We start from the raw sequence: 112936 nt of genomic DNA on the forward strand, positions 1-112936 counted from the left end.
GGTGATACTGGCGGGCGATTACAACGTCATGCCGACCGAGCTCGACGTCTACAAACCCGAACGCTGGACCGACGATGCGCTGTTCGCCCCAGAAATCCGCCATGCCTTTGCCGCTCTCGTCTCACAGGGCTGGACCGACGCCCTGCGCCATCTCCACCCGGCAGAAACCATCTACACCTTCTTCGATTACTTCCGGAACGCCTATGTCCGCAACGCGGGCCTGCGCATCGATCATCTGCTCCTCAGCCCCGCCATCGCCCCGCGACTGGACAGCGCGGGCACCGACCATCATGTTCGCGGCTGGGAAAAGACCAGCGACCATGTGCCGACATGGATCGAATTGAAGGATTGAGGATGCGCGAAGGCAAGGCCAAGGTCGGTGACCTCGAACTGCATTACGAGGATCATGGCCGTGAGACCGATCCGGCGATCCTGCTGATCATGGGCCTCGGCGCGCAATTGATCTGGTGGCCCGATGCGCTGGTCGATGCGCTTGTCGCCAAGGGCTTTCGTGTCATCCGCCACGACAATCGCGATATCGGCCTGTCGACCAAGCTGGCACATTTGCCGCCGCCGGGTGCCCGCGCGCTGATGGCAACCGCGTTTCTCGGGCGACCGCTGGCGACGCCGTACACGCTCGAGGCGTTGGCAGCGGACGCGGTGGGTGTGCTCGATCATTTGGGGATCGCGCAGGCCCATATCGTCGGCGCATCGATGGGCGGGATGATCGCGCAAATTTTCGCCGCGACTTATCCAGAACGCGTGCTCAGTCTGACATCGATCATGTCGACCAGCGGGCGCAAGGAATTGAAGAAGCCGGCGCTTTCATTGCAATTGCGGATGCTCAAGCGGCGGCAGCACGACGCCCCGCGCGCGACCAAGATTGCCGAGGTGATGAACACGTTGCGGTTGATCGGGTCGCCCGATCAGGGCGCGCAGGTCGATGCGGAACGTGCCGCCCTGGCGACACGCGCGGTCGATCGCAGCTTTTATCCGGACGGCGCACGGCGTCAGTTGGGGGCGATTATCGCGTCGGGGGACCGCGTTGCGGCGCTCGGGCGGATCACCGCGCCGACGTTGGTGATTCACGGTACGGCCGACCGGTTGGTACCGCCCGATGGCGGAGAGGATACGGCGCGCCTGATCCTCGGCGCGCGGCTGGAGATGATTCCGGGCATGGGTCACGACCTGCCGGGGCCATTGGTGCCGCGTATCGCCGATCTCATCGCCGAGCACGCCACCGCCGCCACCGCGACCAAGGCCGCCGCCTAGTCGCGCCAGCTGGCGCCGTCGCGTTCGATCATGCCCTGCGCCGCACCCGGACCCCACGTGCCTGACGTGTAGGTACGGGCTGGCAGGTTCGACGCTTCCCACGCGCGGTGGATCGAGTCGATCCACATCCACGCCGCTTCGATCTCGTCGCGGCGCACAAACAACGTGTTGTCGCCCTCGATCAGGTCGAGCAGCAGCCGTTCGTACGCCACCCGCCGTCGCGACTTGTCGAATTCGGCGGCCAGGCTGACGTCGAGCGACACCTCGTCGAGCTCGATCCCACCGCGGTCGAGCCCGGGCTGCTTGACCATCATGGCGATGCGGATGCTTTCGTCGGGCTGCAGGCCGACGACCATCGTGTTGGGCAACAGCGACCCACGCTTCGGCGTGAAGATCGAATGCGGCACCTGACGAAACTGGATCGCGATTTCCGAAACCTTGGCCGGCATCCTTTTGCCGGTGCGCAGATAGAATGGCACACCCTGCCAGCGCCAGTTGTCGACGAAGGCCTTGACCGCGACAAACGTCTCGGTGTTCGACGGTTTGCCCAGTTCCTCGGCATAGCTTTTGACCGGCTGCCCGTCGATCGCGCCCGAACCATATTGGCCCCTGACGCTGTTGCTCGCTGCGGTCGATGAATCGAGCGGACGTAGCGCCCGCAGCACCTTGACCTTCTCATCGCGCACCGAGGTGGCATCATAACGGGCAGGGGGTTCCATCGCCACCAGGGCAAGCAATTGCAGCATATGGTTTTGAACCATATCGGCTAAAGCGCCGACCCCGTCATAATAGGATACGCGCCCTTCAAGGCCGACGGTTTCGGCGACCGTAATCTGGACGTGTTCGATGTGGCGCGAGTTCCACACAGGTTCGAACAACGCATTGCCGAACCGCATCACGATCAGATTCTGGACGGTTTCCTTTCCCAGATAATGGTCGACGCGGAACACCTGATCCTCGGGGAAGGCATGTCCCACCGCGGCGTTGACCTCGCGGCTGGATTCCAGATCGTGGCCGATCGGTTTTTCCATTGCGATGCGCGTGTGCGGCCCGGTCAGACCCGCCGCCTCCAATCCCGCGACAACCGGTGCGAACACCGATGGCGGGGTCGACAGATAATAGGAAATCCCGTCCTTCTCAGCATCGCCGATCATTGTCTTCAGGCCGGCAAATTCTTCGGGCTTGTCGGTGTCGAGGGCGTAATATTCGATCGCGTCGGCGAATTTGCGGGCCTTGGCCTCGTCGTACAGGTCGGTCGGCTTCAACGCCTCGATGACCTTGTCGTGAAACTCGGCGGTCTCCATCGCCGTGCGCCCGGATCCGATCACCCGGAATCCGTCGGGCAACGAACCCTCACAGCTCAGGTTATACAGCGACGGGAATAGCATCCGCTTCGCCAGATCCCCCGTTGCGCCGAACAGGACGAAGGTCTTGGTGCGTTCAACGGTCATTGGAACCTCGCTTCGCTGATAACAAAAAAGCCCCGGTTTCCCGAGGCTTTGATGGTGGGCGTGGCAAGGATTGAACTTGCGACCCCTGCGATGTCAACACAGTGCTCTACCACTGAGCTACACGCCCACGGCCAGCGCCTTTAGCAGCGCGTTCGCGCCTGTAAAGCTCGCCGGAACGTCAAAGCTCGCCGAAACTGGGTCCCTGGAAAATCCGGTCGACCTCCAGAACCAGGTCACGGAGGTGAAATGGCTTGGACAAAACGCGGCTGTTCGGGACGGCCTGTCCGGCGCGCAGCGACACGGCGGAAAAGCCGGTGATGAACATCACGCGGATGTCGGGGGCGATCGCCGCCGCCTTTTGCGCCAGTTCGATGCCGTCCATTTCGGGCATGACGATATCGGTGAGCAGCAGGTCGAACCCGCCGGCTTCCAGATGCGGGATCGCGGCAGTGCCACGGTCGACGGAAACGACCTGATACCCCGATTTCTCGAGGGCACGCACCAGATACTGGCGCATTGCGGCATCGTCTTCAGCTAGCAGAATGCGGGCCATAAAACCTGTGCGTCGTTCACGGGAATGGCGGCCATATGAGCGAACGATTGAGATTTATCCAGCTTTTATGCGTAACGGGGAGGGTGAACATGCCGTCAGCACTTTTTCCAGCCATCTCCCCCGTCGTGATCAGCGTTGCACATGCCGGCCGCGACTATAGCGACTTGGGCGAACTGGCGCGCGTTCCGCTGGACGAATTGCGGCCGTTGGAAGACCGTTACGCCGATGCCTTGACCGATCCGGGCGGCGCGCACCGCGTCATCCTGTTCGACCGGCCGCGCGCGTGGATCGACGTCAATCGCGAGACGCACGATCTCGACAGTTCGATGATCTCAGGGGTGCCCGCACGGATTCTCAGCCCACGGGCACGTGGCGGGCTGGGCCTGATCCCCCGGCGTCTGGCGGGGGTCGGTGAGATTTGGCGTCGGCCGTTGACGCGCGAGGAGCTCGATGCGCGGCTGTTCGACTATCGCGCCTTTCATGCGGCGCTCGAAAGCGCGCTCAAGGCGGCGCGCGCCGCGTTCGGCCGCGCGGTGCTGATCGATCTCCATTCCATGCCACCGCTGGCCAACGGGGTTCAGGCGGTGATCGGCAATGCGCACAACGCCGCGTGCGATCGAGACACGACGGAAACGATCGCCACTGTCCTGCGCGATGCCGGCATATCGATCGCGCTGAACCAGCCTTACGCGGGTGGAGCCATCGTTCGCCGCCACGGCCGCCCGGCATTGGGCGTGCAAGCGTTTCAGCTCGAACTCGACCGCCGCCTCTATCTCGACGCGGCGCTCGACCGGCCCGGCGACGGTTTGCCACGCCTGCGTGACGTCATCGACCGGATCGCCGCGACGCTCGCTTCGGACGGCGCGGTGCTGCCGATCGCCGCTGAATAAAAAAAGACCACCCCGCGTAATCGCGGGGTGGCCTAGTTCAGGGAGGAGCGCGCCGTAACGCGCTATCCGGCCGCGAAAGGGGGGACGCGGCGGACAAAAACTAAATAGGCGGGCCGCGAAAAGGTTTCAACCCCAGACCGACTTAAGCGGCCGAACGGTCCCTCAACCACGGCAGGATGCGCTGCACCGTCCGGTCGCGATCCATGAAATAATGTTTGGCCGCGCCGCCCAGATGCAGAACCAGCAAAGCCAGCGCGATCCAGCCGAGCAATTCGTGCCGGTCGGCATAAGTGTGCGCTGCCCCCTCGTTCTGCGCGACGGGCAGATACGGGATCGGGAACAGCCCGTAAAAATCGAGCGCATATTTGCGCTTACCCGCCGACGTCATCAGCCAGCCGGTGACAGGCAGCGCGAGCATCAGCGCGTAAAGGAGCCAGTGAACGGCGTGCGCCAGACCCTTTTCCCACGACCTTGCTGTGACCGGCAGCGGCGGCGGCTTGTGGGTGATGCGCCACGCGATGCGCCCGAGCGTCAGCACGATGACGAGGATTCCGGTCGATTTGTGAAAGCCCATCGCCGTGCCGCGCAGCGCGGGCGAAAAGCCCTCGTGCAGAAAGCCGATGGCGAGATTGGCGATGATCAACGCCGCAATCGTCCAGTGGAAAAAGATCGCGCCCTTCGAATAATAGCTGCGCGTTCCGTCGATCGGCCGTTCGTCCATCGCCAATTTCCTTACACTATGGCCGGGGCAGTTCCTGGCGCGGGGGTTTTGCCCTGAGCGACCTGACGTGCGAAGATTTCACGCATCACCGACAGCGAAAACAGATGCGCGTGGACCAGCGGCAACAGGCCCGACTGCATCATCTTGCGCAGCACGTCGCCGCGCAACGCGCGCAGCTTTTCTTCGTTGACCATCTGGAAGCCGCGATAAACCATCGGATCGCCGCCTTCATTCTGCTGGATGGTGACTTCACCTTCCATCAACAGGTCGTTGTCCTTGAGTTCCTGCACGAACGCGCCGGTGCGTTGACCGGCTTGCTCGAACCCCTCGAGGAACTGGAGCAATTCCTTGGTGTAGTTGCTGATTTCCTCGCCGTCGAAGATCGTATCGCCTTCATCGACCTTGGCGATGCCGCCCGATGTCGGATCGACGCACAGCGACAATTCGTCGCTGCTCTCGTTCAGCCGCGCCAGCAGGTAGGGGTAGCGGCGGACGTAAGCGGGGACATAGACGTCGTCGTTGAACTTCCCCTCGTCGTCGACAAACGTGTTGATGCCTTCGTTCAGGCCCATCAACGCCAGCGGCACGGGGTTGTCGCCCGACGAAAAGATGATCGGGAAAAAGCGCTGCGACACCGCGAACTCATCGATGGTCAATGGAACGGCATGCTCGTTCTTAAGGAAGTCGGCCGTTTGCAGCGGCACATAGCGCCAGCCGGCATGTTCCTGCTGCGACAGCGGAATCAGGTCCTTGTAGAATAACGGCAATCCCTGCGGGGCCTGGCTGGCCATTCAAACATACTCCGGAAAAAATGTTGCGTCGCCCTATGGCGCGCCCGTCGCGGGTGCAAGTGGCGGGATGAGCTTGCCGGGGTTGAACAGGCCGTGCGGGTCGAGGCCCTGCTTGATCGCGCGCAATGCCGCTAGGCGGGCCGTGCCGCCAGTGCGGGCGAAAGCGTCGAGCTTCATCTGGCCGATGCCGTGTTCGGCGGAGATCGATCCACCCGCCTGGGTTACCAGATCATAGACCAGCGTTGAGATCGCAGCGCCGGGGTTGGATCGCCACGTGGCGGCATCGGTACCCTTGGGTGCGTTGACGTGGAAATGGACATTGCCGTCGCCGAGGTGGCCGAATGCCGACACTGTCACGCCCGGAAAGCGAGCCTCGACCGTCGCACCAGCCGATTCGATGAATTCGGGCATGGCATCGACAGCAACGGCAATATCGTGCGCCAGTGTCGGCCCAGCCGCGCGCTCCGCCTCCGAAATCGAATCACGGATGCGCCAGAATGCCGCCGCCTGTGCACCATTTGCGCCAATGGTCGCGTCCTCGATCAGTCCGCGGCCTGCGGCGTCTTCGATCATCGCCGTCAGTCGCGCCGTCGCATCATGTCCCACATAGTCGATCAGGACGTGCCACGCGCTGGGTGTAGCAACCGGACGGCGCGTTCCGGGAATATGTTCGAGGACGAGTTCGAGGTCGTGCGCGGGGATTATTTCGAAGCTCTCGATCGCGGCACCGGACGTTGCCTCCATCGATCGCAGCAGATCGAGCGCGCGATGGGGCGAGGCGACGCCGATCCACGCGCTGGCGGTCTCGCTGGCTGCGGGCACCAGCCGCAACGTCGCGGCGGTGACCACGCCCAGCGTCCCCTCCGCGCCGATCAGCAATTGGGTCAGGTCGTAACCGCGATTGTCTTTCTTCAGCGCGGTTAGCCCATCGTAGATCTGGCCGTCGGGCAGCACCGCTTCGACCCCCGCGACCAGGCCGCGCATGGTGCCGAAGCGCAGTACCTGTGTCCCTCCGGCATTGGTCGAGATGAGCCCACCGATGGTCGCCGATCCGCGTGCGCCGAGCGTCAGGGGAAAGCGCAGCCCCGCCGCCTCGGCCGCCTCGTGAAAGGTTTGGAGGATGACTCCTGCTTCTACCACGGCCATCCGCGCGTCGCGGTCGATCCGCCGAATGGTGTTCAGCCTCCGGAGCGACAGGATCAGCGCGGTTCCGCTACTATCGGGGGTTGCCCCGCCGACCATCGATGTATTGCCGCCTTGCGGCACCAGCGGTGTGCCGGTTTCGCGTGCGATACGGACCACCTCGGCAACTTCGGCGGTGGTGCGCGGCTCGATCAAAGCCAGTGCCGCGCCATGATACAGGCCGCGCCAATCGCTGAGCCAAGGCTGTATGTCGGATTGATCGGTGACGACCCGGTCTGTCCCAATCTGCTTGCGTAGCCGGTCGATGGTCGAATTCATGGCCGGTTCAACCGCTTGACCCCAGGGGCGCCGCTCGCAATGAGCATTCCGTCTTGACGATTTTCGCCTACGTCCTCGCCGTCGCCGCCGCAAGCGCGGGCGAGAAGCCTGTAGAGCTGGCGCAGCTGACGATTCGTCAGCGCATCGTCATCCGCGTCCCCGCCACCCCTTATGCCGATCCGCCGCGTCCCACATTGCGGATGCGCTGGAAGGAAAAGCGCGGGCCGAAGTGCATTCCGATGAATGCACTGGCGGCAGCGGCGGTGTTCAAGGCCGACGCCGTCGACCTGATGCTCCGCGGCGGCAAGCGGCTGCGCGCGCTGCTCGACGACGAATGCCCGGCAATCGATTACTATTCGGGCTTTTACATCATGCCCAGCGACGACGGCCGCATCTGTGCCGGACGCGACATGATCCACAGCCGCGCCGGTGGAAAATGCGGCATCGAGAAGTTCAAAATCCTGGAGCCGGACAAGTAGCGCAACCTTGACTTCACGCCTCTGCGCCCGCATCGCCGCCCCTCCTATACACCGGGCGCCCAAATGAGCTTCGCCGACCTTCATCTTTCGGACGAATTGCTGCGCGCGATCGACGAATCCGGCTACACCGAGCCGACCCCGATTCAGCAGCAGGCGATCCCCAATGTGCTGATGATGCGCGACCTGATTGGTATTGCGCAGACCGGGACGGGCAAGACGGCGGCGTTCGTGTTGCCGATGATCGATATATTGGGCAGCGGTCGCGCGCGCGCGCGGATGCCGCGCAGCCTGATCCTCGAACCGACGCGCGAACTGGCCGCGCAGGTTGCCGAGAATTTCGAGAAATACGGCAAATATCACAAGCTCTCGATGGCGCTGCTGATCGGCGGCGTGCAGATGGGCGATCAGGTCAAGGCGCTGGAAAAGGGCGTCGACGTGCTGATCGCCACGCCAGGCCGGCTGATGGACCTGTTCAGCCGCGGCAAGATCATGCTCAACGATTGCAAACTTCTGGTGATCGACGAAGCCGACCGCATGCTCGACATGGGTTTCATTCCCGATATCGAAGAAATCTGTACGAAGCTGCCCAAGGATCGCCAGACATTGTTGTTTTCCGCGACAATGCCCACGGCGATCAAGAAGCTGGCCGACAAGTTCCTGAGCAGTCCCAAGCAGGTCGAGGTTGCGCGACCGGCATCGGCCAATCTTCAGATAGAACAACGCATCGTCGAAGTGTCCTCGCGCGGTAAGAAGGACGCGCTGATCGACATTCTGCGCGCCGAGGGTGCCTCGTCGGTTATCGTGTTTTCCAACCGCAAGACGACCGTCCGCGACCTCGCGCAGAGCCTGTCGCGCGCCGGGTTCAAGGCGGGACAGATCCAGGGCGACATGGCCCAGGCCGAGCGTATCCGCGAACTCGACCGGTTCAAAAGCGGTGACATCACCGTCCTCGTAGCCTCGGACGTCGCGGCGCGCGGGCTGGATGTGAAGGGCGTCAGCCACGTCGTAAATTACGACGTACCCTGGCACCCCGACGATTACGTCCATCGCATCGGCCGTACGGGCCGCGCGGGCGCGACGGGCAAGGCGTTCACGCTGGTGACGCCCGAGGACGCCGAGGCGGTCGCCAATATCGAAAAGCTGACCGCGACCAAGATCGAGCGGGTCGGCAAGGCTGTACCGGCTAGCAGGGATGTGAAGCCTGCCGATGCTGAAGCAACGCCCGCCAAGCCCGCGAGAGCGCGTCGTGAGAGGGCCAAGCCTGCCGCCAAGCCCGAACCCGTTCAGGCTGCGGAACCGGTCGCAGAGATGCCGAAAGCGGCACCCCGCAAGGCCGAGCCCCGCAAAGCCGCTGAACCCAAAGCAATCCCGCCGAAAGCGACAAAGTCAGGCGGCGAGAAGCAGGACGATGACTGGAACGGCCCGGTTCCAAGCTTCCTCAATTTCGGGTTCGACGGCAACTGATCAATGAAAATCGCGCGAGTTCGGCAGGATCCGGACGTCGCGCGGATGACTGCCACGCGGCAGGTTGTAGCGCGACGGCTGGGGATGTTCGAACTCGTCGGCGCGTGACAGGACCAGTTTTGGTTTGTGGTCCTCGGATAGTTGTTTGAGATCGCCCGTCCGGTCGCACACGCGGTCTACCATCAGATGCATGACGCCTTCGGGACTGCGCTGAACTTCCCCTTCCGCGAGCAACACGCGCGCCGCCATAACCTCAAGCCGGAAGCGTTCGAACGTCCGCGCCCATAAAACCAGATTGCAAACGCCGGTTTCGTCCTCCAGCGTGACGAAAATCGCATTGCCCTTGCCCGGCCGCTGGCGGACGAGAACGACGCCCGCGACTTTTGCACGACTGCCGTTGCGGCGATCGGCATATTCGGCGCAACTGATCACACCTTCATCAGCGAACATCCCGCGCAGGAAGGTCATCGGGTGATCTTTGAGCGACAAGCGCGTGACCTGATAATCGGCCACGACCTCCTCACTCAACGGCATTGCGGGAAGTTGTGCATCCGGCTCATCGGCGAGTTCGGGCGCGTTGTCATAGGCGAACAAGGGCAACGATTTGGGCGGCGTCCGCCGCACCTCCCACAATCCCTCGCGCCGCACATGCCCGAGCGACTGTAGCGCGTCGGCATCGGCGAGCAGGTTTAACGCACGTGTCGGCAAGTTCGAGCGGCGAGCCAAATCTTCGATCGAATTGAAGCGCGAAAGCTCGGCAATCGCATCGCCCCAGTCCTTTTTAAACCCATCGATCTGACGAAATCCGAGCCGAACTGCAGGCACGCCCGAATCCATCTCGATGCGATTGTCCCACCCACTCGCATTCACACAGATTTCGCGCACATCGACACCATGTTCGCGCGCATCGCGAACGAGCTGCGCGGGCGCGTAAAAGCCCATCGGTTGCGAATTGAGCAATGCCGCACAAAACACCGCCGGCTGGTAATATTTGATCCACGACGAGACATAGACCAGCCGCGCAAAACTCAGCGCATGGCTCTCAGGGAAGCCATAACTGCCGAACCCCTTGATCTGTTCGAAACAACGGCGGGCGAAGTCCTCCTCATAACCCCGCTTGACCATGCCCCCGATCATCTTTTCCTCGAAGCGAGGCATGCCGCCAACGTGCCGAAACGTGGCCATGGCGCGGCGGAGTTCATTGGCCTCGTTGGGAGTAAAATCAGCGGCAATGATGGCCAGCTTCATCGCCTGTTCTTGAAACAGCGGCACACCCAGGGTTTTGCCCAGAATGCCGTGAAGTTCGTCTGGTTCGCCAAAATCGCGATGCGGTTCTGGAAAACTCCAATCTTCCTTGCGCTGTCGCCTGCGAAGGTAGGGATGGACCATATTGCCTTGGATCGGCCCGGGACGCACGATCGCAACTTGAATGGCGAGATCGTAAAACGCGACAGGCTCAAGGCGCGGTAGCATGTTCATTTGCGCGCGGCTTTCGACTTGAAAGACGCCGATGCTGTCGCCCTTGCAGAGCATGCGATAAACTGCCGGGTCGTTGGCCTTCAGATCAAGTTCAAGCGTGTTTTCGCCAAGACCGTTGTCTCGCATCAGATCAAAGGCTTTGCGGATGCAGGTCAACATACCGAGCGCAAGGATATCGACTTTCATCAAGCCGAGGGCATCAATGTCGTCCTTGTCCCATTCGACATAGGTGCGATCGTCCATCGCCGCCCAATGCAGCGGGACGGTTTCGTCGAGCCGGTCCTCGGTCAGGACAAACCCGCCGACATGCTGAGACAAATGGCGCGGCGCGTTGAGCAATTGATCAACCAGATATTTTAGTCGTCCGATTTCAGGATTGGCGAGGCTTAAGCCGCTTTGCTCGACGCGCTGGTCTTCCAGCTTGTCAGAAAAGCTGCCCCACACGGTCGATGTCATTTTCTGTGTAACATCCTCGGTTAACCCAAGGGCTTTCCCGACCTCGCGTACCGCCGAGCGCGGACGATAATGGATGACGGTGGCGACAATACCGGCACGGTGACGCCCATATCGCTCGTAAACATATTGCATCACCTCCTCACGCCGTTCGTGCTCGAAATCGACATCGATGTCGGGCGGTTCTTCGCGTTCTGTCGAGACGAAGCGCGAGAACAGCAGGCCGTGCTCGGCCGGGTCGATCGCGGTGATGCCGAGCAGGAAACAGATGATCGAATTGGCTGCCGAACCACGCCCTTGGCACAGGATTGGGGGTATCTGAGCCCGCGCAAATTTGACGATGTCGTGGACGGTCAGGAAATAATAAGCATATTTCCGATCGCGGACGAGCGCGAATTCCTCGCCGAGCATTGTCCGCGCCTTATCTGGAATGCCGTCCGGCCAACGCTTTGCAGCCGCCTCCATGGTGATGTGTTCGAGCCAGTCCATCGGTTCCCAGCCTTGCGGCACCGGCTCGTGCGGATACTCGTAGCGCAGTTGGTCGAGGGTGAATTCGATGCGGTCGAGGATGTCCTGTTGCGCGGTGATGGCTTCGGGAATTTTGGCGAATAGTCGGTTGAGTTCGGAGGGGCTCTGCAAATGCCGCTCGCCATTGGCTTCGAGCAGGCGTCCAGCCTTGGTGACAGTCGTGCCTTCGCGGATGCAACTGACGACATCGTGCAAAGGCTGGTCTTCGAGTGTTGCGTAGAGCGGGTCACCGATGGCCACGAGCGGGACGCCGGTCTGGCGCGACAGACTTTGCAGCATCTGCAGGTTGCGTCTGTGACGGCCGTCGAAGCGCGGTGTCGCACCTAGCCAGATATTGCCGGACGACGCGCGGGAAAGTTGGCGCAGCAGGAAATTATATCCCTGCTGACCCATCGGTTCGGCCGCCGGTTTGGGCGAAAACATATCTGCGGTGCCGAATTGTTCGGGCTGGAATTTATCCGTGTAGCGCTTGGGTTTGAGCGGCGTAGACCGACGAATGACCGATGACTCAAACGGCTGCGCCACGACGATCAGACACAAGTCTTCGAGATGGGCGAGCAGATCGGGCAAGCGTAGATTGCAGCCCTTTTCCGTGCGGAGGTTGCCGACCGTGAGGAGCCGGGTCAGTCGGCCCCAGCCTTTGCGGGTTTGCGGGTAGGCGATGACGTCTGGCGTTCCGTCGTTGAAAACGAGGCGGGCACCAACGATTAGTCGAAGATCAATTTTGCTGACTGACATTTCTTCATCAGGCGTCAGTAGTTCCGGCAGGCCCTGAGCCTTTTTGTATTCCAAGAGATATTCGCGCGCTCTGTCTGGCGCGTCGCGTACCGCGATATACGCTCGGACCACGCCCGCCACCGTGTTACGATCGGCAATGCCGATGGCTTTGATGCCGAGGCGGTGCGCCTCGTAGACCATGTCCGAGGGGTGGCTGGCGCCGTGGAGAAACGAGAAATTGGTCGCCGCAGCCAGTTCGGCCCATTCGGTCACGCCAGCAACCCGTGAATATACCAGCTCGGACTGGCCTTCTCGCTGTAAAGACCATGCCGGAACAGCCAGAACCGGCGACCGCGCACGTCTTCGACGCGGTAGTAATCGCGGGTCAGGCCGCCTTTGCCGGGGAGTTCACCGCCTTTGCGCATCCACCATTCGGCGGCGATGCGTTCGGGGCCTTCGCTGCGGACGATGCGGTATGGTTTGCGACGCCAGTTGAACTGAGCGGGCGGACCATCCGGAATTTCGGCGGCGGTGACTTTGACCTGCTCTGGCGGGTCGAACAGGTGGAGGGGGCGCAGCGGCGGTTCGCCGAGTTCTGCCGCCGGAAAATTGGCGGGCTGACGTTCTTCGACAGCGGGCAAGGCAAGCTGCGCCTGTTCGGGGATGTGGGTGTTCGCCGGGCCGAGCCGGCTGACGCGTTTGGGGGTCAGGCGGGTGCTCAACCGATCGACCAATGCATCGGCCGGTTCACACGATTCACATGTGCCAATCAAATCGGGTGAAGCGCTGGCCAAGGGCTCTGCGGCTTCGACGTCGAGGCGGATGACGTCATAGCCGAAACCGGGGTCGAGCGGGTCGCTGAGTGCGTCGATGCGTTCGTCGAACAATTTCGCGATGGCTTTTGGATCGCGCACCGGGCGGCCGGTTTCGACGGCGAGCGAGCGGACGTCATTGTCGCTCCGGAAAAGCGTTGCGCGCAACGACCGCGCGCCTTCGCCACGGCGTGCGAGTTCGTCGCAAGTTTCGATTATAAGATCACGTAATGACGTCAAAATATCCTCGATCCTCGCGACCGGTTCGGCGAAGCGGCGGGTAGCGAAAATCGTGGGCGGAACGCGGCGCGGGGTGATGCGCGAATCCTGTTCGCCGGTCAGGCGTAGCAGGCGGTCGATGAGGCCCGCGCCGAACCGTGCCGCGAGAGCTCCGCGCGGTCGGGCGGCGACCGCGCCGACGGTCTTCAGTCCGGCCCGTTGCAACGCCAGTTGATCGCTGGCCGGAATACCCAAGGCTGAAACCGGCAGTGCGGCAACTGACGCGATGCCGTAACGCGCGCGCGCCATCGCCATTTCGGGTGTCGAGCCCAAACCGTCGCGCGCCGTCAGTCCCAGTTTGGCAATCCGTGTCAGAACATCGGCCGCGATCTGTTCGGATGGTCCACAGCCGGTGAGGTCGAGCGTCAGCCCATCGCGCACGTTGATCGCGACCATCGGCGTATAGCGATCGCACGCGTCGGCCAGCCAGGCGAGCAGCGCGATATCCTCCTCTGGATCATCATCCTGCACCACCAGTTGCGGCAATAACGCACGCGCATCCGCCAATGTTGTGCCGGTGTTGAGTCCGAGCCGGGCGGCTTCCTCCCCCACCTGCGCAATGCGCATCGCGTTGGCGTGGCGTTCGACCAGGGCGAACGGCTTGTCAGCCGGCGCGGCGCCATCCCGGATCAGGCGCTCGGTCGACAGGTAAGGCAGCCACAGCGCCAGAAAGATACGGGTCACGGAATTGGCGGTCGTCACGGTTCCACTCCAGCTGCGTGGCGAAACCGGGTCGTCCGGCGCGGTCGCGCAGCAATTCGATTTGAAAACAGGCATGCCCCGGCGCATCGGCTGGGAAGGGAGCGGAAGGGGCGCTGCCGATCCGCCAGCGGGTCCAGGCGGCGCTGGGTTCGGGCACGGCATTGGCGCGGACGAGCAGCGCCTTAACCCCCGAGCGTTCGGCGGCGAGGGTCAGTCGGCGGGTCGCGGTGAGGTCGAGCGCCGGGCTCCGGCCCCAAAGTTCGATCAGCACCAGTCCGAGACTGCCGCAGCGCAGGCCGTCGACCGATGCCTTGAGCATGGATTTCGCGTCGGGCGTAGTGACGAGGATCAGTTGCGTGGGATCGATGCCCAGATCGACCAGGCCCGGGCCGTACACGCGGCCGCATTGCCGCTGGGCACGATCGTCGCGCACCCACAGGATCGGTTTTGGCGTGGGATTGGCGAGCAGGGCAAAGGCGCTGGCGCTTGCGGTTTGATCGTCGTCCGCCGCAAACTCGTGCAGCGCCGCCTTGACGAGCGACGCGGCGATGCGATCGCCTGGCCCGGTTGGGTTCGGAACGTCATCGGCCGCGGGCGCAAATGTCCCCGGCGCCGAGATGGGCGCGTGAATCATAGTTCGTGGTTTGTTCTAGTTTGGAGAGTCCCGAGCCAGAGTCAAGCGGCGGGGTGCGTTCCTGATTTCTGGCCGCATGTTTTGCACCCCGGATCCTTGGGCAGGCGGACGGTGCGCAGCGAGGGGGCGAGGCCGTCGACCAGGTGTAATTTGCCCGCCTGATCCTCCCCGAAGAGGTGGATGGTGCGAATCGCATCAAGCGCCGCCATGCTGCCCAACCAGCCGGTCATCGCGCCGAGCACGCCGAGTTCGGCGCAATTATCGCAATCCTCCGCATCGAACGCATCGCCGACATAGCAGCGGTAACAGGGCATGCCGTCTTCCCAGCCGCGAAACGTGCCCAGTTGGCCGTTGAACTGGCCGATTGCGGCGGAGACTAAGGGAATGTGCCCGCCGTAAGCAGCGTCGGCGACGGCGAGCCTGGTGGCAAAATTGTCTGATCCATCGACGACTACGTCCGCACCGGCGAGCAAGTTTGCCGCGTTGGCAGCATCGATTCGCGTTGCGTGGATGGTTATCTCGACATCTGGATTGAGCGCGGTCAGGCGTGACCGCGCGGTCTCCGCCTTGCCCGCGTCCACATCGACTGTCGCAAACAAAATCTGCCGCTGGAGGTTGGCGAGACTGACTTTATCGTCATCGATCAAGGTGATGCGGCCGATCCCTGCCGCCGCCAGATAAAGCGCGGCGGGCGACCCGATGCCGCCGGCGCCGATCAGCACCGCATGGGCATCGCGCAATTTGAGCTGCCCGACCGCACCGATTTCACGCAGCACCATCTGCCGCGCATAGCGATCAAGCTGGGTATCGCTGAGGCTCACCGCTGCCCGGTCGAACCGAAACCGCCGCTGCCGCGCGCGGTGTCGTCGAGGCTGGCGACTTCACTGAGCGTGGCGCGCTGAACGGCGGCTGGGACGAGCTGAGCAATGCGATCTCCCCGGCGGATCGCGAACGGCTCGCTGCCCAGATTGGCGAGGATCACCTTCACTTCGCCGCGATAGTCGCTGTCGATCGTGCCGGGGGCGTTGAGGCAAGTTACGCCGTGTTTCAGCGCGAGGCCCGAACGGGGACGGACCTGTACCTCATACCCTTCGGGAATCGCCATCGCGAACCCCGTGGCAACGGCATGACGCGCTCCGGGCGCGAGGTGGTGATGTTCAGCAGAGACGACGTCCATCCCCGCGGCACCGGCGGTGGCATAGGCGGGGATGGGGAGCCCTTCGCCATGTGACAGGCGGAGGATCGGGATGGTAATTTCGGGCATGGCCCCGAGACTAGCGGGGCGCACGGTTTATGTCATGAGGCGCGGTGGACCATATGGGTCTTTGACGCCGAAATGATCATTTACTGAACATGCTCATGGCCAACTCGCCGGCGCGCACTAGTCTCAGCCCTCGAAATTGGCGACCCGCTTCAATTCGGACCTCAGGCGTTGCTCGTCAAAGGCGTGTTGCTCGAATTCACCCCCGCGCTCGACCCAGAACAAAAACAAATGCGCGGACCATCGATTGGGATTGGGCAGCGTTCGGCCATGACGCAGGTCTATTCCCCGATACAGCACGGCGTCGCCGGGCTGCATTTCGACCGAGGAATAGGGTTCGTCGCCGAAATTTTCGACGCACGGCTCTTCACGCGTCACGCGGGTCGACCCGACTTGCAGCGGCCATGGCACATCGTCGCTGTAAACCAGCGTGAGCGACACGCTGTGTTCGCATGACGGGCGGTCCGAATGGACCCGGCAAACGTCGTCTTTTTGATAGATGCGGAAATAATCGTAGCTCGGGAGGACGTCCGCGCCGGTCAGCTCTGCGATGATCGGCGTCAGGCCCCAGAGGAATGTCGTCAGCGGGCGATAGAAATGCCCGGAGATGTCGACAGTCTCGTGCCGGGACAGCGCGTGTGACTGAGCGAAGGTCTCGAATGACTTTCCCGCGCTGTTCAGGTCCATCTGCAGTTGCTTGAACAGGTTCGCGGCGACCTCGGGCGGGATCAGGCCGCGGATCGTCGCAAAACCGTCGTCGCGATAATTACCTTCGATGCGCATAGCGTTGGATAGTCTCGACGATGCCCGGGTGCGCTTCAATAAAGCTGACGTTCGAAGTTGGTTCCTGCAGCCAGGCTAAATTGTTACCGCAATCCGGTCTGCCAGGCGTTCCGCGACGTCATCCTTGGCCATCCGATCCCAGCTTTCGACGCCGTCATTGGTAACGATGTGAACGCGGTTGGTCTCGCCTCCCATCGGATCGGCGGACACGTCGTTGGCGACGATCCAGTCACAGCCCTTGCGCGCCAGTTTGGCCCGGGCATGCGCCACGACATTTTCGGTTTCCGCCGCGAAGCCGATGAGGAGGCGCGGGCGGCGGAGGCTTCGGCCCAGCGTCGCGAGGATGTCCGGGTTTTCGACGAGTGTCAGCGTCGGCGGACCAGCCGCGCCCTTTTTGATTTTCTGGGCTGACGCTTCAACACGCCAGTCGGCGACGGCGGCGACCATGATCGCCGCATCGGCGGGGAGGGCGGCTTCGACCGCAGCCGCCATTTGCAGCGCGGTTTCGACGTCAATCCGTGTCACGCGCGGCGGCGTCGGTAACGCCACGGGGCCGGCGATCAGGGTGACGCGCGCACCCTGGGCGGCGAGCGCGGCGGCAATCGCAAAGCCTTGTTTCCCCGAACTGCGATTGGCGAGGTAGCGCACCGGGTCGATCGGCTCATGCGTCGGGCCGGCGGTGACGAGAACGTGTTTCCCGGACAGGGTCACGCGGTCAGCGCGGATTGGATCGCATCATAAATCGCCTGCGGATCGGGCAGGCGGCCGGGGCCGAACTCACCACAGGCCATTTCGCCCTCATCGGGAGCGAGGATCGTCACGCCATCCGCCTTCAGTTGCGCAACGTTTCGCTGAGTCGCGGGGTGCAGCCACATCCGCACGTTCATCGCCGGTGCGGCAAGCACCGGCTTGTCGGTGGCTAGAAGCAGAGTTGTGGCGAGATCGTCGGCAATCCCCGCGGCCATCTTGGCCAGCAGATCGGCAGTGGCGGGCGCGACGACGACGAGGTCGGCCTCGCGGCTGAGCTGGATGTGACCCATCTCGGTCTCGTCCTTCAAATCCCACAGGCTGGTATGAACCTGTTGCTCGCTGAGCGCACCGAGCGAGAGCGGGGTAACGAACTGCGCGCCCCCCGAAGTGAGCACACACCGGACGGTACCGCCGCCCTTGCGGATCAAACGGACGAGTTCGAGCGCCTTATACGCCGCGATGCCACCGCCGACGATCAGGAGGACGCGCTTGCCCTGCATCAGGCGTAGTTTTTCTTCGCCTGTTCGGCGCGGTCGCACTCCATGTGGATCAGGCGGGTGTTTTCGATGGTGTAGCCAAGCTTCGCCTCGAACCGGTCGAGGATGCAGTCCTTTTCGGGAAGCGGCACCTCGCAGATCGGACACAGGTCATTCTGTTCGGCGCGCTTGGCTTTCTTGATGCGGTTGCGGTGCGTGGCATTGCCGCGCTCGTCATGCATCAATTCCTTCTGAACCTTGCGGCGCAGCGCGAACAGGAGATCGCCGTCGCCATTGCTGTTCGCCAGCAGCTGGTCACGGACATTGACGAGGATTTGCTTGGCGATCAGTTGTTGCTCGTCGGTCAGTTGGGGATTGGCCATGACCTCAATGTAGGGCCAGCACCGCCGCCGCGCCAGCCGCCCCGGCAAGCAGCGCGGTCAGGGCATAGCGCCACCATCCGCCGCCGAGACTATCGGTCACGACCGCAATCTCGGACAGCGGCAATGTCGGCGGAGCGCCGCCGGCGGCCGGAAAGCGCGCTTCTATCCGTCGGACGAGTTCGGGCAGCCGCGCGAGGGTTTTGACGTCCTCGACCAGCCGGTCGGCGAGCTTGGCTTCCGGCCCCAATTCGTCGCGGATCCAGCCGCGCACCAACGGCTCCGAAATCTCCCACATATTGATGTCGGGATCGAGCTGGGTGGCGACGCCTTCTACCATCACCATCGTCTTTTGCAGCAACAGCAGATGCGGCTGCGTCACCATGTCGAAATCGCGCGTGATCGCGAACAGGCTGTCGAGCATGTTGCCGATCGACATGTCCTTGACCGACAGCCCGCGCATCGGTTCGCCGACGCTGCGCAAGGCAGTGGCAAAATCGGCGACATTGTGGTGCGCGGGGACGTATTGCGCTTCGAAATGGATTTCGGCGACGCGGCGGTAATTGCCGGTGATCAGCCCGTAGAGGATTTCGGCCAGCCATTGCCGCGCGCGTTTGTCGATGCGGCCCATAATGCCGAAATCGATGGCGACGAGTTCGCCCGCGGTCGTCGCCATCAAATTGCCCTGATGCATGTCGGCGTGAAAGAATCCGTCGGCAATCGCCTGGCGCAGGAACGCGCGAACCAGGCGGCGGGCGAGGTCGGGACGGTCGAGGCCGGCGGCGTCGAGCGCGGCGGTGTCGCTCAGCTTGATCCCGTCGATCCATTCGAGCGTCAGGATCGACCGCGACGTGCGCTGCCAGTCGATGGCCGGAATGCGGAAACCCGGCTCGGCGGTCATCCCTTCCGCCAGTTCGGAAGCCGAAGCGGCTTCGCGGCGCAGATCGAGTTCGCGGAGCGTCCATTGGCGGAAAGTCGCGATGGTCAGGCGCGGGCGCAGGCGCGATAGTTCTCCACCCATCGCCTCCAACTGCGCGGCCGCCCAATCGTAGGTTTCGATATCGCGCGCGAAGATTTCGGGAATGCCCGGGCGTAGCACTTTGACCGCGACGGTCGCGCCGTCGGTGGTGACCGCACGGTGGACTTGAGCGATCGACGCGGCACCGACGGGGTCTTGCTCGATCGAGGCGTAGAGCTCGTTGATCGGTTTGCCGAGACCGCGTTCGATCGCGGCGCAAATCACATCGAACGACAGCGGCGGCAGGCGGTCCTGCAGTTGGAGCAGATCCTGCGCCGCCTCCTCGCCAACGATGTCGGCGCGCGTGGCAAGCGTCTGGCCGAGCTTGATTGCGGCAGGGCCGATAGCGCGAAAGGCTTCGGCGTAGCGCGGCCGTTTCGGGACGATCGCGCCGAAACGCGCGAGCCTCAGCAGGCGGCGCACGCGCGGTGGCGTGTTGGGATCGCGCTCGAGCCCACGCAGCGCGCCGTGACGCGCGAGCGTGCGGCCCCATTTGAGCAGCCGCCAGACATGGGTCGACGGTCGGGTCAAATTTTCCAGCCGCTGTGGATCGCCACGAGGCCGCCCAAAATCGGTTCGACCTTGGTGCGCGCGAAGCCTGCATCGCGGATCATGCCTTCGAACTTTGGCATATCGGGAAAACGGCGGATCGATTCGATGAGGTAGCGATAACTGTCGGCGTCGCCCGCGATCATCTGGCCGAGCTTGGGCACCAGCCGGTGCGAATAGGCGTCATAGACATCGCCGAATCCCGGCCAGACGGTGGTCGAGAATTCGAGGCAAAAAAACCGTCCGCCGAATTTGAGCACGCGGTGCGCCTCACGCAGCGCTGCGGGAATGTCGGTCACGTTCCGGATACCGAAGGCGATGGTGTAGGCGTCGAAACTGCGATCGGGGAACACCAGCTTTTCGGCATTGGCTTCGGTCCATACCAGACCGTCGATCCCGCGCGTCGCCGCGCGATCGATGCCGACCGCGAGCATTTCCGCATTGATGTCGGCGACGGTGATCGCCGCGCCCGATTTGGCCATGCGAAACGCGATGTCGCCCGTGCCGCCCGCCATATCGAGGATATATTCACCCTCACGCGGTTTCACCCGCGCGACGAACTGATCCTTCCACAGCCGGTGCATGCCGCCCGACATGGCATCGTTCATGCGATCGTAATTGCGGGCGACGTTGGAAAAAACATGGCCGACGCGGGCCGTTTTTTCGGTGGCGGGAATGTCTTCATAGCCGAAGGAGACGGTGTCGGTCATGGCGGGGGCATTAGGGGCGCGGTGGTTCGGGAGCAACGGGTTAGCGCGGTTGCGCGCGATGTTCGCGCGCTAGAAGACGGCGTGATCGCCGCGTTCGGCGGTGGCCTCGCCGTCGATCAACTGCGCGTAATAATCGAACAAGGTTTCCGAGCCGCTCGATGGCGTGGCTTCTGCGTCATAGCGGCGGGTGACGGGGTCCAGAACCAGCATGGATTCGGTGGCGTAATAGCGGCCGATGCGGGCGAGTTCCGCCTTGTTCGCCATCACCGGGAACACGCGACCGAGGACGCTGAGCGCCGCAATGATCGTGTCGAGCAGTGCTACCGGGACTCGTTTGAACCGTGGTGCCCGACCGAGCAGCGCGAACAGACGCTCGCCCTGGTCCTTGGGGGTAATCGCCGCGCCCGGACCGCCGATCGGGAGAATGCGATTGCGTCGATCGGGATCGTCGACGCACCCGGCGATAAACCGCCCCAGATCGTCGTCGCTGATCGGCTTGCAAGCGGTCAATGTACCGTCGCCGAACATCAGATAGGGCTTGCCCTGCCTGACCCGCTCGACCTGTCCGGACAGCGATTTGAAGAACGCCGTCGGGCGGACGATGGAATAATCGAGTCCCGACGTCGTCAATGCCTGTTCGAAGGCGAGCTTGGCGTGCTGAAAGGCGAGCAGCGGTTTTTGAACGCAGATCGCCGAGAGCAGGATCATGTGCGGCACGCCTGCGGTGCGGGCCGCTTCGAGGATGTTCACATGCGCCTGATAATCGATCGCCCAGGCATCTTTGGGCGCGCCGGTGCGCGACGCCATGCACGAAATTACGGCGTCGAACCGTGCGCCGCACAGCGCATCGCGAACGATCGATTGCGGGTCTGTGACATCACCGACGCGGTTCGTGACGCGCTTGAGCCGAGCGCCGGAGACATCGTCCGCTCGCGATCCACGCGCCCTTGTGAAACACACGACCTCATGACCCTGTGCCGCCAAAGCCCGGACGGTCGCGCGACCGATTGTGCCGGTCGAACCGAATATGAGGATACGGCGCGACGCTGGTGCCGAACTTGCCGTTGTCGCGTCGCCGGGCACCGTCTTCATCGCTCCCCACAGCCGCCGATATCGACCTTCAGTCGCATGCCTTGAGGTGCCCGGCAACAAACCGGCATTGATTTGCGCCGCGTGGTCGGGTCAAGGTCGCCGCGCGAAATCACACGAGATAAAGACGAACATGGCAACACCGATTCTGCGCCTTGGCACCCGTGGCTCGCCGCTCGCGCTCGTGCAGGCGCGCATGGTGCGGGCACGGCTGTGCGCGGCGCACGGCTGGGACGAGGATGCGGTCGAGATCGTGATCATCACCACGACCGGCGACCGGGTTCAGGATCGCGCGCTGGCGGAGATCGGTGGCAAGGCGTTGTGGACCAAGGAACTCGATCGCGCGCTGGATGCGGGGGAGATCGATTGCGCGGTGCATTCGATGAAGGACGTCGAGACGATTCGACCGGTGCGCCTGATGATCGCGGCGATGTTGCCGCGCGCCGATGTCCGCGACCGGCTGATCGGGGCGGCGAGTATTGCGGCGTTGCGGCAGGGCGCGGTCATCGGCACCAGCTCACCGCGCCGGGCCGCGCAGATGCGGCGGCTGCGGCCCGACCTGAGAATCATGCTGTTCCGCGGCAATGTCGATACCCGGCTGGCCAAGCTCGCCGCGGGCGAGGTCGATGCGACATTGCTGGCCAGCGCGGGTCTCGATCGGCTGGGTCGTGCCGATGTCGGCGTGGCGATCCCGAACGAGGTCATGTTGCCGGCTCCGGCACAGGGCGCGGTGGGCATCGAGTGCCTCGCCGATGCGACGCGTATTCGCGACTGGATCGCGGCGATCGACGATCTGCCGACGCACGCTTGCGTGGCGATGGAGCGGGCGATGCTGGCGGCGTTGGGCGCGGATTGCCATTCGCCCGTCGCCGCGCTGGCGACGATCACCGCGAGCGGTATCGCGATGCGCGCCGAATTGCTGACCGAGGATGGCAGCGAACATGTTTCGGGAGAGGCTGCCGGCGGGATCGGCGATGTCGGCGTCGCACACGATTTGGCGCGCGACCTGATCGAACGCGCGCCGCCTGCGGTGCGACGATTGTTTACATTGTCGCTCGACGGTTAGCCGCGCCTCAAGCGAACGGTGCGTTGAGGAGGACGATCTGGCGGTTGAGCCACGACGCGAAACTGACCCAGACCAGATAGGGCAGGATCAGCAAGCTGGCCTGATGCGATATCGGCCACAGCCCGATCACCAGCGCGACCAGCGAAGCCCACAGAAACACCACTTCGATCAGCGCCCAGTCGGGGCGGCGGAGGCGAAAGAATAACGGGCTCCAGGCCGCATGGCAGACCGCATTGGTCGCGAACAGGATGATCACGCTGGTCCGCCCAGCGTGGTCCGGCGCGGCATGCCACGCGATCACCGCCGACCACGCCGCGAGCCCGAGAATGATCGTCCACGCCGGTCCGAACAACCAGTTCGGCGGCTGCAATTTCGGCTTGCGCAGATTGTCATACCAAGGGCCGATCGGAGTCATCAGCCCGCCGAGCAGACCCAGGAGAATGGCGACCCCCCCAGCAACGATTGTCGGGGACATGTCAGTTTTGCCTGTCTTGTAGCCTGTCGCCTGCGTGTTACACGGCCACCGTGCGCGTGTCATTCCCATTTTCCGCCATCGTCGGTCAGGACGAGATGAAATTGTCGTTGCTGGTCACCGCGGTCGATGCGCGGATCGGCGGCGTGATGGTGTTCGGCGATCGCGGCACCGGCAAATCGACCGCCGTGCGCGCGCTGGCGGCCTTGCTGCCGCCCATTCCGGCAGCGAGCGCGGGCTATCAGGATGGCTCCCCGCGCAAGGGCAACGTCGCCGTCCCGTTCGTCGATCTGCCCTTGGGCGCGACCGAAGACCGCGTGGTCGGGGCGCTCGATCTGGAACGCGCCTTGGGATCGGGGATCAAGGCGTTCGAGCCCGGGCTGCTCGCGCGCGCCAATGGCGGGTTTCTGTATATCGATGAGGTCAATCTGCTCGAGGATCATATCGTCGATCTGTTGCTCGACGTCGCCGCATCGGGCGAAAATGTCGTCGAGCGCGAAGGGCTGAGCGTGCGCCATCCCGCGCGGTTCGTGCTGGTCGGCAGCGGCAATCCCGAGGAAGGCGAACTCCGTCCGCAATTGCTCGACCGGTTCGGGCTGTCGGTCGAGGTGCGCACGCCGCAGGATTTGAATCAGCGGGTGGAAATCCTGAAGCGCTGCGACGCGTTCGAGCGCAGCCCCGAAGACTTCGCCGCGACATGGCGGCGGGCCGAGCGCAAGACCTTGAAGCGGATCGCCCGCGCACGCGAAGCCCTGCCGGCGCTGGCCTTGTCCGAAGACGTGCTGGCCTATGCCGCGCGGCTGTGCATCGCGGTCGGGGCCGACGGACTGCGCGGTGAACTGACACTGATGCGCGCCGCCCGCGCGCTGGCGGCACTGGACGATGCTCCTGTCGTGACAGCACAGCACATCGCCAGGATCGCGCCGATGGCGTTGCGCCACCGTTTGCGCCGCAATGTCCTCGACGAAACGGGATCGACCGTCAGGATCGAGCGAGCGCTGCAGGAACTGGCGGCGTGAGTGAAGCGGGCGGGGGATCGCCCGATGTTCTTGCCGATGCACGGATCGCCGCCCAACTGTGCGCGATCGACCCTGGATTGGGCGGCTTGGTGCTGCGTGGCGGCGGATCACTGCGTGACAGGGTGATGGCCGAACTCATCGCCCATTTGCCCGAAGGCGCACCGGTGCGGCGGATGCCGGGGCATATCGACGACGAACGGTTGCTGGGCGGAATCGACCTGACCGCGACGCTGGCACGCGGCGCGGCGGTGTCGCGGACCGGGCTGCTGGCCGAAGCCGATGGTGGTGTGGTCATTGTGCCGATGGCCGAACGCCTGTCCGATGCCATTGCGGCGCGGATCGCGGCGGTGATCGATACGGGCCAGATCGTCGTCGAGCGCGACGGCATCGCCCTGCGCGGCGAAACGCGGTTCATCGTCGTGGCGCTGGACGACGGCGTCGAGCCCGATGAGCGCCCGCCGACGGCACTGGCCGAGCGATTGGCGTTCTGGATCGACTTGTCTGACGCGAGGTCGCCGATTTCGGGCGCGACGCTCTCACTGGAAAGCGACGATGCCGACGCGCTGCCGGAGGCCCGATCGGCGGCCATGCTGGCACCGATCGGCTGGGTGTCCGAGCCTCCCGATGAAGCCCTGACCGCCATCGCCGCGACTGCCGCCGCGCTTGGCATCGACTCCGCGCGCGCGCCGATCTTCGCCTTGCGGGCTGCGCGGGCAGCGGCCGTTCTCGCGGGTCGCGAGGCGATCATCGAGGCGGATATCGTGCTGGCCGTGCGCCTGATCCTGTCTCCGCGCGCGACGCAATTGCCGATGGCGCCGGACGACCAGCAGCCCGAGCCGCCACCAGCCGAGCCGCCCCCGCCCGAAAGCGACGGCGGGGCCGACGAGCAAACCGAGCCCGCTCCGCTGGAGGATGTCGTGCTCGCCGCCGCGATGGCCGCGTTGCCGAAGGACATGCTCGCCCGGATCGCGGGGTTGGGCAGCCGGAGGGGAGCTTCGCCGCGCGCTGCCGTAGCGGGTGAACGCCGCAAATCGGGCGCGCGTGGCCGCCCGATGGGCACGCGCGCGGGCGTTCCGGGCGGAGGGTTGCGGCTCAGCCTGATCGACACTTTGCGGGCCGCCGCGCCGTGGCAGCGGCTGCGCGGAGGCGGCGCGCGGATCAGGATCGGCCGCGACGATTTGCGCATCCGGCGGTTCGAGACGCGCGCGCAGGTGGTGACGATCTTCGCGGTCGATGCCTCGGGATCGTCGGCACTGGCTCGCCTTGCCGAAGCGAAGGGCGCGGTCGAATTGCTGCTCGCCGAAGCCTATGTGAAGCGGGCCGAGGTTGCTCTGGTCGCGTTCCGGGGGACGGCCGCCGAGCTGCTGTTGCCACCGACGCGGTCTCTGACCCGCGCCCGCCGTGCTTTGGCCGAGTTGCCGGGCGGTGGCGGGACGCCGTTGGCCGCCGGGCTGAACGCCGCGCGCGCGCTGGCGGAAACGGCCCGCGGGCGTGGCCGGACCCCGTTCATCGTCGTCCTGACCGACGGACGCGCCAACATCGCCGCCGATGGAACCGCGGTGCGCGCCGCCGCCGAAGCCGATGCCAGCGCCGCCGCTGCGCAGATCGGCGCAGCCGGGATTGCCAGCGCGTTTCTCGACATTTCGGCGCGCCCGCGACCGGAAGGTGCGGCGCTCGCTCTGGCCATGCGCGCGCGATACTTGCCGTTGCCGCGCGCCGACGCTGCCGCGATGCATGCCGCAGTCCGTTCGGCGCAAGCGGCATGACCACCGCGCCGCGCTGGGCGGTCGAGGGACGCAACTGGCCCAATCGCGAGCACAGCCGCTTTGTCATGAGCGGCGGCCTCCGGTGGCATGTTCAGGAGTTCGCGTCGCAACGTCAGGGCGCCCCGACGCTGCTGCTGCTTCACGGCACCGGCGCGGCAACCCACAGCTGGCGTGCTCTCGGACCGCGACTTGCGGAGCACTTCAGTATCATCGCGCCGGACCTGCCGGGGCATGGCTTCACGACCGGGCGAGCGAATGGCGGCTTGTCGATGACGGGCATGGCGCGGGCGGTCAGCGGGTTGATGCAGACGTTGGCGGTCGAGCCACAAATGATCGCGGGGCACTCGGCAGGCGCGGCGATCGCTGTGCGGATGACCGTCGAGGGGCTGGCGGCGCCCCAGGCTATCATCGGCCTCAGTGCGGCGTTGCTGCCGTTCCCCGGTCTGGCGGCAAAGCTGTTCCCGGTTCTGGCGCGCGCCTTGTTCGTCAACCCGATCGCGCCGCATATCTTCGCCCGCATGGCGCGTACTCCGGGTGAGACAGCACGGTTCCTCGCGCGGAGCACCGGGTCGCAGATCGATGCGGCGGGCATCGCCTGTTACGAAGCGTTGTTCGCGACGTCCGGGCAATGCGCCGGCGCGCTGACAATGATGGCCGAGTGGGATCTGGCCGCGTTGGAACGAAAACTCGCGCAACTCGCGACGCCGCTATTGTTGATCCACGGCGAAAACGATGCCGCGATCCCGATCGCCAATGCGCGCCAGGCCGCCGCGATCGTGAGCGATGGCCGGCTGACGGCTCTGCCCGGGCTCGGCCACCTCGCGCATGAGGAACAACCGGATCAGGTCGCGGCGCTGATCGAGTCATTCTGGAGTAAGCGACGATGAACGACCATATCTTCGGGATGCTCGATATGGGGCTCGTCGGGGTTGCCGTGCTCGGGCTCGCCATCTGGCAGCTTGTCTCGATCCACCGGGAAAGCGCGCGAGACAAAAAAGCCGCGCCGCCACCCGAAGCGCCCGAAGATTCGTGATCAGCGGCGAGTCACCAAAACGCTCTGGGCATCCGGTACGGGAGCATCGACTGGACGATCGGTGAGCGAAACCGCCCGAGCGACAGGCTCTCGTGGACCGCGCACGCATCCTCGCCGAACAGGCGCGTCGACAGTGCCGAGCGCGCGTAAAACGGCGCATCGATCCACGTCTTGAGCACGCGCGGAGAATGGCCGGCATCGGCGCGGGTCGCCCGCTTGACCAGCCAGTTGCTGCGCGGGAGCGGTGCCGGCGCGGGCTGAACCATGTCGTGCCACCGTCCCTGGCGGTCGAACTTCAGCGCGAGTTCGAATGGCGAGCCATCGCGACGACGGCCTTCGTAAAGGACGGCCACATCATTGCGCAAATGCGACCGCGCCCAATGCCATTCGTCAAAATCGGCCTCCAGCGCGCGGTCGCCGAAGTTGGAGTCGAAGTATCCGTCCCCGGTCCAGCGCACGCCGGGATGGGTCATCTCGACTTCGACGCGCGCGCGCGGTGCGACGGGGTGCCAGCGGTGATGCCCGTCGGGGTCGAGCGCAAAGGCGGTCGTACCGATCATTTCCGGGCTAACCCGCACCGTTCCGCGCACCTTGTAGGGCAAGGGTGCCGAGATTTCGGCAATATCGATGACCAAGGTATCGCCGTCCCAACGCATCGCGCTGGGCCCCACCGAAAAGCTGTCGGCATCGCGGCTGACGCGGTGGGCGGGTCGCTCGGTCATTGCCCAGGCCTTGCCGCGCGGGCCGGTCAGCGAGACGTTGATGGCGCAATGATTGTCGGGCCGCGCGCGGCCGGTGAGTTTGTAATAAGGCGAAAACACGCTGCCGATGAACCCGATGATGGTCAGGCCATAGGCGCCGTCATCGCTGGTCGCGTCGACATACCACCAGGCATAGCCATCGGCTGCGACCGCGACGTCGAAGCGCGGTCCCTGAGCAGGCAGGCGGCGGCTAAGCGGCCGGATAGCGCCGCCATCGGGACGCCCGCGCCGGGATGGGTGCTCCCGCCCGCGCAATAAAGCCCAGGGATCCGAGTCCGGCTGCCCTGGCGGCGGAAGGAGGCCGCCCACCCGTGCGAGGCCGGTCCATAAAGGGCTCCACCCGTCGACGGAAACATCGCTTCGAAATCGACCGGTGTGGTCAGCACCGCCGATGGCCCCAGATCGAGCGAAAGTCCCGCCCGCGAAACCGCTTCCAGCATCCGCAACCTGCATGTCTCGATCTCCGCTGGAGTGAAATTGGCGCTGTCCCCGACGGGCGGCGCATTGACGATAATCTGGACGCGTTCGTGCTGCTCCGGCGCGCGGGCCGTGTCGTCGCGATCCTGCGCACAGACATACACGCTCGGTGCCTGGGCGAGACGTCCTGCCGACAGCGCGGCAAATTCTGCGGGGTAATCGTCCGAGAAAAACACGTTGTGGCGAGCGAGGGGAAAGCCCTCTGCTTGGACATTGGCAGTCCAAACCATCGCGCTCAGCGAGCGGCGGGCTGGTGGCGCGGATGCCACCGCACCGCGCGTCGCCTCGCCGAACTGTCCACCAGCGATGGCGGCAGGATCGGCGTTGCAGATCACCGAATTTGCCGCGATCCGCTCCCCGCTGGCGAGTATCACACCGGCGGCGCGTCCGCGTTCGACCAAAATCTCGCGCACCGGCGCTTGGTAGCGGAAGCGCGCGCCCATCTTGCTGCCAAGCGCTTCGAGCGCGCTGGCCAGCCGGTGCATCCCGCCATCGATCAACCACACCCCGCTCGCCTCGACATGCGCGATGAGCATCAACGTGGCAGGGCATCGGAACGGCGACGACCCCGAATAGGTCGCATAGCGTCCGAACAGCTGGCGCAGGCGCGGGTCGTTGAAATACCCGCCCAACGCGCGCCACAGCGAGGAATAGGGCCGCAAATTGAACCAGTCGGCGAACCCGCGCGCGCCCATCCGCCACCCGAGCGTGAATGGGTCGGTCTTGGTATCGCGCAGGAACGGCCGGTCGAGCGCATCGAACAGCCGCTTGGCCTCGGCGCGAAAGGCGCGATAGCCGCGCGCCTCCGCCGCTCCGGCAAACGCGCCGATCGCCGCCTCGCTCGCGGTGGGGTCGGCAAACAGATCGAGCCGCGCGTCGCCCCACGCATGGCGTGCCAGCAACGTTGCCGGCTGCATCGTCAGATAGTCGGTCAGGTCTTCGCCGCACGCGGCGAAGATGTCTTCGAACACGTCGCGCATCGTGAAGACCGTCGGGCCCCCATCGATAGCGGCGTCGTCAACGCCAATGGTCCGGAGTTTTCCGCCCGGGCTGGACAGGGCTTCCACGACGGTGACATCGCGACCGTGCGCTGCCAGCAACGCCGCGCTGGTCAATCCGCCAATCCCTGCGCCGATGATCACGACGCGCCCCTCCGTCATTCCGGCCGTCCTCCCATTGACGCTTGGCTATCATGTGTCCACGATTCTGGACACATGAATTCGTCCAGCGGAAATGATTTCGGTTTGCGCGGGCGATGGATCGCCTGGCGCAACCGATTGCTGTCGTCGCCGCGGTTTCAACGGTTTGCAGTGCGCTTTCCCCTGACCCGGCCGATCGCCCGGACACGCGCGCGCGACCTGTTCGATCTGGTTGCCGGATTTACCTATTCGCAGACACTTGCGGCCTGTGTGGCGACAGGTTTGCTAGAACGGCTTGCCGACGGTCCGCAAACGACCGAGTCGGTGGCGCGCCAGATCGATCTGCCGAGAGCGGGGGCAGAGCGGTTGTTGCGCGCCGCACGCGCGTTGGGACTGGTCGAGTCGCTCGGTGCCGCCTGGGCCTTGGGCAGCGCGGGCGCGGCGCTACTGGGCAATCGTGGCATCGCCGAAATGATCGCGCACCATCATTTGCTGTATGCCGATTTGGGCGATCCGGTGGCGCTGTTACGGCGCGGTGGCGGGGGCGGCGCCTTGTCGGGCCACTGGCGTTATGCCGAGTCGGCGGGGGAGGGCGATGGCACTGACGTCGCGGCCTATTCCGCACTTATGGCGGCGTCACAACCGCTGATCGCCCAGCAGGTATTGGACGCTTATCCGTTTCGGAAGCACCGGCGGTTGCTCGATGTCGGTGGCGGGGAGGGGGCGTTTCTAGCTGCCGTGGCGCAGCGTGCTCCAGCGCTGGAGCTTGGCCTGTTCGATCTTCCAGCGGTCGGCGCCCGCGCCTCGGCACGCTTCGACTCGGCAGGGATATCGGCACGGACACACGTGTATGGCGGCAGTTTTCTCACGGATCCGCTGCCACCGGGTTATGACGCGATCACACTGATCCGCGTGCTCCACGATCATGACGATGCACCGGCGTTGCACGTGTTGCGTGCGGTGCATGCGGCGCTGCCGCCAGGGGGCAAGCTGGTCATCGCGGAGCCGATGGCCGGAACGCCGGGGGCAAAGCGCAGCGGCGATGCCTATTTCGGCCTTTATTTGTTGGCGATGGGTTCGGGGCGACCCAGAACTCCCCGCGAGATCAAGGCGATGTTGCGCGCGGCCGGTTTTGCCAAATCCAGCCTCGTCGCGACGGCGTTGCCGCTCACGACGCGTGTAATCGTCGGTACGCGATGAGCATGTGTCCAGATCGGTTGACAATATAAAGTGTCTATCTAAAACGACACACAGGGCGCAACAATTAGGGGCGCCCCGGGGATGGCGTGTATGGATTCAGTCGCGGTCATATTGGAGGCGCCGGAGCAGCTCTCACTGCGGCCGCTGACGCTGAATCCGATGACCGCCAGCGATGTCGCCGTCGAAATCGACTGGAGCGGGATCAGCTCGGGTACCGAGAAATTACTGTGGACCGGCCGCATGCCGAGTTTTCCCGGCATGGGTTATCCGCTGGTGCCGGGATACGAATCGGTCGGCCGGATCGTTGACGCGGGCAGCGATGTTCGCGGACGGGTTGGTGAGTGGGTCTTCGTCCCGGGTGCCAGTTGCTATCGCGACGCGCGCGGCCTGTTCGGCGGCACCGCGCGCCGCGTTATCATTCCGTCGGCGAAGGCCATGCCGATCCCCGAAGCGTTGGGCCGCGACGGCATTCTGACCGCGCTTGCCGCGACCGCCTATCACGCGATTGCCGCTGGCCCGGCGCCCGAACTGATCGTCGGTTATGGCATTCTTGGCCGCCTGCTCGCGCGGATCGTGGTGGCCACGGGCGCGCCGGCGCCGACGGTGTGGGAAACCAATCCCGCGCGCCGCATGGACGCCGGTGACATGGTGCTGGCCCCCGAAGACGACCAGCGCCGCGATTACCGCGTGATTTGCGATGCCAGCGGCGCGGGCGACATTCTCGACGTCTTGATGCCGCGACTCGCCAGGGGCGGCGAGATTGTGCTCGCCGGATTTTACGATCGTCTGTCCTTCGCCTTCCCGCCCGCCTTCATGCGCGAGGCGCGTTTGCGGATCGCGGCGGAATTCACGCCGGACGATGTCGCAGCCACCACCGCGTTGATCGTCAGCGGGGCGCTGAAGCTCGACGGGCTGATCAGCCATGCGCGGCCCGCGAGCGAGGCGGCGGAGGCCTATCCGCAGGCCTTTACCGATCCGGAATGCCTAAAAATGGTCCTCGACTGGAGCGCGATATGAGTTTGCATGACCCGATATCGCTGCGCGACGAAGCGCATGAAGAACCCGATCCGGTGCACACCGGCCCGATCACCAAAGAAACGCAGATCATCGCAATTTATGGCAAGGGCGGCAGCGGCAAGTCGTTCGCCCTCGCCAATCTCAGCTACATGATGGCGCAGCAGGGCAAGCGCGTGCTGCTGATCGGTTGCGATCCCAAATCGGACACGACCAGCTTGTTGTTCGGTGGCCGCTCGACCCCCACCATCATCGAGACGAGCTCGCGCAAGAAACTCGCCGGCGAGGAAATCGGCATCGAGGATGTGTGTTTTCAACGCGACGGCGTGTTCGCGATGGAGCTGGGCGGACCCGAGGTCGGTCGCGGCTGCGGCGGACGCGGCATCATTCACGGTTTCGAGACGCTGGAGAAATTGGGCTTCCACGAATGGGGCTTCGATTACGTCCTGCTCGATTTCCTCGGCGACGTGGTCTGCGGCGGGTTCGGCCTGCCGATCGCCCGCGACATGTGCCAGAAAGTGATCGTCGTCGCATCGAACGACCTGCAATCGCTTTATGTCGCCAACAACGTCTGCAAGGCCGTCGAATATTTCCGCAAGATGGGCGGCAATGTCGGTGTCGCCGGCATGATCATCAACAAGGATGACGGCACCGGCGAGGCACAGGCTTTTGCCGAAGCCGTCGGCATTCCCGCCTTGTGCGCGATCCCCGCGAACGAGGATATTCGCAAGAAATCGGCGAATTACCAGATCATCGGCAAACCCGGTGGCCAATGGGCGAGCCTGTTCGAAGAACTGGCGGTCAACGTCGCCGAAGCGCCGCCGCTGCAACCCAAGCCGCTCGATCAGGACGGCCTGCTCGGCCTGTTCAGCGCCGACATCACCGGTGCGAATTTCGAACTGAAACCGGCGCATCAGTCGGACATGCGCGGCGTCGCCTACGTCCCCAAGCCGACCCTCGAAGTCGTGTACGACCTGGTCTGATCGGTGGAACTGGACACCCTTCCCCGCGATCGCGACCGGATCGACCTCGGTGCCCCGGGCGCAGCGGCGGGTGCCTGTTCCTCGAACGACACGATGCGCGACGCGGCGGCCAAGGCGGGCAAGTCCGAAATACTCGATCGCTACGCCGCCGATTATCCGAAGGGCCCGCACGACCAGCCGCAATCAATGTGTCCGGCATTCGGCAGCTTGCGTGTCGGCCTGCGGATGCGTCGCACCGCGACGGTCCTGTCGGGATCGGCGTGCTGCGTTTACGGCCTGACCTTCACCTCGCATTTCTACGGCGCGAAACGCAGCGTCGGCTACGTCCCGTTCAGTTCCGAAACGCTGGTCACCGGCAAGCTGTTCGAGGACATCAAGGAAGCGGTCGAAGGACTCGCCGATCCGGCACTGTACGACACGATCGTCGTGACCAATTTGTGCGTGCCGACCGCGTCTGGTGTGCCCCTGCAATTGCTGCCCGCGCAGATCAACGGCGTGCGCATCATCGGCATCGACGTGCCGGGCTTCGGTATCCCGACGCATGCCGAGGCCAAGGATGTCCTGGCCGGCGCGATGCTGTCCTATGCGCGCAAGGAGGCCGAGCAGGGCCCGGTTGCCGCGCCCAAGGAGCGCACCGACCGGCCGACGGTCACGTTGCTGGGCGAAATGTTCCCCGCCGACCCGCCGGGCATCGGACTGATGCTCGAGCCCTTGGGTCTCGCCGCCGGTCCGGTGGTTCCGACGCGCGAGTGGCGCGAGCTGTATCAGGCACTCGACTGCGCCGTCGTCGGAGCGATCCATCCATTCTACACCGCCAGCGTCCGTGAATTCGAAGCGGCTGGGCGCACCGTGGTCGGCTCGGCGCCGGTGGGGCGCGACGGCACCGCCGCCTGGCTCGATGCGATCGGCAAGGCGTGCGGTATCGCCCAGGACAAGATCGACGCGTCGAAGAACAAATTCCTCCCCGCGATCGCCGGGGCGCTCGCCGCCAAGCCGATCAAGGGCCGGATCACGGTGTCGGGCTATGAGGGTTCGGAACTGCTCGTCGCCCGGTTGTTGATCGAAAGCGGCGCGGAGGTGCCTTATGTCGGCACCGCCTGCCCGCGCACGGTGTGGTCGGATCCCGACCGCGAGTGGCTCGAGGCGCATGGCTGCCGTGTCCAATATCGCGCGAGCCTGGAGCAGGACATTGCCGCGATCGGCGAGTTCGGCCCCGACCTCGCCATCGGCACCACCCCGGTGGTCCAGCATGCCAAGCAAAAGGCGATCCCGTCGCTTTACTTCACCAATTTGATCTCGGCACGGCCGCTGATGGGGCCGGCCGGGGCGGGCAGTCTGGCGATGGTTGTCAACGCCGCGCTCGCCAATCAGCACCGCTTCGACAAGATGAAGGCGTTCTTCGAAGGCGTCGGCACCGGCCCGACCGCCGGCGTGTGGGAAAACACGCCGGTCGACCGCCCCGAATATAAAGCCAAGTTTGCCGCCAAGCGTATCGCCGCCGCCAAGGCGGAAGAGCATATCGGCACATGACGCTGATCATCGATCACGATCGCGCTGGCGGTTATTGGGGTGCGGTCTACGCCTTCACGGCGATCAAGGGGCTGCAGGTCATCATCGATGGCCCGGTCGGTTGCGAAAACCTGCCGGTCACGTCGGTGCTGCATTACACCGACGGTCTGCCGCCGCACGAATTGCCGATCGTTGTGACCGGCCTTGGCGAACAGGAGCTTGGTCGCGACGGCACCGAGGGCGCGATGCGGCGTGCCTGGTCGACGCTCGATCCCGACCTGCCGTCGGTCGTCGTCACCGGCTCGATTTCCGAGATGATCGGCGGCGGCGTGACGCCCGAGGGCACCAACATCCAACGCTTCCTGCCGCGCACGATCGACGAGGATCAGTGGCAGTCGGGCGACCGCGCCTTGACCTGGCTGTGGACGCAATTCGGGCCGAAAAAAGTGCCCGCGCTGCGGCCGCTGCGCGATGGCGAAAAGCCCAAGGTTAACATCATCGGGCCGATGTACGGCACATTCAACATGCCGTCCGACCTCGCCGAAATCCGGCGGCTGATCGAAGGCATCGGCGCCGATGTCGGCATGGTGTTCCCGCTCGGCAGCCATTTGGCCGACGTCAAGAAGCTGGCCGACGCGCGGGTCAATGTCTGCATGTACCGCGAATTCGGCCGCGGCCTGTGCGAGGCGCTGGAGCGGCCTTATGTGCAGGCGCCGATCGGTCTCGAATCGACGACGCTGTTCCTGCGCAAGCTGGGCGAATTGACCGGGCTCGACCCCGAACCGTTCATCGAACGCGAGAAACACACCACGATCAAGCCGCTCTGGGATTTGTGGCGGTCGGTGACGCAGGATTTCTTCGGCACGGCGAGCTTCGGCATCGTCGCCACCGAAACCTATGCGCGCGGTATCCGCAATTTCCTCGAAAACGACATGGGCTTGCCCTGCAACTTCGCGTTCCAGCGATCGGCGGGGATCAAACCCGATAATATCGCGGTGCGCGACGCGATCCGCGACAATCCGCCTTTGGTCCTGTTCGGCAGCTTCAACGAGCGGATGTACATGGCCGAAGCCGGCGGCCGGGGCGTCTATATCCCGGCCAGCTTCCCCGGTGCGGTGATCCGTCGTCATACCGGCACGCCGTTCATGGGCTATGCCGGTGCGACGTATCTGGTGCAGGAAGTGTGCAACGCGTTGTTCGACGCGCTCTTCCACATCCTCCCGCTGGCCAGTCAGCTCGACAAGGCCGAGGCGACCCCGGCGCGGATCGACCGTCAGCTGCTTTGGGAAGATGACGCCAAGTCCGAACTCGACGCGGTCGTCGAGCGCGAGCCGGTCCTCGTTCGCATCTCGGTCGCCAAGCGCATCCGCGACGCCGCCGAAAGCGCCGCGCGCCGAGCCGGCGAACCATCCATCTCCGCCGAGCGCCTGGCGCTGGCGATCACCGAAAGCCGCGGACAATGACCGCTGGCATGCTTTACCGTCCGCAGGCGCTTCACAGCGCGCGGACTCACCAGATCTACGCGGGCAATACGCCCACGCGGATGCCGCCGGGGAGCGCGCTGCACGCTCCTTTCCTCGTCGGGAACAAAGGAGACGTGACGTGAACGAAGTACGAGAGAGAGATGAGAGGATGGGGCCGGGAAGTTATCTGACCCCCGAAGAGGCGAAAGAATTCCACAAGATCTTCATGACCAGCTTCATTATTTTCACGCTGGTTGCGGTCGGTGCCCACGTCCTGGTGTGGATGTGGCGTCCCTGGCTCTGATCTGAGCGGATAAAATACTTTAGTTGTTAAAGGGAAGGATCCACCATGTGGAGAATTTGGCTCATATTTGACCCGCGGCGCGCACTCGTCGCGTTGTTCATATTCCTGTTTGTGCTGGCACTGCTGATTCACTTCATCCTGCTGAGCACGGACAAGTTCAACTGGCTCGACGGTCCGCGGACTGCGCCTCATGCGGCCGTGACCACGACCACGCCTTCGCCATAGATTTAGCGAGGGGCATGACGTTGCGAGTGGGTGTGGCTCGATCCGTGTGACGGGTCCGCCCACTCCAGGGTCACATAAATTACTGAAATACGGACTGCCGGTGACGGCAGCCGGGAGGGTGACATGGCGCTGCTAAGCTTCGAACGAAAATATCGGGTCAGGGGGGGTACTCTGATCGGCGGTGACCTGTTCGATTTCTGGTTCGGTCCGTTTTATGTCGGCTTTTTCGGCGTCACCACGGCAATCTCCGCCGCGCTGGGTACAGCGCTCATCTTCTATGCCGCCTCGCTGGGGCATACTTGGAATCCTTGGCTGATCAGCATCGCGCCGCCGGACCTCAGCTATGGTCTGAGCCTCGCGCCGCTGCGTGACGGTGGCTTCTGGCAGATCATCACGATCTGCGCGATCGTCGCGTTCACCTCCTGGGCGTTGCGCGAGGTCGAAATCTGCCGAAAGCTGGGCATGGGGTATCACATCCCGTTCGCTTACGGCTTTGCGATTTTCGCCTATGTCAGCCTCGAGGTCATCCGGCCCTGGCTGCTTGGCGCGTGGGGCTTTGGCTTCCCTTACGGGATTTTCAGCCATTTGGATTGGGTGTCGAACACCGGCTACCAATACCTCCACTTCCACTACAATCCCGCGCACATGATCGCCGTGAGCTTTTTCTTCGTCACGGGGGGCGCGCTCGCCTTCCACGGCGCGCTGGTCCTGTCGGCGGTCAATCCGGCCCCCGGCGAAGCGGTCAAGACGCCCGAATATGAAGACGCCTTCTTCCGCGACACGATCGGTTATTCGATCGGCACGCTGGGCATTCACCGCCTGGGCCTGTTCCTCGCGTTGTCGGCGGGCTTCTGGAGTGCCGTCTGCATCATCATTTCCGGGCCGCTATGGACACGCGGCTGGCCCGAATGGTGGACGTGGTGGCTCAATCTGCCGATCTGGTCTTGAGGGGGAGATAGGCAATGGTGCGCTATCAGAACATGTTCACCCAAATTCAGTTGCGCGGCCCGCTCGAGGCTGGCCCGCGACTGCCCGCGAGCAGCTTCGACCGCGTTGGCGGGGGCGGCTATAATTACTGGCTCGGCAAGCTGGGCGCCGCCCAGATCGGCCCGATCTATCTCGGCAAGCTCGGCATCGCCTCATTGGTGTGCGCGTTCCTGAGCTTCGAGATCATCGGGCTGAACATGTTCGCCAGCGTCAACTGGAACCCGATCCAGTTCGTCCGCCAATTGCCATGGCTCGCGCTCGAGCCGCCGGGCCCGCAATGGGGCTTCACTCTGTTCGTGCCCTTGGCTCAGGGCGGCTGGTGGCAATTCGCCGGCTTCTTCATGTCGAGCGCGCTGATCCTGTGGTGGGTCCGCACGTTCCTGCGCGCCAAAGCACTGGGGATGGGCACGCACGTCGCCTGGGCATTCGGGGCGGGCATCTCGCTGATCCTGACCCTGGGCTTCGTCCGTCCGCTGCTGATGGGCAGCTGGGCCGAAGCGGTGCCGTTCGGCATCTTCCCGCATCTCGATTGGACCGCGGCTTTCTCGATCCGTTACGGCAATCTGTTCTACAACCCGTTCCACTGCCTTTCGATCGCGTTCCTGTACGGATCGACATTGCTGTTCGCGATGCACGGCGCGACGATCCTCGCGGTCGGCCGTTATGGCGGTGAGCGCGAGATCGAACAGATCACTGATCGCGGCACCGCCGCCGAGCGCGCGGCCTTGTTCTGGCGCTGGACGATGGGCTTCAACGCGACGATGGAATCGATCCACCGCTGGGCCTGGTGGTTCGCGGTGCTGACCCCGCTGACCGGCGCGATCGGCATCCTGCTGACGGGAACGGTCGTCGACAATTGGTATCTGTGGGCGGTCCAGCATCATTATGCGCCGAGCTATCCGACCACCGGGGTGATCGATCCCGCAACTCTTCCGGGAGCACCGCAATGAGGGGCACTTTCATCAGAGGCATCGTATTAGTCGGTGCGCTGGCCGGCACGTTGTTGATCAGCGGTTGCGAGATCGGCCCCAAGCGCAGCCAGCAAACCGGATATCGCGGTGCCGGCCTGCAACAGGTCGTCGACGTGAAGCATCAGGCGAAGGCGGCGGTGATCCCCGCCGCGCCATATCCGTTGCCCGCCGACGGCGGTCCGACCGCCGCGCAAACCTATAAGAACGTCAAGGTTCTGGGCGACGTCAGCACCGAACGCTTCAACCATCTGATGGCCGAGATTTCACAGTGGGTCGCGCCGCCCGAACAGGGCTGCAACTACTGCCATAATCCCGAAAACATGGCGTCCGACGAAAAATATACCAAAGTCGTCGCGCGTCGCATGATTCAGATGACGCAGAACATCAATTCGCGCTGGTCGACCCACGTTCAACAGACCGGCGTGACCTGTTACACCTGCCATCGCGGCAATGCGGTGCCGACTTACAAATGGGCATTGTCCGAAGGCACGCCCGAGGCGAACACCATTCGCGGCAACAAGCGTGGCCAGAATACGCCGGACGCCAATGTCGGCTACGCCTCGCTGCCCTATGATCCCTTCGCGCAATATCTGAACGGCAACGCCGCCATTCGCGTCGTGGGCAACAACGCCTTCCCGACGGGCAAGGGGCCGTCGGTCAAGGATGCCGAATCGTCCTATGGGCTGATGATGCACATCAGCACGTCGCTGGGTGTGTCGTGCGTCTATTGCCACAATTCGCAGTCGTTCCGCTCCTGGAACCTCAGCCGGCCACAGCGCGCGACGGCTTATTACGGCATCCGCATGGTCCGGGACATCAACGAGCAATATATCAGCTCGCTGCAATCGGTCTTCCCGCCCATCCGCAAGGGACCGCATGGCGATCCGTACAAGGTCAATTGCATGACCTGCCACCAGGGCTTGTCCAAGCCGCTGGGCGGGGTCAGCATGATTGCCCAGGCGCCGGCACTGAAAGGGACGAAGGCCCCGGCGGCGCCGACGGCGGGCAGCAAGGATGCGGTCCCCGCCGCGTTCAATGCGCCGGTGGCGATGACAGCCAAGACCAAGTGAAACGGTTCCGCGCCGCCATGACCGGCGGCGCGGACCTTCGCGCCTCAGTGCGCGGGACGACCGGGCGATGATCGACAGCCATCCGCTGCGCGCGGCGCTGTCGGAGGAAATGCATCTTCGGCGGTTGCCGCGCTTTTCGGCCCCGTGCCGGTTGGTGCAGATCGTGTCGCTGCTCGGGGAGGGTGACGAAGCCCGCGCGCGCGATCACATCCACGCACTGGCGGCCACCGCGCGCGTCGTCGTGCCGCTGTCCAGTCGCTACGGCGTCCTCGAATTCGACGACATCACCCTGGTGTGGGAACGGCATACCGAATTCACGACCTACACCTTGCTGCGGCCCGGCGCGTTCGACACGCCGTTCGATCCCGCGCGGTTCGATCCGGTGCTGGACCGCATCTATGACGGCATGCCCGGCGCGATCATCCGCGCGACGCAGATCGCGGTCGCCAAGGGCGATCCTGAGGATCCGACGCCGGAGTTCCGCGAAAAATGGTTCGACGTCGATGCGATGATCGTGTGCGACGTCGCCGACGATGCCGCACGGGTGGCGTCCGATTTCCGGCTGCAGTCCGACGGCTACGGCCGGTTGATGGTGCTCGATCGCGACCTGCGCGGGGACGAACCGGCGCATCTGATCCTGCGCCTTCAGGAACTCGGCAATTACCGCAACATGGCGCTGCTCGGCCTGCCGCTCGCGCAACGCCTGACGCCCGTGGTGACCCAGCTCGAAGCGCGGCTGGCCGAGCTGACCCATGCGGTGTCGGAGCGCACGTCGGAGGACGACCAGCTGCTCGACGAATTGACCTATTTGTCCGCGGAACTGGCACGGCTGGTGGCGGAGACGCGTTACCGGATGAGCGCCACGCGGGCTTACGCGCAATTGAGCGCCGAACGCCTCGCCAGCCTGCATGTCGCGCGTGTCCGCGGGCACCAGACGCTCGCCGACTTTACCGAGCGGCGCCTGATGCCCGCCGTGCGAACCTGCGACTCCTTCTCCGCGCGCCTCGAGGATTTGTCGCAGCGCGCGGCGTGGACCAGCGAGTTGTTGCGCACCCGCATCGACATCGCCCTCGCCAAACAGAATCGCGACCTGCTGACATCGATGGACCGGCGCACCGATCTGCAACTGCGCCTGCAACAAACCGTCGAAGGTTTGTCGGTCGTGGCGATCAGCTATTATCTGGTGGCGTTGATCGGCTACCTGTCCGGCGCGCTGCCCGGTGTGCGGCACGATTGGGTGATGGCGGCGGCGGTGCCGGTGGTGTTGCTGATCGTGACCGTATCGCTCATTCGTTTGCGGCGGCGGTTGCACGACTAGTCACTTCTTCACGATGTGACCGCATCAGCAATCGGCCCGGTCGCCGTGCGTCGCCGCCGCACGGAACCCGCGGCGCGCAAAGCGGTTGAGCGTCAATGCTGGCACGCCTGTTTCCACCGCGCATGACGCAATGGCTCGGACCATTGGTGATCGCGGCATTGGGGGCATTGCTGATCGCCACGATCGTGGTCGTCAGCGGGATCGTCGATCTGTCGGCGGCCAAGCCGCACCCCGAAGGCTGGGCGCGGTTCCTGCATTTCACGTTCGACCGATCGACCGCGTTTCACGCCGGACCACCGCCTCCCGGCGATCTCGACTCGCCGATCCGCGTCGCCGCCGGTGCCGCCTATTACGGACAGGTTTGCGCGCGCTGTCATGGCGGGCCGGGCTTCGGTCAAAATCCCGTCGTCCTGTCGATGCACCCCCGGCCGCAATATCTCGCCACCGACTTGCCGATCGCGAGTTTCTCGTCGCGTCAGCTGTTTCGCGTCGTCAAGGCCGGTGTGAAGTACAGCGCGATGCCGTCCTGGCCCGCCGACCGCCGCGACGACGAGATCTGGCAGCTCGTCGCATTCCTGCGCGCGCTGCCAAAGATGTCGCCGGACGCGTTCCGCCAGCTTGCCGTGGTTTCGCCAGGCCAGGCTGAGGCTGCCGTGCCGTTCGGGAACACCGTCGCGCCGCGAACATATGCCCTGCGCAACGATCACGAGCAGCCGGTCGCCGTTTATAAATATGCGACACCCGCGTTCGGCTTTTCGGGATACGCGTTGAGCGCCAATCCCGTCGCAACGTGCGCGCAGTGCCACGGCGTCAACGGCACGGGCGGCGGTGCGTTTCCAAACCTGACCATCCAGACCGGCGATTATCTGGCGCGAACGCTGGCCGCCTATGCCGAGGGTCGCCGGCGCAGCGGGTTCATGCAGATGGTGGCGACCGAATTGTCGCCGGCGCAGATCACCGCCCTCGCACAATATTATGCCTCGTTGCCGCGTCGTTCGAGTAAAGCCGGCGCGCCTGCGCCACTGCTCGGGCAACAGATCGCCTTGCAGGGTGTGCCTGCGGCGGGGTTGGCGCCGTGCGCCTCGTGTCATGGCGTGACCCGCTCGGCGGTCAAGGCGTTTCCGCTGCTCGAGGGGCAGCAGCCATGGTACCTGGCCAATCAAATGCGCGTATTCCGTAGCGGCGGTCGCGGATCGATCGTCGGCGACAAGCTCAAGGATCCGATGGTGGCGATCGCCAAGAAGCTCAGTGATGGCCAAATCGAAGCGGTCGCGGCCTATTATGCCGCGCAACCGCCCGCGACGGTGCAGAGTTTCGCCGCCGTCGAGCCGAAACGCTAGCGTTGGCCGAAGCAAAAGACACCGCCGAGGATCGCCCCGCAGACCTCGAACCGCGCGAGCGCGTGGCGGTCGAAAAGCGCAAGTCGCCCAGCGCGCGTGTGGTCCACGAGGTCATCCGGCAGGAAGGGGTAGACGAACTCGAACGCCCGACATCGTCCCTCCTGTGGTCGGGCGCCGCGGCCGGCGTGGTCATCTGGCTGTCGGTCATCACGCAAGCCGCCCTGATGCTGAAATTACCGGAGTCCCCTTGGTCCCCGGCAATCATTTCGTTCGGCTACAGCGTCGGATTCGTCGTCGTCATTCTCGGCCGAATGCAGCTGTTCACCGAAAGCACGATCGTCGCCGTCCTGCCATTGGCAACCGCGCCGAGCTGGGCAAGTCTTGGGCGAACGCTGCGGTTATGGGCTCTGGTATTCGGCGCGAATGTCGCCGGGACGTTCGCGGTCGCGCTGCTGATACCGCATGGCGAGATCGTGACTCCGCAGATGCTGGCGGCGATGATCGAAGTTGCACGGCATGGCACCGAAGGCTCAGCGCGCGAAGTGTTTGCGCGCGGCATTCCGGCCGGGTTCGTTCTCGCGACGATCGCCTGGTTGCTGCCGAATGCCCGTGGGCAGCAATTGTGGGTGGTGACGCTGCTGACTTACGTCATCGCAATTGCCGGGTTCAGCCATGTCGTCGCGGGATCGGCCGAGGCATGGTTGCTGGCGACGACCGGCAATACCAGCTTTGTAGCAGCCGTGTTCGGATTCATTCTGCCCGCGCTGGCCGGCAACATCATCGGCGGCAGCGGCTTGTTCGCCGCCTTGGCTCACGCTCAGGTCAGGTCGGAATTGTAGCTCCGGACTACGCGGCCAGTTCCTGTCGCGCCAAGGCGCATTGCGACCAGATCTCGCTGATCGCCTCGACCAGCCGGTCGATGTCGCCATCGGTGTGGACGGGCGATGGCGTGATCCGCAACCGCTCGGTCCCCTTGGGCACGGTCGGGTAATTGATCGGCTGAACATAGATGCCGTGATTGTCCATCAACCAGTCGCTGATCATCTTCGCGTGATGCGCGTCGCCGACCATCACCGGGATGATATGGCTGGGATTGTTGAGGTGCGGAATACCCAGTGCATCGAGCCGTTGCCGCACGATCTTCACGCGATTCTGGTGACGCACGCGTTCGATCTGGCTTTCTTTCAAATGCCGGATCGACGCCGTCGCGCCGGCGGCAACCGCCGGCGGGAGGGCCGTTGAAAAGATGAAACCACTCGCGAAGCTGCGGACGAAGTCGCACAGATTCTTCGACGCCGTAATATACCCACCCATGACGCCGAACGCCTTCCCCAGCGTCCCTTCGATCACGTCGATCCGGTCCATCAGGCCCAATTCTTCGGCCACACCGCCGCCGCGCGGGCCATACAGCCCGACCGCATGGACTTCGTCGATATAGGTCAGCGCGCCGTGCTTTTCGCACACGTCGAGAATCTCGGCGATCGGCGCGATGTCGCCGTCCATCGAGTAGACGCTTTCGAATGCGACCAGTTTCGCGCGGCCCGGCGCGACCTGCGACAGCAATTCATCGAGATGCGCGACATCGTTATGCCGCCAGCGGTGGCATTCGGCGCGGCTGTGACGAATGCCTTCGATCATCGAGGCGTGGTTGAGCGCGTCGGACAGCACGACGCAATCGGGCAGGCGCGAGGCGAGGGTGGAGAGCGCCGCCCAGTTCGACACATAGCCAGAGGTGAAGATCAGCGCCGCTTCCTTGCCGTGGAGGTCGGCGAGTTCGGCTTCGAGCAGGACATGCTGGTGATTGGTGCCCGAAATGTTGCGCGTGCCGCCCGCGCCCGCGCCGCAGCGATCGAGCGCTTCATGCATCGCGTCGAGCACCTTGGGATGCTGGCCCATGCCGAGATAGTCGTTCGAACACCATACGGTGACGTCCTGAACCTGGCCTTCCGCCGTCCAGCGCTTGGCGCGCGGGAAGCTGCCGGCCTGGCGCTCGAGCTCGGCGAAGACGCGGTAATTGCCCGCTTCACGGAGTCCGTCGAGCTGCTCAGAGAACACCAACTCGTAATTCATTACGCTCTCCCCACCACTCATTCGTACTTGGCGGGCTCTGCCGCCGTCTTGTCATTGATTGCCCAGCGAAACATCTTAGCATCCCGCAGCGGGAGAACCAGAAATAAATGCTCGACGACGCCTAAAACTGCGAGTCCGGCGATCAGCGTCGCACTTGCCGCCGCGCCGCTGCCCGCGGGGGCCGCTTCCGCGGCCAGCCACGCCCATACGGCAAGCCCGCTGCCGACCACGATCGACACCGGAAATAGCGGATTCATTCGCGCAACACGGAAATAGCTTTTGAGATAAGCGAGGTGTTCGGGAAACACTTCGTCGCTCAAATTGGGGACGCCCAGATACAGGTTGAACTTCGCCGACAACCGCAACACGAACAACAGCAGGAATGTCAGCGGTGCAGCTTGATTGGGCTGGTTCCAAGTGATTGCGAACAGCACACATGCCGTTGCGGCAATGGCCAATTCGTGATGGATCACCGTGGCCGTCGCCGCTTTGAAACGCGGCCAGCCGGTCGCGCCGACGGGACAAGGCTCTTTGCTGCCACCCGCCACGATCCCCATGAGGAAGCTCATTTCATGCCAGCCCCAGATCAGGATGGCGGCACCGAACCCGACATAGGCACCGCTCGCACTCCGGTCGTCGGCATAGAACCACACCGCGATTGTCGCCGCGATCGCGATGACCCCGCACACCGCCAAGCTGTTCTTGAACGTGTGGCGCGGGCGGCTGTCCAGCCACACCACCGCGGCGGTCCCGATGAACCACATCAACAAGGCAAACAGAAGCGGCGGAAGACTCACCAGGCCGGGACCATCCGCACCGTTGCGGGGGCTTCGTTATGCTTGACCGGAGTCAGATAGAGGCGAACGAAGTTGATCGCCGCGGCGCCGATCAGGCCGATCCGCTTGATCCCGCCAAGGACGCCACCTTGTTTGGCCGCCGCGTCGATGCCGCCCGCGATCCGCCGCATCCGCTCCAGTCCGCGCGCGAAGCGGGGACTGTCGGTATCGAGCACCACCGGAAAAACCTGGCGGGTGATTTCCGAGCAGATCGTGAAGACGCGCTGGTCGTAATCGGTCGGGTCGATGCCCAATGCCTGATGAAATGCGGGGCGGTTATGATCGCGCACATACATCGTCGCATAGACCGCGACGAGGAAGAACCGGATCCACAATTTGTTGACGCCCGACAGCAATTTCGGGTCGGTCCGCATCAGGATCGCGAACGCGTCGCCGTGGCGGAATTCGTCATTGCACCACAATTCGAACCAGTTGAAAATCGGGTGGAACCGCAGCTCAGGATGCCGCGCGAGATGGCGGAAGATGGTGATGTAGCGCGCGTAACCGATCTTCTCACTGAGATAGGTGGCGTAAAAGATGAATTTCGGACGGAAATACGTGTATTTCTTGGTCCGCGTGAGAAAGCCGAGATCGATGCCGATACCGGCGTCCTTCAGCGTGTCGTTGATGAAACCGGCATGACGGCTCTCGTCGCGGCTCATCAGTTTGAAAAGCTGTTTGATGTCGGGATTGGTCACCCGCTTGGCGATTTCGGCATACAGGATGCAGCCCGAAAATTCCGCCGTGAGCGAGCTGACGAGGAAATCGGTAAACTCTTCGCGCAATCCGTCGGGCAGGCTTTCGATGACGCCGTCAAATGCTTCGGTCCGCTTGAAGTGCAGCTTGTTCGGATCGCTCGCCATTTCGGCGATCAGCGCGTCCCATTCGCCGCGCACCGGCAACACGTCGATGCGGTCCATCGCGGCGAAATCGGTGGTGTAGAAGCGGGGCGACAAAACCGTGTCTTCGCGCGCAATGGCCATGGTTTCGCTGTCGGGCGCGGCCTTGATCGGGGTAATCGCATTCATATCGTCGTCCGATCGGTGAAGCTGACTTCGTAAAGCTCGGTCATCTCGAAATGCCCGGCGAGCTTGGTCCACAGGCGCTCGAGTGCGCCGGCGCGTTCGACTGTGGCGATACGGTCGATCACGCGGCTTTCACCAAAGCCGACTCGGATCGGCGCGCCGTGGACACGAACCCGGTCGCCGGGGCCGACGACCACGCCGTTCGCCAACTCGACATGCGCGCACAGATTTTCGTCGCTGCACTCGATTTCGACCCGGCAAGGCGTGTCGAAAGACGTGCGGCGCAAGGCGATCATGCGGCGGGCTTTGTTGCGGGCAACAAAGCGGCGAATGCGGCGCGGTTGGTCGTGCCGAAGGCGGTCAGTTCGATCGAGCGGCCAGTGGCGCTATCGGTCAGCGACAATTCGCCGTCCTGCCACAGGGTCAGGTTGAACGGCGGCGTGTCGCCGATGCCGTGTGCGCGCCGTTCGCGGGCGAGGCCGCGCATCACGCCGCGGATAAAGCCGGTCTTTTCGCCGGCATGGATGATCGCGGCGTTCTGACCGGTGCGAACATCGTCGATCACCACGGCCCCATCGGCCCGATCGAGAAAGCGCAGGTCGCGCGATGCCACCGGCGCGATATGCGCCTCGGTCCGCATCGCGGCGGGCGAGGCGGCGGGCGGGATATGCGCAATGCGAACGATGATCGTTGCGGTCAGCGCGAACAGGAACAGCGCCAGTGCCAAGTACAATGTGCCCTTTGGCAGCATGTCGGCATGGCTGTGGGTCGCGCTCATGCTGCAGCAGCTTCCGCGAAGGCCGGCACGGCGTGGGCATGCGTTTCGGGCGCAGTGACGCGTCCACCCGGGTTCATAGCGAGACACGCCTGAGCGATCATCGTCGCGACATGCTCCGCTTGTGGCAAGGCGCGCAGCATCGGCTGTGGCTTGACCAGTTTCCACGCGCGGGCATGCGGCCAAAGTGCCAGGTAACCGAGCTTGGGCGTACCGGTGATAACCAGCGGCAGATCGCCCGAGCCATCGGCGCGCGCCGCGAGATCGACCGACCCGATCATGCCGAGCGGCAGGTTAATACATTTGGGCACGGCAATGCCGATCCGCAGCACGATCCGGCGGTTGGTGAGCGTGTAGATCGTCGTCCGCGCCGAACCCCAGGCGAGCAATTGGAGCAGCCCGACACCGACGATGCCGAGCATCGCCGTCATCGCCACACCGACCAGGTCACCCGGCGATTTGACGCCTGTCACCAGCGCGCTGCCGATCGCCCAAGCGACGAGGACCGCGAAATAACCGGTGATCGCCCGGGTATGAAATGCGGTGCGGGCCAGCACGCGCCGATCCGGTGAACCCTGCCACACGATGTGCTCCCCCGGCGGGAGCATGCCCGGCAGGCCAGGAATCGGCTCAACTTCATATTCGGTCACAGAATCGGCTCCTGACGATCGGGCGTAGCGTAGAGATAGCCACCACCGAAATAGGCCTGAACACGTTCTTCTTCATAGAGCGTAATCTGGTCGATGGCACCCAAGCGCGGGACACCGGCAAACTGGCTCGCGCGGAGCGCATCGATCGTGATCTGCCGCTTCCGCCGGTCGACCTTCGCCATCATGATCGGGGCCAGCGCCGGTCCGCCCTCGCTGGCGAACTGGATATACCGGACCAGCCGGTCGGCCTTGTCGATCCACAAATCGGTCACCGTTCCGGCGACTTCGCCATCGGCACCGATCAGCGGCCAGCCGGTCACGCCCGCATCTTCGCGCGCGATGCTGTAATCGGGTGCGCTGCTGAGCGGCACGATCCGGGGATGGCCGTCCATATCGAGATCGGCATGCTTGGCGCGTTCGGCCCAGGCAGCCGGTCCGATGCCGTCGGTGAACGGATCGCCGGTCGGGACGTACGGCGAACCTGATGACCGCTCCATCCGCCGGGCGGCGATATCGACCGGCTCGCGACCCTTGGTCGGGGTGCTGACCATACCGCGGTCGAACGGCAGGCGGAACGACTTGCTCGCGCTCGTGTGCATCGGGCCACCCGCGGTTTCGACGCGGCCGGACACTTCATCCTCCAGCGGATAGCCCTCACGCCGGTCTTCGCGGCGGAGGTAAAACACCAAGCCGATGAAGAACAGGACGAACGCCCAAAATACGAGGAGGGCGACATCGATACTGGGTGTAAGTTGCGGATGCATCATACTGCCTTTCAAGCCGGGAATTCACTGAGGCCGAAGCGGGTGGTTAGGGTGGTTTGCGACGTGCCGCTGACCAGCGGGCCGAGCGCGACGAGCATGCCGAACAACAGGCAGATCTCGATACAATAGACCGCAACATATCCGGTCACCGGGCCAGCCAGAGTTGGACCCAGGCGGTTGTCGATCGCCGCCGCCGAAATCGCATCGCGGGCGAATGCGCCGACGGCAATCGCCAGCCCGGCGGCGGTCGCCTGGACCGCGCCCCATGCGCCGAGAGCGAGACCGTTGCGACCGCCGCCTGCGTCGGTATCGGCGATCGCCATCGCCGCGGTCAGCGTGCCGACCGAGAACAATCCGCCGCCCAAGCCGATAAATGTTGCGCCGGCTGCAAGCAGGAGCACCGAATGGAGCGGCCCGGCAAAGATCACCGACAGAAACGCGGCGACGCCGATCACGCCGCCATAGCCCGCCAGTCGATGCGGATCGGTCCCTTGGCCGAGATGGCGCGCGGCATAGGCGAATCCCGCCAGCATCCCGACCGCCCACAAGGCGGTGAGCGACGTGGTCGACCCGACCGACAGACCGAGGATCTGACCGCCATAAGGCTCGAGCAAAACGTCCTGCATGCTGAAGGCGGCGGCACCAAGGCCGACCGAAACGAGCAGCCGCATCGTCTTTGGCCGGGCGATGAAGACCGCCCAGATTTCGCGGAACGGCAGCGCCGGAATTGCGCTCTGCGTCGCCGACCGGTTGCGCGCTTCCTGCTTCCACAAGGCGATCACGTTGAGAACCATGGTCAGCACCGCCGCGCCCTGAACGATCTGAACGAGTTTCGTGGGGGTGAAGTCGGCCAGCAAACGACCGATCACGATCGCGCTGACCATCGTCCCGATCAGCAGCATGACGTAAAGCAAGGCGACAACCCGCGGTCGCGCGTCTTCGGGTGCCAAATCGGTGGCGAGGGCGAGCCCCGCCGTCTGCGTCGTGTGCATCCCCGCACCGACGAGCAGGAACGCGAGCCCGGCACCAATTTGTCCGACTACCGCGGGACCTTTGCCGCCGCCGGTCATCACCAGCAACGCGAACGGCAACAAAGCCAGCCCGCCAAACTGCATCAAGGTGCCGAACCAGATATACGGCACACGCTTCCAGCCGAGCAGCGACTGATGCGTGTCAGAGCGAAAGCCGATCAGCGCGCGCAACGGCGCGAACAGCAGCGGCAGCGAGACCATGATCGCGACGACCGACGCCGACATCCCCAGTTCGACGATCATCACGCGATTAAGCGTGCCCGTCAGCAGGACTGCGGCCATGCCGACCGAAACCTGAAAAAGCGACAATCGCAGAAGGCGGCGAAGCGGCAGTTCCTTCGTCGCGGCATCCGCGAACGGCAGGAAGCGCGCGCCGAGACGGTTCCAGAATGCGCCGGTCTTGAGCGAGGCGATACGAGTCATTTCCGCAGCGCCATCGGGCGCGATCTGCGGCGCCAGTGAACTCTTCAGGGCAGCGAGATGGCTCATCCCGGCATGATCTCCAAGGCGTGGCTGGTGTAGAAACTGGCGGAAATGCGACGGTCGCGGCCGATGCGCGCCTGGGGCATTGCGGTGTTGATCAGCGCGCGCAGCCGGGTGTCGCGCACCGGGCGGATCGCAGGCGAGCGGTCGCTGCGTGGAAACAACCGGCCCATGCCGAGCATCGCGCTGAGCAACACGGTTTGCGGGGCAAAGGTAAAGACGATCGAGCCGCGTGTGCGCCGCGCCAGCTGTTGCAACACGTTGACGATGTCGGCGGCCTGATAATGGATCAGCGAGTCCATCGCGACAACGTGATCGAAGCTGCCCAGCGCCGGATCGAGCATGTCGCCGACGCGCCAATCGATGGCGGCCGCGGCAGGCGCCCGGTCCTGGGCAATCTTCACGAGGCTGCCCGCGACGTCGATTGCCACGACTTCGGCCCCGCGCGCGGCCGCTTCCACCGCCAGCGCACCCGTACCGCAGCCCGCGTCAAGCAAGCGCAAGCCACGCATGTCCGCCGGCAGCCAACCGAGCAGCGTGTCGCGCATCTCGCTGCGTCCGGCGCGAACCGTCGCGCGAATACCGCTGACCGGCGCGTCCGACGTCAGCTGCTCCCACGCCTTTGCCGCGGTGCGGTCGAAATAGGTTTCGAGATTGCCGCGAAACCGGTCGTACGTCGCCGTCGTCATCTCATTCGAACCCCAGGAATTCGAAGATATCGCGATCCTTCATCGGGTTTGCGTCGAGCGGTTCGCAACCGGCCCACATGGTCGCGGCGAGGCGTTTATACTCGTCACACGCGGCGGCGACCTCGGGGGTCTGTTCCATTTCGAACAGGGTGCATTTTTTGAGGCGGCTGCGGCGGATCGCGTCGAGATCGGGGAAATGCGCGAGGGTCTTGAGGCCAGTCGCTTCGTTGAAGCGGTCGATCTCGTCGGTTGCGGCTGACCGGTTGGCGATGACGCCCGCCATGCGCACGTCGTAATTCTTCGACTTGGCCTTGATCGCCGCGACGATGCGATTCATTGCGAAGATGCTGTCGAAATCGTTGGAGGCGACGACCACCGCGCGCTCGGCATGCTGCAACGGTGCTGCAAACCCGCCGCACACGACGTCGCCGAGAACGTCGAACAGGACGACATCGGTTTCTTCCAGCAGATGGTGCTGTTTGAGCAGTTTGACCGTCTGCCCGACGACATAGCCGCCGCATCCAGTGCCCGCCGGGGGGCCGCCGGCTTCGACGCACATCACGCCGTTATAGCCTTCGAACATGTAATCCTCGGGTCGCAATTCCTCGGCGTGGAAATTCACCGTTTCGAGGATGTCGATCACCGTCGGCATCAGTTTTTTGGTCAGCGTGAACGTGCTGTCATGCTTTGGGTCGCAGCCGATCTGCAGCACGCGCTTGCCGAGCAGGGAGAACGCTGCCGAAAGGTTCGACGAGGTGGTCGACTTGCCGATGCCGCCCTTGCCATAGACGGCGAATACCTTCGCATTGCCGATGCGGTCGCTGGGGTCGAGCGCAACCTGGACGCTGCCGTCGCCGTCGAGGCCAATCTGGTCGCGAACGCGTGTGGGGGGATCGAGTAATGCCATGATCTTGTTCCTTATGCCGCAACCGCAACGACACCCTCGAGACGATCCTCGAGTTCATCGCTGGCGGCATGGAGTGCGGCGAGCGTCGCCGCGTCGGGTTGCCAATAATTCCGGTCGGATGCTTCGATCAGGCGGTTGGCGACACGCGCCGCCGCCTTGGGGTTAAGCGCCGCGATCCGTTCGCGCATCGCGGCGTCGAGCACATAGGTCTCGCCGATCCGCTGATAGACCCACGGATCGACCTCGCCCGTCGTCGCCGACCAACCCATGGTGGTGGTGACGCTGCCTTCGATTTGGCGGACGCCCTCATAGCCGTGGCGCAGCAAGCTTTCGGTCCACACCGGGTTGAGAATGCGGGTGCGGGTTTCGAGCGCGACCTGTTCCTGCAGCGAGCGAACCTTGCCCGCACCTTGTGTCTGGTCGCCGATATAGACCGGCGCAGTTTGGCCACCCTTGGCGCGAGTCACGGCGCGGCTGATCCCGCCGAGCGTATCGACATATTGATCGATACTGGTGATGCCGAGCTCAACGCTTTCGAGATTTTGATAGGCGCAATCGACGGTCTTCAGCGCCGCTGCGAGGACCGCCGCCTGACGAACCGGTGCGCCTTTGACGCCGTAAGCAAAACCCTTCTGCCGCTCGAAACTGTCGGCCAGCTCGTCGGGATCGGTCCACGCGCCCGTGTCGATCATCAGATTGACGTTCGCGCCATAGGCCCCTTCGGCATTGGAAAACACGCGCAACGCAGCGGTTTCGATATCGCAGCCATGTTCGGCGCTGTGCGACAAAGCGTGGCGGCGGATGAAATTGAGCGCGAGAGGCTCATCTGCTTCGGCCGCGAGCAACGCCGCCTGTGCCAGCATCCGTGTTTGCAGCGGGAGGAGGTCGCGGAACACGCCCGACAAAGTGACGACCACATCGATCCGCGGGCGACCGAGTTCGGCGAGGCTGACCAATTCGGCGCCCGCCAAGCGGTTGTAGCTGTCGAAGCGCGGGCGCGCGCCCATCAGCGCCATCGCCTGGGCGATCTGCGCGCCTTCGCTCTTGAGGTTGTCGGTGCCCCACAACACCATCGCCACTGTTTCGGGCAGATGCCCGGAATCGGCGAGGCTGCGGTCGATCAGCCGCTGTGCCTGCGCCGCGCCATCGCGAACGGCATAGGCCGAAGGAATGCAGAACGGGTCGAACCCGTGAATGTTGCGGCCAGTCGGCAGGATCTCGGGCGAGCGCAGCAGGTCGCCGCCGGCCACCGGCAGAATATAGCGTCCGTCGAGCGCGCGGACGATGCCGTCAATCTCACCATTGGCCGACAGCGCACGGTCGAGCGCGAGCATATCCTTGAGCAGCGGGGTATCGGCCTTCAGCATGCCGTCGATCAACGCGACGATCGCGTCATGCGCCAGTTTCTCACCGCGCGCATCGGAAGATGCGGCGATCATGTCGATCCGCTCTTCGCGGGTCGCAGCCTCGCCGGCGATGTGCAGCCCCTGCGGGATCAACTCGCGCTCGATCTCGTAGAGCCGTGCGGCCAGCGCCCGCACGTCGTGGCCGTCAAGGTCGAGGGCATCGGCCTGGTCGACGATCAATTCGGCCAGTTCGCGCGCTTCATCGCTGGCGGGCGTCGTGGCCCGCCAGCGCTCGACGGTGGCCTTGAGCGCGGCCAGACCTTTGTACACGCCTGAGTTTGTCAGTGCGGGAGTCAGATACGATACCAACGTCGCGCCCGAACGGCGCTTGGCCAAAACGCCCTCCGACGGGTTGTTGGCGGCGTAGAGATAGATGTTTGGCAAATCGCCGATCAACCGGTCGGGCCAGCATTCGGCGCTCAGGCCGGATTGCTTGCCGGGCATGAATTCCAGGCTGCCATGCGTGCCGAAATGCAGCACCGCATGCGCCCGAAAATCCTCGCGTAGCCAGCGATAAAAGGCCGCAAAAGCGTGTGTCGGTGCGAAGCGGCCCTCGAACAGCAAGCGCATCGGATCGCCTTCGTAACCCAGTGCCGGTTGCAGGCCGACAAAGATCTTGCCGAATTGCGCGCCGAGGATCTGCACCGCTGTGCCGTCGGATTGCAGCTTGCCCGGCGCCGGCCCCCAGCTCGCTTCGATCTCGTCGAGATAGGTTTCGCGGGCGACGATCGTGTCGGCGCTGACCCGGGCGTGGACGTTTGCCTCGGTCCCGTAGCGCGCGGCGTTGCCGCCCAATATGGCGTTGCGGACATCGTCGACCGTCGCCGGCACGTCGACATCATAGCCTTCGCGCTCAAGCCGCTGCAGCGTTGCGTGGAGCGATGCGAACACGCTGAGGAACTGCGCGGTGCCTGCGGCGCCGGCATTGGGCGGGAAATTGAACAGCACCACCGCAACGCGCTTTTCGGCATTTTCGGCACGGCGCAAGGCAATGATCTTGGTCACGCGCGCGGCGAGCATTTCGGCGCGCTCGCTGCACGGTTGCATCGCCCGGACTTCGGTCGCGGCGGGGAAGGTGCAATGCCGTGCGCAGCCGGTGCAGGGCGCGTCGCTGCCGTCCGAACGGCCACCGAACATCATCGGGACGGTACCGCCGTCGAGTTCCGGGATCGCAACCATCATCGTCGATTCGAGCGGGAGCAGACCCTGGCGGTTGGCGCCCCAGGCCTGCAGCGTCTGAAACTCGACCGGATGCGCGGCGATATAAGGGCGGTCGAGCTTGGTCAGCATCGCCTCGGCCGCCGCCGTGTCGTTATAGGCCGGGCCACCGACGAGGCTGAACCCGGTCAGATTCACCACCGCATCGACGATTGGCACACCGTCGCGCATGAACAGCGTCTCGATCGCCGGACGCCCGTCGAGGCCGCCCGCGAATGCCGGGATGACGTTCAGCCCGCGGGCCTCCATCGCCGCGATCACACCATCATAATGCCCGGCATCCTTGGCCAGCACATAGGACCGCAGCATCAGCAGGCCGACCGTGCCCTTGGCATCGCGGTGACGCGGCAATTCGGTCGCGGTCGCGGCGATCCGGTCGGGCAGGGCAGGGTGATAAACGCCCACTTCGGGATAATCGCGCGGCGCTTCGGCCTTCATCGTGCCGCGCAGCGCCCGGCGCTCGCCATCGGCATAGCGATCGATCAAGCCACGGACCATGTCGAAGACATTGTCGTCCGACGCCGCGAGCCAATATTGCATCGTCAGGAAATAGGCCCGCACGTCCTGCGCGGTTCCCGGCACGAAACGCAGCAGCTTGGGCAAACGCCGCAACACCGCCATCTGTCCGGCACCCGAGCTTGCGCCGGATTTGTTTGTGCCGCGCATTTTCTTGATCAGCGACAGCAAGCCGGTGGTGGGCTTGTCCATGCGGTAATCGCCCATGCGGGTCAGCTTGACGATGTCGCCCGCCGACATCAGCCCGACCATCGCATCGCAATCGTTCTGGCGTGCCTGCAATTGCGGCAGGACGGCGCGGACGTGATCTTCGAGGAACAGCATCGTCATCAGGACGATGTCGCCGCGGGCGATGTCGGCATGCGCGGCCGCGAGGGCCTCCGGCTTTTCTTCCCAATCGGCGGCGGCGTGGAAGCCGATCGTGACTCCCGAATTTTCGCGGAGTAGCCGCGCCTGCGCGCGCTGGATCGCGCCCGACAAATGATTGTCGAGAGTGATGATGACCACGCGCACGGGAACCGGCTGCGCGACGGTTGCGGAGGGCGAAATGCTATCGCGCATAATGCGCCTTCGCATCGTACAGCGTGTCGAGCGTGATAGCGGACAGCCCCTGCTCGGTGGCATAACGCTCGGTGTTCCGCCGCGCCTTGCCGCGCACGAAGAACGGGATTTTCAGCAATTCTTTTTCGGCGTCGGCGGTCCAGCCGGTCGTTTCGACTGCAGGGGCCAGCTCACCGTCATCGACCATTGGCTGAACGACAGGTGCCGCCGCCGCATCATGCGCTTTGGCAGGGGCCGAGCCATGACCGAGATGGCTCGCGCCGCTCGCGTCCGAAAATTCGAAATCGTCGCGGAACATCGTCAGCAGATGCTCCTCCAACCCCATCACCAGCGGATGGACCCAGGTGTCGAACAGCACGTTGGCGCCTTCGAACCCCATTTGCGGCGAGTAACGCGCCGGGAAATCCTGCACATGGACCGGCGCGGAAATGACCGCGCAGGGCACGCGCAGCCGCTTGGCGATGTGGCGCTCCATCTGCGTGCCAAGCACCAGTTCGGGTTGCAGCGCGGCGATCGCGTCCTCGACCTCGAGATAGTCGTCGGTGATCAGCGGCTCGACGCCATAAAGTTTCGCCGCGTCACGCACGTCGCGCGCGAATTCGCGATTGTAACAGCCGAGGCCGACGACCTCGAAGCCGAGTTCGTCGCGCGCCACGCGGGCAGCGGCAACGGCATGAGTCGCATCACCGAAAATGAAAACGCGCTTGCCGGTCAGATAGGTCGAGTCGACCGAACGGCTCCACCACGGCATGTTCGACGTGTCGAGCGCCCGCGTTGGGTCGACCCCGGCGAGCTCGGCGACTTCAGCGATGAACTCGCGCGTCGCCGCATGGCCGATTGGCACGGTGCGGATAGTCTTTTGTCCGAAGGTCTTGTCGAGCCAGCGGCACGTCGTGTCGGCGATTTCGGGATAAAGGCAGATGTTGAAATCGGCCTCGCCGAGCAGCGCCAGATCAGCGGGCGTCGCACCCAGCGGAGCCGTCACGTTGACGTCGATCCCCATCGTGCCGAGCAACCGGGTGATTTCGATCACGTCGTCGCGGTGCCGAAAACCGAGCGCCGTCGCGCCGAGCAGATTGACGCGCGGGCGACGCCCCTCGCGTGGCAAAGCGCGTGCATCCTTGTCCGCCAGCTTGCGGACCAATTGGTAAAATGTTTCCGCCGCGCCCCAATTTTCCTTGCGCTGATAGCTCGGCAATTCGAGCGCGACGACGGGGCAGGGCAGTCCCATCGCCTGCGCCATGCCGGCGGGATCGTCCTGGATCAGTTCGGCGGTGCACGATGCTCCGACCAGCATCGCCTGTGGCTTGAACCGCGCATAAGCATCGCGCGTCGCGGCCTGGAACAATTCGGCCGTGTCCTTGCCCAGGTCGCGCGCCTGGAACGTGGTGTAGGTAACCGGCGGGCGCTTGCCGCGCCGTTCGATCATCGTGAACAACAAATCGGCATAGGTATCGCCCTGCGGCGCGTGGAGGACGTAATGGACCCCCTCCATCGCCGTCGCGATGCGCATCGCGCCTACGTGCGGCGGGCCTTCATACGTCCAGACGGTCAGCTGCACGGCGTCAGACCCTCAACACGTCACGCCGCCGCAACGGACGCGCAAAGAGTTCGGCGAGGTCGCCCGCCTGATCGAAGCCGTGAATCGGCGAGAACACCAGTTCGATCGCCCATTTGGTCGTCAGACCTTCGTTCTCCAGCGGATTGGCGAGGCCGAGGCCGCACACGGTGAGGTCGGGCTGCGTAGCGCGGACCCGGTCGAGCTGTTTGTCGACATCCTGACCTTCGCTGATCAACGTGTCTTCGGGCAACAGCGCCAGTTCCTGCTCGAGATGGCGGCGGTGCAAATAGGGCGTACCGACTTCGACCGGGATCATGCCGAGTTCGGTCGCGAGGAAACGCGCCAGCGGCACTTCGAGCTGCGAGTCGGGCAGGAAAGTGATCGTCTTGCCCTCAAGCCGGCTGCGCGAATGTTCGATCGCGCGTTTTGCCCGCTCGCGGCCCGGCGCGATGACGCTGCGAAAGTGCATTTCGTCGACACCAAAGGCGGTTGCGGCGGCGTGCAGCCAATTGGTCGTTCCCTCGGCCCCGAACGGAAATAGCGCGTCGAGCCGCTGTGCACCACGATCTTCCAGCGCGCGTGCCGTCTCGCCGAGGAACGGCTGGGCGAGCAGGAACCGCGTATTGGGGCCGACGGGCGGCATCGCAGCTGCGCGCCGTGCCGGGAGTGAATGGACCGTCGTGATCCCGAGTTCGGCAAAAATCCGCAGGAACTGGTCCTCGACGACATCGGGCAAAGCGCCGACGATCATCAGGCTGGGTGCGTCCGAAAGATCGGCGGCAAGATCGGGCACCAGTGCGGCGAGGCAGGCGTCTTCGCCTTCGGTGAACGTCGTTTCGATCCCGCTGCCCGAATAGTTCAGGATCTTGGTGCCGCCGGCATGCTTGACCGACAGCCGCGCGGCGGCGCGCGACAGATCGAGCTTGATCACTTCGGACGGGCAGGAGCCGACTAGAAACAGCAATTTGATTTCGGGCCGGCGTGCCAGCAGGCGATCGACCACACGGTCGAGCTCCTCATTGCAATCGGCCATCCCGGCGAGGTCGCGTTCCTCGATGATCGCGGTGCCGAAACGCGGCTCGGCAAATACCATCACGCCCGCCGCCGATTGCAGCAGGTGGGCGCAGGTGCGCGAGCCGACGACGAGGAAGAATGCGTCCTGCACCTTGCGGTGCAGCCAGATAATCCCGGTGAGGCCGCAGAACACTTCGCGCTGGCCGCGTTCGCGCAACACTTCGCGCTTGGACGAAGCCGGCGCGCAGTCGCTGCCGGTCGGCAGGGACGGGACCGCCAACGTCATTGCGTCACCGCCAGGGCTGAGCCCATCGAGCCTTGCAACCGCGCGGCGCGCAGCTTGAGCAGGAACTGCGTCGCGTTGATCGCGTAACTGGCGTAAGCGGCGAGCGCGAGGATCATTCGCCCGCGCTCGGTGCCGATGCCAAACGCCAAAGTGATGAGATAGGCCGTGTGCAACGCCAGCACGAGCATCGAGAACACGTCTTCCCAGAAGAACGCTTCGGCAAACAACCATTTGCCGAAGACCACTTTTTCCCAGATCGATCCGGTGATCATGATCGCATAAAGCGCGCACGTCTTGATGACGACCGAAGCGGCGGCGACGCCCGAGCCTTCTCCGGTCACCAGATAACGCACGACCAGGACGACGCTGACCAGGAGAATCAGGAATTGAATCGGCGCCAGGATACCTTGCACCAGGGTCCAGCGGCTGGAGTCCCGGCGGCGACGTTGCTCGGGCGTGTAGAGAGGGCGAGCCGTGCCAGCCGGCATTTTCGCGAATGTGAGGTTTTTGACCTGCATCGCCTTGAACAACCCTCCGCCGTTGCATGCAGACTAGGACTGCGGATCGGCAACCGTCAACCTAAATTGACGTCCAAACTATTTGACACTCGAATTCGTTCGACGCCCGTTGTCACGCGCGTTTGATAGGCATAAGCTCCGAGTCGCGGGGCATTCCAAAACTAATGGCGGCCCAGGTCAGGAGTAATCTTCGACGAGCTTGGGAGAGCCGGACAATGGCATCGTCCGTACAGTTTAGTGAGAGTGGATGGCAGCGTGAAAACGGCGGAGACCGGTCGGGAGCGTCTGTGGGGTTGCGACGTCGATTTAACGGAAATTCGGAAAGCCTCGCCCAGTTTCGCGTGCGTGCGGATGTCGATTACGACCGTTCGTTGTCCAAGCTGATCCAGAGCGAGATCATTCCGCGGTTGATGGTCGCGCATGCCCCTGCGTCATCTATCCCACGGCCCGCCGAGACGGACCTCACATTCGTCGCCGCCGATGTCGAAGCGTTGGCAATGCTGGTGCTGCAAGTCGAAGCCGACGAACTTCTGACCCACATCGAAGGGCACCTTGCGCGCGGCGCCGGGATCGAAACCGTAATGGTCGACCTGCTGGCCCCGGCGGCGCGTTTGCTCGGCGAATATTGGGAGGATGATCGCTGCGATTTCGTCGACGTGACCATGGGGTTGTGGCGGTTGCAGGAAGTGGTTCACGAAATCGCGACGCGCAGCCCGGACGGCGGGCTTGAGCCCGCGGTCGGATGCCGCGCCTTGTTCGCCTCGATGCCCGGCGACCAGCATAGCTTCGGCGCACTCGTCGTCGATGAGGTGTTTCGCCGCGGCGGTTGGGTGACCGCGCGACTGAGCGAAGCCGATACCGATGAACTGGTCGGTCGCGTCGGTAGCGACTGGTTCGACATGATCGGATTGACGGTCAATTGCGATTACCATATCGCCCCGCTGCCTTCGCTTATTGCTGCACTGCGGTGTGGCTCGAGAAATCCTCGTGTCAGCATCATGGTCGGCGGCAGGATGTTTGGCACCGATCCCGATCTGGCGGACCAGGTTGGGGCCGATGGTACGGCCAGTGATGCGAAACTCGCCTTGATCGTGGCGGCGGATTTGGTCCGCGCACGCAAAGCGGAGGTCGTGGACTTCACTTAACAGTCGATAGGTTCGGACGTGGACGTCATGAGATGAACAAGCCTATCGCCCCGCCCCGCATGACGGGCTTTGCGCATTCGGAAACGATGCCGGGTCCACTGTCGCCGAGCAGCGCGTCGTCCATCCTGGCGGCCGTTGGTGATGTGACGTTTATCCTCTCCCCGGCGGGAAAGATCCTCGATATTGCGGTCGCACAGGGCGAATTGGCCAGTCACGGCTTTGCCAGTTGGGTCGGCAGCGACTGGGTCGACACCGTCACGCCGGAAAGCCGCGGCAAAGTGGCCGAGATGCTGGCCGACGCCGTCAAGGACGGTGCGACACCGCGTTGGCGGCAGATCAATCACCCCGCGGCGGGCGGCGATGTGCCGGTACGTTACATGGTCATGGCACTGGACGAAGGCTCTCGACTTGTCGCCGTGGGTCGCGACATGCGTGGCGCGGCGATGATGCAGCAGCGTTTGCTCCAGACGCAGCAATCGCTCGAGCGCGATTACATTCGTCTGCGCCAGGCGGAGACCCGCTATCGTTTGCTGTTCGAGATCGCATCGGAACCGGTGCTGATCATCGATGCTGCGACGCGCCGCATTCGGGAGGCCAATCCGGCGGCGCACCATATGCTCGATGCCGATGATGGCGCGCTGATCGGCGATCAGGCGCAGACGATCTTCGATCCGCGCGACCGCGACGCGTTCGTGGCCTATCTCGGGGCGGTCGAGGCAGCCGACGATGTCGCGCCGGTGACGCTGCGCCTGAACAATGCGCGGGGCGCAGCCGATATTTCCGCACGCCTGTTCCGGCAGGCGCGCACCGCGTTGTTGCTGGTGCGTATCACCGCCGAACAGGACACTGTCGCCGATCACCATCGTCACGATGCGACGTTGCGCGACGTCGTCGAACGGATGCCCGATGCGTTCGTGCTCGCCGATGCCGATCTGAACATCCTGACCGCGAATGCCGCGTTCATCGAGATTACACAGATGCCGTCGATCGACCGGATCAAGGGCGCGCGGCTGGGCAGCTGGCTCGGCCGCCCGGGCATCGACCTCGAATTAATCATCGGCCAGTTGCGCGAGCATGGCTCGGTCCGCAACGTCGCCAGCATCTTGCGCGGATCGGCGGGCACCGAGGAGGAGATCGAGGTTTCGGCGGTCGTCGCGCCGATGGGCAGCACGACCTGTTATGGCTTCACGATCCGCAATGTCGCCCGCCGATTGCGCGACGCACCGGCGTTGGTCCGCGACGCGCCGCGCTCGGTCGAACAGCTGACCGAATTGGTCGGGCGGATGTCGCTGAAGGAGATCGTCCGCGAATCGACCGACTTGATCGAACGCCTGTGCATCGAAGCGGCGCTGGAATATACGTCGGACAATCGCGCATCCGCGGCTGAAATCCTCGGGCTCAGCCGGCAAAGTCTTTACTCGAAGCTGCACCGTCACGGCCTCGGCAATCTGGTGGCTGGCGACCAGTAAAGGGTGTCAATTTGGTTTGACGCCCCACGGTGTGTGACCTAGCTTGAACTCATGGATCGCCTGAGCGCCGCGCCGATTGTCCACCGGCCGCCTGCCGCCCGCGACGTCCTGGAATTGCTCAAGCCGATTACGTGGTTTCCGCCGATCTGGGCGTTCATGTGCGGCGTTGTTTCGTCGGGTGTCCCGATCGCCGAACGCTGGCCGTTCCTGATCGCCGGTGTGCTGCTGACTGGGCCTTTGGTGTGCGGTACCAGCCAGGCGGTGAACGACTGGTTCGATCGACACGTCGACGCGATCAACGAACCCAAGCGACCGATCCCGTCAGGGCGGATTGCCGGGCAATGGGGCTTGCGGATTGCGATCATCGGCACAGTGCTGTCGCTTGCCGTTGCGGCCGTAACGGGCCGCTGGGTGCTCGCCGGGACCGCCGTCGGTCTCGTCTGCGCATGGGGTTACAGCGCGCCGCCATTTCGTTTCAAGGTGAGCGGCATCTGGGGCCCGGCCGTGGTCGCGCTGACCTATGAAGGCCTGACCTGGTTTACGGGGGCCAGCGTGATGGCCGGCGCTTTGCCTCCGACGCATGTCCTGATCATCCTCGCCTTGTACAGTTTCGGCGCGCACGGGATCATGACCCTTAACGATTTCAAGGCGGTCGAGGGCGATCGTGCGACGGGACTGCGATCGCTGCCTGTCGTGCTCGGCCTCGATCGTGCGGCAAAACTGGCGTGCGTGGTGATGGCGTTGCCGCAGCTGATTGTCGTGGCGTTGCTGGCCGCCTGGGGTCATCACCTCGCCGCGGCGATCGTTGCCGGTTTCGTCCTCGGCCAATTTGCGCTGATGCCGCGACTGCTGTCCGATCCGCGCAAACACACGCCGTGGTATAATGCGACGGGCACCACGCTTTACGTGCTTGGCATGCTGGCATCGGCGTTCGGGCTGGGCGGAGTGTTGGGACTGTGAGCCGGGTGTCCGACTCAAAGCTGCCACTGGGTTGGGCCGGAATTGTCCGGCTCGGACTCGTGCAGAGCGCCATCGGCGGCATCGTGATGCTGGCAACCTCGTTGCTCAACCGGGTCATGGTCGTCGAATATGCGCTGCCCGCGGCGTTGCCGGCGGGGCTGGTCGCGTGGCATTATGCGGTACAGCTCACGCGGCCGCTTTGGGGACACGGCTCCGACCGCGGACGGCGGCGGACGCCATGGATCGTCGGCGGCATGGCCGTGCTCGCAACAGGAATGTTGCTCGCCGTGGCGGCGCTCGGTCTGCTCGCGACCCATACAGTGGCGGGCTATCCGCTCGCGATATTCGCCTTTGCGATGGTCGGCGCTGGCGTCGGCGCGGCGGGAACGTCGCTGCTTGCGCTGCTGGCGACCCGCGTCGCTCCGGAGCGACGCGCGGCGGCGGCGTCGATTACCTGGATCATGATGGTCGCCGGTATCGTCGTCACTGCAGGCTTTGCGGGTTCGCTGCTTGCCCCGTTTTCCCTGGCACGGCTGGCGGCTGTGACCGGCGGGATTGCGGGTGCCGCGTTCCTTATCGCAACGTTCGCGGTTTGGGGGATTGAGGGGCAAGTCACGGAACCAGCGATAGCCATCCCCGTCGCGGTCGGACCTGCTCCGGGCTTCGGATCGGCGTTGCGTGAGATGTGGGCCGACGATGAGGCGCGCCGGTTCACGATCTTCGTCTTGCTGTCGATGTTCGCATATTCGATGCAAGATTTGATCCTCGAGCCCTTTTCCGGGCTGTTATTCGGCTTCACGCCTGCCCAATCGACGCAATTGTCCGCGGTCCAACATGGCGGCGTTCTGGTCGGAATGATTCTGGTCGGTGTCGGCGGCGGTGCGTTCGGCGGCACGCGCCGGTGGGGCATGGGGCGCTGGATCGTCGGCGGATGTGTTGGTTCGGCTTTGGCTCTGGCAGGGTTGGCGGTCGCCGCACGTGTCGGGCCCGCCTGGCCGCTTAGTGCCAATATCGCGGTGCTTGGATTCGCCAACGGCGTGTTCGCAGTGGCCGCCATCGGCGCGATGATGGGATTGGCTGGAGCGGGAGGATCAAACGCACAGGGCGGGCGCGAAGGCATTCGCATGGGCGTGTGGGGTGCTGCGCAGGCGATCGGCTTTGGCGCGGGTGGGTTGATCGGCGCCGTCGGTCTCGATGCCGGCCGGGCGATCATCGGATCTACGCCAAAGGCCTTCACAATCGTCTTTGCGATCGAAGCGGCATTATTCCTGGCGGCGGCGATTCTGGCGATCAGCGCGGCGTCGCGCGCCGCACCACGGCCCTTGGCCAGCCTGGCGGCGTGACAGGTCATACCTATGACAGCGTCGTCGTCGGCGGCGGACCCGCTGGCGCAACCGTCGCAACCGAACTCGCTCGCTCCGGACGATCGGTCCTGCTCCTCGACCGCGGCGGGCGGATCAAGCCGTGCGGCGGCGCTATTCCGCCGCGCCTGATCCGCGACTTCGCTATCCCCGACGATGTTATCGTCGGTCGCGCGGTTGCGGCGCGGATGGTCGCGCCATCCCAAAGGGCGGTCGATATGCCGGTCGGCGGCTTTGTCGGCATGGTCGATCGCGAAGTGTTCGACGAATGGCTGCGCAACCGCGCCGCCGAAGCCGGGGCGGAGCGCCGCACCGGCAATTTCGAGCGGCTCGATCGCGATCCGGATGGCTGCGCAGTCGTGGTCTATGTCGACGAACGGGGCGGGATCGAACAGCGCATTCGGGCGCGCGCTGTCGTCGGAGCAGACGGGGCGCGCTCGGGTGTTGCGCGGGCGGCACTCAAGGGTGCCGAACAGACCCCGTTCGTCTTCGCCTATCATGAGGTAATTCGCACCCCAAAGACAGATGACGCGGGCTTCGACCGGAGCCGCGCCGACGTCTATTATCAGGCGGAACTGTCGCCCGATTTTTACGCTTGGGTGTTCCCCCACGGCGATACCGCCAGCGTCGGTGTCGGCAGCGCAAGCAAGGGGTTTGGCCTGCGTGAATCGGTTGCACGATTGCGTTTTCGCACCGGGCTTGCGGGTTGCGAAACGATCCGCAGCGAAGGTGCGCCGATCCCGTTACGGCCGCTGCGCAAATGGGACAATGGCCGCGACGTGGTCGTTACCGGCGACGCGGCCGGGGTCGTTGCGCCGGCGTCGGGGGAAGGGATTTATTACGCGATGACGGCGGCGCGATATACCGCCAGCGCGGTCGAGGACTTCCTCGTTTCGGGCAATCCAAAGGCTCTGGCGGGCGCGCGGAAGCGATTCATGCGCGCCAATGGCACGACATTCTGGATTTTGTCCGTCATGCAGCATTTCTGGTATCACAACGACCGGCGGCGAGAGCGTTTCGTGACCATGTGCGCCGACCGCGATGTGCAGTTATTGACGTGGCAGGCTTATATGAACAAGCGTCTGGTCATGGCTCACCCGCTCGCATATTTTCGGATCTTCCTGAAGGATATGTATCATTTGCTGCAATCGAGAGGGTGAGCGGCGATGAGTCGTTCCTGGCTGGCCCCAACCATTATCGCCGCAGTCGCCGTGATCCTGGTCGCGGTGATGGGGGGGACGATGACCGAGATCGGAACGTGGTACCGGTCATTGGTCCAACCACGCTGGGCGCCGTCGGATGAGGTTTATCCGCTCGCCTGGACGCTGATCTATGCCCTTACCGCGCTGGCGGGGGTCGCCGGCTGGCTGACCACGCTGGATTGGCGCGAGCGCGAATGGATGATCGGGATGTTCGCGCTCAACGGCTTCCTTAATATCGTGTGGAGCCTGTTGTTCTTTCGCCTGCACCGCCCCGATTGGGCGTTGATCGAGGTCGCCGGGTTATGGCTGTCGATCGTTGCGCTCATCGTGATCTTGTGGCGGCGAACCATGTGGGGGGCGGCGTTGCTGATCCCGTATCTGTTGTGGGTGACGTTTGCCGGCTATTACAACATGGTCATCGTGCGGCTTAACGGGCCGTTCTCCTGAACGCGATCGTCGACTGGCTGTTTGCCCAAGGCCATGCCGTCGATGTGATCTTGGGCGTGCTTGCCGCCGAATTCCTGTGGCTAACAATCAAGGCTGGATGGCCCGTGCAAGTCGCCTTATGGCGCTTGCTGCCGGGTGCGTTGATGATGGTGGCGCTACGGACGGCGTTGACCGGTGCCGATTGGCGATGGACCGCGCTGGCGCTGGCGCTGTCATTCCCGGCGCATCTTGCCGATCTCTTCACGGGTCCACGACCCAAGGGGTGATGCCTTCAGCGAAACCGAGGTTCCGCCAAAGGCATCACGAAGGGCTCACATTCCCGAATTCTTCTTCAGATAAGCAATGACGTCGGCGCGCTTCTGCGGATCGGAGAAGCCGGCAAAGGTCATCTTGGTCCCCGGAACCACGCGTTGCGGCGCTTCGAGATACTGGAACAGCTTTTCTGGGGTCCAGGTGATCCCGCTGCCCTTATTGGCGGCGGAATAGGTGAACCCGGCAACCGTGCCTGCCTTGCGGCCGACGACATTATGCAGCGACGGCCCGATCTTGTTCACGCCTTCTTCGATGGCGTGACAGGTCTTGCACGTGATGAAATCGGTTTCACCCTTGGCGGCGTCACCGGTGTAGCTGGCATATTTAACACCGCTGACCGTATCGGTGTTGTCGGCAGCAACCGCGGCGGCGGGAGCCGCAGCCGGAGTCGCCGCAGGGGTTTCCGCCGGTGTCGCCTCAGTAGTCGTGGTGGTGGTAGTCGCGCTGGTATCCTCGGCCTTTTTCGAACACGCGGCCAGCCCCATCGAGGCTGCAATACACAGTGCCAGGCTTCCTTGAAGAATTGTCGCTCGCGAACGCATTATCGGCTCCTCCTCATTGTGGCTTTTAGACGATTATCTGTATGTTTGGTTGCAACAACTGTCCAACCTTCTTTACGGTCGCCCCGATTGCGGGCCGGCCGTGCGAAAATCTGGCGCACAGCGATCCAAAAAGGGTGGTGCGGGCGGTGGGAATCGAACCCACACTCCTTGCGGAACCGGATTTTGAGTCCGGCGCGTCTACCAATTCCACCACGCCCGCGCAGCGGAGGCGCGCCTAGCAAGCACTATGCCGCCGCGCAACTACGCGCGACATTGTCTTTCGCCGCCGGAAAGCGCCGGCAAGAATGCGATGATCGTACAAACAACGACGGCAGTCACCCCCGCAGCACTCGTCCAGATCGCGGTGATGTGGCGACCCCAGCTGAATCCACCGACCATTTGGTTCGAGAGCAATGCGATCAACGCAAAACCGAACAGCGTGAATATCCACCAGCCGGAATGACCACGACTGTGGAGGCGCCGCACACCAAGTGCCCAGTTCGGGTACCAAAGGAGCAGTGTCGCAAGGAGAGATACCGGTTCATGTATCGTTGTGACCGATCGAGCCACAATATCGCCGATCGAGACCGGAATGCTGATCAGAAGCGTCAGCAGGGTGTAGAGCCAGAATTCTTTCAGCGACGATTGCCCTTCGAAATCGGCATAGTGACGTAGCGGGCGAACCATCAGACGGAGCTTTTCCATCAGTTGCGCGGGGCCTGCCGCCGATAACTCAGCGCTTCGGCGATGTGGATGCGGCCGACGGCGTCGCTGCCTGCCAGATCGGCGATCGTCCGCGCGACACGCAGGATGCGGGTGTAGCCGCGCGCGGACAGGCGCATGGCTTCGCTGGCTTGCGCCAACAACTTTCGACCGGGTTCGTCGGGGGTGCAGTGCTGTTCGAGCAATTCGCCATCGACTTCGGCGTTGGTGCGCGGGCCGCCCGGGCCATAGCGCGCGGTTTGGACTTGTCGTGCAGCTTCGACGCGGGCGCGGACTTCGGCCGAGCCTTCTGCCGGTGGCGGGAGCGTGAGGTCGGCGGCGCTGACCGCGGGGACATCGACGTGCAGATCGATGCGGTCGAGCATCGGGCCGCTGACCTTGGCCTGATAATCCGCCGCGCATTTCGGCGCGCGACTGCAGGCCAGCGCCGCATCGCCCAGATGTCCGCAGCGGCACGGGTTCATCGCCGCCACCAACTGCACGCGTGCCGGATAAGTGACATGGGCATTGGCCCGCGCCACCGTGACGTTGCCCGTCTCCAGCGGCTGACGCAGCGAATCGAGCACCGCGCGCTGAAACTCGGGCAGCTCGTCCAGAAACAGAATGCCCAGATGCGCCATGCTCACTTCGCCTGGCCGCACGCGTAAGCCCCCACCGGTCAGCGCCGCCATCGACGCCGAATGATGCGGGCTGCGGAACGGCCGCGTGCGGATCAGGCGCCCGCCCGACAATTCGCCCGCGACCGACTGAACCATCGACACTTCGAGCGCTTCCGCCGGCGTGAGCTCGGGCAAAATCCCCGGCATGCACGCCGCCATCAAAGATTTGCCCGCGCCCGGCGGTCCAACCATCAGCAGATTGTGCCCGCCCGCCGCGGCGATTTCGAGTGCGCGCTTGGCGGTCTCCTGTCCCTTGACCTGCGCCAGGTCCGGGCCGTGGTTGCGTGCTTCGACCTCGCCCATCGGCGCGGGTGGCAACAGGCGCGATCCCTTGAAATGGTTGAGCAACGGCAGCAGCCCGGGCGCGGCAACCACTTCGACATTGCCTGCCCAGGCGGCTTCGGGACCCTGGACTTCGGGGCACACCAGCCCGCGCCCGGTTTCGGCGGCATGCATCGCCGCGAGCAACACGCCGGGCGACGGCCCGATCCGCCCGTCCAGCCCAAGCTCGCCGACGACGACATAGCCGCTCAGCGTTTCGGCATCGACGATGCCCATCGCACCGAGCACCGCAAGCGCGATCGGCAAATCGAAATGGCTGCCTTCCTTGGGCAGATCGGCGGGCGACAGGTTGATGGTCACGCGCTTGGGCGGCAGCGACAGGCCGATCGCGGCGATGGCGGCACGAACGCGTTCGCGGCCTTCCTATGCCGCCTTGTCGGGCAGCCCGACGACGATGAAGCCGGGCACACCGGGAACGAGGTTGCACTGCACCTCAACGCCGCGCGCCTCGAGCCCCAGATAGGCGACCGTCGGCACCGTCGCGACCATGCACTTTTCCCCCTTTTGTTCCCTCAGCGTCGCATCACGATATTTGGGATGGCCGCAAGTGCTAAATTCAAATCGTTGACACGCCTAGAGTTTTTACGCAGCGTCACATTGTGGTCGCACACCTGCTCGCAAGGAGACGGAGCTGTTGCGCCAAGAAATCGCCTATGGATTGATCATTCTGCTCATGGCTGGCGCGATCTTGCTGATCGCCCGGTGGCGGCATGACAGTCCGGAACGGCGATATCGCCGCCAGCAAAAGCGCGACCGCGAGCGTTACCGCGCAATGAGGGCTGAAAAGACCGGGCGGCACGACGACCGACCTTAACGGCGCGCGACGTGTCTTGCCTTTGCAACACGCCTTGCCCACATCAACGCCATGCGAGACGGAATGCGACGGCGCTGGCGGAGCTTTGAAGCGAGCGATGGCGGTCGGCTGACGCTGGTCGTCACCGGCATCTTCCTGATGGCGATCTCCCCATTGATCGGCGCGTTACCTGGCCCGGGCTTCATCATCGTCTTCCCGCTGGGACTGGGCATGACGCTCCGGTATTCCAAGCTGGCAAAGCGCCTGTACGTGCGGTTCAAGCGGCGCTGGCCCAAACATGGCAGCTGGGTCGATTGGGGTTTGCGGCGCGCGTCGGCCAAACGCCGGGCAGAGCTGGAGAAGGCGCAGGTTGCGCCCTCAATTGACTCCGCGGGGTGATTCCGGCATGAGCGCCGCTGACCGGTCGTCCGCAGGGGCGGCCTTTTCTATTTCACTCGAAGGCCCGACCGATGAAGCGCACGTTCCAGCCCAGCAATCTCGTCCGCGCGCGGCGCCACGGTTTCCGTCATCGCATGTCGACGGTGGGGGGTCGTTCGGTGATCCGCGCGCGCCGCAATCGCGGCCGCAAGAAGCTGTCGGCCTGATCACGCTGAGTCGCCGCGCGGATTTTCTCGCGGCGAACAAGGGGCGGCGGCGGGTTACGCCGGGCTTCATTCTCCTGACGCACATCCGTGAAGGCGATGCGGAACCACGCGTCGGCTTCACCGTGACCAAGAAAATCGGCAACGCGGTGGTCCGCAACCGGATGAAGCGGCGCTTTCGTGCGCTCGCCCGCGAAGTCATTGCGCCCGTTGCTCAGAACAATCGCGATTATGTACTGATCGGTCGCGCTGGCGGTATCGAGCGGGATTATGCGACGCTGGCCCGCGAACTGGCGGCGGCGCTTTGATCGCCCGTTTGCTCATTCTCATCGCGCGCGGGTGGCAATTGGCGCCGTCGCGCATCCTGCCGTCGACGTGCCGGTTCATGCCCTCGTGTTCGGCCTATGCAATCGAGGCGCTGACCCGCTATGGGGCGGCGCGCGGCGGCTGGCTGGCCGCGCGGCGGATTGCGCGGTGTCATCCGTTTGGCGGGCATGGCTACGATCCCGTCCCAGATAAGAATTGAAAGGCAAGGTCTTGGAAAATCAGCGCAACATGATCCTGGCGATCGTGCTGTCGGCGCTCGTGCTGTTCGGCTGGAGCGCGCTGTCGGACCGGATCATGCCGACGGCCAACCCGCCCGCGACCAGGATTGCCGACGGCAAGACCACGCCGGTCGCCACCCCTGCGGTCCAGCCGGTGCCGGTGGTCAAGGACACCGTCAAGGCGATCGCCGCGACCGCGCGCGTGCCGTTCAAGAATGCGAATGTCAGCGGCTCGATCAACCTGACCGGCGGACGTGTCGACGATCTCGTCCTGACCAAATACGGCCAGACCATCGCCAAGAATTCGCCGCCGGTGCGCCTGCTCAGCCCGCAGGGAACGCCCGAAGCCTATTATGCCGCGTTCGGCTGGACCGGACCCGCGGGCACGGTGCCCGACGCCAATACGGTGTGGACTGCCGACGCCGCCGCGCTGACCCCGCAAACGCCGGTCACGCTGCAATGGACCAGTCCGCAGGGGCTGCGCTACGCGATCCGCTACGCCATCGACGACAAATACATGCTGACGGTGACACAGGCGGTGACCAATGGCGGCGCTCAGGCCGCGACGCTGCGACCGTACGGCTTCGTCAGCCGCTTCGGAAAGTCGAAGGATGTCAGTGCGTGGAACGCGCATGTCGGCCCGATGGGCGTGTTCAACGCGGCGGCGAACTATAAGGTCAATTGGAAGGACCTGGACGAAGACGCGGCGGGCGAACGGTTCCAGACGCCGGGCGGCTGGCTTGGCTTTACCGACAAATATTGGCTGACTGCGCTGGCGCCGGCGGGGACCGGCGCGCTTGATGCGGGCTTCCGGGCGAGCCAGGGGTCGTATCAGGCGGACTATGCCGCCCAGCCGCAGATGATTGCCCCCGGTGCCACCGTGCAAAGCGCGACACACTTCTTTGCCGGCGCCAAGGAAGTCGGCTTGCTCGACGATTATGCCGCTCAGTTCAACATCCCGCTGCTCGGCAAGTCGGTCGATTGGGGCTGGTATGAAGTCATCGAAAAGCCGATTTTCCGCTACCTCAGTTGGCTGTTCCACCTGACCGGCAATTTCGGTTTCGCGATCATCCTGCTGACCTTCACCGTGCGCCTGCTGCTGTTCCCGATCGCGCAAAAGCAGTTCAAATCCATGGCGGCAATGAAGATCGTGCAGCCCAAGATGAAGGCGCTGCAGGAAAAGTATAAAGAAGACAAACCGCGTCTGCAGCAGGAAATCATGGCGCTGTACAAGGCGGAAAAGGTCAATCCGCTCGCGGGCTGTTTGCCGCTGGTGCTGCAGGTTCCGATCTTCTTCGCGCTGTACAAGGTGCTGATCCTGTCGACCGAGATGCGGCATCAGCCGTTCATGCTGTGGATCCACGATCTGTCGGCGCCCGACCCGCTGACCCCGGTCAATCTGTTCGGATTACTGGCGTTCACCCCACCACAGATGATCGCCATCGGCGTCCTGCCGATCATTCTCGGCATTACGCAGTACATTCAATTCCAGCTCAACCCGCAGCAAATGGACCCGGCGCAACAGCAGATCTTCAAGATCATGCCGTGGGTGTTCATGTTCATGATGGCAAATTTCGCTACCGGGCTGATCGTCTACTGGATCACGTCGAACGTGCTGACGATCGCACAGCAGGCGTGGCTCTATTCGCGCCATCCGGGGATGAAGGTCGCCACGACGTGACGTGCGACACAAATAGCGCGAGCTATTTGCGCGACACGTCCCTCCGGGCGGCGGAGCGATCGCTCCGACCGACGTCACGGGATTTACTCCCGTGACCGATCCGTCAGACCTGATCGAACCCGCGCGAAAACTGTTCGCCGGGCCGATCGCGTTTCTCAAATCCGCGCCCTCGCTCGAACATTTGCCCGGGGCCGATGCCCCCGAAGTCGCGTTTGCCGGGCGGTCGAACGTCGGCAAATCGTCGCTGCTCAACGCGCTGACCAACCGCAATGGCCTCGCGCGCACGTCGAACACGCCGGGACGAACGCAGGAGCTCAACTTCTTCGACGTGGGTGAACCGCTGCAACTGCGGCTGGTCGACATGCCCGGCTATGGCTTTGCCAAGGCGCCCAAGGACATGGTCAAGAAGTGGCGGTTTGTGGTCAACGATTTCCTGCGCGGGCGGCAATCGCTCAAACGCGCTTTCGTGCTGATCGACAGCCGTCACGGCATCAAGCCTGTCGATGTCGAAATCATGGACATGCTCGACGCCGCGGCGGTGTCCTATGTCGTCGTCCTGACCAAGGCGGACAAGGTCAAGGCGACCGAACTGGCCGAGGTCACCGAACGGACGGCGGACGCCGCCAGAAAACGCGCCGCCGCTCATCCGGACATCATCGCGACGTCAGCCGAGGGCGGTCTGGGCCTCCCCCAACTGCGCGCGGCGATTCTCGACGCGATCGGCTGATGCACCGGTGGCGTGCGGTGCTGGCGCTGAGCCTGCTCGCCGCTGCGCCGCCCCCCGTTACGACCGGCTTTCCCGACATACAGCCGGTCGAACCGCGCGACCTTGCGCGGCGGATGCTCGGTGCGGCGATCGCCGCGCGGATCGACCGCCACGAGGTCGTCCCGCCGCCGTTGCAAGTCGAAGCAGCGAAGGAACGGTTCAGCGTCGCGGTGCCCGGGCACATGCCCCCGAACGGCTATGGCCTGTTGGTTTACATCTCGCCGTTCGATACGCCGGACTTGCCGCCGGGCTGGGGCGCTACGCTCGACGAATTCGGGATGATCGGTGTCAGTGCGGCCAATTCGGGCAATCGCCGGGGCGCCTTCGTCCGCCGCGCGCCGCTCGCCTTGATGGCGGCGCGGGGGGTGATGCAGCAGTATCGGATCGATCCCGCGCGCGTCGTCATCGCCGGGTTTTCGGGCGGGTCGCGCGTCGCGCTGAAACTGGCGTTGGCTTATCCCGAACTGTTCAAGGGCGCGCTGCTCGATGCCGGCACCGATCTGCTCGGCTCGGCCGATCTGCCTTGGCCGTTGCCGGAGCAACTCGCCCAGGCGCGCAGCATGCGCTTCGCCATCCTCGCCGGGGAGAATGACAGCGCGAAAATCATGAATGTGCGGGCCGGCGACGCGCTGCGCGCCGCGGGCTTCACCGAAATCTATCGGCGAGAAATTGAGCATGTCGAACACGACGCCGCCCCGGCGAAGGACTTTCGCAACGCGCTGTTGTTTCTCGACAAACGCGCCAAGGCCGCGCCGCCCCTCGTTTCTAAAGATCGGGGGACGGCACGGCCCGCAACTAGGCGGCTTTCGCGCGCATTGCCGACTGGATGAACTTGAACACCTCGACATCGAAGCCGGGGTCGGCGCCGCCCTGGCCCTGCCACTGGTCCATATTCTCGTACATCCGCTGCACCCCTGCTTTCATCGCGGGCGTGGCGACGGCGTTGAACGGCGCAAGCAATTCACCCCATTCCTTGAGGAACGCCTGCGCTTCGGGTCCCGCCGGGTCGAGCGGCAGCGCGGCCTTGATCCGACCGCCCAGGTCTTTCCATTTCGCGCCATATTCGGCTTGGTCGAATTCCTTGGGCATGTCGGCATAGCTCGCCGCGAAATCGGCACGTTCTTCGCCGGTCAGATATTTGTCCGACACTTTGTCCCAGGCATCGTTGGCCATGGTTTTTTCTCCTTGTTCGATCAGCGAGCAGAAGGTCGCGACGTCGATGGGCTCGCTACGCTCGACGCGGGACTTGACGGTGGCGAGCAAAGCGCGGGATCGGTCGATCGCCGTCGCCTGCTCGTTCAATTCGATGAGTTGCGCGTCGATCAACCGCGTAAGATCGAGCGGGCCGCGCGACAGCAGTTTTTGGACCTGCGCCAAGGTCAGCCCCGCGCGTTTGAGCACCAGAATCTGGTGCAGCCGCCCCAGTTCGCCCGGGCCGTAATGCCGGCGTCCAGACGCAGTGCGCAATGGCGCGAGCAGCCCGCGCGCCTCGTAAAAACGCAGCGCGCGTGACGACAACCCGGTGCGGCGGGCGACTTCGGCGATGTCCAGCGAATCGATCATGCGGACCTTATGCCAGTTGACGCTGGGTCAACTTCAAGAGCTTTTGTTGATGCCACGCGGCGCCCCCGCTAACGCCGACCGGATGAAGCTCTTCATCGGCAACAAAGCCTATTCGTCCTGGTCGCTCCGCGGCTGGCTCGCCTGCAAGCAATCGGGCCTGGCGTTCGACGAGGTCGTCCTGCCAATGTCGACCCCCGCATGGGATCAGGCGCAGGCAAACGAACTCGCGCCCTCGGGCGGCAAGGTGCCGACCTTGTGGGACGGGGACGCGGTGGTGTGGGACAGCATCGCAATCATCGATTACCTGAACGACAAGACCGGCGGCACGCGCTTCTGGCCCCAGGATTTGGTGGCGCGCGGGTTCGCCCGCTCGATCGCCGCAGAGATGCATTCCAGCTTTACCGCGCTGCGCGGCGCACATGCGATGAACACGCGGCGGACGATCCCGACCCCGGCGACCGAAGCCGTGCAGGCGGACATCGCACGGATCATGGAATTGTGGGCGCAGGCGCGCGCGCGGTTCGGCGGGGAGGGTGACTTCCTGTTCGGCCCGTTCGGCGCGGTGGACATCATGTTCGCGCCGGTCTGCACGCGTTTCATGACCTATCAACTGCCGATTGCGCGCTTCGCTCAGACCTATGTCGATGCGGTGCTGGCGCATCCGTTCATGCTGGACTGGATCGCTGCGGCGCAGGACGAGCAATGGGTGATCGATAAATATGAGCCGTCGGCGACGGCCTGAGCGGTGACCGATCCGATCGCACTCGCCAAGGCGCTGATCGCCTGTCCCAGCGTCACTCCGGCGACTGGTGCGGTGTTCGACGTGCTGGCGGCGGCGCTGGTGGCGCAGGGCTTTGCGGTCGAGCGCTTCGTCACGGGTGAAGCCCCCGACGGGCCGGTCGAAAATCTGCTCGCGACGCGGGGTGACGGCGGCGAGCATTTCGCCTTTGCCGGGCATCTCGATGTCGTGCCGCCGGGCGAGGGGTGGAACGGCGATGCATTTGCGCCGGAAGTGAAGGGCGGCCTGCTCTATGGACGCGGGGCAGTCGACATGAAGTCGTCGATTGCGGCCTTCGTCGCGGCGGCGGACGGCGTAACCGACAAACGCATCACCCTGATCGTCACGGGGGACGAAGAAGGCCCCGCAATTTATGGGACGGCGGCGATTATCGAACGGATGCAGGCGCGCGGCCTGATTCCCGATCTGTGCCTGGTCGGCGAGCCGACATCGACCGCGCGGCTGGGCGACACGATCAAGATCGGGCGGCGCGGGTCGGTCAACATGTGGATCCATGTCGCGGGGACGCAGGGGCATGTCGCTTACCCGCACCTCGCCGACAATCCGATCCCGCGGCTGATCCGCATTCTGTCGCAAATCGAGGCAGTCGAACTGGATCGAGGGACCGACTGGTTCCAGCCGTCGAACATCGAGATCACCACCGTCGATGTCGGCAACCCGACCACCAATGTCATTCCGGCGGACGCCAGTACGCGCCTGTCGATCCGGTTCAACGATCGGCAAAGCGGCCCCGCTCTGGTCGAGCATATCGGCGCAATCGTCGCCAGTGAGCCGGGTGCGACTCTCGACGCGCGGATTTCGGGAGAAGCGTTTCTGACCCCGCCCGGCGCATTCAGCGCACGTATCGCCAACGCGATCGTCGCCGAAACCGGCATCACGCCCGAACTGTCGACCACCGGCGGCACATCCGACGCGCGCTTCATGTCGAAACTATGCCCGACCGTCGAATTCGGGCTGTGCAACGCGACGATGCACAAGGTCGATGAGGCGGTAGCGCTCGCGGATATCGACACGCTGGTGCGAATCTACCGCCGCATTCTCACCGCCGACGCCTGAGGACCACGTAAAGCGCACCAGCCCCGCCGTGGCGGACATGCGCGCGGCGGACGGCGGCGATGTTGCCGGTGAAGGGCGACAGAGCGAGCCAGTCCTCGACCGATGCGGCGATGATCCCGCGCCCGCCGGGCATCAACCGCGCCGCGCGGCCATCGCGCGCTTTTCCGGCGACGACGACCAACAGCCGCGCACCCGCCGCGACCGCGCTGCCGATCGCGGCATCCAGCGCCCGGTGCGCCTCCGCCACGGTCATCTCGTGCAGATCGACGGTCCGGTCGGGCGCGACTTCGCCCTTGGCCAGTTTGCGGTCCCACGCCGCATCGAGCGTCGTCCCCGCCGCACCGCGCCGCGCGACGGGTTCCGGCGCATCGGCGATCAGCGGGCGTGGTGTGCCTTTGCGCGGCTGCCCGAGCCGCGTCACCGATTTTGCGAGCTGACCCCAAAGGGCCGCTTCGTCAGGGGCGAGCCGGCGCATTTGTCAACAACCGCGCGGCTGCGCTCAGCGGCACCAGCACCACGGCGGTGCCGCGCGCCAGCATCCCGCCCGCAATGCGCTTGGCCTCGTCTCCAGCGCCCCAGAAGGTGTCGATGCGGTTGGCACCCTTGATTGCGCCGCCGGTATCCTGCGCGATCCACAGCCCGTCGGCTTCGGGGCGATCCACATCCATCCAGAACGGCGCGCCCAGCGGGACGAAGGCCGGATCGGCGGCGATGCTGATCCCGCCGACGACGGCGACATTCAATGCGCCGAGCGGACCGGGACCGGTCAATTCCTTGAAGAACACGTATGACCGGTTCTCGCGCATGATCGCGCGCCCTTCATCGGGATGGGCGCGGAGATAGGCGACGATTCCCTGCATCGACGTCTGCCCCGGGCCGAGCAGGTTGCGCGATTTCATCAGGCTGCCGATGCCGGTGTAATCATGCCCGTTCTGCCCGGCATAGCCGATGCGCATCACGCTGCCGTCGGGCAAGCGCAGGCGACCCGAACCCTGCACTTCGAGGAAGAACAGGTCGATCGGATCGGCGGCCCAGGCGATCTCCAGCCCCTTGCCCGCGAGAGCCCCGTCCTCGATCTGCCCACGATCCCAATAGGGGACGAAGGCGCCGGTTTCATCATAGCGGCCACGGCGTTGCTTGGTCTGGCATGGTCCCGTCGTCGGATCATCGGGGCAGACCTGAATCGGCCCGGTGACGATATCGCCGGGCCTGGCATAAACCGGCACCGGATAATCGGGCGATTGCGTGCGTGATCCGGCGATTTCAGGCTCGAAATAACCTGTCGCCTTGGCCGCCCCGTCGCCGACGCGGATGGCCGCAAAGTTTTGCGCGAAGAAACTGGCGGGATCGGCGGTCGCGGCGGCATCGCACGCCGCGCGCCAATCGGCAGTCTGCGTCAGACCGGACACATCGCTGCGGCGGAGCAGGGCCGGGCATGTCGCGCGAAAAGCCGTCAACGCGCGCGTGGCATTGTCGAGCGTGATCGGCGGAAAACTGGCGCTCGTCACACCGGCCGCAACGGCATTGGCTGGTGGCGGGGGCGTCACGACAATCGGCGCCGGCGGGGCGGGCCGCGTCGCCGGCGGCGGCGCAACACGCACCGGCTGGCGCTTGGGTGCACCCACACAGGCGGAAATGGCGAGGCACAGCACCGCCGCCAATGCGGGGCGCAAATGGCCGATCACGCAGACTCGTCGGTGTCGATCAACAACCAGTTGGGATCGCCTGCGCGAACTTCGCGGGCGAACGTCCACGCGTCATGCGTCGGCACCGCATCGTCGAGCGACCCCGCCACGACCTTGCCATTGGTATCGCGCGTGACCGCGGCGATATCGGCATCGAAGCGGACGGTGATTTCTGCCTGACGACCTTCGAGCATCGCCGCCGAGATGATTGCTTTGTCGATCGTCACCAAACGGTTGTCGAGCGCGAAGCCGGCGGCCTTGCGTTCCTCGATCGCGTGCGAAAACGCGTCGAAGACGTGCTCGCCGGTCAGGGGCTTCAGCGTATCGACGTCGCCGCGCCAATAGGCTTCGAGAATCATGCGGTAAGCCGCCGTCGCACCCTCGACGAAACGCGGTGCGTCGAATCCGCCATCGGCGGCGGCAATCGCGCGCAGGCCGGCGGCGGCGCTGGCTTCGACCGGGCTGTCCGCGACAATGGTTGAAGCGGCCGGTTGACCCTCGATCATCTGCGTCGCCGGGCGCGCCAGCGGTTCGGCCGGGGGCGCGACAAACGTCTGTTCGTGGCCGGTGCGCTTACCGAGCACGGCGTAAAGGCGCATCGCGAGAAACGCCGCCACCATTGCCAACAACACGATACCGACCACTTGCCACTCCTCGTTCGACACCAGACATAGGCGTTAGGCGGCGTGACTTCAAACCGCCATTGCCCATCGCGCTGTCACGCTTTAGTCGCGCGCCCTTCACGATCCATCAACGCACGAACGGAACAGACGACCAATGGCCGACGACCAGGCGCCCGAAACCCTTGCCAACGGACAGGATAACAGCCCCCAGGCAGGTGTGATCTCGCAATATGTGAAGGACCTGTCCTTCGAAAACCCGAATTCGCCGGCGGTCTATCAGTGGCAAAATCAGCCTAATATCGACGTCCAGTTCAACATCGGTTCGTCGCAACTGGCCGATGATGTTTACGAAGTCGTGCTCAAGATCGACGTCAAGGCGGAAGCCGAAGGCCAAGTCGCATTCCAGGTCGAGCTGTCCTATGCGGGACTCTTCGGGATCCGCAACGTCCCCGCCGAACAGATCCCGCCATTTCTGCTGGCAGAAGCGCCGCGCATCCTGTTCCCCTTCGCCCGCCGCGTTCTGAGCGATGCGGTCCGCGACGGCGGCTTCCCGCCGCTGATGCTCGAGCCGATCGATTTCGCGCAGCTGTACATGCAGCAACAGGCGCAGGGCGAGGCGTTGGTGTCGGCGCAGCCGGCGGGCGAGGCCTGATTGCAGGTGCTTCGAGATGCCGTTTCGACAAGCTCAACGGCTCCTCAGCACGAACGGATTGCTACAAGCCCGTTTGTCCTGAGGAGGGACTGAGCGAAGTCGAAGGCCCGTCTCGAAGGACGCCTGAATGAACCTCGTCCGCGCCACATCCACCATCGGCGGGCTGACCCTGGTCAGCCGCATTCTCGGCATGGTGCGCGACATGTTGATGGCGCGCTTCGTCGGCGCTGGCCTGGCGTCGGACGCATTCCTCATCGCCTGGCGGTTGCCGAACCTGTTCCGCGCCCTGTTTGCCGAAGGCGCCTTTGCCGCAGTATTCGTGCCTTTGTTCAACCGGACGATGGCCGAGGCGGAAAAGGAACGGCATGAGGCCGGGCTGGCCGCGGCCCGCGAGTTCGCGTCGCAAGTGCTGTCGGTGCTGTTCCCGTTCCTCGTCGTCTTCACCGCTTTGATGATGCTTGCCGCCGCGCCGATCGTATGGGCGATGACCGGCGGCTTTCCCGATGGCGGAGCGGAAAAATTCAACCTCGCGGTGCACCTCACGCGGATCACCTTTCCCTATCTGGCGCTGATCAGCATCGTGTCGCTGCTCGGCGGGGTGCTCAATTCGCTCGACCGCTTCTGGGTCAATGCGGCGGCGCCGGTGCTGCTCAACATCTGCATGATCGGGGCTTTGCTGTTCTTTCGTGGCGCCACGCCGCTGGCGACGGCGGAAACGCAAGCAATCGCGGTAACGATTTCGGGCGCGATGCAGCTGGCGTGGCTGGTGTGGTCGTGCCGCCAGGCCGGGGTCAGCCTCGCGTTGCGCCGTCCGCGCCTCAGCCCGCAGGTGCGGCACATGCTCGCGCTGATCGGCCCGGCGGCGCTGGGGCAGGGGGCGATCCAGTTCAACCTGCTGATCTCGACCAGCCTTGCCGCGCGCTTCCTGCCGCAAGGCGCAGTCAGCTATCTTTATTATGCCGACCGGTTGAACCAGTTACCGCTGGGGCTGATCGGCATCGGCGTCGGCACCGCGATCCTCCCCGCTTTGTCGCGCCACATCGGCGGGGGCAATACTGGGGCGGCGCAGCATACCCAGAACCGCGCTCTCGAACTGTCTCTCCTCCTGGCGATGCCCGCGGCCGTGGCACTGACGGTCGCGGCGACCCCGTTGATCCGGGGCGTGTTCGAACATGGCGCCTTCAACGCGATCGATACCGCCGGAACGGCTGCGACGCTCGCTGCCTTCTCGCTGGGCGTTCCGGCCTATGTGCTGATCAAGGTGCTCACCCCGGGCTTTTACGCACGACAGGATACCAAGACGCCGGTGCGGATCGCAATGCTGTCGATGCTTGTGAACCTCGTCGGCAATCTGCTGTCGGTGCTGGTCCTCCACACCGGCTTTGTCGGTATCGCCCTGTCCACGGCGGCGGCGGCCTGGGTCAACACGCTGCTACTCTATTGGACGCTGCATCGTCGCGACCATCTCCGGCTCGACGCGCGAATGCGCCGCAATGGCGTCCGCATCATTCTCGCGTCCGCCGCCATGGGCGTCGCGTTGTGGTTCGGCGGCGCATTGTTCGACGCGCACATGGCGCGCGGCTTCTGGGAGCGGATCATCGCCCTCGGCATGCTGTGTGGCGCCGGCGCAGCGGTATACGGCGTCGCCGCGCTTGCGCTGGGCGCGGTTTCGCTTAGCGAATTGCGCTCCCAGTTCTCGCGGAAGCGTTAGACCATCATGCGTATCGTTTCGGGCATCCAGCCCACCGGCAATTTGCACCTCGGCAATTATCTCGGCGCGATCCGCAATTGGGTGCGGATGCAGGACGAAGTCACGGCGACGGGCGGCGAAAGCCTGTTCTTCCTCGCCGACCTTCATTCGTTGAGCGACCATATCGACCGCGACGTGCGGCTGGCGAGCGTGCGCGACATGACCGCGGCGCTGATCGCCTGCGGTATCGATCCGGCCAAATCGATCCTGTTCAACCAGGCGGCGGTCCCCGCGCATGCCGAACTCTGCTGGCTTCTCAACGGCACCGCGCGGATGGGCTGGCTCAACCGGATGACCCAGTGGAAGGACAAGGCCGGCAAGAACCGCGAGGGCGCCTCGATCGCGCTGTTCGACTACCCCGTGCTGCAAGCCGCCGACGTGCTGCTGTATCAGGCGACGCACGTCCCTGTGGGGGACGATCAGAAACAGCATCTCGAACTCGCGCGCGACATCGCCACCAAGTTCAACACCGATACCGGCGTCGATCTATTCACCCTCCCCGAACCCTTCATTCCGCCTGCCGCGGCGCGGATCATGAGCTTGCGTGACGGCACGGCCAAAATGAGCAAGTCCGATCCGTCGGACATGAGTCGCATCAATCTGAGCGATCCCGACGACGCGATTTCGCAGAAAGTGCGCAAGGCCAAGACCGATCCGGAGCCTTTGCCGTCGGACCCCATGGGGCTGGCAGGGCGCGCCGAAGCCGCGAACCTCGTCAGCATCTATGCGGCGCTGGCGGACAGCGACACGGCAACGGTGCTCGGAGAATTCGGCGGCAGCCAGTTCGGCCCGTTCAAGGCCGCGCTCGCCGATCGCCTGATCGAGCGCATCACCCCGATCCGCGAACGCTATGAAGCGTTGCGCGGCTCGCCCGAACTCGACCGGCATTTGCAGGACGGTGCCGCGCGCGCCCGTGCGGTCGCCGCCCCGACGCTGGCCAGGGCCTATGATGCGCTGGGCTTGATCGCGGCAAAGTGAGCAAGACCCGCGACGAAACGAAACCAGTCAACATTCGTTCATGCAGCAAGCGGCATACTCGGCCGCAGCAAGAGGTCAGCCCCATGAAAACATTGATGAAATTCGCCGCGCCCTTGTCGCTGCTGGCGGTTGCCGGGTGCGCCGCACCGTTTCAGGCGAAGGTTTCGCGCTTTCAGAACCTGCCCGCGCCGCAGGGTCAGAGCTTTACCATCCGCACCGACAATCCGCGGCTGCAGAACAGCCTCGAATTTTCGCAATATGCCAATCTGGTCGCTCAACGCCTCGGCCAGGTCGGTTATGCGCGCGCCGAAACGCCAGGCAGCGCCAATCTGGTCGTGACGGTTAACTACATGGTCGACCAGGGTCGTGAGCGCATCGAGACTTATCCCAGCGCTTCTGGCCCGTTCGGCGGACGCTTTGGTTTCGGCGGGTTCGGCTATGGCGGCTGGCACCGCGGCTATGGCGGCTTCGGCGGCGGGTTCGGGCGCGGCTATTATAGCGGATTCTACGACCCGTTCCTGTTCGACGACTATCGCGACGTCGAGAGCTACACGATCTACACGTCCGAACTGGACATGAAGATCGAGCGCCCCGGCACGCGCGAACGCGTGTTCGAGGGCCGCGCACAGGCGCAATCGACGAACAAAGATCTGACGACCACGGTGCCGAATTTGATCGACGCGATGTTCACCAATTTCCCGGGGAATAGCGGCGAAACGGTCAAGATCACCATTGCCCCGGCGCCGAAGAACCGGCGTTAGGGTTTCGCGTTGACGGTGTGGGAAGGCGTGAATTGTTTGCGCCGCACCCACCTTGTCGGCTGAAGTAACCCTGTCGCCCCTGCGCAGGCAGGGGTCTAGATAAGTTCACAAATGGAGACTCTGTCGCAGGTTGCGAACGCATCTGGGCCCCTGCCTGCGCAGGGGCGACAGGTACGTGGGTGAGTGGTCCAGGCGGTGCGGAAGGTGTGCAGTTCGTGTTTGCGACGTACCCTTATCCCTCGAGCGACCGCATCAGCAGGCGAACATCGGCGTCGATCTCGCTGTCCTGCCCGCGCAGCTTTTCGATCTGCCGGACCGCATGGATCACCGTCGTATGATCGCGCCCACCGAACCGGCGCCCGATCTCGGGCAGCGAACGCGGGGTCAATTGCTTGGCGAGATACATCGCGATCTGGCGCGGGCGGGCGACTTCTCGGGCGCGGCGCGCCGAAACCATCTCCGCCTGGCGGATCTTGAAGTGATCCGACACGCGCCGCTGGATTTCGTCGATGGTGATCCGGCGGCGGCTGGCGCGGAACATGTCCGCCAGAATGTCTTCGGCAAACTTCTCGTCGATCGCGCGATTGCTCAGTGACGAATAAGCCAGGAGGCGATTGAGCCCGCCCTCCAGCTCGCGGATCGAACTGGCGATGCGCGACGCGAGCAGGTCGAGCACGTTGACCGGGACCGTGACGCCCATCGCCGCCGCGCGGCTGTGCACGATCTCGCGGCGCAGCGGATAGTCGGCTGGCTGGATATCGACGACCAGACCCTGCGTCAGGCGCGACAGAATACGTCCCTCGACGCCATCCAGCTCATGCGGCGAGCGATCGGCGGCGATCACCACCCGGCGGTCGGCACGCATCAACTCGTCGAGCGTGTAGAGGAACTCTTCCTGCGTCGGCCCCTTGCCGGCAATGAACTGGAAATCGTCGATCATCAGCAGATCGACCGAACGCAGCCGTTCCTTGAATGCCATCGTGTCCTTGGCGCGGATCGCCTGCACGAATTCGACCATGAAGCGCTCGGCGGACATCGACAGCGCCTTGGCACCCGGCTTCATCGCCATGTAACTGTGGCCGATGGCGTGCAGCAGGTGCGTCTTGCCGTGACCGGTCGGCCCATGGAGGTAGAGCGGACTGAACCGCATCGGCCCATCCGCGCCCATCGCGCGCGCGGCGTTGCAGGCGACGCGATTGGCATCGCCGACGATGAACTGATCGAAGGTCAGGCGCGGGTCGAAGCGCGACAGCGGCGCAATGACCTCGACCACGTTCGGCTCGGCAGCAGGTTCTGATTTGGCGCTGAGCACCTCTGGCACGTCTTCACGCGAACCGATACGAACGCTGCGCACGTCGGGCATGATCGCCCGCCAGGCGAGCGTCAGGCGGTCGCCGAAATTGCTCGCCACCCAATTGGCCAGGAAACGCGAGGGCAGCAGCAGCTCGACTTCGCGGTCGTTGGTGCAAAAGCCGCCAAGGCTGATGCGCGCGAGCCAGTGATCGAAGTTACGCGCGCCGACATCGCGCCGCAGATTCTCGCGCACCGCTTTCCAGGCCGCGAGAACGCTTTCAGACACAATTTCGCGTTCGCCGTTGACCGCTGTCACGCCGTTCCCTCTTACCTAATGCTCGTACCCCCACACCGATGCGGCGGCCCAGTCCTGCTCGCATCCGGCTTCAACCGGGGGCGTCTCCGTCGCAGGTCTTTGAGGCCGATCGCAACGACGAGTCGTCGAATCTGCTGGCCCAATTTGTGCGAGGATCGACGGGGGGGTGCAAGCACCGCGCCGTAAATAAAATGAAATAATCCGGCTTGACTCGGGGAAGGTGAGGATTCGCCCGTAGCGCGGCTGGTTTTTGCCGGTTTTCTGCCGCTTTCCAACCAAGTGAGACCGAATCGGAAACGCAAAATTGGCGGGAATCCTAAGGATTCAACGGCATGGCTGTGGATAAGAAAAAAGGCCCGCGAATTGCTTCGCGAGCCCTTCGAAATTCTTGAGCGTCGTCGCTGGCTTAGCCGAGCGCGGCGACTCGCTTGGTCAGGCGCGCGAACTTGCGCGACGCGGTGTTCTTGTGAAGCACGCCCTTGGCCACGCCACGCGCCATTTCCGGCTGGGCAGCGGCAAGCGCAGTCGCGGCAACGGTCTTGTCGCCAGCGTCGAGCGCGGCTTCGACCTTCTTGACGAAGGTGCGGATACGGCCGACGCGCGCGCCGTTCACTTCGGCACGACGGTCGTTGCGGCGGATGCGCTTCTTGGCTTGCGGCGTATTCGCCATGCGACTGTATTCCCTCAAAAACAAAAAGAGGCGCGAAAACGCGCCGGTTCAAGCGGGCCGCATAGCCAGACAAACCCGAATCGTCAACGCTGGCAGCGCGGGCACCAGAAGGTCGATCGCCCGGCCTGAACATCGCGCCGTACCGTGCCGCCGCACATGCACGTCTCACCCTCGCGACCGTAGACCCGGAACTGGCTGGCGAAATAGCCCAGATCGCCGTTCGGCTGTGCATAATCGCGCAGCGTCGACCCGCCCGCGTCGATGGCGGCATTGAGCACTTTCGGAATTGCCGCGACCAGGCGTTTGAGGCGTTCGCCCGACAGGCTGCCCGCCTCGGCGAACGGGCTGATCCGCGCGACGTTGAGCGCTTCGCACGCATAGATATTGCCGACCCCGGCAACGATATGCTGGTCGAGCAGCAGCACCTTGACCGGCATCTTCCGCCCGCGAAACGCCGTGCGCAAATGCGCGACGGTCAAGTCGGGGCCAAGCGGCTCGGGACCGAGCGCCTTGAACGCCGGCCAGTCGTCGAGCCTGTCGGTGTGAACCAGATCGATCGAGCCAAACCGCCGTGCGTCATTGAGTGCGAGGCGGTGGCCGTCATCGGTGTCGAGCACGAAATGGTCGTGCTTCTCCAATGCGCCCGGATCGATCCGCCATCGCCCCGACATGCCGAGGTGAAACACCATCGTATCGCCGCGATCGGTGGCGATCAGCCCGTATTTGGCGCGGCGGCCGAGGCCGGTCACCCGCGCACCCGTCAACCGCTGACGCAGATCGACGGGGAACGGGCGGCGCAAATCGCCACGCCGGGTTTCGACCGACGTCAGCACGCGGCCATCGAGAACCGGCCGCAACCCGCGCACCGTTGTCTCGACTTCGGGAAGCTCCGGCATCGCTTAAATGAACAATGCGACGCTTTGGGTGGCGGTGGCGACGGCGCGCCCTTCGTGATTCCAGAGGTTCATGGCCTGGACCGAGGCACCGTGGGCGGCGTGATTGGCGACGGCTTCGAGCAGGAACCAGCCATCCCCCGCCGCCGCTTCGATGACGTTGAACTGCCAGGTCGTGGTCGAAATCGGACCCCAACCGTCGATCAAGCTCATTGCCGCGGGCGGCAGCGCGTCGGCAATGGCCATAAGCTCGATTTCGGGATCGAGGCCGGCGCGTTCGCGCAACCGGCGCCAGGCGCGGATCGTACCCTTGCCGCGATCCCACGGCATAACATCGAAATTGCGGAGGAAGCCTTGCGGCAACCGCTCGCTGTCCATCGGCGCGTCGGGCAGCGGAATGGCGGGCGCGGGCAAATCGTCATGCGCGATCGCCGACTCGCGCGGTGCCATGAACAGGAACAGTGCGCGGAGACCCACGCCGCTTTCGCCAACGACATCGACCCCGACGAACGCGCTGTTCTTGCCCCGGCGCAACAGTGTCGGCGTGGCGGTCACGACTCCCGCAAGCGGCCCGACGAAGGCGATCTGCGCCGACCGCAGCGGCGGCAGGTCGGGCAGACCAGCTTTGGCCGCCGCCAGCGCGATGGCTGCGGACAGGCCGCCATAGGCCGTGCGCCCCTGCAACCACCCCTCGGCAATTTCGGCGCGCATCGTCGCTCCATCGAAGGTAGCGGCGGCAAGGATTTCGGGCAGGCTCATCGTTCGGCGTTAGCCGACATGCCCGCGTACGCAACCTCGCTCCGTGCGATCCGTTGACGCCACGTCGGGCGCGCTCCACACGAAGGCGCCAGGGAGATCGTGCATTGAGCGGAGCGGCGACCATAGAAAAACGGATCGAGGCCGCGCCCGTCGTGGCTGACAGTCCGCAAGACGATTCGCAGCGTCGCGACCGGTTGCTCGCGTCGCTGACGCTGATTGCCGGCGCCGGCTTTCTGTTCGCCGCGCCGTTCGCGTTGCAAGCCGGACGGGTGTTCTTTTTGCCGGTCACCGCCGCGATGGTGATTGCGATCGCGCTGGTGCCGTTGCTGGAAGGGTTGCAGAATCGCCGCGTGCCGTCGGGGCTGGCCGCCTTGCTCTGCGTCTTGTTGTTCCTCGTCGTGGTCAACGTCGCGCTGGCGGCGATCGTCGTGCCAGCGAGCGAGTGGGTCACGTTGCTGCCGCAACGTCTCACGCGCATCCGCACCAACATCGCACCGGTGCTCGACCTGTTTCAAAGTCTGCAGCATTTCCTCGACAACCTCGTGAAGCGGTTTGCGAGCGGCCCGGTCGGTCGCCCAAGCACATCGGCGGTCCCGCCGCCCAATTCGGTACTCGCCTTGCTCGCGACATCGGCGCCATCGGTATTGATCGAGATGTTCTACTCGTTATTGCTGGTGTTCTTCTTCCTCGCCGGCTGGACGCGGCTCAAACGCCGCACGATCACCAGCCGGACCAGCATCGCCGGGGCCGTCACCACGGCCAGGGTGCTGCGCGATGTGGTCAGCGCGACGTCGAGCTATCTCGGGACGATCACGTTGGTGAACGTGACGCTCGGAGTGATCGTCGCCGGTGCCTTGTGGCTGCTCGGCATGGGCAGTCCGTTGATGTGGGGCGGTCTCGTCACGATCCTCAACTACATCCCGTATCTCGGACCGATCTTTGCGTCGTTGCTGCTGCTACTGGGCGGGTTGATGAGCTTCAACGACATCTGGACCGCCTTCACCCCGCCCGCGATCATGATCGGCCTGCATCTGGTCGAAGCGAATGCGGTGACGCCATTTCTCGTCGGGCGGCGGGTCAAGATCAATCCGCTGATGATCCTCATTTCGATCAGCTTCTGGGGCTGGGTGTGGGGTCCGCTGGGCGCGTTGCTGGCGGTGCCGCTGTTGATCATCATTCAGCGCGTGATCGCCGCCGCTGGCGTGCCCGACATCACCGGCTTCCTGTTCGAGGAAGGCATGCTGACGCACGTCGGCGATTCCGAAAGCGGGTGACGGGAACGCCTTGACGTGAATCGGGGGTGGACCTACAGGCCCGCTTCCCTGTCGCTGCGGGTGTAGCTCAGTTGGTTAGAGTGCCGGCCTGTCACGCCGGAGGTCGCGGGTTCGAGCCCCGTCACTCGCGCCAGGGATCGTAGGCAGAAACGCAGCGCAGCAGCGTTTCGGTGCTGCGTCAGCAGCAGCCGAAGATCCGGCCGACCTTAGCGCAGCATAAGGACCGACGACGTGGCTTTGCCACGGCGAGCCGACCGTCGCCCCCTTCGTCAACGCTTCGCGCTGCCACCTTCCCAACGGGGGAGGACTTTAATTCTTGGCTTCCATCCACCGTAACACCGGCTTCAACGGCGCGATCCACGCCAATCCAAACGCCCCGAACCACAAAATCTGCAGCCAAACATTCTCGGGCCGGGGCAAGGTCACCGCCAGCACCGCCCAAATGACGATCCACGCAACAATCGCGAGCACGCCGATGGGCTTGCGGATCGACGGTTCGTTCACGACACAACGCCTTCATCGGTAACAATGGCATGCAGCCTTACGTCCCATGGATCGATCGGCAACCATCGCGATTTTTGGCAATCCCAGGCGATCCCGATGCGCTTGGCGTCGGGCCACGCGGCAAACGCACGGTCGTAATAGCCCGCGCCGTAACCCAGCCGATCGAGCGCTTCGGTATAGCCGAGCAACGGCACGATGAACGCGTCGGGATCGACCGCAGCGGCGGTTGCCGGATCGGGCTGCCGCAATCCCATCGGTCCTGACAGCAGCGTGTCGCCCGGTTTCCAAGCCAGGAACAGCGGGGGGGCTTTCAATCCGGAATAAAAGGGCAGGGCCAGCGCCACACCTTGTGCATCGAGTATGCCGATCAACGGCAGGGTATCGACCTCGGTCCCGATCGGCAGATACACCGCGACGGTCTTGGCCCCGGCGAGCAGCGGCAAGGCCCGTTCGGCGAATCGTGCAGCGTTCGCGCATCGATCGGGCAGCGACCACGATCCGACATAGACATCGCGCAGTTTGCGGAGCCAGGCGCGAAATTCGGCTTTGGTGGGTGACGGGACCGCCATGGCCGTTTGCTCCGATATCCACTGACGCTCTAACGTCAGGTGGGGACCATGTGCTTCGGACCAGGATCCGGGCAGGGACAGCCCCCTAGGATGATAAATAGCCTCAGGGATGTATAAAGCTCGTACCGGGCAGTTCCCGTCACGCCCTATCTAAGCCTTTGCGTGGCTAGTCTCAAGGCTGTCGGCCATCGCTTCGACCCGTTCGGCCAATTGCGCCAGGGCTTCGGCAACGGCGGGCGACAAGCCAACCTGCGGCGGGGGCGCCTTGCCCTGACGCGCGTCGCCGAGTTCGTCGGCCAGCAGCAGTGCCGCAAGGAGCAGGGTGCGGGCTTCGGTGGCGCTGCCGACCGCGCGTGATGCTTCGGCGGCCTTTTTATCGACCTGCGCACCCAATTGGCGAAGATGATCCTCACCGCCATCGCGGCAGGCGACCGAATATTGGCGACCGCCGATGTTCAGGCTGACATCGGCCATTAGCGGGCACCCCCGGCCGATGGTTGGCCGGCACTGGCAATAACCTGTTCAAGGCTGTCGAGCGCCGCTTGCGTGCGTTCGCGCAAGGCCTGGTATCTGGCTTCGGCGGCTTGCTTGGCGGCGACCGATCCGCGTGCAGCGGTAATGGCGGACTCAAGACGGCCCAACGCACGGTCGATCCGCGCGATCACTTCTTCGGGTTCTGAATTCATCGTCGCGGCCATAAGCAGACCAACGGAATCCGGCAAGGCGCGAGGGTAACCGAAACGTTGACCAAATTGCCTTCGCGCGACAAAGGGGCGCGGACCAACCAGGCCCGCGCAATGCGCCGTGGCTCATCGCAAATTTGGGGAATAATACATGACGAAGGTGGCAATCAACGGGTTTGGGCGCATCGGTCGGCTGGTCGCACGCGCGATCCTCGAACAGCCCGATTGCGGGTTGGAACTGCTTGCGATCAACGACTTGGGCGATGCCAAATCGAACGCCATGCTGTTCAAGCGCGACAGCGTTCACGGCAAATATCCCGGCACCGTCGAAGCCGAAGGCAATGACCTGATCATCGATGGCAAGCGCATTCACGTCACCGCCGAACGCGATCCGGCCAAATTGCCGCATGCGGCCAACGGTGTCGACATCGCGCTCGAATGCACCGGATTTTTTACCGACCGCGAATCGGCGCAAAAGCATCTGGATGCCGGTGCCAAGCGCGTGTTGATCTCCGCGCCGGCCAAGGGCGTCGACCTTACCGTGGTGTTCGGGGTCAATCACGACAAGCTGACCGCCGATCATGTCATCGTGTCGAACGCCAGCTGCACGACCAACTGTCTGGCCCCCGTCGCCAAGGTGCTGAACGACGCGATCGGTATCGAGCGTGGCCTGATGACCACGATCCACGCCTACACCAACGACCAGAAGATCCTCGACCAGATCCACGGCGATATGCGCCGGGCGCGCGCCGCGGGCATGTCGATGATCCCGACCACGACGGGTGCCGCCCGCGCGGTCGGTGAAGTGCTGCCCGAACTGAAGGGCAAGCTCGACGGGTCGGCGATCCGCGTGCCGACACCCAATGTCAGCCTGATCGACCTGACCTTCACCCCGTCGCGCGACACGACCAGGGACGAGGTCAACGCCTTGCTCAAAGCGGCATCGGAAAGCGGACCGCTGAAGGGCGTGCTCGCCTATACCGACGAACCGCTGGTTTCGATCGACCTCAATCACGAGCCTGCATCTTCGACCGTCGACAGCCTCGAGACCGCCGTGATGGACGGCAAACTGGTCCGCGTCGTCAGCTGGTACGACAATGAATGGGGTTTCTCGAACCGCATGGTCGACACCGCCGGCGCGATGGCAAAGCTGGTCTGATCATGGCGTTCAAAACGCTCGACGATCTGTTTGCCGAGTTCAGGGCCGACGTTCGCGGCAAGCGCATCCTCGTCCGCGAAGACCTCAACGCCCCGATGGAGGGCGGCAAGGTCACGGACGATACACGGCTGCGCGCCGCGGTGCCGACGATCGCCGAGCTGGCGGACGCCGGCGCGATCGTGCTGGTGCTGGCGCATGTCGGGCGACCGAACGGCGCGCGCGATCCGAGCCTGTCGACCGCATTGCTGACGCAGCCGCTGGCGCATGTGCTGGGCCGCGAAGTGATGTTCGTCGATCACTACGCCGATCCGACCGCGCTGCGCGACCTGCAGCCGGGTCAGGTCGCGCTGCTCGAAAACACGCGATTCAGTACCGAAGAGGAGAAGAACTCCCAGTCGCATGCAGCCGATTTGGCACGTTTTGCGGATTTTTACGTCAACGACGCCTTTTCCGCCGCGCACCGTGCGCACGTTTCGACCGAGCGGCTGGCGCGTGTCCTGCCCGCCTTTGCCGGGCGGCAGATGCAGGCCGAACTCGACGCGTTGGACAAGGCTTTGGGCTCGCCTGAACATCCAGTCGCCGCCGTCGTCGGCGGCGCCAAGGTCTCGTCCAAACTCGCGGTACTCGAACACCTGGTCGACAAGGTCGATCATCTGATCATCGGCGGCGGCATGGCCAACACCTTCCTCGCCGCGCGCGGGGTCGATGTCGGCAAGTCGCTGTGCGAACACGATCTCGTCGCAACCGCCAACCGCATCTTCGACGCGGCGGACAAGGCCGGCTGCACCGTCCATCTCCCCTATGACGTTGTAGTTGCAAAGGAATTCCGCCCCAACCCGCCGGTCCGCACCGTCAATGTGCACGAAGTTATGGCGGATGAAATGATCCTCGACATCGGCCCCGCCGCAACCGAAGCGCTGGCGGATGTCCTGAAGACCTGCCGCACATTGGTCTGGAACGGGCCGCTGGGTGCGTTCGAAACCCCACCGTTCGACCGCGCGACCGTGGCGCTGGCCAGGACCGCGGCGGCACTGACGCAGAGCGGCAGCCTGGTGTCCGTCGCGGGTGGCGGCGATACGGTCGCGGCTCTAAATCAGGCGGGAGTGGCAGACGGCTTTACCTTCGTGTCGACTGCGGGAGGCGCGTTCCTCGAATGGATGGAAGGGCGCGAATTGCCAGGGGTAGCAGCGCTCGGTTGACCAATGTTATCGTCCCATAACGACACGCGTTTGTCGTGGGACGTCGAGGCGAGTTATGCTAACGCCCGGCCAGTGATTGATTTGAATAGTCTGTACGGGGAATTTTTCGATGGGCGCTTTCGTTGTTGCTGCCGCCGCTTTTGCATTGGCGCCTGTTACGGCCAATGCCATCACTTATGACGCCGTGAGCAGCTTTTCGTCAGGCAACCCCAGCGGCTCATGGGCATATGGCACCGGCGCGGGCAGCACCGGCTTTGTCCCGTTCTCGACCTATTCGTCGACGTGTTTTGGACAGAGCGGCTTCGCCTGCCACTCGTTTGGCGATTATCAGGGCGTCGGGCTCAACACGACGGCTGGCGATGTGAACCCTCCGGGCCTGTCGACTGTCGCGATCCCGAATGACGAATTGTGGCTGCATCCGGCTGACGGCGCTGGCGCGACCGATACAGTGGTAACGTTTCTCGTCTCCACGACCAGCACCTATTCGGTGTCGGGCCTGTTCCAGCGCCTGAGCAACGCCGCCAGTAATGGCAGCGGCAATGGCGTTCTGGTGTCGATCTACAACGGTGCATCGCTGCTCTACAGCAGCAGCGCGCTGGCCGGGACGCCCGCTGCCGCGACGCAGGCGACATTCAACTTCACACAAGCGCTGGCTGCCGGTTCGACCGTGTCGTTCGTCGTTAACAATAACGGCAATTATCAATATGATAGCACGGGCCTGTCGGCGAGCATCGCGGCTGTACCGGAGCCAGCACAATGGGCGCTGATGATCGGTGGCTTCGGCGTGGTCGGCGTGACGATGCGTCGCCGCCGCTCGGCTGCCGCTGCCGCCTAAACCCCATTTCGGTTAATAAGGCGGGTCGCGAAGGATCGCCTTCGTGACCCGTTTTTGTTGAGGCGAGATTGTTGGGCCGATTATACCCGTGTCCATCGCGGCAACAATCGGATAGCGTTGCTTAATGAGCGGCTTTCCTCGGTTGCGGACGCTCGCCGTCATCGCCGGGCTTTTGCTTGCTTACGTAATTGGCATGGCCACTGGGCATTATCAGCTTCCGCCCTTCAAAGCGCTTTTTGCATTGAAGATGCGCGCGACGGGTGAGACGCCGCCCAAACCGTCGTCATCGTTTCACGACGCTCTTGTCGCAATCGATGCCGCGCTGCCTCCGGGCCAAGCGGACGTCGTGATGCTCGGCGATTCGCTCACGGCTTACGGCCGCTGGGACGAGCGGTTTCGTGACTGCCGCGTCATCAATCGCGGCATTTCCGGCGATACCATCGCGAGCGTCAGGGGCCGTTTGGGCGAAGTTTTGTCGCATCGGCCGACGCAAGTCTTCGTCATGGCGGGGGTCAACGATCTGGTCGCCGGACGACCGATCGCCGCCATCGTAAGCGATTATGATACGACGGTGACGCACTTGATCGGCGGGGGCGCAACCGTCGTGATGCAATCGGCGCTACCCTGTACCGGGCCGGAAACCCTGTGCCCGGCGGGACGCAACGCGGCGATCGACGCCCTCAACCGCGCATTGCTTGGACTGGCGACGCGGCGCGGCGTCGCCTGGCTCGATCTGGTGCCGATGTTCAAGGTGGATGGCCACCTGCGGCCCGAGCTGACCATCGACGGCGCGCACCTGAACGCTGCCGGGTTCGCCGTGTGGGAGCGCCAGCTCGCGCCGCTGATGTGCAGGCCCGATCGCCAGCCGCGGCCCTTTTCGTGAGCGCTTCGCCCCGCTAACAGCGCCGCAAATCCCAACGATCCAGAAAGCCTGACCCGCATGAACCACGCCGAGATGCACGCCAAGATCGCCGCTGGACGGGGCTTCATCGCTGCGCTCGATCAATCGGGCGGATCCACGCCCAAGGCGCTGGCGGGCTATGGCATCGGGGCGGACGCGTTTTCGAACGATGAGGAAATGTTCGCGCTGATCCACGCGATGCGTGCGCGGATCGTGATGTCGCCTGTCTTCACCGGTGAAAAAGTCCTCGGCGCGATCCTGTTCGAACGCACGATGGACGGTCAGATCGACGGCAAATCCGCACCGCAAGCGCTGATCGACAAGGGCATCGTTCCCTTCATCAAGATCGACAAGGGGTTGGAGGACGAAGCGAATGGCGTCCAGTTGATGAAGCCCATCGGCGGACTCGACGCATTGCTCGCGCGCGCCAAGGGTCTCGGCGTGTTCGGCACTAAGGAACGCTCGGTGATCAACTTCGCGAATGCCGAAGGGGTGGCCGAGATCGTCGAGCAACAGTTCGAAATCGCCGCGCGGGTCAACACCGCCGGCCTGATGCCGATCATCGAACCTGAAGTGAACATCAAGTCGGCCGAGCGCGCTCAGTGCGACGCGCTGCTGCGCGACGAATTGCTCAAGGCGGTCGACGCATTGCCCGATGGGCAACAGGTCATGCTCAAACTGTCGATTCCCGCCAAGGCCAATCTCTACGCGCCGCTGGTCGATCACCCCAAGGTGCTCAAGGTCGTCGCGCTGTCGGGTGGCTTTTCGCGCACCGACGCCTGTGCCGAACTGGCGAAGAACAAGGGCATGATCGCGAGCTTCAGCCGCGCATTGCTCTCGGACCTCCGTGCAGACATGTCGGAAGCGGAGTTCGACGCCGCGCTGGGCGGTGCGATCGACGAAATCTACGCGGCGTCGGTCGACAAGGTCGCCTAGCCATCGCGCCGGGCTTGAGCTAAATCCACCGCACCGCGAGAAGACGGGACGGGTCGCACTGACATCACAACGGAAGTGCACCCATGTCTCGTTCGATCATCCTGCTGTTTGGCAGTGCGGCCTACGTCTTCTTCTTCGCGACGTTTCTTTATCTGATCGCGTTCGTCGGCAATTTGCCGTGGGTGCCGCTGACGATCGATCGTGGACCGATTGCCAGCACCGGCATGGCGTCCGTGGTCGATCTTTTGCTCGTCGCCTTGTTCGGGGTGCAGCATAGCGTGATGGCACGGCCAGGGTTCAAGGCGGCATGGACGAAAGTGGTGCCGAAGGCGCTCGAACGGAGTGTCTACGTCGTTGCGTCGAGCCTGATGCTGATCCTGCTTTACGCATTTTGGCGGCCCATCGTCGCGCCGCTGTGGACCGTCACCGCGCCAGCCGGTCAAATTCTGCTATGGGCACTATTTGGACTGGGATGGGGCATTGTCCTGCTCTCGACCTTCCTGATCAGCCATTTCGAACTGTTCGGCCTGACGCAAGTATGGACCAACTGGCGGCGGCGCGAGATTGCGCCGATGAATTTCGTGACGCCGTTCCTCTATAAATTCGTGCGGCATCCACTGTACCTCGGCTTCCTCATCGCGATGTGGTCGATCCCGGCGATGACGCTGGGCCATGCGCTGTTTGCGGGGGCGATGACCGTTTATGTGCTGATCGCGATCCGGTACGAAGAACGCGATCTCGTGGCACAGCTTGGACATGAATATGTCGATTATCGCGGTCGCGTGGGGATGCTGACGCCAAAGCTGCGCTGACAATTCACGCGGGGACGCTAGGGACGGCGGATGGACGATGATTTTGCCTCCCAGTTCGCGCGCGACCGGCGCCCGTTATGCCAGCTTTATCTGATCTCGCCGCTCGATGTGGGGGGCGGATTCCCGGAACGACTGGCCCGCGCGCTGGATGCGGGTTCGGTCGCGGCGTTCCAGTTTCGCGTAAAAGGCATTGATCAGCATGCGGCCGTCGCACTGGCGGAACCGCTTCAGCGCATCTGCGCCGATGCGGACGTGAACTTCATCGTCAACGACAGTATCTCGCTGGCCAAGCGGATCGGTGCCGACGGCGTGCATCTCGGGCAAGGCGATGGCGACGTTCGCGAGGCGCGTGAGGTGCTGGGCCGGGAGGCGCAGATCGGCGTGACGTGCCATGACAGCCGGCATCTGGCGATGGAAGCAGGCGAAGCGGGCGCGGATTATGTCGCGTTCGGGGCGTTCTATCCGACGACGACCAAGGAAGTCTCGCACCGGGCTGAGCCATCGATCATCGGGTGGTGGACGACGCTGTTTCCCGCGCCGTGCGTGGCAATCGGCGGGATTACACCGGAGAATGCGCCGCCGCTAATTGCTGCAGGGGCGGACTTCCTCGCGGTCAGTTCGGCCGTGTGGTCAGGCGACGAGGCCGAAGCGGTTCGCGCGTTTGGGCGCGTCATCACCGGCTAAGCGATCGTTGGCAACGTAGCGCGCCTCGAATTGATCGACCGTCGGCGCGGTGCCGCGTTCGCGCGACAAATGCCAGGTCGAGCCGAACAGGCCCGATGCGGGAACCGAATGTGGCGTGATCGACTTGCTCATAACGCGTCTGATACGCGCGGTTTCCCGCAACTAATTGGATAAAAGCGACGATTTGCGATTATTTTTTGCGCCGAGATGCTTTCGCATGCGTTCCGACCTGCATGAAAAAACTGCTCCCCTTGCTCCTCGTGCCGCTGACGATCGGTGCCGCCGCCCCAACAACCGCGGTCAATCTTCCGGTGCTGCACGTGCAGGTGATCCTGGACAAGCTGGGATTCTCGCCAGGGACGCTGGATGGAAAGCGCGGTCAGTCACTGACTTTGGCCCTGAAGGGTTTTCAGGAATCGCGCGGTCTGGCCACTACGGGCATCGTCGACCAGCCGACGCTGAACGCGCTGCTGCCATTCCAGGCGTGGCGCGCGGTCAAGGAAATCACGCTCGGTACGGGGGACGTTGCCGGACCGTACACCAATCCGTTCCCGCACGACCCGGCGGAGCAGGCCAAGCTCCCGGGACTGTATTACAAGAATACGCTCGAGGCGCTGGCCGAGCGGTTCCACACCACCAATGCGACGCTGATCGCGCTTAGCAGTCGAGAGACACAATTGCGTCCCGGCGCGAAAATCACGGTGCCGAACGCCATGCCGACGTCGCGGGCTTATCCCAGCGGAAACGACGTGTGGCGCGGAACGCTCAACAGCCTGAATGTCCAGGCGATCAATCCGGTCGCCAAGCGTCTGGTGGTCGACAAGTCCGATGCGGCGTTGCGGGTCTATGGCGAGGACGACCGGTTGATCGCGCAATTTCCGGCGACGATGGGCTCGTCGCACGACCCGCTGCCGATCGGCACGTGGAAGATCATGGGCGTCGATCCCAATCCCAAATTTCGCTACAATCCGGACCTGTTCTGGGATGCCAAGACGACCGATGAAAAGGCGATGCTGCCTGCCGGCCCCAACGGCCCGGTCGGGGTGGTGTGGATCGACCTCAACAAACCACATTACGGCATCCACGGGACGCCCGAGCCGCAGACGATCGGCCGCACCGAAAGCCACGGCTGTATTCGCTTGACCAATTGGGACGCGGCGCGCTTGGCATTGATGGTCAAACCGGGAATGGAGGCCAAGTTCCAGCTTTGAGGTCGGTCAAACTCCTGCTGGTGCTGATCGTCGTCGCGCTCGTCGCGGCGGTGGTTTACGTCTACGCGTCGCCGTCATCGACGCTGGACGGACCGAAAGCGCCGGCCATACCTGTCGCGCAATCGGGCAGCGCACAGCCGTTGCCCAGCGGGCTGGTAATGCCGGTGCAGGGCGTAAAGTCCGATCAATTGACCGACACCTGGCACCAGTCGCGCGAAGGCGGCGCGCGGGTGCACGAGGCGATCGACATCATGGCGCCGGGCGGCACCCCGGTGCTTGCCGCGCTGCCGGGCACGGTCGAAAAGCTGTTTCAGTCGGATCGCGGCGGGACGACGATCTACATCCGCACCGACGACAGCAAATGGACCGCCTATTACGCGCATCTGCGCGGCTATGCGCCGGGGCTGGCCGAAGGACAGCGGATCACCGCGGGCCAGTTGATCGGCTATGTCGGCGATACGGGCGACGCCGGGCCGGGCAATTTCCACCTGCACTTCGCGCTCAACCGCATGGCGCCGGGAGAACGCTGGTGGCAGGGGACGGCGATCAATCCCTATCCGATCCTTGCCGGAAAGCCGTCCGGCAGCTAAGCGCGCGCGCTTTCCGAGCAAGGTTCCATCATGAAGATCAACGCGGTCGAGATTCGTCCCGGCAACATCATCGAGTTCGAGGGCGGCATCTGGCGCGCGGTCAAGATTCAACACACGCAGCCGGGCAAGGGCGGCGCCTATATGCAGGTCGAACTGAAGAACCTGCGCGACAGCCGCAAGAACAACACGCGCTTTCGCTCCGCCGAGACCGTGGAGCGCGTCCGTCTCGACCAGAAGGATTTCCAGTTCCTGTTCGCGGAAGGCGACACGCTGACGTTCATGGACAAGGAAAATTACGAGCAGGTCACGCTGCCGCGCGACTTGCTGGGCGACGCCGCCGCGTTCCTTCAGGACGGCATGGATGTCGTCATGGAAATGCACGAGGAGGAAGCGCTTTCTGTGCAACTCCCCGACACCGTCGAAGCCGTGATCGTCGATGCCGACGCGGTGGTGAAGGGGCAGACCGCCTCGTCGAGCTACAAGCCCGCGATGCTCGACAATGGCGTCCGCGTGATGGTGCCGCCGCATATCTCGTCGGGCACCAAGATCGTCGTCGATGTTTACGAACAAACCTACGTCCGCCGCGCCGACTAATGCCTTCCCATTCCGGCCTACTCACCATCATGGACCGCGCGGCGCGCAAGGCCGCGCCAAAGCTGCGTCGCGACTTCAACGAGGTCCAGCAGCTGCAGGTCAGCCGCAAGGGGCCAGCGGATTTCGTCACGCAGGCGGATCAGCAATGCGAACAGACCTTGTTCGAGGAACTGTCGCGCGCGCGGCCCGACTGGGGCTTCCTGATGGAGGAGCGCGGCGAGGTCGCGGGCGATCCCAACAAGCCGCGCTTCATCGTCGATCCGCTGGATGGCACGACCAACTTTCTTCACGGCATTCCGCATTTCGCAATTTCGATCGCGGTCGAAGAGCCGATGGCGTCGGGCAAACGCGAAATTACCACCGCGCTGATCTATCAACCGCTGACCGATGAGGCTTTCTGGGCCGAGAAAGGGCGCGGCGCGTGGCTGACCGACAAGCGCCTGCGTGTCTCGGCACGCCGCGATCTGCCCGACAGCCTGATCGCCACCGGCATTCCGTTCATGGGTCATGGCGATTTCGCGCAGTGGAGCCGCATCTTCGGCGCGGTCGCGCCCGAAGTCGCGGGCATTCGCCGTTTCGGCTCGGCGGCTCTCGATCTCGCCTGGGTCGCGGCGGGGCGTTATGACGGTTTCTGGGAATCCGGGTTGCAGCCATGGGACGTCGCGGCCGGCATGCTGATCGTGCGCGAAGCGGGCGGCTTCGTCACCGACTTCCGCGGCAGCGATCAGGTGATGGAGCGGCAGGAAGTGCTCGCCGCCACCGACACGTTGCACAGCAAGCTGCACAAGCTCCTCGCAGGGTCGCTCCGCTAGTAATTGCGAGTGATTCTCACAGGCTAGCTGCCTTGCCCGCTGCAGTGCAGCGCCTTACAGGCTCCATCATGCAAAACGTCGCGGCCGGCTATCTGCCGATCCTCCTGTTTCTGGCCATCGCGCTGTTCATTTCGACGGCGTTCGTGGTCCTGCCGATGATCGTGTCGCGCCTGACCGGTTCGCATCAACCGAACGCGTCGAAACTCGGCGAATATGAGTGCGGTTTCCCGGCGTTCGAGGATGCGCGCGCGCAGTTCGACGTGCGGTTCTACCTCGTCGCGATCCTGTTCATCATCTTCGATCTGGAGGCGGCGTTCCTGTTTCCCTGGGCGGTGTCGCTGCACGGGATCGGCTGGACCGGCTGGGGCGCGATGATGATCTTCCTCGTCGAACTGGTGCTGGGCTATGCCTATGCGTGGAAAGTGGGAGCGCTCGAATGGGAGTAGAACTCACCGCGCCCGAAAACCTGTTCCGGCAGGAAGGCGAACAGACCGCACCCGATCATGCCTATTTCGACGGCCTGAATGGCGAGCTTCAGGACAAGGGCTTCCTCGTCACCTCGACCGAGGATCTGTTCCAATGGGCGCGCACCGGCAGCCTGTGGTGGATGACCTTCGGCCTCGCTTGCTGCGCGGTCGAGATGATCCATGCCAATATGCCGCGTTACGATTTGGAACGCTTCGGCGCCGCGCCGCGCGCGAGCCCGCGTCAGTCGGACGTGATGATCGTTGCGGGGACGCTGTGCAACAAAATGGCCCCGGCGCTGCGCAAGGTCTACGACCAGATGTCGGAGCCCAAATACGTCATTTCGATGGGCAGCTGTGCCAATGGCGGCGGCTATTATCACTATAGCTACAGCGTCGTGCGCGGCTGCGACCGGATCGTGCCGGTCGATATTTACGTGCCCGGGTGTCCGCCGACCGCCGAAGCGTTGCTGTACGGCATCATGCAGTTGCAGCGGAAAATCCGTCGTCAGGGAACGATCGAACGGTGAGCCAGTCGGTCGCGCCGCTGGTCAAGCCGCATGACGGCCTGATCGACGCCGTCCGCGCCGCGCATGGCGTTGGCGTCGTCGATGCGTGGCACAAGGTCGATGAGACGACGATCGTCGTGACGTGCGACGCGCTGATCGCGGTGCTGACCTGGCTGCGCGATGAGCAAGCGTATCAGCAGTTGATGGAAATCGCCGGCGCGGATTATCCCGAGCGGCCCGAGCGGTTCGACGTGAATTACCACCTGCTCTCGGTCACGCGGAACGCGCGCGTACGCGTGAAATTGTCCACCGACGAAGCGACGCCGGTGCCGACCGCGACGGGCCTATGGCCGGTCGCCAACTGGCTCGAGCGCGAAGTGTTCGACATGTACGGCGTGCTGTTCGACGGTCACCCCGATCTGCGCCGCATCCTCACCGATTACGGTTTTACCGGCCACCCGCTGCGCAAGGACTTCCCGCTGACCGGCTATCAGGAAGTCTGGTATTCCGAAGAAGCCAAGCGCGTCGTCTACGAACCGGTCAAGCTGGCACAGGACCTGCGCAACTGGGATTTCCTGTCGCCATGGGAAGGCGCGGAATACGTCCTGCCCGGCGACGAGAAAGCCGCCTTGCCCGAAGCCAAGGGCGCGCCGACGCCATTGAGCGCGGACGAGATCAAGAAGGCCGATGCCGCGCAGTCTTCGGCCAAGACGCCGGTTGCCGAACCCAAGACCACCGAGACCAAGGGCCAGTCCGGCGCGGGCGAACCGACCGATAGCGCGGCGAAGCCCAAGCGTGCGCGCAAGGCGAAGGGGGAGGGGCAGTGATCCATCCATTCCATGTCGCCCCTGCGCAGGCAGGGGCCCAGATGATCTCGCAATACGCGGCTGCGTTTCAGTGTGGAGAGTCCATCTGGACCCCTGCCTGCGCAGGGGTGACATGCCACTTTGTTGCGGAGACAATTCGTGGCTGAACTTATCCGCGAACTCGAAGGCGTGTGGGACGATGCCGATCCCACGCCGGGCGACACCAAGATTGCCAATTACACGATCAATTTCGGCCCGCAGCATCCCGCCGCGCACGGCGTGTTGCGCCTGGTCATGGAGCTGGATGGTGAAATCGTCGAACGCGCCGATCCGCATGTCGGCTTCCTCCACCGCGGCACCGAAAAGCTGATCGAAACCAAGCCGTATCTGCAGAACATCCCCTATTTCGACCGGCTCGATTACTGCTCGCCGATGTGCATGGAGCACAGCTTCGTGCTGGCGATCGAGAAGCTGCTCGATCTCGAAGTGCCGCTCCGCGGGCAATATCTGCGCGTGTTCTGGGCCGAACTGACGCGGATCTGCAATCATCTGCTCAACCTCGGCTCGCACGTCATGGACGTCGGCGCGATGACGCCGAACCTGTGGCTGTTCGAACTGCGCGAGGACACTTACGGGTTCTACGAGCGGGTCAGCGGTGCGCGGATGCACGCCAATTACTTCCGCCCGGGCGGGGTGCATCAGGATATGCCGCTGAAGCTCGCGGCGGATATCGGCGACTGGCTCGACAACCGTTTCCCGCAATTGTTCGAGGATGCGATCAGCCTCGTCGCCGACAACCGCATCTTCAAACAGCGCAATGTCGATATCGGCGTGGTGACCAAGGACGATGCGCTCGCCTGGGGCTTTTCGGGGCCGATGATCCGCGGGTCGGGCATCGCCTGGGATCTGCGCAAGTCGCAGCCTTACGATGTCTACGATCGCATGAAGTTCGACGTGCCGGTGGGCACGCGCGGCGATTGCTATGACCGCTTCATGGTGCGCGTCGAGGAATGCCGCCAGTCGGTGCGGATCATGAAACAATGCCTCGCCGAAATGCCCGAGGGGCCGGTGATGACCAACGACACCAAGGTCGCGCCGCCGCGCCGCGCGGAGATGAAACAGTCGATGGAAGCGCTGATCCATCACTTCAAGCTGTATACCGAGGGCTTCCACGTCCCCGCGGGCGAAGTGTATGTCGCGACCGAAAGCCCCAAGGGCGAATTCGGCGTCTATCTCGTCGCCGACGGAACCAACAAGCCGTATCGCTGCAAAATCCGCCCGACCGCGTTTTCGCATTTGCAGGCGATGGACTTCATGATGAAGGGCCACATGCTCGCGGACACCACCGCGGTGCTCGGCGCGATGGATATTGTGTTCGGGGAGTGCGACCGGTGACGCTACGCGGCGTACTGCTTTGGATTGATCGAGATTTCGATAGCATCCGACCATGGACAATCGGCATTCTGTTTCTTGGCTCCTTTGTCATCCTTGCCAGCGCGAAGATGTTGGGAGTGAGTGAGAACGTCCTTTCGTTGATGACCGTCGCCATACTTGGGGTCGTGTTGGTTCCCGTCACGATTTACTACCTCTTGCGGTCTACCAAGAACTTTTGGCGTGTAATGGGTGGCTCGATCCGTACGCTCTCCGGTGATCGAGACGACAATGGCTGAAGCCGCAACCCTTTCTGACACGCCTGAAATTCGCGAGCGCTGGGGCAATTTCGCTTGGAGCGAGGCCAGCGCCGCCAAGGCGAAAGACATCGTCGCGCGCTATCCGCCGGGGCGTCAGGCGTCGGCGGTGATGCCGCTGCTGTTCCTCGCCCAGCGTCAGGTGGGTGACGAGGTCGGCACCTATGGTTGGCTGCCGATCCCGGTGATGGAGTTCGTCGCGCGCGAGCTCGACATGCCGTATATCCGCGTGCTCGAGGTCGCGTCCTTCTACACGATGTACAACCTCGCACCGGTCGGGAAGTATCTGGTGCAAGTGTGCGGCACGACGCCGTGCATGCTGCGCGGGGCCGAAGATCTGATGACCGCGTGTCGCAAGCGCGGCATGCATGTCGGCCGCCCGAGCGAGGACGGGCTGTGGACGCTGGCCGAGGTCGAATGCCTCGGTGCCTGCGCCAACGCGCCGATGGTCCAGATCAACGATGACAATTACGAGGATCTGACGCCCGAATTGCTCGACAAAGTTCTCGATGCGCTCGCCCGCGGCGAAACCCCGCCGACGCTCAGCCAGATTGGGCGCAAGACCAGCTGCCCCGAGGGCGGCCCGACCACGCTGAAGGAATTCACCTAATGGCCGGTCTCATCGCCCTGATCGTCGCCGTCATCGTCATGGTGCTGGTGATCAAGATAGTGTTCTTCGTCGGCGCGTTGCTGATCGGCCTCGCCGTCGCGGTGGCGGTCTACTTCCTTGCCGAACGTTTAATCGGAACGGGTCGATGAACCGCTATAACCCAATTCCCGTCACCCCGGCCTCCGAGCCGGGGTCCAGCTTCTTCTCGACGCTGCGCGAAGTAGAAGCTGGACCCCGGATCAAGTCCGGGGTGACGAAAAACTTTATTGCGCCGGAGAGCAGCTGTGCTCGCCGATAAGGACCGCATCTTCACCAACCTCTACGGTTTCCAGCCGTGGAATCTCGACGCGGCGCAGGCGCGGGGCGATTGGGACGGCACCGCCGCGCTGATGGCACGCGGGCAGGACCAGATCATTGAGGATGTGAAGGCCTCGGGCCTGCGCGGTCGCGGTGGCGCGGGCTTCCCGACCGGCATGAAGTGGAGCTTCATGCCCAAGGCGCCGACGCCCGAACGGCCCAACTTCCTCGTCGTCAACGCGGATGAATCCGAGCCCGGGTCGTGCAAGGATCGCGAGATCATCCGCCACGATCCGCACAAGCTGATCGAAGGCGCGCTGATCGCCGGTTTCGCGATGCGCGCGCGCGCCGCCTACATCTACATCCGCGGCGAATATATCCGCGAGGCCGAAGTGCTGCAGGCGGCGGTTGACGAAGCCTATGCTGCGGGCTTGCTCGGCAAGAACGCTCTGAAGTCCGGCTATGATTACGACGTCTTCGTCCATCGTGGCGCGGGCGCATACATCTGCGGCGAAGAGACCGCGATGCTCGAAAGCCTCGAGGGCAAGAAGGGTCAGCCGCGCCTCAAACCGCCCTTCCCGGCGGGTGCGGGACTTTATGGCTGTCCGACGACGGTCAACAATGTCGAATCCATCGCAGTCGTCCCGACGATCCTGCGCCGCGGCCCCGCCTGGTTCGCCGCGATCGGCAATCCGAAGAACGAAGGCACGAAACTGTTTCAGATCAGCGGGCACGTGGAAAAGCCCTGCGTGGTCGAGGAAGCGATGGGCATCCCGTTTCGCGAACTGATCGAAAAACATTGCGGCGGCATCCGCGGCGGCTGGGACAATTTGCTCGCGGTCATCCCCGGCGGCTCCTCAGTACCCTTAGTCCCCGCCGCTGAGATTATGGACGCGCCGATGGATTTCGACGGGTTGAAGGCGCTCGGCTCGGGCCTCGGCACCGCGGCGGTGATCGTGATGGATAAATCCACCGACATCGTGAAGGCGATCAGCCGCCTGTCCTATTTCTACAAGCACGAAAGCTGCGGCCAATGTACCCCGTGCCGCGAAGGCACCGGCTGGATGTGGCGCGTGATGGAACGCCTGCGCACCGGCGACGCGGCGGTCGGCGAGATCGACATGCTCTACGACCTGACCAAACAGGTCGAAGGCCACACCATCTGCGCGCTCGGCGATGCGGCGGCGTGGCCGATCCAGGGCCTGATCAAGCATTTCCGCCCGGAGATCGAGCGGCGGATCGCGGGCAATGGCGGCCAATATGCGGAGGCGGCGGAATGAGGCTCTTGGCATTGTTCGGTATGTGGTTTGCGACGATGGCCATCTGCGCGGCGCCGGCTTGCGCCGAGGCCGCGGAGTCTCCCGCAATGCGATGGGCTCAATGTCTCGTTACGAACGCTCCAGATCGTGCGTCCGAGATTATTCTATTGGCTGGTGGCGGCAATGATTTCGGCATTCCGCGTAAGCCGTGTGGTGAATTGCTGCCGGGCAATGTCGACGCTTCGATCGCCAGTGATCTCGAAGCGGCGGCTCACCCGCCCGTCTATGCCTGCATCCGCGCTTCAGCTGAAGGCGTAGCTGCGATAAAGGCATTTCGAGCTGAATATAATGGCCCGGCGTTTTCTGCTCTAATTCGCCAATTCGAACTGGATAAGGCGCAGCCTTATGGGTTCACCCCCGGAATAAAGAATTATCGGGTCAGCGATGACGACAAAATGATGGCGGCGACACAATTGGCGTCGGCAAAGCGGGTTCAGGCAATTGCTGCCAGATGCAATCCCGCTTTGCGGGCTCAATTGTTCGAGCAAACTCGCTTTTTACAACCTCTGCTCCGCGGTACGCGCTAATGCCTAAACTCACCGTCGACGGCATTGAGGTCGAAGTCCCCGCTGGTGCCACCGTGCTCCAGGCCGCCGAGGCTGCGGGGAAAGAAATCCCGCGCTTCTGCTATCACGAACGTCTGTCGATAGCCGGCAATTGCCGGATGTGCCTGGTCGAGGTGAAGCCCGGCCCACCCAAGCCTCAGGCGTCCTGCGCGCTGCCCGCCGCCGATGGGCAGGAAGTCCGCACCGACAGCGCGATGGTCAAAAAGGCGCGCGAAGGGGTGATGGAGTTTTTGCTCATCAACCACCCGCTCGACTGCCCGATTTGCGATCAGGGCGGCGAATGCGACCTACAGGATCAGGCGATGGCGTTCGGGCGCGGGCATTCGCGCTATGACGAGCATAAGCGCGCGGTCACCGAAAAATATATGGGGCCGATCGTCAAGACGGCGATGACGCGCTGCATCCAGTGCACGCGCTGCGTTCGTTTTGCCGAGGAGGTCGCGGGGGTGGAGGATCTCGGCGCGCTGTATCGCGGTGAGGCTATGCAGATCACGACCTATCTCGAGCACGCGTTCAAATCCGAGCTGTCGGGCAATGTCGTCGATCTGTGCCCGGTCGGCGCGCTGACGTCGAAGCCTTATGCGTTCGAGGCGCGACCGTGGGAGCTCAAGCGCACCCCGGCGATCGACGTGATGGACGCGGTTGGGACCAACGTCATGCTGCATTCGCGCGGGCGGCAAGTGCTGCGCGCGCTGCCGCGCGTCAACGACGACGTGAATGAGGAATGGGCGAGCGACAAGACGCGCCACGCGGTCGACGGGCTGGTGCGCGGGCGGCTCGACAAACCGTACGTCCGCAAAGGCGACAAGCTCGTCGCCGCGACTTGGGACGAAGCTTTTGCTGCGATCAAGGCGGCCAATGCGGGCAGCAGCGTTGCGGCGATCGCCGGCGATCTGGTCGATTGCGAAACGATGTATGCGGCGAAAGCTTTGCTCCAGTCCATGGGCAGCGATCTGCTCGAAGGGCGTCAGACCGGGCTCGACTATGATTGCTCGAGCCTCAGCGCGGTCAATTTCAACACCGGGATCGCGAATATCGAGCGGGCCGACGCGATCCTGTTGATTGGCACCAACCCGCGCTTCGAAGCACCGTTGGTCAACACGCGGATCATGAAGGCGGTGCGTCGCGGCGCGAAGGTTTTTGTCGTCGGTCCGGACATGGACTTGACCTACAAACACGAATGGCTGGGCAGCGATGCGTCACTGCTTGCCAACCTGCCCCATGTCGCGCGGGACGCATTTGCCAAGGTCGAACGTCCGGTGGTGATCCTGGGTGGTGCGGGGCTCAAAGCCAAGGGCGTACATGGTGCGGCGCTGGCTTTGGTCAAAACGCTCAACCTGGTCCGTGACGGCTGGAACGGCTTCAACGCCCTGCACATGGCGGCCAGCCGGATGGGCGGACTGATGCTCGGTTATGCGCAAAAGGGCGGCATGGCCAATATCCTCGCTGCGGATCCGAAGCTGATATTCCTGCTCGGCGCCGACGAGGTCGATTGTTCGAAACTCACTGGCCTCAAAGTGTTCGTCGGCCATCACGGCGACAAGGGCGCGCACGCGGCGGACGTAATACTGCCCGCCGCAAGCTATGCCGAAAAGCCCGGGACGTATGTGAACCTCGAAGGTCGCGTGCAGCGGTCGGAACGGGCGGTGTTCCCGCCGGGCGACGCGCGCGAGGATTGGACGATCTTCCGCGCGTTGAGCGATGTGCTCGGCCACAAACTGCCGTTCGACACGCTCGACGCGCTGCGCGCGGCGATGGCGGCGGACGTGCCCGCGCTGGGCCGGGAAGGGCTTGCCGATTATGGCTGGTCCGTGCCCAAACTGTCGACCGCGCTGTCGGGCGAAATCGGCGCGTCGCCGATCAACGATTTCTACCTGACCAACGCCATCTGCCGCGCGTCGCCGACGATGCAGCGCTGTTCCGAGGAATTGGTCCACGGCGTCGAATTTGCGGAGGCGGCGGAGTGACCGCTTACCTCCAAACGCATCTCGGTTTCGGACTCGGCTGGTTCGTCGCGAATACGGCGTATATCCTGTTGATCAGCCTGCCGCTGATGCTGGCGGTGGCAATGATCATTTATGCCGATCGCAAGATCTGGGCGGCGATCGCTTTGCGCCGCGGACCGAACGTCGTTGGACCGCTCGGGCTGCTGCAGTCTTTTGCCGACGGGTTGAAAGTGTTTCTGCAAGAAACGATCATCCCGTCGAGCGTCAACACCGGGCTGTTTCTGCTCGCACCGATCATCACCTTCACCGTCGCTTTGATCGTGTGGGCGGTGATCCCGTGGCAGGCGGGCGTGGTGCTGGCGGACATCAATGTCGGGCTACTCTACGTCCTCGCGGCGTCGAGCCTCGGCGTCTACGGGATCATCATTTCGGGCTGGTCGTCCAACTCGAAATACCCGTTTTACAGTGCGTTGCGCGCCGCGGCGCAGATGGTGTCGTATGAAGTCTCGATCGGCTTCATCCTGATCACGGTCGTACTGTGGGCGGGGACGTTCAATTTGTCGGGCATCGTGCTGAACCAGCAGGGCCATGTCTTCGGCATCTTCAACGGCTATGGCTTCAACCCGTTGTTCCTGCCGATGGCGGTGATGTTCCTGATAAGCGGCATGGCCGAAACCGGCCGTGCGCCGTTCGATTTGACCGAGGCGGAGAGCGAGCTCGTCGCCGGGTATCAGACCGAATATTCGAGCATGGCGTTCGCGCTGTTCTGGCTCGGCGAATATGCCAACGTGCTGTTGATGTGCGCGCTCAACGCGGTGCTGTTCTGGGGTGGCTGGTTGCCCCCGGTCGACTGGGCGCCGCTGTATCTCGTCCCCGGCATCATCTGGCTGTTCGCAAAAATCCTGTTCTTCTTCTTCGTGTTCAGCTGGGTGAAGGCGACGCTGCCGCGTTACCGTTACGACCAGCTGATGCGGCTGGGCTGGAAGGTGTTTTTGCCGATCAGCCTGTTCTGGGTTTTCCTCGTCTCGGGCATCCTGATGGCGACGCGCTACGGAGGCGCATCATGATCGCGCACTGGATCAAATCGTTCTTCCTGTGGGAGATTTTGAAGGGGCACGCGCTGACCCTCAAATATCTGTTCAAGGCCAAGGCGACGATCAACTACCCTTATGAGCGCACGCCGATGTCGCCGCGCTTTCGCGGCGAACATGCGCTGCGGCGTTATCCCAATGGCGAGGAACGCTGCATCGCGTGCAAGCTGTGCGAAGCGGTGTGCCCGGCTCAGGCGATCACCATCGAGGCAGAGCCGCGTGACGACGGTTCGCGCCGCACGACGCGCTACGACATCGACATGACCAAGTGCATCTATTGCGGGCTGTGCCAGGAAGCCTGCCCGGTGGATGCCATCGTCGAGGGTCCGAACATCGAATTCGCCACCGAAACGCGCGAAGAGCTGATCTACGACAAGGCCAAATTGCTCGACAATGGCGACCGTTGGGAACGCGTGCTGGCGGCGAACCTTGCCGCCGATGCGCCGTACCGATAGGCGCGCCGGCATGTTCCACATCACCGTTCGTCCTGAGGAGCCGCTGAGCTTGTCGAAGCGGCGTCTCGAAGGACTTGCGCTCAATCGATGCTTCGAGACGGGCCTTCGACAGGCTCAGTCCCTCCTCAGCACAAACGGTAGAGAGGTCGGGTCGTGATCGCCGCCTTTGCCTTCTACCTTTTCGCCGCCGTTGTCGTCGTCAGCGCCCTGCTGACGATCACCGCGCGCAACCCGGTGCACAGCGTGCTGTGGCTGATCCTGGCGTTCTTCAACGCTGCCGGGCTGATGGTGCTCGCGGGCGCGGAATTCATCGCGATGCTGCTGGTCATCGTTTACGTCGGCGCGGTCGCGGTGCTGTTTCTCTTCGTCGTGATGATGCTGAACATCGACTTTTCGGAGATGCGGCAGGGGTTCACCAGATATCTGCCTTTCGGGCTGCTCATCGCGGGTGTGCTGATTGCCGAAACGCTGATCGCCGGGCAGGCGTGGAGCGCGGGTGGCATCCAGTTGGCGCAGCGCGCCGCGCCGACGCCTTCGGCGGTGCCCAATATCGAAGCGCTCGGGCTGCTGATCTACACGCGCTATCTGTACATCTTCGAGGCAGCAGGCCTAGTGCTGCTGGTCGCGATGATCGGCGCGATCGTGCTGACGCACCGCGAGCGTGGCGGGGTCAAGGCGCAGCGTCCGGGCCGACAGGTCATGCGCCGCCCGCAGGACGCGGTGAAGAATATCGATCAGCCGGTCGGCGCGGGAGTCGAACTGTGATCGGCCTCCAGCATTATCTCGCGGTCTCCGCGATTCTGTTCGTCACCGGCGTCCTCGGCATTTTCGTCAACCGCAAGAATTTGATCGTCATTCTGATGTCGATCGAGCTCATCCTGCTCAGCGTGAATCTCAATCTCGTCGCATTCTCGGCCTATCTCAACGATCTGGTGGGACAGGTGTTCGCGATGTTCGTGCTGACCGTCGCTGCGGGTGAAGCCGCGATCGGGCTCGCGATCCTCGTCATCTATTTCCGCGGCCGTGCGACGATCAGCGTCGACGACGTCAACCGGATGCGCGGCTGATGATCTATAAATTGATGGTGTTCCTGCCGTTGATCGCGGCTTTGGTCGCGGGTCTTGGCGGTCGTTGGCTAGGCAATACGGCCGCCAAGCTGATCACCACGGGCGCGCTGTTCGTCAGTGCAATCATTGCCTGGTTCGTCTTCGCGCTGTTCCTGACGCCGCTCGGTGTGCCGACGGTGGTGCCGGTCCTCCACTGGATCAGTTCGGACGCGCTGCAGGTGATGTGGTCGCTGCGTATCGACAGCCTGACCGCGGTGATGTTGGTCGTCATCACCAGCGTGTCGAGCCTCGTCCACCTCTACAGCTGGGGTTATATGGCGGAGGACGACAGCCAGCCGCGCTTCTTTGCGTATTTATCGCTGTTCACTTTTGCGATGCTGATGCTGGTGACGGCGGACAACCTTGTCCAGATGTTCTTCGGCTGGGAAGGCGTCGGTCTCGCCTCCTATCTGCTGATCGGGTTCTGGTATCACAAGCCCAGCGCGAACGCTGCGGCGATCAAGGCGTTCGTCGTCAATCGCGTCGGCGATTTCGGATTTTCGCTCGGTATTTTCGGCACGTTCCTGGTGTTCGGCACCGTCTCGATCCCCGAAATTCTCGCCGCCGCGCCGCACATGGCCGGATCGACGATTGGCTTCCTCGGCTATCGTCTCGACACGATGACGTTGCTGTGCCTGCTGCTGTTCGTCGGCGCTTGCGGCAAATCCGCGCAGCTGGGGCTGCACACCTGGTTGCCCGACGCGATGGAGGGTCCGACCCCGGTCAGCGCGCTGATCCACGCCGCGACGATGGTCACCGCGGGCGTGTTCATGGTCTGCCGCCTGTCACCAATGTTCGAAGCGAGCCCGACGGCGATGACCGTCGTGACCTATGTCGGCGCCGCGACCGCCCTGTTCGCGGCGACGGTCGGCACGACGCAGACCGATATCAAGCGCGTGATCGCCTATTCGACCTGTTCGCAGCTCGGCTACATGTTCGTCGCCGCGGGCGTCGGCGCGTTCGGCGGGGCGATGTTCCATCTGTTCACGCATGCGTTCTTCAAGGCGCTGCTGTTCCTTTGCGCGGGCAGCGTGATCCATGCGATGCACCACGAACAGGACATGCGGTTCTACGGCGGCCTGCGGAAATCGATCCCCTGGACGTTCTGGGCGATGACGATCGGAACGCTGGCGATCACCGGCGTCGGCGTGGCGGACGTGTTCGGGTTCGCCGGTTTCTATTCGAAGGACGCGATCATCGAGGCGGCGTATGCGCGTGGCACCGACAGCGCGCTGTTCGGTTATGCCATTGCGGTCTTCGCGGCTTTGCTGACCAGTTTCTATTCGTGGCGGCTGATCTTCCTGACGTTCTTCGGGAAGCCGCGCTGGGCGTCGAGCGAGCACATTCAGCACGCGATCCACGACGCGCATCACCATGGTAGCGACTATGCCGAACCGGCCGGCGAAGGGCAGGGCAGCGATCCGCACCCGGTGCACGTGGTCGAAGGCACCGGCGGCTATCACCCGCACGAAAGCCCGTGGTCCATGCGCCTGCCTTTGGTAATGCTAAGCGTCGGTGCGATTCTCGCCGGCTGGGCGTTCGCGGACGTGTTCCTCGATCCGGAGCGCGGTACACAGTTCTGGCGCGGCGCGATCTTCTTCGACGAACATCTGATGCACGCGCGTCACGGTGTGCCGACTTTGGTCAAACTGTCGGCGTCGATCGTCATGCTGATCGGCTTCGCGATCGCGTGGTTCGCTTATATCCGCGACACCAGCATCCCGGCGCGCTTCGCCGCGACGTTCGGACCGCTTTACCGGTTCCTGCTCAACAAATGGTATTGGGACGAATTGTACGATTTCCTGTTCGTGCGCCCTGCGTTCGCGCTTGGCCGCTTCTTCTGGAAACGCGGTGACGAACAGACCATCGACCGCTTCGGGCCCAACGGCGCGGCGGCGGTGGTGGCGATGGGCAGCCGCGGCGCGGTGCGCCTGCAATCGGGTTACCTCTACACCTATGCTTTGGTCATGCTGATCGGCCTCGCTGCCGCGACGACCTGGGCGGTGACACGGTGAGCGGCGTGCTCACTTTGATGATCGCGGTGCCGTTGCTCGCGGCGGTGGCATGCCTGTATTCGGGCGACCGGACGGCGCGCTGGCTGGCGCTCGTTGCGACGTTGGTCGACCTTATCCTCGGCCTGTATCTGTGGGCCGCTTACGATCCGACCGGCGCGCAGTGGCAATTCACCGAATATGTCCCGATGTTCGGGCGCTTTGCCTGGGCGATGGGCATCGACGGCATCGCGCTGATGCTTATCGTGCTCAGCGTGTTCCTGATGCCCGTGTGCATCGCCGCGTCATGGGAGGCGATCCAGAAACGCGTGCCCGAATTCATGGCCGCGTTCCTGCTGACGGAAGCGCTTTTGATCGGCACGTTCGCGGCGCAGGATCTGTTCCTGTTCTACATCTTCTTCGAGGCCGGCCTGATCCCGATGTACCTGATCATCGGCATCTGGGGCGGCGCGAACCGGATTTACGCGAGCTACAAATTCTTCCTGTATACGCTGCTCGGCTCGGTGCTGATGCTGGTCGCGATGCTGTGGATGGCGCGGACCGCGGGCACCACGAGCATACCCGAACTCATGCGTTACGACTTCCCGGTCGAAGCGCAGAAATGGCTGTTCCTCGCTTTCTTCGCCTCGTTCGCGGTGAAGATGCCGATGTGGCCGGTGCACACCTGGCTGCCCGACGCGCACGTTCAGGCGCCGACCGCCGGTTCGGTGATCCTGGCGGGCGTGCTGCTCAAACTCGGCGGTTACGGCTTCATACGGTTCAGCCTGCCGATGCTGCCCGAAGGCGCGTCGCACTGGTTCTGGCTGGTGATGATCCTGTCGATGATCGCCATCGTCTACACCAGCCTCGTTGCGCTGGTGCAGAGCGACATGAAAAAACTGATCGCTTATTCGAGCGTAGCGCACATGGCGTTCGTCACCATCGGCCTGTTCGCGTGGAACCGGCAGGGGCTGGAAGGCGCGATGATCGTGATGCTGTCGCACGGCCTCGTCTCCGCCGCCTTGTTCCTGTGCGTTGGGGTGATTTACGACCGCCTGCACACGCGTGAGATCGACCGGTACGGCGGCCTCGCCAACAACATGCCGGGCTATGCTGTGCTGTTCATGGTGTTCACGATGGCAAGCGTCGGCCTGCCCGGCACCAGCGGATTTGTCGGCGAATTCATGGCGCTGCTCGGCAGCTATCAGGCGTCGAGCATCGTCGCCTTCGCCTGTACCACCGGCATCATCCTGGGCGCGGCGTACATGCTGTATCTGTATCGCCGCGTGGTGTTCGGGACCACCGCCAACGCCGATGCGTCAGCGATGCCCGATCTGAACGCCCGTGAATGGGCGATCCTGGTCCCCATCGCGCTCGCGGTGCTGTGGATGGGCGTTTATCCGGAGAGCTTCCTGCGTCCGATGCGTCGCGACATCGGAACGATCATGGCGCGGATAGAGCGCGCCAAGCCTCTGTCCGACGCACAAGTGACTGTCGGCAAACCTGCTGCGCCCGCGCATCATGCGGAGGCGCACCAATGAACCCGCTTCTTTCACTCCCCGAATTGATCCTGTCGGTCGGCGCCATTGCGCTGTTGATGGTCGCGGGCTGGGCGGGCGCGAAGTCTGTTCGGATCGTCTCGATCGCGGCGGTTGCGCTGCTGGTTGCCGCATGTTTCGCAGTGGCGTTGCCACAGGTGACCGGCACGGGCTTTGGTGGCCTCTACCGCGCCGACGCCTTCTCTGCTTTTGCCAAGCTGTTGGTGTTTGGTGCGACCGCGGTCTGCATCATCATCGCGCCGCGCTTCTTCGCCGCGAACACGCATGCGCAGGACGGTTTTGCCGGCGGC

Annotated in this window: 119 protein-coding genes, 3 tRNA genes, 1 other RNA gene and 2 pseudogenes (2 of these 125 cut by a window edge); 73 read left to right on the forward strand and 52 right to left on the reverse strand. The window is 64.0% G+C overall.

Translation table 11 applies throughout. The features are described 5' to 3' along the window. Positions 1-352: the end of an exodeoxyribonuclease III gene (xth, locus tag ACM9ME_RS00575; protein ID WP_415641745.1), read on the forward strand. 422 nt of this gene lie to the left of the window's left edge; only the last 352 of its 774 coding nucleotides appear in the window; its start codon lies beyond the left edge, outside the window; its stop codon occupies positions 350-352. A 2-nt stretch (positions 353-354) separates the two neighbouring features. Continuing rightward, on the forward strand, positions 355-1272 hold the full coding sequence (locus tag ACM9ME_RS00580) for an alpha/beta fold hydrolase (RefSeq protein WP_415641464.1): 918 nt from the start codon (positions 355-357) through the stop codon (positions 1270-1272). On the opposite strand, the gene zwf is transcribed toward ACM9ME_RS00580, so the two are convergent. The 3 genes from zwf to cpdR all read right to left on the reverse strand — a co-directional run bounded on the left by zwf (position 1269) and on the right by cpdR (position 3276). Then, complete coding sequence (gene zwf, locus ACM9ME_RS00585; RefSeq protein WP_415641465.1) at positions 1269-2723, reverse strand: glucose-6-phosphate dehydrogenase; 1455 nt, start codon at positions 2721-2723, stop codon at positions 1269-1271. The genes ACM9ME_RS00580 and zwf overlap by 4 nt on opposite strands. 52 nt (positions 2724-2775) lie before the next feature. Beyond that, positions 2776-2850, reverse strand: a tRNA-Val gene (locus ACM9ME_RS00590). A gap of 51 nt (positions 2851-2901) precedes the next feature. Further along, complete coding sequence (gene cpdR / locus ACM9ME_RS00595) at positions 2902-3276, reverse strand: cell cycle two-component system response regulator CpdR (RefSeq protein WP_415641466.1); 375 nt, start codon at positions 3274-3276, stop codon at positions 2902-2904. An 89-nt stretch (positions 3277-3365) separates the two neighbouring features. On the opposite strand from cpdR, the gene ACM9ME_RS00600 reads away from it, so the two are divergent. Next, the gene (locus tag ACM9ME_RS00600; protein WP_415641467.1) at positions 3366-4166 is read left to right on the forward strand and encodes an N-formylglutamate amidohydrolase; all 801 of its coding nucleotides are present in this window, start codon (positions 3366-3368) and stop codon (positions 4164-4166) included. 142 nt (positions 4167-4308) lie between these two features. Here ACM9ME_RS00600 and ACM9ME_RS00605 read toward each other — a convergent pair whose 3' ends face one another. The 3 genes from ACM9ME_RS00605 to ACM9ME_RS00615 are packed head-to-tail and all read right to left on the reverse strand — an operon-like array spanning position 4309 to position 7139. After that, entirely contained in the window at positions 4309-4887 is a 579-nt protein-coding gene (locus ACM9ME_RS00605) for a cytochrome b (RefSeq protein ID WP_415641468.1), read from the reverse strand. Between the two features lie 11 nt (positions 4888-4898). Beyond that, entirely contained in the window at positions 4899-5678 is a 780-nt protein-coding gene (locus tag ACM9ME_RS00610; RefSeq protein WP_415641469.1) for a SapC family protein, read from the reverse strand. Positions 5679-5711: 33 nt separating this feature from the next. Further along, positions 5712-7139 carry an FAD-binding oxidoreductase gene (locus ACM9ME_RS00615; RefSeq protein ID WP_415641470.1) on the reverse strand — a complete coding sequence of 476 codons (1428 nt, stop codon included), beginning with the start codon at positions 7137-7139 and terminating at the stop codon, positions 5712-5714. Positions 7140-7192: 53 nt separating this feature from the next. Here ACM9ME_RS00615 and ACM9ME_RS00620 point away from each other — a divergent pair, with 53 nt between their 5' ends. Continuing rightward, positions 7193-7618, forward strand: coding sequence for a hypothetical protein (locus tag ACM9ME_RS00620; protein ID WP_415641471.1), 426 nt, complete (start codon positions 7193-7195; stop codon positions 7616-7618). A gap of 63 nt (positions 7619-7681) precedes the next feature. Beyond that, entirely contained in the window at positions 7682-9082 is a 1401-nt protein-coding gene (locus tag ACM9ME_RS00625; RefSeq protein ID WP_415641472.1) for a DEAD/DEAH box helicase, read from the forward strand. On the opposite strand, the gene ACM9ME_RS00630 is transcribed toward ACM9ME_RS00625, so the two are convergent. From ACM9ME_RS00630 to ACM9ME_RS00680, 11 genes and pseudogenes are all read right to left on the reverse strand, one after another. Then, positions 9083-12532: an error-prone DNA polymerase gene (locus ACM9ME_RS00630; protein WP_415641473.1), complete on the reverse strand. Its 3450-nt coding sequence runs from the start codon at positions 12530-12532 to the stop codon at positions 9083-9085. After that, positions 12529-14052 carry a Y-family DNA polymerase gene (locus ACM9ME_RS00635; protein WP_415641474.1) on the reverse strand — a complete coding sequence of 508 codons (1524 nt, stop codon included), beginning with the start codon at positions 14050-14052 and terminating at the stop codon, positions 12529-12531. Before ACM9ME_RS00635 ends, ACM9ME_RS00630 begins: the two co-directional genes overlap by 4 nt. Then, on the reverse strand, positions 13955-14686 hold the full coding sequence (locus ACM9ME_RS00640; protein ID WP_415641475.1) for an ImuA family protein: 732 nt from the start codon (positions 14684-14686) through the stop codon (positions 13955-13957). The genes ACM9ME_RS00635 and ACM9ME_RS00640 overlap by 98 nt, the downstream gene beginning before the upstream one ends. A 41-nt stretch (positions 14687-14727) precedes the next feature. Next, positions 14728-15507 carry a HesA/MoeB/ThiF family protein gene (locus ACM9ME_RS00645; RefSeq protein ID WP_415641476.1) on the reverse strand — a complete coding sequence of 260 codons (780 nt, stop codon included), beginning with the start codon at positions 15505-15507 and terminating at the stop codon, positions 14728-14730. Beyond that, positions 15504-15950: a dUTP diphosphatase gene (gene dut / locus ACM9ME_RS00650; RefSeq protein WP_415641477.1), complete on the reverse strand. Its 447-nt coding sequence runs from the start codon at positions 15948-15950 to the stop codon at positions 15504-15506. The genes ACM9ME_RS00645 and dut overlap by 4 nt, the downstream gene beginning before the upstream one ends. Before the next feature lie 123 nt (positions 15951-16073). After that, positions 16074-16730, reverse strand: a complete 657-nt coding sequence (locus ACM9ME_RS00655) for a hypothetical protein (RefSeq protein ID WP_415641478.1) — start codon at positions 16728-16730, stop codon at positions 16074-16076. Positions 16731-16805: 75 nt separating this feature from the next. Then, a pseudogene (gene coaBC / locus ACM9ME_RS00660) lies at positions 16806-17980 on the reverse strand (bifunctional phosphopantothenoylcysteine decarboxylase/phosphopantothenate--cysteine ligase CoaBC). After that, positions 17980-18339: a hypothetical protein gene (locus tag ACM9ME_RS00665; protein ID WP_415641479.1), complete on the reverse strand. Its 360-nt coding sequence runs from the start codon at positions 18337-18339 to the stop codon at positions 17980-17982. Before ACM9ME_RS00665 ends, coaBC begins: the two are co-directional and overlap by 1 nt. A gap of 4 nt (positions 18340-18343) precedes the next feature. Beyond that, positions 18344-19885, reverse strand: coding sequence for a 2-polyprenylphenol 6-hydroxylase (ubiB, locus tag ACM9ME_RS00670; protein ID WP_415641480.1), 1542 nt, complete (start codon positions 19883-19885; stop codon positions 18344-18346). Then, positions 19882-20613: a class I SAM-dependent methyltransferase gene (locus ACM9ME_RS00675; protein ID WP_415641481.1), complete on the reverse strand. Its 732-nt coding sequence runs from the start codon at positions 20611-20613 to the stop codon at positions 19882-19884. The genes ubiB and ACM9ME_RS00675 overlap by 4 nt, the downstream gene beginning before the upstream one ends. Positions 20614-20682: 69 nt before the next feature. Next, on the reverse strand, positions 20683-21705 hold the full coding sequence (locus ACM9ME_RS00680) for an NAD(P)H-binding protein (RefSeq protein WP_415641482.1): 1023 nt from the start codon (positions 21703-21705) through the stop codon (positions 20683-20685). Between the two features lie 130 nt (positions 21706-21835). Between ACM9ME_RS00680 and hemC the strand changes: the two genes are divergently transcribed. Next, positions 21836-22768 (forward strand): hydroxymethylbilane synthase, encoded by a 933-nt coding sequence (hemC, locus tag ACM9ME_RS00685; protein ID WP_415641483.1) that lies wholly within the window; start codon positions 21836-21838, stop codon positions 22766-22768. A gap of 7 nt (positions 22769-22775) precedes the next feature. Here the strand turns inward: hemC and ACM9ME_RS00690 are convergent, their stop codons facing one another. Continuing rightward, on the reverse strand, positions 22776-23243 hold the full coding sequence (locus ACM9ME_RS00690) for a TspO/MBR family protein (RefSeq protein WP_415641484.1): 468 nt from the start codon (positions 23241-23243) through the stop codon (positions 22776-22778). Positions 23244-23293: 50 nt separating this feature from the next. Between ACM9ME_RS00690 and ACM9ME_RS00695 the strand changes: the two genes are divergently transcribed. Genes ACM9ME_RS00695 through ACM9ME_RS00710 form a run of 4 tightly spaced genes read left to right on the forward strand, consistent with a single transcriptional unit; the run spans position 23294 to position 27058 of the window. Then, positions 23294-24259 (forward strand): ATP-binding protein, encoded by a 966-nt coding sequence (locus ACM9ME_RS00695; RefSeq protein WP_415641485.1) that lies wholly within the window; start codon positions 23294-23296, stop codon positions 24257-24259. Next, complete coding sequence (locus ACM9ME_RS00700; RefSeq protein WP_415641486.1) at positions 24256-26025, forward strand: magnesium chelatase subunit D; 1770 nt, start codon at positions 24256-24258, stop codon at positions 26023-26025. Before ACM9ME_RS00695 ends, ACM9ME_RS00700 begins: the two co-directional genes overlap by 4 nt. Further along, complete coding sequence (gene bchO, locus ACM9ME_RS00705) at positions 26022-26912, forward strand: alpha/beta fold hydrolase BchO (RefSeq protein ID WP_415641487.1); 891 nt, start codon at positions 26022-26024, stop codon at positions 26910-26912. The genes ACM9ME_RS00700 and bchO overlap by 4 nt, the downstream gene beginning before the upstream one ends. Further along, positions 26909-27058, forward strand: coding sequence for a hypothetical protein (locus ACM9ME_RS00710; protein ID WP_415641488.1), 150 nt, complete (start codon positions 26909-26911; stop codon positions 27056-27058). Before bchO ends, ACM9ME_RS00710 begins: the two co-directional genes overlap by 4 nt. A gap of 11 nt (positions 27059-27069) precedes the next feature. Here the strand turns inward: ACM9ME_RS00710 and ACM9ME_RS00715 are convergent, their stop codons facing one another. Further along, entirely contained in the window at positions 27070-27879 is an 810-nt protein-coding gene (locus ACM9ME_RS00715) for a hydratase (protein ID WP_415641489.1), read from the reverse strand. Between the two features lie 23 nt (positions 27880-27902). Then, entirely contained in the window at positions 27903-29456 is a 1554-nt protein-coding gene (crtD, locus tag ACM9ME_RS00720; protein WP_415641490.1) for a 1-hydroxycarotenoid 3,4-desaturase CrtD, read from the reverse strand. A 150-nt stretch (positions 29457-29606) separates the two neighbouring features. Here crtD and ACM9ME_RS00725 point away from each other — a divergent pair, with 150 nt between their 5' ends. From ACM9ME_RS00725 to ACM9ME_RS00785, 13 genes are all read left to right on the forward strand, one after another. Next, the gene (locus ACM9ME_RS00725; RefSeq protein WP_415641491.1) at positions 29607-30635 is read left to right on the forward strand and encodes a methyltransferase; all 1029 of its coding nucleotides are present in this window, start codon (positions 29607-29609) and stop codon (positions 30633-30635) included. Between the two features lie 90 nt (positions 30636-30725). Next, entirely contained in the window at positions 30726-31652 is a 927-nt protein-coding gene (gene bchC, locus ACM9ME_RS00730) for a chlorophyll synthesis pathway protein BchC (RefSeq protein ID WP_415641492.1), read from the forward strand. After that, positions 31649-32632: a chlorophyllide a reductase iron protein subunit X gene (locus tag ACM9ME_RS00735; RefSeq protein WP_415641493.1), complete on the forward strand. Its 984-nt coding sequence runs from the start codon at positions 31649-31651 to the stop codon at positions 32630-32632. Before bchC ends, ACM9ME_RS00735 begins: the two co-directional genes overlap by 4 nt. Before the next feature lie 93 nt (positions 32633-32725). Further along, entirely contained in the window at positions 32726-34162 is a 1437-nt protein-coding gene (gene bchY / locus ACM9ME_RS00740) for a chlorophyllide a reductase subunit Y (RefSeq protein ID WP_415641747.1), read from the forward strand. Then, entirely contained in the window at positions 34159-35604 is a 1446-nt protein-coding gene (bchZ, locus tag ACM9ME_RS00745) for a chlorophyllide a reductase subunit Z (protein WP_415641494.1), read from the forward strand. Before bchY ends, bchZ begins: the two co-directional genes overlap by 4 nt. A gap of 139 nt (positions 35605-35743) precedes the next feature. Then, complete coding sequence (pufB, locus tag ACM9ME_RS00750; RefSeq protein ID WP_415641495.1) at positions 35744-35908, forward strand: light-harvesting antenna LH1, beta subunit; 165 nt, start codon at positions 35744-35746, stop codon at positions 35906-35908. Between the two features lie 45 nt (positions 35909-35953). Continuing rightward, positions 35954-36133, forward strand: a complete 180-nt coding sequence (gene pufA, locus ACM9ME_RS00755) for a light-harvesting antenna LH1, alpha subunit (protein ID WP_415641496.1) — start codon at positions 35954-35956, stop codon at positions 36131-36133. Between the two features lie 123 nt (positions 36134-36256). Continuing rightward, positions 36257-37081, forward strand: coding sequence for a photosynthetic reaction center subunit L (pufL, locus tag ACM9ME_RS00760; protein WP_415641497.1), 825 nt, complete (start codon positions 36257-36259; stop codon positions 37079-37081). A gap of 14 nt (positions 37082-37095) precedes the next feature. Then, on the forward strand, positions 37096-38070 hold the full coding sequence (gene pufM, locus ACM9ME_RS00765; protein ID WP_415641498.1) for a photosynthetic reaction center subunit M: 975 nt from the start codon (positions 37096-37098) through the stop codon (positions 38068-38070). Further along, positions 38067-39161 (forward strand): photosynthetic reaction center cytochrome PufC, encoded by a 1095-nt coding sequence (pufC, locus tag ACM9ME_RS00770; protein ID WP_415641499.1) that lies wholly within the window; start codon positions 38067-38069, stop codon positions 39159-39161. Before pufM ends, pufC begins: the two co-directional genes overlap by 4 nt. Before the next feature lie 67 nt (positions 39162-39228). Continuing rightward, a complete protein-coding gene (locus ACM9ME_RS00775; protein ID WP_415641500.1) occupies positions 39229-40479 on the forward strand; it encodes a DUF3422 domain-containing protein in 1251 nt (416 codons plus the stop codon). Between the two features lie 95 nt (positions 40480-40574). Beyond that, on the forward strand, positions 40575-41819 hold the full coding sequence (locus ACM9ME_RS00780) for a c-type cytochrome (RefSeq protein WP_415641501.1): 1245 nt from the start codon (positions 40575-40577) through the stop codon (positions 41817-41819). 2 nt (positions 41820-41821) lie between these two features. Further along, positions 41822-42658, forward strand: a complete 837-nt coding sequence (locus ACM9ME_RS00785) for a formate/nitrite transporter family protein (protein WP_415641502.1) — start codon at positions 41822-41824, stop codon at positions 42656-42658. 7 nt (positions 42659-42665) lie between these two features. Here the strand turns inward: ACM9ME_RS00785 and hemA are convergent, their stop codons facing one another. The 14 genes from hemA to bchF are packed head-to-tail and all read right to left on the reverse strand — an operon-like array spanning position 42666 to position 58099. Beyond that, positions 42666-43889 carry a 5-aminolevulinate synthase gene (gene hemA, locus ACM9ME_RS00790; protein WP_415641503.1) on the reverse strand — a complete coding sequence of 408 codons (1224 nt, stop codon included), beginning with the start codon at positions 43887-43889 and terminating at the stop codon, positions 42666-42668. Positions 43890-43906: 17 nt separating this feature from the next. Further along, entirely contained in the window at positions 43907-44686 is a 780-nt protein-coding gene (gene puhE, locus ACM9ME_RS00795; protein ID WP_415641504.1) for a putative photosynthetic complex assembly protein PuhE, read from the reverse strand. Then, the gene (gene acsF / locus ACM9ME_RS00800; protein WP_415641505.1) at positions 44683-45753 is read right to left on the reverse strand and encodes a magnesium-protoporphyrin IX monomethyl ester (oxidative) cyclase; all 1071 of its coding nucleotides are present in this window, start codon (positions 45751-45753) and stop codon (positions 44683-44685) included. The genes puhE and acsF overlap by 4 nt, the downstream gene beginning before the upstream one ends. Next, positions 45750-46046, reverse strand: coding sequence for a hypothetical protein (locus ACM9ME_RS00805; protein WP_415641506.1), 297 nt, complete (start codon positions 46044-46046; stop codon positions 45750-45752). The genes acsF and ACM9ME_RS00805 overlap by 4 nt, the downstream gene beginning before the upstream one ends. Next, positions 46043-46528: a photosynthetic complex assembly protein PuhC gene (gene puhC, locus ACM9ME_RS00810; protein ID WP_415641507.1), complete on the reverse strand. Its 486-nt coding sequence runs from the start codon at positions 46526-46528 to the stop codon at positions 46043-46045. Before puhC ends, ACM9ME_RS00805 begins: the two co-directional genes overlap by 4 nt. Beyond that, a complete protein-coding gene (puhB, locus tag ACM9ME_RS00815) occupies positions 46525-47175 on the reverse strand; it encodes a photosynthetic complex putative assembly protein PuhB (protein ID WP_415641508.1) in 651 nt (216 codons plus the stop codon). Before puhB ends, puhC begins: the two co-directional genes overlap by 4 nt. Then, entirely contained in the window at positions 47172-47939 is a 768-nt protein-coding gene (gene puhA / locus ACM9ME_RS00820) for a photosynthetic reaction center subunit H (RefSeq protein ID WP_415641509.1), read from the reverse strand. Before puhA ends, puhB begins: the two co-directional genes overlap by 4 nt. 11 nt (positions 47940-47950) lie before the next feature. After that, a complete protein-coding gene (locus tag ACM9ME_RS00825) occupies positions 47951-49459 on the reverse strand; it encodes a PucC family protein (RefSeq protein ID WP_415641510.1) in 1509 nt (502 codons plus the stop codon). After that, positions 49456-50142: a magnesium protoporphyrin IX methyltransferase gene (bchM, locus tag ACM9ME_RS00830; protein WP_415641511.1), complete on the reverse strand. Its 687-nt coding sequence runs from the start codon at positions 50140-50142 to the stop codon at positions 49456-49458. The genes ACM9ME_RS00825 and bchM overlap by 4 nt, the downstream gene beginning before the upstream one ends. A 1-nt stretch (position 50143) precedes the next feature. Continuing rightward, a complete protein-coding gene (gene bchL, locus ACM9ME_RS00835; RefSeq protein ID WP_415641512.1) occupies positions 50144-51049 on the reverse strand; it encodes a ferredoxin:protochlorophyllide reductase (ATP-dependent) iron-sulfur ATP-binding protein in 906 nt (301 codons plus the stop codon). Between the two features lie 11 nt (positions 51050-51060). Next, the gene (locus ACM9ME_RS00840; RefSeq protein WP_415641513.1) at positions 51061-54750 is read right to left on the reverse strand and encodes a magnesium chelatase subunit H; all 3690 of its coding nucleotides are present in this window, start codon (positions 54748-54750) and stop codon (positions 51061-51063) included. Then, complete coding sequence (bchB, locus tag ACM9ME_RS00845; protein ID WP_415641514.1) at positions 54740-56311, reverse strand: ferredoxin:protochlorophyllide reductase (ATP-dependent) subunit B; 1572 nt, start codon at positions 56309-56311, stop codon at positions 54740-54742. The genes ACM9ME_RS00840 and bchB overlap by 11 nt, the downstream gene beginning before the upstream one ends. A 4-nt stretch (positions 56312-56315) precedes the next feature. Continuing rightward, complete coding sequence (locus ACM9ME_RS00850) at positions 56316-57611, reverse strand: ferredoxin:protochlorophyllide reductase (ATP-dependent) subunit N (protein WP_415641515.1); 1296 nt, start codon at positions 57609-57611, stop codon at positions 56316-56318. Next, positions 57608-58099 (reverse strand): 2-vinyl bacteriochlorophyllide hydratase, encoded by a 492-nt coding sequence (gene bchF, locus ACM9ME_RS00855; RefSeq protein WP_415641748.1) that lies wholly within the window; start codon positions 58097-58099, stop codon positions 57608-57610. The genes ACM9ME_RS00850 and bchF overlap by 4 nt, the downstream gene beginning before the upstream one ends. 317 nt (positions 58100-58416) lie before the next feature. Between bchF and ACM9ME_RS00860 the strand changes: the two genes are divergently transcribed. Genes ACM9ME_RS00860 through ACM9ME_RS00890 form a run of 7 tightly spaced genes read left to right on the forward strand, consistent with a single transcriptional unit; the run spans position 58417 to position 64979 of the window. Then, the gene (locus ACM9ME_RS00860) at positions 58417-59274 is read left to right on the forward strand and encodes a cobalamin B12-binding domain-containing protein (RefSeq protein ID WP_415641516.1); all 858 of its coding nucleotides are present in this window, start codon (positions 58417-58419) and stop codon (positions 59272-59274) included. A 32-nt stretch (positions 59275-59306) separates the two neighbouring features. Further along, complete coding sequence (ppsR, locus tag ACM9ME_RS00865) at positions 59307-60743, forward strand: transcriptional regulator PpsR (protein ID WP_415641517.1); 1437 nt, start codon at positions 59307-59309, stop codon at positions 60741-60743. A gap of 51 nt (positions 60744-60794) precedes the next feature. After that, positions 60795-61703, forward strand: a complete 909-nt coding sequence (gene chlG, locus ACM9ME_RS00870) for a chlorophyll synthase ChlG (protein WP_415641518.1) — start codon at positions 60795-60797, stop codon at positions 61701-61703. A 59-nt stretch (positions 61704-61762) separates the two neighbouring features. Further along, complete coding sequence (locus ACM9ME_RS00875; RefSeq protein WP_415641519.1) at positions 61763-63046, forward strand: BCD family MFS transporter; 1284 nt, start codon at positions 61763-61765, stop codon at positions 63044-63046. Further along, entirely contained in the window at positions 63043-64224 is a 1182-nt protein-coding gene (locus ACM9ME_RS00880; protein WP_415641520.1) for a geranylgeranyl diphosphate reductase, read from the forward strand. The genes ACM9ME_RS00875 and ACM9ME_RS00880 overlap by 4 nt, the downstream gene beginning before the upstream one ends. A gap of 6 nt (positions 64225-64230) precedes the next feature. After that, a complete protein-coding gene (locus ACM9ME_RS00885; RefSeq protein ID WP_415641521.1) occupies positions 64231-64713 on the forward strand; it encodes a TspO/MBR family protein in 483 nt (160 codons plus the stop codon). A gap of 44 nt (positions 64714-64757) precedes the next feature. After that, a complete protein-coding gene (locus ACM9ME_RS00890; protein ID WP_415641522.1) occupies positions 64758-64979 on the forward strand; it encodes a hypothetical protein in 222 nt (73 codons plus the stop codon). 45 nt (positions 64980-65024) lie between these two features. Here ACM9ME_RS00890 and ACM9ME_RS00895 read toward each other — a convergent pair whose 3' ends face one another. The 4 genes and pseudogenes from ACM9ME_RS00895 to ACM9ME_RS00910 all read right to left on the reverse strand — a co-directional run bounded on the left by ACM9ME_RS00895 (position 65025) and on the right by ACM9ME_RS00910 (position 67780). Then, positions 65025-65567, reverse strand: a complete 543-nt coding sequence (locus ACM9ME_RS00895; RefSeq protein WP_415641523.1) for a c-type cytochrome — start codon at positions 65565-65567, stop codon at positions 65025-65027. Positions 65568-65702: 135 nt separating this feature from the next. Continuing rightward, a tRNA-Leu gene (locus tag ACM9ME_RS00900) sits at positions 65703-65787 on the reverse strand. A gap of 41 nt (positions 65788-65828) precedes the next feature. Beyond that, positions 65829-66272: a DUF805 domain-containing protein gene (locus ACM9ME_RS00905; protein ID WP_415641524.1), complete on the reverse strand. Its 444-nt coding sequence runs from the start codon at positions 66270-66272 to the stop codon at positions 65829-65831. Beyond that, positions 66272-67780: pseudogene (locus ACM9ME_RS00910) on the reverse strand (YifB family Mg chelatase-like AAA ATPase). Before ACM9ME_RS00910 ends, ACM9ME_RS00905 begins: the two are co-directional and overlap by 1 nt. A gap of 145 nt (positions 67781-67925) precedes the next feature. On the opposite strand from ACM9ME_RS00910, the gene ACM9ME_RS00915 reads away from it, so the two are divergent. From ACM9ME_RS00915 to ACM9ME_RS00950, 8 genes are all read left to right on the forward strand, one after another. Then, the gene (locus tag ACM9ME_RS00915; protein ID WP_415641525.1) at positions 67926-68105 is read left to right on the forward strand and encodes a hypothetical protein; all 180 of its coding nucleotides are present in this window, start codon (positions 67926-67928) and stop codon (positions 68103-68105) included. A 63-nt stretch (positions 68106-68168) separates the two neighbouring features. Beyond that, complete coding sequence (locus tag ACM9ME_RS00920) at positions 68169-68483, forward strand: hypothetical protein (RefSeq protein ID WP_415641526.1); 315 nt, start codon at positions 68169-68171, stop codon at positions 68481-68483. Between the two features lie 71 nt (positions 68484-68554). Then, positions 68555-68689, forward strand: coding sequence for a 50S ribosomal protein L34 (gene rpmH, locus ACM9ME_RS00925; RefSeq protein WP_415641749.1), 135 nt, complete (start codon positions 68555-68557; stop codon positions 68687-68689). 5 nt (positions 68690-68694) lie between these two features. Next, on the forward strand, positions 68695-68994 hold the full coding sequence (rnpA, locus tag ACM9ME_RS00930) for a ribonuclease P protein component (RefSeq protein ID WP_415641750.1): 300 nt from the start codon (positions 68695-68697) through the stop codon (positions 68992-68994). Then, on the forward strand, positions 68991-69212 hold the full coding sequence (yidD, locus tag ACM9ME_RS00935; RefSeq protein ID WP_415641527.1) for a membrane protein insertion efficiency factor YidD: 222 nt from the start codon (positions 68991-68993) through the stop codon (positions 69210-69212). The genes rnpA and yidD overlap by 4 nt, the downstream gene beginning before the upstream one ends. An 11-nt stretch (positions 69213-69223) precedes the next feature. Further along, positions 69224-70912, forward strand: a complete 1689-nt coding sequence (yidC, locus tag ACM9ME_RS00940; RefSeq protein WP_415641529.1) for a membrane protein insertase YidC — start codon at positions 69224-69226, stop codon at positions 70910-70912. Between the two features lie 91 nt (positions 70913-71003). Beyond that, entirely contained in the window at positions 71004-71639 is a 636-nt protein-coding gene (gene yihA / locus ACM9ME_RS00945; RefSeq protein ID WP_415641530.1) for a ribosome biogenesis GTP-binding protein YihA/YsxC, read from the forward strand. Continuing rightward, complete coding sequence (locus ACM9ME_RS00950; protein ID WP_415641531.1) at positions 71639-72508, forward strand: hypothetical protein; 870 nt, start codon at positions 71639-71641, stop codon at positions 72506-72508. Before yihA ends, ACM9ME_RS00950 begins: the two co-directional genes overlap by 1 nt. Here the strand turns inward: ACM9ME_RS00950 and ACM9ME_RS00955 are convergent. Further along, positions 72474-73241, reverse strand: a complete 768-nt coding sequence (locus ACM9ME_RS00955) for a MerR family transcriptional regulator (RefSeq protein WP_415641532.1) — start codon at positions 73239-73241, stop codon at positions 72474-72476. The genes ACM9ME_RS00950 and ACM9ME_RS00955 overlap by 35 nt on opposite strands. Before the next feature lie 82 nt (positions 73242-73323). Between ACM9ME_RS00955 and ACM9ME_RS00960 the strand changes: the two genes are divergently transcribed. Both ACM9ME_RS00960 and dapE read left to right on the forward strand, forming a co-directional pair. Further along, on the forward strand, positions 73324-73983 hold the full coding sequence (locus ACM9ME_RS00960; protein WP_415641533.1) for a glutathione S-transferase family protein: 660 nt from the start codon (positions 73324-73326) through the stop codon (positions 73981-73983). Between the two features lie 3 nt (positions 73984-73986). Next, complete coding sequence (gene dapE, locus ACM9ME_RS00965; protein ID WP_415641534.1) at positions 73987-75096, forward strand: succinyl-diaminopimelate desuccinylase; 1110 nt, start codon at positions 73987-73989, stop codon at positions 75094-75096. Here dapE and ACM9ME_RS00970 read toward each other — a convergent pair. The 3 genes from ACM9ME_RS00970 to ACM9ME_RS00980 are packed head-to-tail and all read right to left on the reverse strand — an operon-like array spanning position 75080 to position 77425. Continuing rightward, on the reverse strand, positions 75080-75571 hold the full coding sequence (locus ACM9ME_RS00970) for a Smr/MutS family protein (protein ID WP_415641535.1): 492 nt from the start codon (positions 75569-75571) through the stop codon (positions 75080-75082). The two genes, dapE and ACM9ME_RS00970, sit on opposite strands and share 17 nt — an antisense overlap. Next, on the reverse strand, positions 75552-76778 hold the full coding sequence (mltA, locus tag ACM9ME_RS00975; RefSeq protein ID WP_415641751.1) for a murein transglycosylase A: 1227 nt from the start codon (positions 76776-76778) through the stop codon (positions 75552-75554). The genes ACM9ME_RS00970 and mltA overlap by 20 nt, the downstream gene beginning before the upstream one ends. Continuing rightward, positions 76778-77425 (reverse strand): Tim44/TimA family putative adaptor protein, encoded by a 648-nt coding sequence (locus ACM9ME_RS00980; RefSeq protein ID WP_415641536.1) that lies wholly within the window; start codon positions 77423-77425, stop codon positions 76778-76780. Before ACM9ME_RS00980 ends, mltA begins: the two co-directional genes overlap by 1 nt. A 133-nt stretch (positions 77426-77558) precedes the next feature. Between ACM9ME_RS00980 and secB the strand changes: the two genes are divergently transcribed. The 4 genes from secB to ACM9ME_RS01000 all read left to right on the forward strand — a co-directional run bounded on the left by secB (position 77559) and on the right by ACM9ME_RS01000 (position 81545). After that, entirely contained in the window at positions 77559-78056 is a 498-nt protein-coding gene (secB, locus tag ACM9ME_RS00985; RefSeq protein ID WP_415641537.1) for a protein-export chaperone SecB, read from the forward strand. 127 nt (positions 78057-78183) lie between these two features. Next, on the forward strand, positions 78184-79767 hold the full coding sequence (gene murJ / locus ACM9ME_RS00990) for a murein biosynthesis integral membrane protein MurJ (RefSeq protein WP_415641538.1): 1584 nt from the start codon (positions 78184-78186) through the stop codon (positions 79765-79767). Positions 79768-79773: 6 nt separating this feature from the next. Next, the gene (trpS, locus tag ACM9ME_RS00995) at positions 79774-80784 is read left to right on the forward strand and encodes a tryptophan--tRNA ligase (RefSeq protein ID WP_415641539.1); all 1011 of its coding nucleotides are present in this window, start codon (positions 79774-79776) and stop codon (positions 80782-80784) included. 83 nt (positions 80785-80867) lie between these two features. Next, complete coding sequence (locus ACM9ME_RS01000; RefSeq protein ID WP_415641540.1) at positions 80868-81545, forward strand: DUF4136 domain-containing protein; 678 nt, start codon at positions 80868-80870, stop codon at positions 81543-81545. A 232-nt stretch (positions 81546-81777) separates the two neighbouring features. Here the strand turns inward: ACM9ME_RS01000 and dnaA are convergent, their stop codons facing one another. The 4 genes from dnaA to ACM9ME_RS01020 all read right to left on the reverse strand — a co-directional run bounded on the left by dnaA (position 81778) and on the right by ACM9ME_RS01020 (position 85476). Next, complete coding sequence (dnaA, locus tag ACM9ME_RS01005) at positions 81778-83154, reverse strand: chromosomal replication initiator protein DnaA (protein ID WP_415641541.1); 1377 nt, start codon at positions 83152-83154, stop codon at positions 81778-81780. Positions 83155-83560: 406 nt separating this feature from the next. Next, positions 83561-83824: a 30S ribosomal protein S20 gene (rpsT, locus tag ACM9ME_RS01010; protein ID WP_415641542.1), complete on the reverse strand. Its 264-nt coding sequence runs from the start codon at positions 83822-83824 to the stop codon at positions 83561-83563. An 83-nt stretch (positions 83825-83907) separates the two neighbouring features. Next, positions 83908-84720 (reverse strand): bifunctional DNA-formamidopyrimidine glycosylase/DNA-(apurinic or apyrimidinic site) lyase, encoded by an 813-nt coding sequence (gene mutM, locus ACM9ME_RS01015; protein ID WP_415641543.1) that lies wholly within the window; start codon positions 84718-84720, stop codon positions 83908-83910. A gap of 3 nt (positions 84721-84723) precedes the next feature. Then, positions 84724-85476 carry a thioesterase family protein gene (locus tag ACM9ME_RS01020; protein WP_415641544.1) on the reverse strand — a complete coding sequence of 251 codons (753 nt, stop codon included), beginning with the start codon at positions 85474-85476 and terminating at the stop codon, positions 84724-84726. A 152-nt stretch (positions 85477-85628) separates the two neighbouring features. On the opposite strand from ACM9ME_RS01020, the gene ACM9ME_RS01025 reads away from it, so the two are divergent. Next, positions 85629-86750: an AI-2E family transporter gene (locus ACM9ME_RS01025; protein ID WP_415641545.1), complete on the forward strand. Its 1122-nt coding sequence runs from the start codon at positions 85629-85631 to the stop codon at positions 86748-86750. Between the two features lie 56 nt (positions 86751-86806). Continuing rightward, positions 86807-86883, forward strand: a tRNA-Asp gene (locus ACM9ME_RS01030). A gap of 176 nt (positions 86884-87059) precedes the next feature. Here the strand turns inward: ACM9ME_RS01030 and ACM9ME_RS01035 are convergent. The 5 genes from ACM9ME_RS01035 to ACM9ME_RS01050 form a co-directional block, all read right to left on the reverse strand. Further along, complete coding sequence (locus ACM9ME_RS01035; protein WP_415641546.1) at positions 87060-87254, reverse strand: DUF2842 domain-containing protein; 195 nt, start codon at positions 87252-87254, stop codon at positions 87060-87062. After that, complete coding sequence (locus tag ACM9ME_RS01040; protein ID WP_415641547.1) at positions 87251-87823, reverse strand: 5-formyltetrahydrofolate cyclo-ligase; 573 nt, start codon at positions 87821-87823, stop codon at positions 87251-87253. Before ACM9ME_RS01040 ends, ACM9ME_RS01035 begins: the two co-directional genes overlap by 4 nt. Further along, a non-coding RNA gene (gene ssrS / locus ACM9ME_RS15465) (6S RNA) lies at positions 87810-87962 on the reverse strand. The genes ACM9ME_RS01040 and ssrS overlap by 14 nt, the downstream gene beginning before the upstream one ends. An 11-nt stretch (positions 87963-87973) precedes the next feature. Continuing rightward, positions 87974-88297 (reverse strand): cell division protein ZapA, encoded by a 324-nt coding sequence (locus ACM9ME_RS01045; protein ID WP_415641548.1) that lies wholly within the window; start codon positions 88295-88297, stop codon positions 87974-87976. Then, positions 88297-88509 (reverse strand): hypothetical protein, encoded by a 213-nt coding sequence (locus ACM9ME_RS01050; RefSeq protein ID WP_415641549.1) that lies wholly within the window; start codon positions 88507-88509, stop codon positions 88297-88299. Before ACM9ME_RS01050 ends, ACM9ME_RS01045 begins: the two co-directional genes overlap by 1 nt. A 148-nt stretch (positions 88510-88657) precedes the next feature. On the opposite strand from ACM9ME_RS01050, the gene gap reads away from it, so the two are divergent. The 7 genes from gap (at position 88658) to thiE (ending at position 95032) form a co-directional block, all read left to right on the forward strand. Next, entirely contained in the window at positions 88658-89665 is a 1008-nt protein-coding gene (gene gap / locus ACM9ME_RS01055; RefSeq protein ID WP_415641550.1) for a type I glyceraldehyde-3-phosphate dehydrogenase, read from the forward strand. Between the two features lie 2 nt (positions 89666-89667). After that, a complete protein-coding gene (locus tag ACM9ME_RS01060; RefSeq protein ID WP_415641551.1) occupies positions 89668-90864 on the forward strand; it encodes a phosphoglycerate kinase in 1197 nt (398 codons plus the stop codon). 109 nt (positions 90865-90973) lie between these two features. After that, positions 90974-91699 carry a PEPxxWA-CTERM sorting domain-containing protein gene (locus ACM9ME_RS01065; RefSeq protein WP_415641552.1) on the forward strand — a complete coding sequence of 242 codons (726 nt, stop codon included), beginning with the start codon at positions 90974-90976 and terminating at the stop codon, positions 91697-91699. Between the two features lie 124 nt (positions 91700-91823). Beyond that, positions 91824-92582, forward strand: coding sequence for a GDSL-type esterase/lipase family protein (locus ACM9ME_RS01070; RefSeq protein ID WP_415641553.1), 759 nt, complete (start codon positions 91824-91826; stop codon positions 92580-92582). Between the two features lie 57 nt (positions 92583-92639). Then, positions 92640-93536, forward strand: a complete 897-nt coding sequence (locus ACM9ME_RS01075; protein ID WP_415641554.1) for a fructose bisphosphate aldolase — start codon at positions 92640-92642, stop codon at positions 93534-93536. Positions 93537-93619: 83 nt separating this feature from the next. Beyond that, positions 93620-94348, forward strand: a complete 729-nt coding sequence (gene mddA / locus ACM9ME_RS01080) for a methanethiol S-methyltransferase (RefSeq protein ID WP_415641555.1) — start codon at positions 93620-93622, stop codon at positions 94346-94348. 30 nt (positions 94349-94378) lie between these two features. Next, the gene (thiE, locus tag ACM9ME_RS01085) at positions 94379-95032 is read left to right on the forward strand and encodes a thiamine phosphate synthase (RefSeq protein WP_415641556.1); all 654 of its coding nucleotides are present in this window, start codon (positions 94379-94381) and stop codon (positions 95030-95032) included. On the opposite strand, the gene ACM9ME_RS01090 is transcribed toward thiE, so the two are convergent. Next, positions 94979-95164, reverse strand: a complete 186-nt coding sequence (locus ACM9ME_RS01090; protein WP_415641557.1) for a hypothetical protein — start codon at positions 95162-95164, stop codon at positions 94979-94981. The two genes, thiE and ACM9ME_RS01090, sit on opposite strands and share 54 nt — an antisense overlap. A 101-nt stretch (positions 95165-95265) precedes the next feature. On the opposite strand from ACM9ME_RS01090, the gene ACM9ME_RS01095 reads away from it, so the two are divergent. The 20 genes from ACM9ME_RS01095 to nuoN all read left to right on the forward strand — a co-directional run. Continuing rightward, on the forward strand, positions 95266-96243 hold the full coding sequence (locus ACM9ME_RS01095; RefSeq protein ID WP_415641558.1) for a L,D-transpeptidase family protein: 978 nt from the start codon (positions 95266-95268) through the stop codon (positions 96241-96243). Continuing rightward, positions 96240-96833: a M23 family metallopeptidase gene (locus ACM9ME_RS01100; RefSeq protein WP_415641559.1), complete on the forward strand. Its 594-nt coding sequence runs from the start codon at positions 96240-96242 to the stop codon at positions 96831-96833. Before ACM9ME_RS01095 ends, ACM9ME_RS01100 begins: the two co-directional genes overlap by 4 nt. A gap of 30 nt (positions 96834-96863) precedes the next feature. Beyond that, entirely contained in the window at positions 96864-97427 is a 564-nt protein-coding gene (gene efp / locus ACM9ME_RS01105; protein ID WP_415641560.1) for an elongation factor P, read from the forward strand. Next, positions 97427-98239 carry an inositol monophosphatase family protein gene (locus tag ACM9ME_RS01110; protein WP_415641561.1) on the forward strand — a complete coding sequence of 271 codons (813 nt, stop codon included), beginning with the start codon at positions 97427-97429 and terminating at the stop codon, positions 98237-98239. The genes efp and ACM9ME_RS01110 overlap by 1 nt, the downstream gene beginning before the upstream one ends. Before the next feature lie 68 nt (positions 98240-98307). Continuing rightward, positions 98308-98685, forward strand: coding sequence for an NADH-quinone oxidoreductase subunit A (ndhC, locus tag ACM9ME_RS01115; protein WP_415641562.1), 378 nt, complete (start codon positions 98308-98310; stop codon positions 98683-98685). After that, positions 98676-99233: a NuoB/complex I 20 kDa subunit family protein gene (locus ACM9ME_RS01120; RefSeq protein ID WP_415641564.1), complete on the forward strand. Its 558-nt coding sequence runs from the start codon at positions 98676-98678 to the stop codon at positions 99231-99233. The genes ndhC and ACM9ME_RS01120 overlap by 10 nt, the downstream gene beginning before the upstream one ends. Next, positions 99230-100039: an NADH-quinone oxidoreductase subunit C gene (locus tag ACM9ME_RS01125; protein ID WP_415641565.1), complete on the forward strand. Its 810-nt coding sequence runs from the start codon at positions 99230-99232 to the stop codon at positions 100037-100039. Before ACM9ME_RS01120 ends, ACM9ME_RS01125 begins: the two co-directional genes overlap by 4 nt. 138 nt (positions 100040-100177) lie before the next feature. Then, complete coding sequence (locus tag ACM9ME_RS01130) at positions 100178-101413, forward strand: NADH-quinone oxidoreductase subunit D (protein ID WP_415641566.1); 1236 nt, start codon at positions 100178-100180, stop codon at positions 101411-101413. A 267-nt stretch (positions 101414-101680) separates the two neighbouring features. Further along, a complete protein-coding gene (locus ACM9ME_RS01135) occupies positions 101681-102316 on the forward strand; it encodes a complex I 24 kDa subunit family protein (RefSeq protein ID WP_415641567.1) in 636 nt (211 codons plus the stop codon). Further along, positions 102316-102465 (forward strand): hypothetical protein, encoded by a 150-nt coding sequence (locus ACM9ME_RS01140; protein ID WP_415641568.1) that lies wholly within the window; start codon positions 102316-102318, stop codon positions 102463-102465. Before ACM9ME_RS01135 ends, ACM9ME_RS01140 begins: the two co-directional genes overlap by 1 nt. Before the next feature lie 135 nt (positions 102466-102600). Next, positions 102601-103893 (forward strand): NADH-quinone oxidoreductase subunit NuoF, encoded by a 1293-nt coding sequence (nuoF, locus tag ACM9ME_RS01145; protein ID WP_415641569.1) that lies wholly within the window; start codon positions 102601-102603, stop codon positions 103891-103893. Positions 103894-103898: 5 nt separating this feature from the next. Beyond that, complete coding sequence (locus ACM9ME_RS01150) at positions 103899-104459, forward strand: hypothetical protein (protein WP_415641570.1); 561 nt, start codon at positions 103899-103901, stop codon at positions 104457-104459. Continuing rightward, entirely contained in the window at positions 104459-106465 is a 2007-nt protein-coding gene (gene nuoG / locus ACM9ME_RS01155; protein WP_415641571.1) for an NADH-quinone oxidoreductase subunit NuoG, read from the forward strand. The genes ACM9ME_RS01150 and nuoG overlap by 1 nt, the downstream gene beginning before the upstream one ends. Beyond that, on the forward strand, positions 106462-107511 hold the full coding sequence (gene nuoH, locus ACM9ME_RS01160; protein WP_415641572.1) for an NADH-quinone oxidoreductase subunit NuoH: 1050 nt from the start codon (positions 106462-106464) through the stop codon (positions 107509-107511). Before nuoG ends, nuoH begins: the two co-directional genes overlap by 4 nt. Then, on the forward strand, positions 107508-107990 hold the full coding sequence (gene nuoI, locus ACM9ME_RS01165; protein ID WP_415641573.1) for an NADH-quinone oxidoreductase subunit NuoI: 483 nt from the start codon (positions 107508-107510) through the stop codon (positions 107988-107990). Before nuoH ends, nuoI begins: the two co-directional genes overlap by 4 nt. Before the next feature lie 153 nt (positions 107991-108143). Continuing rightward, positions 108144-108755, forward strand: coding sequence for an NADH-quinone oxidoreductase subunit J (locus ACM9ME_RS01170; RefSeq protein WP_415641574.1), 612 nt, complete (start codon positions 108144-108146; stop codon positions 108753-108755). Further along, entirely contained in the window at positions 108752-109057 is a 306-nt protein-coding gene (gene nuoK / locus ACM9ME_RS01175) for an NADH-quinone oxidoreductase subunit NuoK (RefSeq protein ID WP_415641575.1), read from the forward strand. Before ACM9ME_RS01170 ends, nuoK begins: the two co-directional genes overlap by 4 nt. A gap of 2 nt (positions 109058-109059) precedes the next feature. After that, positions 109060-111111 carry an NADH-quinone oxidoreductase subunit L gene (nuoL, locus tag ACM9ME_RS01180; protein ID WP_415641752.1) on the forward strand — a complete coding sequence of 684 codons (2052 nt, stop codon included), beginning with the start codon at positions 109060-109062 and terminating at the stop codon, positions 111109-111111. Between the two features lie 17 nt (positions 111112-111128). Beyond that, positions 111129-112628, forward strand: coding sequence for an NADH-quinone oxidoreductase subunit M (locus ACM9ME_RS01185; protein ID WP_415641753.1), 1500 nt, complete (start codon positions 111129-111131; stop codon positions 112626-112628). Beyond that, a protein-coding gene (nuoN, locus tag ACM9ME_RS01190; RefSeq protein ID WP_415641576.1) for an NADH-quinone oxidoreductase subunit NuoN crosses the window boundary here: on the forward strand, positions 112625-112936 show its 5' portion. 1137 nt of this gene lie beyond the right edge of the window; the window shows 312 of its 1449 coding nt (coding positions 1-312); it begins with the start codon at positions 112625-112627; the stop codon falls past the right edge of the window. Before ACM9ME_RS01185 ends, nuoN begins: the two co-directional genes overlap by 4 nt.

Origin of the sequence: Sphingomonas antarctica (genome assembly GCF_965137005.1) — a bacterium.
Lineage (GTDB): Bacteria > Pseudomonadota > Alphaproteobacteria > Sphingomonadales > Sphingomonadaceae > Sphingomonas_O > Sphingomonas_O antarctica.

Excerpts from the sequence above, each read along its gene's own strand:
- zwf (WP_415641465.1), bottom strand. The coding sequence starts at position 2,723 with ATGACCGTTGAACGCACCAAGACCTTCGTCCTGTTCGGCGCAACGGGG.
- ACM9ME_RS00655 (WP_415641478.1), bottom strand. The coding sequence starts at position 16,730 with ATGCGCATCGAAGGTAATTATCGCGACGACGGTTTTGCGACGATCCGC.
- bchM (WP_415641511.1), bottom strand. The coding sequence starts at position 50,142 with ATGACGACGGCGACGTACGACCGGTTTCGCGGCAATCTCGAAACCTAT.
- ACM9ME_RS01040 (WP_415641547.1), bottom strand. The coding sequence starts at position 87,823 with ATGGCGGTCCCGTCACCCACCAAAGCCGAATTTCGCGCCTGGCTCCGC.
- ACM9ME_RS00955 (WP_415641532.1), bottom strand. The coding sequence starts at position 73,241 with ATGATCGATTCGCTGGACATCGCCGAAGTCGCCCGCCGCACCGGGTTG.
- bchZ (WP_415641494.1), top strand. The coding sequence starts at position 34,159 with ATGACGCTGATCATCGATCACGATCGCGCTGGCGGTTATTGGGGTGCG.
- ACM9ME_RS00840 (WP_415641513.1), bottom strand. The coding sequence starts at position 54,750 with ATGCGCGATAGCATTTCGCCCTCCGCAACCGTCGCGCAGCCGGTTCCC.
- ACM9ME_RS00780 (WP_415641501.1), top strand. The coding sequence starts at position 40,575 with ATGCTGGCACGCCTGTTTCCACCGCGCATGACGCAATGGCTCGGACCA.
- ACM9ME_RS01050 (WP_415641549.1), bottom strand. The coding sequence starts at position 88,509 with ATGAATTCAGAACCCGAAGAAGTGATCGCGCGGATCGACCGTGCGTTG.
- bchL (WP_415641512.1), bottom strand. The coding sequence starts at position 51,049 with ATGGCATTACTCGATCCCCCCACACGCGTTCGCGACCAGATTGGCCTC.
- ppsR (WP_415641517.1), top strand. The coding sequence starts at position 59,307 with ATGAACAAGCCTATCGCCCCGCCCCGCATGACGGGCTTTGCGCATTCG.
- puhA (WP_415641509.1), bottom strand. The coding sequence starts at position 47,939 with ATGCATCCGCAACTTACACCCAGTATCGATGTCGCCCTCCTCGTATTT.
- ACM9ME_RS00675 (WP_415641481.1), bottom strand. The coding sequence starts at position 20,613 with ATGACCGACACCGTCTCCTTCGGCTATGAAGACATTCCCGCCACCGAA.
- gap (WP_415641550.1), top strand. The coding sequence starts at position 88,658 with ATGACGAAGGTGGCAATCAACGGGTTTGGGCGCATCGGTCGGCTGGTC.
- ACM9ME_RS00850 (WP_415641515.1), bottom strand. The coding sequence starts at position 57,611 with ATGACGTTGGCGGTCCCGTCCCTGCCGACCGGCAGCGACTGCGCGCCG.
- crtD (WP_415641490.1), bottom strand. The coding sequence starts at position 29,456 with ATGACGGAGGGGCGCGTCGTGATCATCGGCGCAGGGATTGGCGGATTG.
- ACM9ME_RS00960 (WP_415641533.1), top strand. The coding sequence starts at position 73,324 with ATGAAGCTCTTCATCGGCAACAAAGCCTATTCGTCCTGGTCGCTCCGC.
- trpS (WP_415641539.1), top strand. The coding sequence starts at position 79,774 with ATGCGTATCGTTTCGGGCATCCAGCCCACCGGCAATTTGCACCTCGGC.
- ACM9ME_RS01020 (WP_415641544.1), bottom strand. The coding sequence starts at position 85,476 with ATGAGCCTGCCCGAAATCCTTGCCGCCGCTACCTTCGATGGAGCGACG.
- ACM9ME_RS01120 (WP_415641564.1), top strand. The coding sequence starts at position 98,676 with ATGGGAGTAGAACTCACCGCGCCCGAAAACCTGTTCCGGCAGGAAGGC.
- ACM9ME_RS01135 (WP_415641567.1), top strand. The coding sequence starts at position 101,681 with ATGGCTGAAGCCGCAACCCTTTCTGACACGCCTGAAATTCGCGAGCGC.
- dut (WP_415641477.1), bottom strand. The coding sequence starts at position 15,950 with ATGCCCGAAATTACCATCCCGATCCTCCGCCTGTCACATGGCGAAGGG.
- thiE (WP_415641556.1), top strand. The coding sequence starts at position 94,379 with ATGGACGATGATTTTGCCTCCCAGTTCGCGCGCGACCGGCGCCCGTTA.
- ACM9ME_RS00735 (WP_415641493.1), top strand. The coding sequence starts at position 31,649 with ATGAGTTTGCATGACCCGATATCGCTGCGCGACGAAGCGCATGAAGAA.
- bchY (WP_415641747.1), top strand. The coding sequence starts at position 32,726 with ATGCGCGACGCGGCGGCCAAGGCGGGCAAGTCCGAAATACTCGATCGC.
- ACM9ME_RS00920 (WP_415641526.1), top strand. The coding sequence starts at position 68,169 with ATGCGACGGCGCTGGCGGAGCTTTGAAGCGAGCGATGGCGGTCGGCTG.
- ACM9ME_RS00690 (WP_415641484.1), bottom strand. The coding sequence starts at position 23,243 with ATGTCCCCGACAATCGTTGCTGGGGGGGTCGCCATTCTCCTGGGTCTG.
- murJ (WP_415641538.1), top strand. The coding sequence starts at position 78,184 with ATGAACCTCGTCCGCGCCACATCCACCATCGGCGGGCTGACCCTGGTC.
- ACM9ME_RS01075 (WP_415641554.1), top strand. The coding sequence starts at position 92,640 with ATGAACCACGCCGAGATGCACGCCAAGATCGCCGCTGGACGGGGCTTC.
- ACM9ME_RS00825 (WP_415641510.1), bottom strand. The coding sequence starts at position 49,459 with ATGAGCCATCTCGCTGCCCTGAAGAGTTCACTGGCGCCGCAGATCGCG.
- nuoG (WP_415641571.1), top strand. The coding sequence starts at position 104,459 with ATGCCTAAACTCACCGTCGACGGCATTGAGGTCGAAGTCCCCGCTGGT.
- ACM9ME_RS01000 (WP_415641540.1), top strand. The coding sequence starts at position 80,868 with ATGAAAACATTGATGAAATTCGCCGCGCCCTTGTCGCTGCTGGCGGTT.
- hemA (WP_415641503.1), bottom strand. The coding sequence starts at position 43,889 with ATGAATTACGAGTTGGTGTTCTCTGAGCAGCTCGACGGACTCCGTGAA.
- bchC (WP_415641492.1), top strand. The coding sequence starts at position 30,726 with ATGGATTCAGTCGCGGTCATATTGGAGGCGCCGGAGCAGCTCTCACTG.
- ACM9ME_RS01140 (WP_415641568.1), top strand. The coding sequence starts at position 102,316 with ATGGCCGGTCTCATCGCCCTGATCGTCGCCGTCATCGTCATGGTGCTG.
- bchF (WP_415641748.1), bottom strand. The coding sequence starts at position 58,099 with ATGCCGGCTGGCACGGCTCGCCCTCTCTACACGCCCGAGCAACGTCGC.
- ACM9ME_RS00775 (WP_415641500.1), top strand. The coding sequence starts at position 39,229 with ATGATCGACAGCCATCCGCTGCGCGCGGCGCTGTCGGAGGAAATGCAT.
- pufC (WP_415641499.1), top strand. The coding sequence starts at position 38,067 with ATGAGGGGCACTTTCATCAGAGGCATCGTATTAGTCGGTGCGCTGGCC.
- ACM9ME_RS00605 (WP_415641468.1), bottom strand. The coding sequence starts at position 4,887 with ATGGACGAACGGCCGATCGACGGAACGCGCAGCTATTATTCGAAGGGC.
- ACM9ME_RS00885 (WP_415641521.1), top strand. The coding sequence starts at position 64,231 with ATGAGTCGTTCCTGGCTGGCCCCAACCATTATCGCCGCAGTCGCCGTG.
- pufA (WP_415641496.1), top strand. The coding sequence starts at position 35,954 with ATGTGGAGAATTTGGCTCATATTTGACCCGCGGCGCGCACTCGTCGCG.
- ACM9ME_RS01070 (WP_415641553.1), top strand. The coding sequence starts at position 91,824 with ATGAGCGGCTTTCCTCGGTTGCGGACGCTCGCCGTCATCGCCGGGCTT.
- puhC (WP_415641507.1), bottom strand. The coding sequence starts at position 46,528 with ATGAGCGCGACCCACAGCCATGCCGACATGCTGCCAAAGGGCACATTG.
- pufM (WP_415641498.1), top strand. The coding sequence starts at position 37,096 with ATGGTGCGCTATCAGAACATGTTCACCCAAATTCAGTTGCGCGGCCCG.
- ACM9ME_RS01095 (WP_415641558.1), top strand. The coding sequence starts at position 95,266 with ATGAAAAAACTGCTCCCCTTGCTCCTCGTGCCGCTGACGATCGGTGCC.
- secB (WP_415641537.1), top strand. The coding sequence starts at position 77,559 with ATGGCCGACGACCAGGCGCCCGAAACCCTTGCCAACGGACAGGATAAC.
- ACM9ME_RS00970 (WP_415641535.1), bottom strand. The coding sequence starts at position 75,571 with ATGCGCCGGCTCGCCCCTGACGAAGCGGCCCTTTGGGGTCAGCTCGCA.
- pufL (WP_415641497.1), top strand. The coding sequence starts at position 36,257 with ATGGCGCTGCTAAGCTTCGAACGAAAATATCGGGTCAGGGGGGGTACT.
- ndhC (WP_415641562.1), top strand. The coding sequence starts at position 98,308 with ATGCAAAACGTCGCGGCCGGCTATCTGCCGATCCTCCTGTTTCTGGCC.
- cpdR (WP_415641466.1), bottom strand. The coding sequence starts at position 3,276 with ATGGCCCGCATTCTGCTAGCTGAAGACGATGCCGCAATGCGCCAGTAT.
- ACM9ME_RS01045 (WP_415641548.1), bottom strand. The coding sequence starts at position 88,297 with ATGGCCGATGTCAGCCTGAACATCGGCGGTCGCCAATATTCGGTCGCC.
- ACM9ME_RS01065 (WP_415641552.1), top strand. The coding sequence starts at position 90,974 with ATGGGCGCTTTCGTTGTTGCTGCCGCCGCTTTTGCATTGGCGCCTGTT.
- ACM9ME_RS00625 (WP_415641472.1), top strand. The coding sequence starts at position 7,682 with ATGAGCTTCGCCGACCTTCATCTTTCGGACGAATTGCTGCGCGCGATC.
- ACM9ME_RS00710 (WP_415641488.1), top strand. The coding sequence starts at position 26,909 with ATGAACGACCATATCTTCGGGATGCTCGATATGGGGCTCGTCGGGGTT.
- ACM9ME_RS00665 (WP_415641479.1), bottom strand. The coding sequence starts at position 18,339 with ATGGCCAATCCCCAACTGACCGACGAGCAACAACTGATCGCCAAGCAA.
- chlG (WP_415641518.1), top strand. The coding sequence starts at position 60,795 with ATGGATCGCCTGAGCGCCGCGCCGATTGTCCACCGGCCGCCTGCCGCC.
- efp (WP_415641560.1), top strand. The coding sequence starts at position 96,864 with ATGAAGATCAACGCGGTCGAGATTCGTCCCGGCAACATCATCGAGTTC.
- bchO (WP_415641487.1), top strand. The coding sequence starts at position 26,022 with ATGACCACCGCGCCGCGCTGGGCGGTCGAGGGACGCAACTGGCCCAAT.
- rpsT (WP_415641542.1), bottom strand. The coding sequence starts at position 83,824 with ATGGCGAATACGCCGCAAGCCAAGAAGCGCATCCGCCGCAACGACCGT.
- ACM9ME_RS00580 (WP_415641464.1), top strand. The coding sequence starts at position 355 with ATGCGCGAAGGCAAGGCCAAGGTCGGTGACCTCGAACTGCATTACGAG.
- ACM9ME_RS00950 (WP_415641531.1), top strand. The coding sequence starts at position 71,639 with ATGCACCGGTGGCGTGCGGTGCTGGCGCTGAGCCTGCTCGCCGCTGCG.
- ACM9ME_RS00905 (WP_415641524.1), bottom strand. The coding sequence starts at position 66,272 with ATGGAAAAGCTCCGTCTGATGGTTCGCCCGCTACGTCACTATGCCGAT.
- ACM9ME_RS00640 (WP_415641475.1), bottom strand. The coding sequence starts at position 14,686 with ATGATTCACGCGCCCATCTCGGCGCCGGGGACATTTGCGCCCGCGGCC.
- ACM9ME_RS00680 (WP_415641482.1), bottom strand. The coding sequence starts at position 21,705 with ATGAAGACGGTGCCCGGCGACGCGACAACGGCAAGTTCGGCACCAGCG.
- ACM9ME_RS01060 (WP_415641551.1), top strand. The coding sequence starts at position 89,668 with ATGGCGTTCAAAACGCTCGACGATCTGTTTGCCGAGTTCAGGGCCGAC.
- ACM9ME_RS00615 (WP_415641470.1), bottom strand. The coding sequence starts at position 7,139 with ATGAATTCGACCATCGACCGGCTACGCAAGCAGATTGGGACAGACCGG.
- ACM9ME_RS01110 (WP_415641561.1), top strand. The coding sequence starts at position 97,427 with ATGCCTTCCCATTCCGGCCTACTCACCATCATGGACCGCGCGGCGCGC.
- mutM (WP_415641543.1), bottom strand. The coding sequence starts at position 84,720 with ATGCCGGAGCTTCCCGAAGTCGAGACAACGGTGCGCGGGTTGCGGCCG.
- ACM9ME_RS00895 (WP_415641523.1), bottom strand. The coding sequence starts at position 65,567 with ATGCGTTCGCGAGCGACAATTCTTCAAGGAAGCCTGGCACTGTGTATT.
- mddA (WP_415641555.1), top strand. The coding sequence starts at position 93,620 with ATGTCTCGTTCGATCATCCTGCTGTTTGGCAGTGCGGCCTACGTCTTC.
- ACM9ME_RS01090 (WP_415641557.1), bottom strand. The coding sequence starts at position 95,164 with ATGAGCAAGTCGATCACGCCACATTCGGTTCCCGCATCGGGCCTGTTC.
- ACM9ME_RS01185 (WP_415641753.1), top strand. The coding sequence starts at position 111,129 with ATGATCGCGGTGCCGTTGCTCGCGGCGGTGGCATGCCTGTATTCGGGC.
- ACM9ME_RS00600 (WP_415641467.1), top strand. The coding sequence starts at position 3,366 with ATGCCGTCAGCACTTTTTCCAGCCATCTCCCCCGTCGTGATCAGCGTT.
- hemC (WP_415641483.1), top strand. The coding sequence starts at position 21,836 with ATGGCAACACCGATTCTGCGCCTTGGCACCCGTGGCTCGCCGCTCGCG.
- ACM9ME_RS00610 (WP_415641469.1), bottom strand. The coding sequence starts at position 5,678 with ATGGCCAGCCAGGCCCCGCAGGGATTGCCGTTATTCTACAAGGACCTG.
- acsF (WP_415641505.1), bottom strand. The coding sequence starts at position 45,753 with ATGAATGCGATTACCCCGATCAAGGCCGCGCCCGACAGCGAAACCATG.
- ACM9ME_RS00805 (WP_415641506.1), bottom strand. The coding sequence starts at position 46,046 with ATGATCGCCTTGCGCCGCACGTCTTTCGACACGCCTTGCCGGGTCGAA.
- rpmH (WP_415641749.1), top strand. The coding sequence starts at position 68,555 with ATGAAGCGCACGTTCCAGCCCAGCAATCTCGTCCGCGCGCGGCGCCAC.
- nuoI (WP_415641573.1), top strand. The coding sequence starts at position 107,508 with ATGATCGCGCACTGGATCAAATCGTTCTTCCTGTGGGAGATTTTGAAG.